The sequence below is a fragment of the Nonomuraea sp. B12E4 genome (assembly GCF_039871825.1).
GTDB lineage: Bacteria > Actinomycetota > Actinomycetes > Streptosporangiales > Streptosporangiaceae > Nonomuraea.
Genome location: NZ_JBDPME010000011.1, coordinates 1 through 112848, shown reverse-complemented (window position 1 = coordinate 112848; position 112848 = coordinate 1). Strand labels below are relative to the sequence as shown.

The following is a 112848-nucleotide window of genomic DNA, read 5'->3' as shown; positions in this document are numbered from 1 at the left end:
GCAACCCGGCCCTGGCCCAGTGCCTGTGGGACGCGCTGCCGTACCGCAGCCTGCAGGGGCACGCCCTGGTCGCCGGATATCACCTGTACCACGTCGCCCCGGTCCATTCGCTGCTGCACGCGCCCGCGGAGTACCGCGTGGACCGGCGCACCGTGCCGGACGGCACCCTGTTCTGCTCGCGGTTGCAGCACCTCGGCATCAAGTACGGCGAGCTGACCGAGCCCATGACCGCCACCCCGGTCGGCAAGGTCGCCGACAAGGACCTGGACGCCCTCGTCGAGGCCGGCCGCGAGGTGTGGCGGACCGTCTACACCACCAAGGAGCCCGTCATCGCCGAGGTACGCCGCGCGGGCGGGCCCGGCGGCCACGACCTGCCCCGGCTGCCCGTCGGCGACCCGCACCTGAACGCGCTGGTCACCGACGTACACGCCGAGACCCAGCGCATCTGGCTGGAGCCGCCGCCCGAGCTGCTCGACCTGCACGCGGGCCGCATCCCGTCCGGGGCGGGCAGCTACGAGACGGTCCTGACCACGCTGCTGTTCGTCAACGGCGAGACCCGGCCGCTCGGCTACAGCTGCTACGGCGGCCTCGTACGCGCCGCGCTGGACGGCATGCCGATGCCGTGGCTGCGCCAGATGACCCGCCTGCTGGCCGCCACGCCAGCGGAGTTCCTCGGCTACTGCGGCCTGGACACCCTGTGGGACTTCACCCAGCGGCTGCTGGCCGGGCTGGAGCGCCTGGAGAACCACGAGGACTTCATCGCGACCATGGCCCACATGGCGCTCTACTGCAACTGCCTGGGCGGGTGGAACCTGCACCTGTTCCCGTGGCAGGCGGGCGAGCACCTGCGCCGGGTGCAGGAGGCGGTATGACCGACAGGCGCGTGGTGGTGATCGGCGGCGGCGTCATCGGGCTGTCGATCGCCTTCCACCTGGCCGAGGCCGGGGTGGACACGACGCTGCTGGAGCGGGGGGTGCTCGGTTCGGGCGCCTCCCGCGCCACCGCCGACGTGGTCCGCTCCTACTTCGCCGGCAATCCCGTCAGCTCGGCCCTGGCCGTACGCAGCCTGGCGGCCTACCACGCGTTCCCCGACCGGCCGGGCACCGAGCTGCCGCTGCGGCAGGTCGGCTACCTGGTGCTGTTCACCGAGCAGGAGCAGGTGAACGCGTTCAAGGCCGACCTGCCCGACCAGCGGGCCGCCGGGGTGGACGTGGGCCTGATCAGCGTGGAGGAGGCCAGGGAACGCAACCCGCTGATCGGTGACCTGCCGCTGCTGGGGGCCGCGTACTCGCCGCAGGCCTACATCTCCGACACCACGGCCATCGTCACCGCCTACGCGCGGGCGGCGGAGCAGGCGGGCGCGCGGCTGCGTACCGGCTGTCCCGTCGCCTCCATCGACACCCGGACGGGCCGCGTGACGACGCCGGACGGCGAGATCGCCGCCGACGCGATCATCTGCGCCGCCGGCGCCTGGTCGGCCTCGCTGGTGCGCTGCGCCGGCGTGGACCTGCCGCTCACCGAGCCGATCGAGCAGGAACTGCTCACCACCGACCCGCTGCCGCCGGGCACGCCCGACATTCCGGTCACCCTGCACGCCGCCAGCGGCCTGCTGGTACGGCTGCGCGGCGACCGGCTGCTCATCGGCATGGGCTACCCGGGCCCGGACCGGAAGGCCTGGCGGCGGGAGGTGGCGGAGCGGCTCGCGGCCACGTACCCGAGCCTGGCGGGGCTGGCGCTGCACACGGCGGTCACCGGCCTGCGCGACGCCAGCCCGGACAAGACCGCCTTCATCGGCCACCAGCCGGGCACGCCGGCCTTCCTGTACGCGACCGGCTTCTCCGGGCACGGCCTGTGCAACGCGCCGGCCGCCGGCGAGCTCGTCCGCGACCTCTACCTCGACCAGGATCCCGGATTCGACGTGACGGCCCTGGCCATGAGCCCACGACGCACGGGGTGACACCATGACAGAACACCACCCGGCCGACGGCCGTTTCGTCCTCGACCCCGCCACCGGCGACCTGCACGGCGACAACCGCCGGCTGCGCGAGGCGGGCCCGCTGGTGCCCGTGACGGCCGAAGGCGTGCCGGCCTGGGCCGCGACCCAGTACTCGACGCTGCTGACCGTCCTGACCCACCCGTGCCTGTCCAGGGAGATCCGCTACTGGGCGGCCCGGGACGAGCTGCCGCCGGGCACCGCCATCGACCGCATCGTCACGGACACCTCCATGCTGAACGCCGAGGGGGAGGAGCACCGGCGGCTGCGTACCGCGGTGGCCGGCGCGTTCACGGCACGCCGGCTGGAGGCGCTGCGCCCGAAGATCGAGGCGCTCACCGGCAGGCTGATCGACCGGCTCGCGGACATGCCGCCCGACCAGCCGGTGGACATGCGCAAGGAGTTCGCCTACCCGCTGCCGCGCGAGGTCATCTCCGAGCTGATCGGCATCCCGCAGGCTTACCAGGACGAGCTGCACGAGCTCAGCGACGCGGTGGCCCAGGTGGGCGGCAGCCTCGACGACACGCCCGCGCTGCGCAAGGCGCTGCACGAGCTGCTCGGCCGGATCATCGACGAGCGGCGGGACACGCCGGGCGAGGACCTGATCACCGACCTGTTCCGGCTGCGCGAGCGGGACGGCGGGCGGCTGTCCATCGAGGAGCTGTTCGCCACGATCGAGCTGCTGTTCATCGCCGGGCACGTGACCACGGTCAACCTCATCACCAACGCCATCGGCGCCCTGCTCAACGTGCCGGGCCAGCTCGACCTGCTGCGCTCGGGCAAGTGCCCGTTCAGCGCGGCGGTGGAGGAGACGCTGCGCTGGGACTCGCCGATCGCCTACTTCCCGATGCGGTACGCCGTACGCGACGTCGAGATCGACGGCGTGCACCTGCGGGCCGGCGAGCCGGTGCTGGCCTGCTTCGCCTCGGCCGGCCGCGACCCGGGCCAGTACGGCCCGACCGCCCACGTCTTCGACCTGTCCGACCCGCCGGCCTCGCACCTGTCGTTCGGGCACGGGCCGCACTTCTGCCTCGGCGCGCCGCTGGCCCGGCTGGAGGCCGAGGTGGCGCTGGCGGCGCTGTTCGCGGCGTTCCCGGAGATCGCACCCGCCGCCAGACCCGAGGACCTGGCCCCGCTGGACACCTTGCTGGGCAACAGCTACCGCAGCATGCCGGTCTTCCTCGGCCCGCGCGCCCGCTGAGCCGTTCTGTCCCGTGAGGCTGGGCCCGCGGCCGGCGGTTGGCAGGCCGTACAGCGCAACGCGACCGCGGCCGAGCACCGCACCCGCTCGGCCGCCTGGCTAGCCGCCGGCTCGGGTGGCCTGGCCTCGGTCGATCGCCGCGCGGATGGCGGCGGCGTCCTCCGGTGACATCAGGGGATGGGAGTAGATGTCCAGAATCGCCCGCAGCAGCGTGGCCTCACCCTCCGGGGAACGCACGTCCACCCCAAGCCCGCGCGAGACATGCGGCTCCAGGACCGCGACCGACAGCGCCATCGCGGCGATCAAGGTCGAGCGGGCCCTGGCATCGACCGTGGGCGGCTCAGGCCGGCTCTTGTCGGCCTCCGCCAGCCACCGCTCACCGATCCCGACCATGTCGTCGAACAGCGGCGCCGCCCATCCCTCGGTCAGCGCCCTGCCCAGGTAACGCTGGTAGGGGCCCATGACCGCGACGGGGTTGGGCACGCCGTGCGGCGCGCTCGCGACCTGCTCGTGCATCCGGCGGATCACCTTGATCAGGTGGGCGTCGCAGGCCTCACGCAGTGCCTGCTTCGAGCCGAAGTGGTGCCGTACGAGGCCGAGGGAGACCCCGGCGGTCTCGGCGATCCCCCGGATCGTGGCCCGCTCGAAGCCGTATTCACCGAAGTGCCACAACGCCGCGTCCCTGATCCGCGCACGAGCCGTCAGGTCTTCGGGATCCGGTACGGTTGTCACGCGCATCCTGTTCCGTATAGCCACCTGTTCCACCGACGAGCTTACTATACCCACGTATAGCCCCCACCATCCCTCGGCCCTCCCTCCGGCTCAGCAGCCGTGAGGCCCCCACCATGGTCCGCTGAGCACGCCGGCAGCATCCCTTGGGGTCAGCGCCGCAGGGGTGGAGTGCTTCTGTTGGGGGGACGGCTTCGCGGGATGGGTGGGGGCGGTCTAGGCTCCTCTCACCACGATTGGAGTTCACACCGTGCCGCAGATCGCCGCGCCCATGCGCCTGGCCACCGCCGTCCGCCCCTACGACTGGGGCTCGGTGACCGCGCTGCCGGAGCTGTTCGGCACCGAGCCCACCGGCCGGCCGCAGGCCGAGCTCTGGATGGGCGCGCATCCTGGCGACCCCTCGTCGGTCGACGGCGTTCCGCTCGACCAGATCATCGCCCGTGACCCGGCGGGCACGCTGGGTGAGCGGGTGGCGGCCCGGTTCGGGCCGGTGCTGCCGTACCTGCTGAAGGTGCTGGCCATCGAACGGCCGCTGTCGCTGCAGGTCCATCCCACCAGCGCGCAGGCCGCGGCCGGGTTCGCCGAGGAGAGCGCTCGGGGCGTCCCGCTGGACGACTTCGCGCGCACGTACAAGGACGCCTCGCACAAGCCCGAGATGGTCTGCGCGATCACCCCCTTTCACGGGCTGTGCGGGTTCCGCGAGCCCGCCGCCACCGCCGCCCTCCTCGAACGCCTCGGCCTGCCGGACCTGCGGCCGTGGATCGACACGCTCCGGACACAGGAGCCCGGGGCCGCGTTGCGGACCGTGTTCGCCTCGATCTTCGATGACGCCTCGCGCCCGCTCCTGGCCCAGGTCGAGCAGGCCCTGCTCGGGCAGGAGGGTGGTGACGGCCTCGGCGTGTACGCCGGCATCGCCCGTGCCTGCCCCGGTGACCCGGGCGTGGTGGCCGCGCTCCTGCTCCACCACGTCAACCTGCTCCCCGGTGAGGCCCTCTATCTCGGCGCCGGTGTCCCGCACGCCTACCTCGGCGGTATCGGGGTCGAGATCATGGCCAACTCGGACAACGTCCTGCGTTGCGGGCTCACCACCAAGCACATCGACGTGCCGGAGCTGATGCGCGTCGTGGACTTCACCCCGGGCGATCCGTTCCTGGTCCGGTCCGAGCGGGACGTGCCGGGCGAGCACCACTACCGGCCGCCCGCCCCCGAGTTCGCGCTGACCCGCTACGACCTGAGTGAGGGGAGCCCGCACACGATCCCGGGCGGGGATCCGCAGATCGTGGTCTGCATCGAGGGCGAGGCGCGGCTCGGCACCGGGTCGTTGACGTTGCGTCCGGGCGAGTCGGCGTTCATCCCGGCCGCGGCACCCACGACCTCGCTCACCGGCAAGGGCACCACCTACCGCGCCCTGCCCTCATCACCACCGTCCTGATGAACGCTGTCCGCAGGTCGCCCACTGCCCGGCGGTCACCACCGTGACCGCCCCCTGGCCGTCGCCGTCCGGACCGCCGTCACCGCTGTGACCGCCACCCGGTCTGCCCGATTCTCGCCTGCGGGCCGAGCGGTCGTGGTCAGGGGAGCCTGCGGAGCTTGAGGACGTTGTCGGTGCGGGTGCCGGGGTGGCCGTCGGGGGCGTTGTGGGTGCGTTCGTACTCCTCGCTGCGCAGCACCTCCCACTCCCCCTCCAGCAGGTCAAGGGCGTCGAGCACGTCCTGCGGGGTGGGGAAGTACACGCCGGGGATCGGGGGCTCGTGCTCCCACGAGGGCCAGCCCGCGTGGCCGGTGACGAGCAGCACCCCGCCCGGGGCGACGGCCGCGGCGGCCTCGCGGAGGATGCTGTCGCGTGGCATGTCGACCGGGGAGTGCAGGAAGGAGGCGGAGACGAGGTCGAAGGTGCCGCCGGGGAACGACGTGCCGAGGTCGTGGCGCTGCCAGTCGATGCGGTCCTCGACCCCGGCGATTTTGGCCTGCGCGGCGGCGCGGCCGAGGGCGACGCCGGAGATGTCGGCGGCGGTGACCCGCCATCCGCGCCGGGCGAGCCAGATCGCGTCGGCGCCCTCGCCGCATCCCAGGTCCAAGGCCGTGCCCGGAGCCAGGTCTGTGGCCTCGCGGACCAGCATGACGTTGGGGTTCCCGCTCCAGATCTGCGCCTTCTCGGAGTAGCGGGCGTCCCAGAACTCCTCCTCCGACCCCGACGGCCGCGCGGAGCCATCCGTGGGAGAGCCGCCGTGGTGCGGGTGCCCCGGTGAGGGGTGGGTGGAGTGCGGGTGCTCCGAGGAGGAGTCGACGGAGTGCTCCGGGGAGGAGTTGGCGGGGTGCGGGGGCTCCGGCGCCCGGCGTGGCTGGTCTGGGTGTTCGGATGCGGAGCGGGCGCGGTGGGCCCTGACGGCGGCGCGGGTTTCCGCGGCGATCAGGTCGGCGTTGATGGCGGCTCCCGCGCGTACGCCTGCCGCCGCCGCCCCGATGACCTGTTCGGTCAGGTTGGTCACGTTCCCGGCCACCCACACCCCCGGCACGCTCGTCGCGCCCGACGGGTCCGCGGGGGCGCTCGTGCCGACGGCGTGGCCGCCCATCTCCTGCTCCTCCGCCTTCAGGCCCAAGTCCGCCAGGACACCGGCGCGGGCGTTCAGACGGGTGGCGACCGCGAGGGCCCGGCGGGGGATCTCCCGCCCGTCGGCCAGGTGCACGCCGGTGAGCCTGCCGCCGTCCGCGGCCAGCCCGCTCACCCGGCCCTCCACCACGGTGACGCCCCTGGCGGCGAGCTGCTCGCGCTCGTCCGCGGACAACTCTGGCGCGGTGTGGAGGAAGAGGGTCACGTCGTCGCTCCACTGCCGCCGCAGCAGCGCCTGGTGCACGGCGAGCGGGCCGGTGCCGAGGACGCCGATCGCCTGGTCGCGTACCTCCCAGCCGTGGCAGTACGGGCAGTGCAGCACGGCGCTCCCCCACAGCCCGGCCAGCCCCGGCACCTCCGGCAGCTCGTCCACCAGGCCGGTGGCGACCAGCAGCCGGGCGGCCTCGACCGCCGGCCCGTCCGCCAGCACGACCCGGAACCCGCCGTCCGGCAGCCGCTCGGCGGTCGTGACGGTGCCCGTGACGATCTCGCCGCCGTACCCGCGTACCTCCTCGCGGCCGGCGGCCAGCAGCTCCTGCGGCGGCGTCCCCTCGCGGCCGAGGTAGACGTGCACGCCGTCCGCCGGGGCGTTGCGCGGCCGCCCGGAGTCGACCACCAGCACCCTGCGGCGCGCCCTGCCCAGCGTGAGCGCGCCGCTCAGCCCGGCGGCGCCGCCCCCGATCACCACCACGTCGTATCTCGCGTCCATCGCGAATCTCCTCTCGTTTCCCACCGAGGGGCCACTGTCCGCGACGAGCCGCCGATTTGACAAACATCCTTGCCGAAATGGCAATGTGGGCGCATGGACGACCTCGACGAAGTGCTCCACGCGGTCGGCCCCCGGCTGCGGGCATTGCGGCTGGAGCGCGGCGCGACCCTGGCACAGCTCTCCAAGAGCACCGGCATCTCCGTCAGCACCCTGTCGCGCCTGGAGGCGGGGCAGCGCAAACCGACCCTGGAGCTGCTGCTCCCGCTGGCCCGGGCGCACCAGGTCCAGCTCGACGAGCTGATCGACGCGCCGGTGACCGGCGATCCCCGGGTGCACATGCGGCCGATCAAGCGCGCCGGCATGACGTACATCCCGCTGAGCCGCCGCCCCGGCGGGATGCAGGCGTACAAGCAGATCTACCCGCCGCACTGGCCGGGCTACGAGCCGGAGCAGCAGGTGCACGAGGGCTACGAGTGGCTTTATGTCCTGTCCGGGCGGTTGCGCCTGCTGCTCGGGCCGCATGACGTGGTGCTGACGGCGGGCGAGGTGGCCGAGTTCGACACGCGTACGCCGCACGCCTTCGTCAATCCCGACGCCGAGCCGTCCGAGGTGCTGGCCCTCTTCGGGCCGCAGGGCGAGCGGCTGCACGTCCGCGCCAGGCCCGCGGCCAAGTGAGCGCAAGATGACGGAAATTTCCCCCGTGGCTGTCGAATCCCCCAGCTCCCGGTTGTCGCTGTTCTAGAAGAGCCCGAGACGAGCGAAACGGAGGCCGATGACATGTCCCGGCGGTTCGAGGTTGTGGGGGTGGCGTGATGGCCCGGTACGCGGTGCTGCTGTACGAGCGGGTGCCGCCGGAGGACCTGCCCGAGGAGGTGATGCAGGCGCATCTGCGGATGCCTGAGCGGGTGGCCGAGCTCGGCGGGCGGATCGTCATGGGGCTGGCCCTGGAGCAGCCTGAGACGGCCACCGCGATCCGCGGCGACCTGGTGACCGACGGGCCGTTCATCGAGACGAAGGAAGTGCTCGGGGGCCCTTCGTCATCGAGGCCCGCGATCTCGACCACGCCCTGGCCCTGGACACGGCGGAGGAGGCGGTGCAGGAGGCCTACGTCCAGGCGTTGCGTACGTGGCCGCGGGACGGGGTGCCCGCACGGACCGGCGCGTGGCTGACCACGGCCGCGCGGCGCAACGCGCTCAACGTGCTGCACCGCCGCAAGACGCTGGAACGGAAGCTGCCGCTGCTGCTGGAGCCGGAGGAGGCCGAGATGCCCGAGCCCGACACCGCCATCCCCGACGACCGGCTGCGGCTGATCTTCACCTGCTGCCATCCGGCGCTCTCCCCCGAGGCCCGCGTCGCGCTCACGCTGCGACTGGTGTGCGGGGTGGCGACGCCGGACATCGCGCGGGCGCCGCCGGACCGGTGGCTGGCCGACACGCGAGCAGGTCATCCCCGGCCGTAGCGGTCCTCGGCCCGCCAGAAGTACCAGAACCCCAGCGCCATCGTGACCACCGCCCACCCCAGGCACGACATCCACACCAGCTGCGGCGGCGTGTGGGTGGTGATCAGGATGTCCCGCATCCACTCGATGTAGGAGGCCGCCGGATTCAGGTACATCACGGTCGCCACCCACTCAGGCAACCCCGCGCTGCCGACGACCTTGGCCTGGATCGCGAAGAACACCCCGGAGGCGTACAGCCAGGTCCGCATGATGAACGGCAGCAACTGGTTCAGGTCCCGCAGCGTGGACCCCACCCGCGCCAGGATCAGCCCCGCACCGACGTTGAACATCGTCTGCAACAGCAGCACCATCGGGATCATCAGCCAGAACCAGTTCGGCGCCTCCCCGGTGAACAGCACGATGACCAGCAGCACCCCCATGGAGATGAGGAGTTGCTGCAGCTCCTGGATCGTGTACGCCAGCGGCAACGAGGCCCGCGGGAAGTGCAGGGCGCGGATCAGCGACAGGTTCCCGGAGATCGACTTGGCCCCGGCGGTGACCGTCCGCTGCGTGTAGGTGAAGACGAACATCCCGGTGAGCAGGAATCCCACGTAGTTGTCGATCCCGTGGCTGCCGCCCAGGATCAGCCCGAACATCACGTAGTAGATCCCGGCGTTCAGCAATGGCGTGAGCACCTGCCAGAGCTGCCCCAGCGCCGATCCGGAATATCGCGAAACATTCCGCGAAGAGGCATATGTCAGGATAAAGTGTCGTCGCTCCCAGAGCTGCCGCACGTACACGGGGAGCCGCGGCCGCGCGATGGCGGGCCGGAGCCCGTATTTCTTGGCGAGCTCGGCCAGTGACTCCGGCGAACCGCTCTCCACTTGGCTCATTCATCACCTCGATGTCCATTCACGATCTTTCCCCGCCGCAGGGTACGTCGGTCCAGTCTTGGCGGGGAGTGTCGCGGAGTCGAGCGTTTCACCGGAGATAGGGCAGAAGCGCCTCGTCCACGGCCTCCCGCAGCGCGTCGGCGAGCCGTTCCTCGCCGGTCAGCGCCCACAGGACCAGCACCCCGTTGTACGTTACCTGGACGGCCCGGGCAAGCCGCCCGGCCGCCACCTCACCCGTCAGCTCCCCGGCCGCCACCGCCTCCGCCGGCAGGGCCGCGATCTCGTCGCGTACGTGCCCGGCGTGCCCGATCGCGCGGGCGACGGCCCGCAGGATCTCCTCGTCGCTGGTGGTGCGCGGCCTGCCCATGGTCCCCCTCCGACGGCTCGCGACTAGCCTGCCAGGTCGGGCAGACGACGGCGGGCATGCTCGATGAACGCCCTGGCGGCCGGGCTCTTCGGCCCGCTCTCCCGCCAGATCAGGCCCATCCGGCCGCGCATGACCGGCCCGGTGATGGCCAGCACGCCCAGCTCGGACCCGGCCCCGGCCACCGCCGACTCGGGCAGGACCGCCACGCCCAGCCCCCGCCCGGCGAGCCGGCCCGCCACCTGCGGCTCACTGGCCTCGAACGCCACGTGCGGCCCGAACCCCGCCTGCGCGCACATCTCCTCCAGCGCGGTCCGCAGCCCGGTGCCGACGGGCAGGGAGATCAGCGGCAGGTCGCGCAGCTCAGCCACCGTGACCGAGTCGCGGGCGGCCAGCGCGTGCCCGCGATGCACGGCCACCACGAGCGCCTGGTCCACGACGACCTGCACCTCCACCCCGGCCGGCAGCCGGCCGCCGAGCCCCAGGAGGCCGAGATCCAGCCGCCCGCTCTGGACGCCGCCGAGCAGCGCCTCCGGATTGGTCTCCACGAGGGAGATCTCCACGGACGGGTGCCGTTCGTGGAAATCCGCCAGCATGCCGGGCAGGTCGAGCACCGACGGCGCGGAAACGCCGCCCATCACGACGCGGCCGCGCAGCAACCCGGTGAACTCGTCCACCACCAGCCGCATCCCGTCCACCGCCGCCAGCGCCGCCCGCGCGTAAGGCAGCACGGCCTCGCCCACCGCCGTCAGCCGCACCGCCCGCCCCGACCGGTCGAACAGCTCCTCCCCCATCTCCCGCTCAAGCTGGCGGATCTGCGCGCTCACGCCGGGCTGCGCCACGTGCAACCGGGCCGCCGCCCGGGTGAAGCCCGCCTCCTCGGCTACGGCCACGAAGTATTCGAGCTGCCGCAACTCCATAACCAGGCATGCTAACAGCCGCCCAGTTCATGCTCACCGCTTCTAGCCGGTCACGCCGGTCACCGCGAAGCGCTCCACCGCGGCGACATGACCGCCGGTGGAGACCACGACGGTCAGCGTCCGTCCCGGCGCGGCCCGGAAGGTGACCTGGCCCGACCAGGGCGCGTTCTCCCCGCCCGCGCTCACACAGCACGACTCGCCCAGCGGCTCGGCCGTGCCCGGCCGGCGCACCTGGACCCGGACGCTCTCGTCCACGCCCGTGATGCGCCCGCCCACGGTCAGCGGCGAGTTCACCGCCGCGCCGTATCCCGGCCGGGTGAGGGAGAACGACGTGTCGTCCGTCCCGACCACCTCCCACGGCGCGTCGCCGCCGGAGCCGTATCTGACGAGGTGGACGACGGCCGCGACCAGCGGCTGGGAGCCCTCCTCCGGGGTGGCGCCGACGTGCACCCGCGCGTGCCGACCCTCCCGCACGGTCTTGACGGCCTGGTCGATCTCGGTGAAGCCGAGGTAGCCGCGGGTGAAGGTGAGCGCGGTACGGGCCGGATCCAGCCGCCACGCCTCCCGGCCGTCCGCGCGGTGAGCCCGCTGCCAGCCCGCCGCCTCCTCCGGCCCGGAGAACGGCCACAGCGGCTGGTATCGCCCGGCCACCAGCACCCCTTCCGGCCGGGGGCTGGGCGTCGCCGGCCACGTCACCGACGCGGTCGGCGGGGCGGCGGGCTCGCCGGGTGGGTCGGCCACCCCGGGCGGGGACGTCACAGTCGCCGTGCTCCCCTGCCTCGCCTCGTTGCCGCACCCCGCGACGATCAGCCCGACCCCGATCAGCAGTGGCACCACACGCCCGCCGACTCGTCCCATTGGCACCTCCCGGCCTCACCAAGAGACTTACCCGCCCCACGCCGACCCCCTTCACGAAAAGAACGCCCAGCTCAGCGAGTACGGCGGCACAGGGCTGGGCAGCGCGTGCGCGGGTAGCTTGCAGACATGGCCACCTTCGACCTGACCAGGCTCCGGGCGGTCGCCTTCGACGCCGACGGCGTGGTCACCGACACCGCACGGGTGCACGCCGCCGCGTGGAAGCACGTCTTCGACGCCTTCCTGCGCGGCCGCTCGGCACCGTTCGACATCCGGGACGACTACCTGCGGCACGTGGACGGCCGGCCTGCGCTGGACGGAGTGCGTACGTTCCTCGCCTCGCGCGGCCTCTCCCTGCCCGAGGGCGGCCCGGACGACGTGCCGGGAGCGGCGACCGTGCACGGGCTGGGCCTGGCCAAGGACGTCCTGTTCGCGCAGCAGATCGAGCAGCACCAGGTGGCCGCCTTCCCCACCACCGTCGATCTGCTGCACGAGCTGCGGCGGCGCGGCTGCCGTACCGCGGTCGTGTCGGCCGGCCGGCACTGCCGTGCCGTCGTGTCGGCGGCGGGCGTGCTGCACCTGTTCGACGTGCTGGTGGACGGCGTCGACGCCGCCGAGCTGGGCCTGCCGGGCAAACCCGATCCCGCGCTGCTGCTGGAGGCCGCGCGCCGCCTGGCGCTGCCCGCCGTCGAGGTCGCGGTCGTGGACGACGCGCTCCCGGGCGTCGAGGCCGGCCGCCGGGGCGGCTTCGGGCTGGTCGTCGCCGTGGCCAGAAGCGCCTCCAGGAGCACGTCCGCGGTCGTCAGCGAGCGGCGGCTGCTGGCCACCGGGGCCGACGTCGTCGTCCGGGACCTGGCCGAGATGAGCGTCACCGGGCGCGTGCCCGTGGGGCGACGATGAACGACGTCTGGCGGCTCGCCTACGACGGCTTCGACCCGGAAGGAGAAGGCCTGCGCGAGGCCCTGTGCACCCTGGGCAACGGCCGGTTCGCCACCCGCGGCGCCACGCCCGACGGCCGGCCGCGCACCCCGGGCACCTACGTGGCCGGCTGTTACGACCGCCTCGACTCCGTCGTCGCCGGACACACCACCACCAACGAGGACATCGTCAACCTGCCCGACTGGCTGCCCCTCACGTGCGCCACGCCGGGATCCGACTGGTTCCGCCCGGAGCACGCCGACCTGCTGCACTACCACCACGAGCTCGACCTGCGCCACGGCGTCCTGGTGCGCGACCTGAGCTGGCGCGACGGCGCCGGCCGGATCACCCGCTCCCGGCAGCGCCGCCTGGTCTCCATGGCCGACCCCTACCTGGCCGCCCTGGAGACCACCTTCACCGCCGAAAACTGGGCAGGCCCCCTCCGCGTCCACGCCGCCCTGGAGGGCCGGGTCGCCAACCGCGGCGTGGCCCGCTATCGAGACCTGCGCGGCGACCACCTCACCTGCCACGCAACCGGCTCGGAGGACGACCTGGCCTGGCTGACCGCCGTCACCCGCTGCTCCCACATCACCGTCGCGCTGGCCGCCAGGATCGACACCGACGGCCCGCCCGCCCGGCCGTCCCTCGCGGCCGACCACATCACCTCCGACCACGTCCTCGACCTGGCCAGGGGCCGGCCGGCCCGGCTCACCAAGATCGTCGCGCTGACGACTTCGCGCGATCACGCCAGCCACGACGCCCGCTCGGCGGCGCTGCGCCACGTACGCCGGGCGCCCCGCTTCGAGGACCTGCTGGCCCGCCACGAGAGCGCCTGGGACCGCCTGTGGCGACGCGCCCGCCTCGACGTGACCGACCCCGAGCTGTCGCGCCACCTCCACCTGCACATCTTCCACCTGCTGCAGACCCTCTCCCCGCACACCGCCGACCTCGACGTGGGGGTGCCCGCCCGCGGCCTGCACGGCGAGGCGTACCGAGGGCACGTGTTCTGGGACGAGCTGTTCGTCCAGCCCTGGCTCGACCTGCGCTTCCCGGAGATCTCACTCGGCCTGCTGCGCTACCGCTGGCGCCGCCTGCCGGAAGCCAGGGACGCCGCCAGGGCGGCCGGATACGACGGCGCGATGTTCCCCTGGCAGAGCGGCAGCGACGGCCGCGAGGAGACCCAGACCCTGCACCTCAACCCGGTCTCGGGCCGCTGGATCCCCGACCACTCCCGCCTGCAGCGGCACGTCGGCCTGGCCATCGCCTACAACATCTGGCACCACTACCTGGCCACCGGCTCCATGCCACCGTGGTGCGCCGAGCTGCTGCTCGACATCGCCAGGTGCTTCGCCTCGATGGCCGTCCCGCACCAGGGCCGGTACGAGATCCGCGGCGTCATGGGCCCCGACGAATATCACGACGGCTATCCCGGCGCGCCCGCCCCCGGCCTGGCCAACAACGCCTACACCAACATCATGACCGTCTGGCTCCTCATGCGCGCCCGCGACACCGCCGCCCTGGCCCCGCACCTCGCGCCCACCGCCGCCGAGCTGGAGCGCTGGGACGACATCAGCCGCCGCCTGCGGGTCGACTTCCACGACGGCGTCATCAGCCAGTTCACCGGCTACGCCGACCTGCGCGAGCTCGACTGGGACCGCTATCGCGGGGTGCGCCGGCTCGACCGCGCGCTCGAGGCCGAGGGCGACGACGTCCGCCGCTACAAGGCCTCCAAGCAGGCCGACACCCTCATGCTCTGCTACCTGCTGACCGGCGCCGAGCTGACCGCCATCCTCCACCGTCTCGGCTACCCCGCCGAGCCCGGCCTGATCCCCCGGACGATCTCGTACTACCTCGAACGCACCAGCCACGGCTCCACCCTGAGCGCCGTCGTGCACGCCTGGGTCCTGGCCCGCTCCAACCGGACCCGGTCCTGGGACTTCTTCACCGAGGCCCTGCGCAGCGACCTCCACGATGTCCAGGGCGGCACCACCGCCGAGGGCATCCACCTGGGCGCCATGGGCGGGACGCTCGCCCTCCTCCAGAGCTGCTACCTGGGCCTCGAAGTCCAGCGGGACGGGTTCCGGCTGGACCCCCTGGTGCCCGGACGCCTCGGCCTGCTGTCCATGCCGATCCGCTGCCACGGGCGTCAGGTCTACATCGACGCCGACGACCGCGTGGCGCGGGTCAACGGCACCGCACGCCGCTGCTACACACGAGGAGAAGCGATCATGACTGGCACCGGAGATCTGGGCCGCCGCATCATCCACCACCGCGAACGCCTCGGGCTGACCCGGGAACAGGTCGCCGAGCGTGCCGGCATGTCGGCGGGCTACGTCACCTACCTGGAGGAGAACGCCGACACCCTGGACACCGGCGCCCTCTACCGTCTCGCCGACGCCCTGCGCACCACGGTCGACGACCTGCTGGGCGGCGGCCAGGACCGGCCGCCGGGGCACGGCCCCGCCACGTCCCACCCGACTCTGGAGATCCTGCCCCAGGACGAGTGCCTGCGGCTGATCGAGCCCGGCGGGATCGGGCGGGTGGCCTTCAACAGCGCGCTCGGATGTGTCGTGCTGCCGGTCAACTACAAGATGCACCAAGGCACGGTGATCTTCCGCACCGCCTCGGGCGGCCCGATGGACCAGGACCTGCGCACCGGCCTCAAGGGCGTGGACATCAAGATCGCGTTCGAGATCGACATGATCGACGAGCCCAAGCGCGAGGGCTGGAGTGTCCTGGTGCACGGCGCCGCCCACCACGTGCCGCCCGAGGAGATGGACGAGGTGGCCGGCTGCGGCGTCACGCCGTGGGCGGGCGGCGAGCGTCAGCTCTACATCCGCCTCGTGCCCTGCCAGATCACCGGCCGCCGCATCCACGGCATGTGAGCCCTACCGGCAGCCCGACACGCCGAACACCATCAACTGGGTCGCCTCGCTCTGGTCGAAGTTGTCGTCCGAGCCGATCACCAGCGTGCACTCGCCGCCGGGCAGCCGCGGCCCCCAGGCGAGACTTTCCAGGTTCTGCACCGGCGGGCGGAACGAGCCGAGATCGTAGACCAGGCGCTTGGTCACCGGCCGGTACGACTCCCCGGCGGCCAGCCCGTTCATGCTCAGCACGTTCGTGGCGGAGCTCAGGTCGATCTCGTAGAGCCGCACCCGATAGCCGACGCCCTCCATCCAGGCCCGCTCCAGGGCCAGGAAGCGGGACCCCTCGATGGGCAGGATCTCCGACACCCCCGTGTCGGCCATCCCGTTCGCCGGGACCGGCGCGATCGGCAACGGGTCCAGCGGGTAGGCGTACTGGGCGCGCAGGGCACCCTGGCGGCTCCACACGGTCAGCCGCGCGGGCGCGCCCCGCCGCACCGTCGGGAGGCGCCCGTCCTCGTACCGCGGACCCTCCGTCACGGCGGTGATCGTGCGCTCGGTGACGGCCAGCCCCTCGAAGCCGAAGTTACGCCGCGGCCCGCTCTCGCCGTCGGTCAGCCGCAGGTTCTGCGGCAACCGCAACTCGCTGACCTGCCGCCCCTGCAGGTTCATCCCGCGCACGGCCGAGGCCGAGACCGGGATGTCGGGGTTGGCGGTGTCCGGCCGGTCGCCCTCGTCCCCCCACAGCAGCCGCTCGCCCCACCGGTCGAACCTGATCGACTCCGGGTCGGCCGACTGCGTCTGGCCGTAGCCGGGGAACGCCGTCCCGTCGGAGCGGGTGAGCGTGGTGACCCCGGTCAGCCGCACCCCGGTGAACGCCCCGGTCTCCCGGTCGATGTCGAGCCTGCCGGTGTAGTAGCGGGCCGGGTTGTATCGCCACCGGTCGTCGGAGATGAAGTACCACGTGCCGGTGCGCGGGTCCCGGTCGACTCCCGAGATGCCGCCCACGGTGGTGCCCCCGAACATCATCTTGTGCGGTATCCGCTGCTCCCCCAGGAACCGGGTGATCCGCACCGGCTCCCGCGGCTCCGCCGCCGACACCGGCTGGGTGAGGCCCACCGACGACACCGCGAAAGCGACGGAAATCGCCATTAGTTTCCGCGTACGACTCATTCATTCCCCCGAATTCATCGGTCCGCCGACCGAACCGACGGGGAAATGAAACCGCGAATCCCGAGCGAAGTCCACGCACATTCAACCGCACGTCGTCGCAGAAAAGGGGCTAGTCCCCAGAATTCTCACCGGAGACCAGCCCTTTACAATGTAGATCAGGAGGTTCGGGTGCCGATCACGGCGGTGGCGTCCCGCTCGTCGCTGACCTCCGCTCGCGCGACCAGCCCGGCCTCGGCGACGGCCCGGACGGTCGCCTCCGCCTGCCGTTCGCTGGTCTCCACCAGCAGGTGGCCGCCGGGCGCCAGCCACTCCGACGCCCCGGCGATCACCCGGCGCACCACGTCGAGCCCGTCGCCGCCGCCGTCGAGCGCCAGGCGCGGCTCGTGCAGCCGGGCCTCGGGCGGCAACAGCCCGATCGACTGCGATGGCACGTAAGGAGGGCTGGCGATCAGGATCTCCACCAGGCCGCGCAACGAGGCGGGCAGCGGGTCGTACAGGTCGCCCTCGTAGACGCGGCCGGCGGGCAGGTTGCGCCGGGCGCAGCGCACGGCGACCGGGTCGAGGTCGGCGGCGTGCAACTCGGCCCGGCCGAGCCGGGCGGCCAGCGCCAGCCCCATCGCGCCCGTGCCGCAGCACATGTCGAGCACGACCGGCGCCCCCGCGGCCTCGCGGGCCAGCGCGGCGGCCCGCTGCACCAGGAACTCGGTACGCGGCCGGGGCACGAACACCCCCGGGTCCACGGCCACCCGCAACCCGCAGAACTCCGCCCAGCCCACGACGTGCTCCAAGGGCTCGCCGGCGACCCGGTGCCCGATCATGGCCTCGAGCTCGGCGGCCGTGTGCGCGCTGGACAGGAGCAGCCGCGCCTCGTCCTCGGCGAAGACGCATCCGGCGGCCCGGAGCCTGGCGGCGACGGAGGCAGCGGATACAGATGATGAGAAAACCGACATGGGGAGCCTTTCGGAAACGCCGATGGGCGCTCCCGCGGTCACCTAGTCCCGGTGGGCCGTCCGTACGGCTGCTGGACGGGAGCACCCAGCCTGACAAGCGGTAATGGGTCTCACCTCCCTGGGACGATCTTTGGCATCACAGTAGCAGAACCATCCTCATTTTCCGCAGGGGGGCGTCCCCTGCGCGGTGCCGGCCGGGATCTCGCCGTGCAGGTGCACCCCGGCGCCCGGGCTCGTGTCGATGGTGAGGGTCCCGCCGATGGCGCCCAGGCGGTCGTACATGTTGGTGATCCCGTGCCCGGAGCGGATCCGCTCGGGGCTGCTGCCGTCGCCGTCGTCGCGGAAGTCGAAGGACAGCCCGCCCTCGTCGCGCAGGTCGATGGTGACCGTGGCCTTCTCCCCCGCGTGCTTGATGGCGTTCTGCATCGCCTCCAGCAGGCAGAAGTAGATGTTGATCTCGATCTCCGGCGGGTAGCGGCCGATCCCGGCCGCGCGTACGGTCGTCCGCAGCGGGCTGTGCTGGGCCACCGCGCGCAGCGCCGTCTCCAGCCCGTACTGCGCGAGTTGCGGCGGGTAGATGCCGTGCGCCAGGTCGCGCAGCTCGGCGCTGGCCTCCTGCAGATCCGCCGAGAGCCGGTCGAGCAGCGGGCCCACCTGGTCGGGCCGGCCGGGATGGCCCTGACCAGGAACCCGGCCATGATCAGCAGCAGTGCGATGATCACGAAGAGCCAGTCGTCGCGCACGGTCGTGAGCCTCAGGACCGTCAGCCAGGCGGCGGCGACCACGACGCCGACCAGGTCGGCCTGGATGTAAGTACGCAGGCGCTCCCATTCGGGCGCGCCGATTTCGATGATCTCATGCCCCCTAAGCCGGCTAGAGCTGCACGTGCCCCCCGTCGCTCCACAACGCCTCCAGTTCGTCGGGCCCGAAGCGGTCCTTGTGCCGATATTGAGCGCCCATCACCATCGCGTCCCTGGGCAGGTCCTCGGTGTTGTTGACCGACAGCAACACCACCAGGACGTCGGGATACCAGCACCTGATCTGCCGCGCCGCCTCCAGTCCCCCCATGCCCGGCATGTTCACGTCCATCAGCACCATGCCGACGGTGTGATGCGCCAGGAACCCGAGCGCCTCCTCACCGCTGGCGGCCTCCCCCGCCAGCTCGAACCCGTCGGCCACGGCGATCACGCCGGCCACCGCCCGGCGGAACGACGGCAGGTCGTCCACCACCAGAACGCGCACGAGTTCTTGCTCCACAGGCAGATGGTCGCATCCGAGCGCCGATCTGTCGGTGGTGCCACCATCACTATCCGCGGCCCTCTTCCGGGTGCCCTCCCCCGGCTCAGTCCCCTGGCATGATCCCCCGCCCCCGTCCGTCGCTACTTCCCCGTGGAATGCGAGTCCAGGAACATCAGGACCGCCTTGACCCTGCGGTTGGTGTCGCGGTCCCCGCGCAGGCCGAGCTTGAGGAAGATCGAGTTGATGTACTTCTCCACCGCGCGTTCCGTGACGCCGAACCCGGCCGCGATCGCCAGGTTCGACCTGCCCGCGGCCACCTCGCCCAGGGTCTCCCGCTCGCGCGGCGTGAGCTGCGCCAGCGCGCCCCCCTCGTCGCGGGCCTTGGCCGACACCAGCGAGTCGACCACCACGGAGTCGATGAACGACCCGCCGGAGGCCACCGTGCGCACCGCGGAGACGAGCTCGCCGGGGGCGGCGATGCGCTCCTTGAGCAGGTAGCCGCGTCTGCTGCTGCCCTGCGCGATGAGCGCCAGCAGGTAGCCGGGGTCGAGAAACTGCGACAGCACCAGGACGGCGATCTCCGGGTGCGTCTGACGCAATGCCGTGGCCGCCCGGATGCCCTCGTCGGTCAGGGTCGGCGGCATGCGGATGTCCGTGACGACCACGTCGGGCTCGTCCGTGGTGACAGAGTCCATCAACGCGTCGTAGCCGGAGCAGACGCCGATGACCTCGAGGCCGTCCTCGGCACCCACCAGCGCCTGGATGCCCGTCCGCACCAGGAGATTGTCGTCGGCGATCACGATCCGGAGCGACCTCACCACCAAACCGTAGCCCTCCGCCGGAACACACTCAATATCCGCAGGTCGGCCCCCGGGGACACCACCGCGCCGGTGCGGAAAACCGAACCCCGAACTCGGAAGCCAGCATTATGGGATTTTTGGTGGGCTGGGGAGGAAACTGAGTACGGCAGGGGAATTCAGCGGACCCGGCACGACGGCCGGGACGACGCGAACGGGGAAGTACGCCGGAAACGGCACAGTCCATGGGAGCGATAACGCACTTCAACTGAGGCGACAATGGAGGGGAAGTGGCGGCCGAAATGTTCCACGTCACCAGGCGCGTATCACGAATGACGGCATGGGTCGGCGAACTCGTCACCCGCGCCGACCACGCGTTGTGCGCGAAGCAGGACGAGCGGGCCCGCCGGCATGGATGGACGGTCACCAAGACGGGCTTCGGCGCGCGGCGCTACCGCGACCCGCGCTTCGACGCCCTCAGTGCGGCCCGGGTGGCCGAGCGGGCCCCCGTGAGCTCAGGTACCTGGAGTTGATCGCCATGACCACACGTAACCTGCGACACAATCCGTACGCGCCGGTCGAGAGCCTGTTCGTGGCCCCTCGGCCGGGCGTCCTCGTCACGCTCTGGCGCTGGCGCACCGAGCTCGCGCTGGCCGCGCTGGCGGCCGGCGCGGCGGCGGTGATGACGGCGGCCGCGGGGCAGGGCTCGTGGTGGGCGCTGTTCGCGCTCGCGGGGACCGTCTCCGTGCCCGCCACGGTGCCCGCCGGGCGGAAATGGATGAGCCGCCACTTCTGGTGCCTGTATTCCCGGCACCGGTTGCAGCGGGTCTTCCTGGAGACGCCCATGCACACCCGGCGGGGTCGAATTCCGCTGATCGCCTGGATTACTCCGACGGAACGCGGGGAAAAGGCTTTCCTGGTGCTTCGGGCCGGGATTTGCGCCGATGACCTGGAGGCGTTCGGCGGCGAAATAGCGGCGGCCTGCAGCGCTTCTTCCGTCCGTGTTTCCCGGCATCCGAGGCGGGCGCAGTTCGCCACGGTGGAGATCGTGCGGCGGGGCGAACTGGCCGGGGATGAGCCGTGGGGCGGCCTCACGGACACGGCGCGGCCGATCGAGAGGCTGGCCGGATAGCACGACGGCGACTCACGGGCATGGAGGCTCACGCCACCCGAGCCTCCATGCCCGTCCCTGGTCTCAGACCGCCCGCCACCAGACCGGGCCATGGGAAGTCTGAGACCCCTGCCACCCGGGCGGAGGGCGGTCCCGCCCGGGTGGCAGGCACGCCGGCGGTACGGGCGCGGGGGTCAGGCGTGCCGGGCGGCCCCCAGGCGACGATCTTGCCTACCCCCCCGCCCCTTACCGCGGAACGAGCGGCATGGCCGGTCGGCGGGCTTGCCGATGCGTGCCACCGGTGTCTCAGCCGCCCAGCGTCACGGGCAGCGACGGCAGGCGCCACATGCCCGGGCCGGGGCTCTGCCTGGCCTCACCGGCGAGCGCCAGGCCGGGGAAGCGGCGCAGCAGCGTGCCGAGGGCGCCACCCCTGACCTGCGCCGGCACCACCACTCGCGCGCTCAGGCGTAACACCACTGCGTGCCACCGCACGGCATAGGGCGAGCTGATGCGCATCTGTTCGCATCTGATGGAACCGCGGGGCGGGGATGGGCTGTCCAAGTGATGGGCGACGTTCACGCCGGTGCCCCACCGCCCGAAGGTCGCCTGGCTGCGACCGGGTGTCGCGGCGGCGAGCCGGCTGACGCCGCGTACGGCCCTTCCCGTCCGCTGGCGCGCGCTGGACGTCGCCCCCCGCCAGCTACGGCGTGGCCGCCGCCACGTTGTCCTCCCGTACGCGGCCCAGGAAGCCGTCCAGGTTGGTCACGGCCCGCGCGACACGCTCCTCGACGGTGAGCGACTCGAACCGCTCGCCGCGCTCGGTCTGCTTCTTGCCGCGCACATAGAGCGAACAGGCCAGGTCGGCGCACATGTAGAGGCCGACCGTGTTGCCCTGGCGGCCGGCGGCGCCGACCCTCGGTGCGGTGAACAGGGCCACACCGGTGCCCGCGTGCGGGGTCACGCACACCGAGCAGAGGGTGGACTTGGCGGAACTCCTGCGTACGTCCTGCGACAGGCGCAGCGCGACACCCACCGGCCCGCCGTCGCGCTCGGCCACCAGATAGGCGCGCTCGGGCGCCCCCGGATCACGCCACCCCAGGAAGTCGAGGTCGGACCACGGGGTAGCGGCCAGGTCGCGCGGCAGGCTGAGCCTGCGGGCCTCACCCTTGGAGCAGTTGATGAAGGAAGTACGGATATCGTGTTCGGAAATGGGGTTCATAGTGAAGTCTCCTGCCTAGGCCAACTAGTCCAAACCTAGGATCCTTAGACACCCCCACGCAAACCATTTTCCCTAGAGGGCCGTCGGCACGTTACCCACCGGCGGGAGATCGGACTCAGGCGGTGCGGTTGCGGATGATCTCCTCGACGATCGGCCGGAGCGTGTCGCGGGCGGGTTCGAGGGTGACACCTGCCGCGTTAACACACATCTATGGGGAAATCACGACACAAGGTGTCGGGTTTTGCGTCGAGTGTGGTTCCCCCGGCCGGCGTCGATGGCCGACACGGACCGGGGGCCACGGACGAACACGAACAGACAAGGACCGCGATGCGCGAAACATCAGAAGAGCTCGCAGAGCTCCAGACCCTCCTCGATGCCTCCCTCGCCCGCTCCACCTCCCACCTTCGCTCGATCATCACCGGCAGCACCCTGACGGCGGAGCGACTCACCCGGATCCTGACCGGCATGTGCACGCTCTCCCTGTCCACCGTGACGGCGAAGGGCGAGCCGCGGATCAGCGGTGTGGACGGGCACTTCCTCCATGGCAAGTGGCATTTCGGTACGGCACGCAATGCCGCCAAGGCCCGCCACCTCGCCGCCCGCCCCGCCGCCAGCGCCGCGCACATGCGCGGGGAGGATCTGGGCGTCTTCACGCACGGCACGGTGGAGATCCTCAACCCCCAGGGTGGCGAGCCGGCCCCGGACTGGCCGGAACTGCTCGCGTACTTCAAGGACTTCTACGGCGCCGCCGCCTTCGACTGGGAGCACGACGTGATCTACTTCCGGCTGCACCCGCACTGGATGACCGTCTACGCCCCCGATGCCGCGAAGTCCCAGTCCTGATCGCAGGCGTGCCGCCAGGGGGCTCCGTTCCGCCCCGGAATGGGGATGTGTAGTATCCCCTTTATGCAAATGGGCGAAGGGGTCGAGTGGGGGCTGCACTGCTGTGTGACCCTGGGCTGGCTCAAGGACGAGGGGCCGGTGTCGATCCGCAGGCTCGCCGCCTGGTTCGACCTGCCCCAGGAATACCTGAAGAAGCGGCTCCAGGCCCTGACCAGGGCCGGGATCCTCGCCTCGACCCCGGGCGCGGGGGGCGGCTTCTCCCTGGCCAGGCCGCCCGATCAGATCACCATCATGGACGTGGTGACCGCGGTCGAGGGGCCCGCCGAGGCGTTCCAGTGCGCCGAGATCCGGCAGCGCGGCACCGGGGCCGAGGGGGCGACGTTCCGCGGCCCGTGCGGGATCTCCGTGGCGATGCGGCGCGCCGAGCTGGCCTGGCGGCGGGAGCTCGCCGGGCAGACCATCGCAGACCTCATGGACGGCTCGCCTCAGGCGGGTGAGCGCACCCGCCGCAACTACGCCCGCCGGAGCGGTTGATCACCGCCCCTCACCGCCCCCCGGCGTCGCCATGAGCTGATCACACCGTCCCTCACCCCCGCCCCCGGGGTCGTCATGAACTGACCACACCGCCCCCCACCACCACTCCCCCGGTGTCGTCATGGAGCTGACGACACCGCCCCTCGCCCCACATTGTCACGCTTTTTCACCACACGCCCGCGCATATTCACGAAAGGAAAGGGGATGTCTCCTATCCCTGTTAGGACGCTCGTCCTGGGGCTCGGCACATTCGCGGTGGGCACCGACGCCTACGTGGTGGCCGGGTTCCTGCCCGCGATGGCCCGGTCGCTGCACGTCTCCGAGGGCGTCGCCGGGCAGTCGGCCACCGCGTTCGCCCTGGCCTACGCCGTGCTCTCCCCCCTCCTGGCCACGTTCACCGCCCGGGTGCCGCGGCGCGCCCTGCTGACCGCCGCGCTCCTCGTGCTCGCGGTGGCCAACCTGGGCTCGGCGCTCGCGCCCGACTACGCGCTGCTGATGGCCGGCAGGGTGCTGGCCGCCGCCGGGGCCGCCGCCTTCACCCCCGGCGCCAGCGCCGTGGCCGCGTCCCTGGCCGCTCCCGGGCAGCGGGCCCGCGCGCTGGCCGTGGTGGTCGGCGGGCTGACCGTGGCCACCGCGCTGGGCGTGCCGCTGGGCAACCTCGCCGACCGGATCCTGGACTGGCGTACCGCGCTCGGCCTGGTCGCCGCGCTCTGCGCGCTGTGCGCCGCCGGCGTGCTGGCCGTCCTGCCCCGGCTGCCCGGCAACCCGAGCGTGCCGCTGCGCACCCGGCTCGCCGCCCTCCGCCGGCCGGGTGTCCTGGCGGTGCTGCCGCTGACCCTGCTCGGGATGATGTCCGGCTACGGTCTGTACGCCTTCGCCGTTCCCCTCCTGCACGCGCTGGGTGCCGCGCCGGAGACCGAGATGTGGCTGCTCTTCCTCTACGGCGTGGGCGCCGTCGTCAGCAACATGGTGGCGGGCAGCGCCGCCGACCGCTACGGGCCGGTCCGGGTGCTGACGGTCGGGTACGCGGCGCTCACCCTCACGCTGGGCGCCTTCGCCTGGGCCACCGGCGCGGGGGCGCACTGGCTGCCGCTGGCCGCGCTGCTCATGGCGGCCTGGGGCGCGAGCACCTGGTTCCAGACTCCGGCCCAGCAACTGCGGCTGATCTCCGCCGCGCCCCAGGAGACCGCCGTGGTCGTCGGGTTGAACGGTTCCGCCCTCTACCTCGGCATCGCGCTGGGCACGGGCCTCGGCGGGCTGCTCCTGCCCGTGGGCGCGCCGGCCGCCCTGGGCGCGAGCGCGGTGCTCGCCCTGTTGTGCCTGCTCTACCTGGCCGCCACGCGCCGGGCGGGCGCGGGCGAGCACTCCCCCGGCAGCCCGGCCCTGGCACCGGTCCGGCGCTGAGGCCTGCTTGAGGGCGGGGCGCCTGTCAGCGGCGGCGGCGGCCCGCACTGCCGCGAGCGCCCGGCGCCGCCCGGCCGGCGGCTCGCGGTGCCGGGCCGGTGGGGGCGGCGGGCCAGTGGCCCGGGCGGGTGAGGAGGTCGGGCAGGCGGGTGGTGGCGTCGCCCTTGGCGGAGTTCACCTGGAGCTGGGTCAGGAAGATGGCGCCGGTGAGGTCGGCGCCCGACAGGTCGGCGCCCCTGAGGTCGGCCCCGATCAGATCCGCCCGCCGCAGGTCCGCGTCGCGCAGGTCGGCCCCGATCAGGTACGCCCCCCGCAGGTCGGCCGCCCGCAGGTCCGCGCCCCGCAGCCGGGCCCCGATCAGGTCCGCTCCCCGGCGGTCCCGGCCCTTGTGCCCGGCCCGCGCCAGCTCGCTCGCGCGCACCAGCAGGCCCCTGACCCCGTCCCGGTGCGCGGCGACGTCCAGTTTCTCCAGCACGTCGGCGCTCTCCCGGGTGAGCCGCTCGGTCTCGGCGACCGCCTCCCGCACCTCGGCGTGGATCGGCTCGGCGGCCTCCAGGTCCAGCGCCTGCGCCAGATACCACAGCAGCTCGTGCAACTGCCGCACGACCGGGAACACCGCGAACATCTGCCCGGCCGTGCCCGGCTCCTCGCGCCAGCTCCGGCCACCGTACGTGACCTGCGAGACCTTCTGCCCCGCCCCGAAACAGTCGTAGACCGTGCACCCCGGGTAGCCGCGCCGCCTGAGCTGCTCGTGGACGGAGCAGCGGAAGTCCTCGCCCAGGTGGTGGCAGGGCTGCCCGGCGTCCTTGTCGGCGGCGAAGTCGGCCGAGGCCGAGAACGGCAGCGCGACGCAGCACAATCCGAAGCAGCTCTCGCAGTCGGACAGCAGGCCGAGCTCGCGGGGGTTCGTTCCGGGCAACGTGCTGGTCTCCTCGGCGGATGGCGGGGGGTGGATCTGAACAAGCGTACTCAAGGATGGACGTACGGCGTCGTCGTGGTCAGCGCCTCGAACCCCATCCGCGCCAGGATGGGGCGGCTCTGGCTGGAGGCGTCCACCTGCAGGAAGTCGTGGCGCCCGGCGGCGGTTCGAACGCCCATCGGCCGGTCCCGGCGAGCTCGCCGACCATGACGGTCTCGGCCGGTTCGGCGGTGAAACCGGCGGCCAGGAGGCGGCGCCCGAGGTCGGGGGGACCTTCGTGGCCGTACAGCTTCCACCCGAAGGAGCGGCCCAGCGCGCCGAAGTGGCGGACCTGCTCGGCGACGGCCGCGTCCGCGCCGCGGGCGTCGAGGTCCGACCAGATGACGCCGTTCCAGCCGTGCTCGGGGCCGACCTGGCGCACCACGCCACCGGCCCGCTCGACCCGCGTCCCGGGCCCGTCAGGGTGGGCCTCCCTGCGGAGCTCCCGGTCGAAGTCCGCCAGCACTTCCTCGCGGTCCCTTCGCGTCAGCTCCCGTAACGCCGCTGGCGGGCGGCGAAGCTGCGCAACGCGCGCAGGAAGTCGATCTCGCGGAACGCCGGCCAGTACGCCTCGCAGAAGTACAGCTCGGAGTAGGCCGACTGCCACAGCAGGAAGTTCGACATGCGCTGCTCGCCGCTGGTCCGGATCACCAGGTCGGGGTCGGGCTGGCCGGCCGTGTACAGGTGGCGGGCCACGTCGTCCACGGTCAGGGTCGAGGCCAGCTCCCGCATCGACTCGCCGGCCTCGGCCCGCTCGTGCAGCAGCTCGCGCAGCGCCTCGATCACCTCCTGGCGGCCCCCGTACCCGATGGCCAGCGTCAGGTGGAAGCCGGTCTCGCACGTGCGGGTGGCCTCGACGGCGCTCTTGAGCGCGCGGGCCGTGCTGTCGGGCAGCACGTCGAGCATGCCCGCCACGCGCACCCGCCAGCGCGCGTCGGGCTGGTCGAGCCGGTCGGCGACCATCTGCTCGATCACCCGCAGCAGGAAGGCCACCTCCTCGTCGCCGCGCCGCTGCAGGTTCTCCGTCGAGCACAGGAACACGGTCAGGTGCTCGATGCCCAGCACCTCGCACCACGACATCACGTCGGCGATGTGGTCGGCACCGTATTTGTGGCCCATGCTCGGGTTGGCCAGGCCCACCTGCCTGGCCCAGCGCCGGTTGCCGTCAGTGATCAGGCCCACGTGGCGGGGCAGCGGGCCGGCCATGACCTGACGGCGCAGGCGTCGGCCGTACAGGGCGTGCAGTAGGTCAGTCGTCCACATCCTCCAAGGATGGCGCCTCCACCGGTTCGGAATCTGATCTTTCCTGATTTCCGGCGCCGAGATGTCCGGGCTTGCCGGGGAGAACCGGCGGCCAGCCGTCGCCCCACTCGGCGTCCCTGGCCCGGCGGTACAGCTCGCCCTGCCGCTTGGAGACGAGCGCGTCGCGCAGCCCGTCCTCGCCGGTGCACAGGCGCAGGGACACCACGCCCTTGCGTTGACCGGGTGGCGCAGGACGCGGGCGGCGGGCCGGGGCGCGGGCACCGCCGTGGCGGCCACGTAGGAGAACTTCTCGTCCTCGAAGCCGAGCGTGCCCAGTCGCCAGGGCGAGGACCCGGCGGTCGCCGCGGCCCGAGCCCGGTTCTTCTTCCACCGCGTCCGCACGCTGGAGACCGATACCCTGGAGCGCCTGCTCGCCGGCATGTCCCGGCCGAGCCGCTCATACCGGCCTGGGATCGCTGAGAGTCGCTGTCCCGCGCCCGCCGGATCACGGCTGAAATGGGGATCATGCGAACTCTGTCAGAGCTGCTCTCCCGGGTGCAGCGCGGGGTGATGCCCGCCACCGACGGCGGGGTGACGATCCTTCCCCAGCCATCCCCGCGCGACCTGGGCGTCATCGCCTTCACCGCGCACTCCGTGATCTTCGCCGACGTCGATCCGGGCTGGGTCCGCGACCGGCTGCCGCCGGACGACCTGTCCGCGCCGCTCGGCCCCCCGTTCCTGCAGGCCCTGGCGTCCGCGACGGGGCGGGAGATCGGCGGCGTCGACCTGCTGGGCCTGGCCGGGCCGCTCCGGGGGCCGGTCCCGCTGCCGCTGGAGGAGATCACCGGCAGCGGCCATCCGCGGGTGGCGCGGGCCCGCAGGTTCCGCGACTCCGTCCGCGTGTGGACCGGCCGGGGCGGGCTGATCGCCGTGGGGCGCGGGGTGGCGGGACGGTGGGAGGTCGCGGTCGAGGTCGAGCCCGGGCACCGGGGCCGCGGGGTGGGCCGCGCCCTGGCCACGGCCGCCCGGCATCTCGTCGGGGAGCCGCTGTGGGCACAGGTCGCACCGGGCAACGCGGCCAGCGTACGGGCGTTCCTGGCGGCCGGGTACGTCCCGATGGGAGCGGAGGTCCTCCTGCCGGCCCACGACCTCCGGTGAGCTGCGCCAGGCCACGACAGGTGTGGAACGGGGTGGCCGAGCTCGGCTGGTGATCCCGCTTCGCGCCCCGCGCCCGGCCAGGGCACGCACCCACGGGCACCGCACCGACCCCACCCCGGCGGCAAGCGGTGGGGCGGGGTCGGATCGGGATGCCAGGCGGGCACCGGGTGGGCACCGGGTGGGCGCCCGCTGGGTGGGGGTCAGCGCTTGATGGTCACTCTGTCCGCCGGGAACGGGACGAACGACGGCGCCGCCGCCTTCGCCGTGGCCTGGCTCGTCCCGCACAACGCCACCAGCAGATGCTGGACCATCGCCGCGTCGATCGGGCTCGGCTCCAGATTGCCGTTCTCGTCGATCCGCTGGTACTTGGCGCGGTTGAGGCCGATGGAGATCTGGCGCTTGCCGTCCGGGGTGGACAGCGACTGCGTGATCATGCCGAAGACTCCCCCGTCGTGGCCCCAGAACCGGCCGCACGGCAGGTCGAGGGAGTAGAGCCCGAGGCCGTAGTCCAGCGCTGCCACACCTCCGACCAGCACCGGCACCGTCTTCTGCATCTCGGCGAGCTGAGCCGCGCCGATCAGCTCACCACGCAGCAGCGCCCGGTAGAACCGGTTGAGGTCGTCCATGGTCGAGGTGATGGCGCCCGCCGGGCCGGCCCAGGACATGTCGTAGACGCTGTAGTCCCGGGGCGGGTCGATGAACCCGTACAGCGACTCGTACGCCTTGGAGTGCGGCCCGGGGATGTGCGGCGTGCGCGGGAAGGACGTGTGCCGCAGGCCCGCCTTGCGGATCACGTTGCGGGTGATGTACTGCTGCGCGTCCTCGCCCGTCACCTTCTGCAGCAGCATGCCCAGGATGACGTAGTTGGTGTTGGAGTAGCTCCCGGGCAGCACACCCGGCTCACCGGTCGGGGGCGCGGCGAGGGCCGGCTCCACCAGGTCCTCCGCCGTGAACCTGCGGAAGCGGTTGTCGTCCAGGCTCTGGCCCGAGGGCTGCAGCAGCGACGGGAACACCAGGCCCACGTAGTCCGCGATGTGGCTGGTGTGGTTGAGGAGCATGCGCACGGTGATCCGCTGCCCGCGCTCACCGGGGATGAGGCCGGGCAGGTAGCGGCCCACCGGGGCGTCCAGCTCGACGGTGCCGCGGGCCACCTGCTGGAGAACGGCCACCGAGGTGAACGACTTGGTGATGCTGCCGACCCGGTGCACCATGTCCGGGCCTACCGGGCGGCCCGTGTCCACGTCGGCGACGCCGGAGGCGCCCTCCCAGGTCCGGCCTCCGTCGCGGGCCTCCGAGTAGATGCCGTACATCCCCGCCTCGTGCACGGCGTCCAGGGTCTGCCGCAGCGCCTGCCGGTCGAGCCCGGACGTGCCGGGGTCCGCCGTGCGGGTGGCGGCCGTGGCCGGGACGGCCGCCACCCCTGTCGCGAGCAGCGCGCCCGCCACGGTCACGACGGCCAGCCGCCTGACGCGACCGGTCTCTCCACGCTTCGTGGCCGACATCATTAATTGACGAGAATTCATGGACTTCAGCATGGTTCACGGCATTCGGATGGGGTTAGTCCCCTGCGTCATCGGCGGTCCATGACGCGTGTCATGACGGATCCATGACATCGGCGCCGCGCGATCGAGGCCCGCGCCCGCAAGCTGCCCGGCGTGCCGGTCGGGCGGAAAGACGACGGCCCTGACCCGCTCCTGGCCCCGGGGGATCTGGAGCGGGCCTGCGTCAGCGCTCGCTGGAGGCCGCGCGGTAGTGCAGGTCCTGCACGTACGGCGTCGTGGTGATCGCGTACGGCGAGGTCACCTTCGCCACCTCGGCGGAGCCCCTGGTGACCGTGGCCGAGGCGGTGCCCGCCCGCAGCGGGACCGTCCTGGCGGACACCCCGGCGGGCGCGTCGTAGGTCTGCGTCGTGCCGCCCACCGTGACGGACACCTTGCCCGCCTCGGTCAGCATGGTCAGCACCTCGACCGTGTCACGGGCCGCCGTGCTGCCGGAGCGCGGTTGCATGAGCTTGGTCTGCTCGTACGAGGGCGGGGCCGCGACCGGCTGGACCCGGTGGGTCAGGTAGGCCGTGTCGTCGGTGATCTCCGGACAGCCGAGCTTGTAGCAGGTCAGGTAGTAGGCGTTGATGTCCAGGTAGGTCCAGCCGGCGTTCCTGGAGGGGGCGAACTGGGTGTTCTCCGAGTAGTCGTTCCAGGTGGTGAGCTGCACCCAGTCGGCCCCGCCGTCGATCGCGCCCTTCCAGGTGGCCCGCAGGTTCTCGGTGTTGCCGGCCTCGTCGAACACGCCCTGGCTGGGACGCTCGTCCTGGACGGACACCGGCTGCATCCAGATCTTGCCCAGGTCGTGGGCGCGGTCGATGTTGGTGCCCAGCGAGCCGTTGGCCGCGGGGCTGCGGCTGCCCCAGTTGGACAGGCCGTAGCTGATCGGCGCGAAGGCGTCGCGGTACTCGTTGTACTTGACCATGCAGGGCACCAGCGCGACCTTGATGCCGTACTGCGTCTCCATGGTCTTCATCCAGTCGGACCACCAGGCGGGGGTGCGGCCCTCGGCCTTGAAGGGGGCGAGGACCAGGCGGCCGTCGGCGAGCCGGTAGACCGACTCCGAGGCGGCGAGCCCGGCCATGGCGGCGGCGAGGGCGGCGCTGTCGACGTTGGACAGCCCGTTCATGTCCGGCATCAGCACGATCTTGAAGCCGGGGTCGACGGCCTCGGCGGCCTTGACGAGGTTGCCGGCCCGCGTCCAGTTCTGGCTGGTCACGGAGAGGATGTCGACGGTGAATCCGTCCAGGCCGGCCGCGATGGCCTGCCTCACCTCGGTCTTGAGGTCGGCCAGCGCGTAGTCGCCGGAGATCGGGGCACGTCCCAGCGGCCGGTCCCTGAGCAACCCGCCGTACGCGGCGTGCTTGCCGCTCTCGCCCTCCGGCTTGAGGTAGTTCCTGGCGTAGTAGTCGTTCTCCGGCGCCTGGTTGTCCAACGAGATCGGGTACGGGCTGAAGTAGTGCGCGAACACCTTCTTGCCGGAGGCCCGCAGCGCGGCCGTGCCCGGCAGGGTGAAGGGCAGCGGTCCCGCGGTCTGCCCGCCGCCGCTGCCCTTGGTGTACGTGACGGTGAGCTTCGGCCCGCGGTCACCGGTCTCCCGGCGAGGACATCACGACGGTCGCGGTGTCCTCCGTGCCGGTCAGGGCTAAATCGTACGTGCCGTCGCCGGTCACGGCGCCCGAGACGTCCAGCCTGGCCGTCGCGCCGGCGGTGAAACCGGTGTGCGTGGCGAGGGCCGACCCGCCGAACGCCGGCCGGGTGTTCCAGGTGGTGGCGGCCTCGGTCCAGGCGCCCGTGATGGGGCGGACGGAGATGGTGGTGTCGGTCGTCCTGGCCGCGACGACGTCCAGCGTGACCTTGACGTCCTCGGCGTCGTCCGGGATCCCGGCGACCTCGAAGCGGGTCAGGGCGACCCGCTGGCCCGCGGTGGCGCTGCCGCAACCGCTGCCGCAGACGCTCATCCACGTCGCGGTGGCGAAGCTCTTGGCGGGCTCGGCCTGGCTGATGAACACGTCCTCCGCGGCGGCGAAGGTCACGCTGACGGGCTCGGCGACGGCGGACGCCCGCGCGGGGGAGACGGCGGCGGTCCCCAGTACGGCGAAGGCCGCCAGCGCCGCCGGCAGCGTCCGATATCGGTTGACCATGAAACTCCCTTGGCTCTCGGTACGGCGCCGCCGGGGCGGCGCCGACTTGCACGGCCCAGAATGAAGCAAGATCAACCGCACCACCCAGCATTTCGGATTAATCACCCTTTCTGCCGCCCGTCGTCCCTGTCCGGCCAGGCCGATTGGGCGTGGCACGCCTGCGCGAGGCCCCGCCGACTATAAAGTGACCCGGTCGTCGAGCAATCCCGCGCTCGATCCCGTGACCTGGGAGGATGTCGATGGTCGACCTGCTTGCCGCCGACGCGCCGCGGACCGGTCCGGAGGTTCCGGATCTGACCCTGTCGGGCGTCGTCGGGGTCACGATCGTCTGGGCCGACAACAACGGGATCCCCCGCTCGCGCACGGTGCCGGTGAGCCAGTTCGGCGCGGCGGTCGAGCGCGGTGTCGGCGTCACGCCGCTGTTCGCGGTGTTCGACTCCCACGACGGGATCACCTTCGCGCACGCCCCGCTGGGCACGCCGTCGGGCGACATCCGCCTGATGCCGGTCCCGGATCGGCTGGTCCAGCTCGCGGGCCAGCCCGGGTTCGCGTGGGTGCCCGGCCGGCAGGTGGCGGCCGACGGTTCCGCGTGGCCCTACGACCAGCGCGGGGTGCTGGAACGCCAGGTCTCCCGGGCCGCGGACCTGGGGCTGGACTTCCTGGCCGGCTACGAGATGGAGTTCCACCTCAGCCGGGCGGACGGGGACGACGGCGACGACCTGCGCCCCGTCTACCAGGGCCCCTCCTACGGACCGGCCAAGATGCTGGCCGTGGACGCCTTCGCCGAGCAGTTGCTGCGCGACCTCGACCGCAACGGCGTGCCGGTGGGGCAGTTCCACGGCGAGTACGGGCCGGGCCAGTTCGAGTTCAACATCGCCCCGGCCGACCCGGTCACCGCCGCCGACCGGCAGCTCCTGGCCCGGCAGACCGTGCACGCGGCCGCCCGGGCGCACGGGCTGCGGGCGAGCTTCGCTCCCCTGGTCACCCTCGGCCAGGTGGGCAACGGCTGGCACCTGCACACCTCGGTGTCTCGCGCCGGAAAGAACCTGCTCTCCGGCGGGGACGGTCCCGCGGGCATCACCGCGGAGGGCGGCGCCTACCTGGCCGGGCTGCTGCGCGACCTGCCCGCGGTCGTGGCCGTCACCGCTCCCAGCCTGTCCTCGCTGCAGCGGCTGCGGCCCGGCTACTGGTCCGGCGCGTACACCTTCTGGGGCGTGGAGAACCGGGAGGCGGCCCTGCGGCTCGTACCGGCCACTCCCCTGCTGGGCGCCGGGCACGCCAACGTCGAGCTCAAGCCGTCGGACGCCTCGGCCAACCCCTATCTCGCGCTCGCCGCCGTCATCGCCGCGGGCCTCGCCGGCATCGAGGACGGCCTCACGCCCCCCGACCCGGTGCAGGAGGACCCCGGCAACTGGACCGACGGGCAGCGGGCCGAGCGCGGCATCCGCCGCCTGCCCACGACCGTCGCGGAGCAGCTCGGCGCGTTGCTGGGCAACCAGCGCGTCCGGGGCGCGCTGGGCGAGGAGCTGATCGGCGCCTTCCGTGCCGTACGCGAGTCCGACGCCGCCCGGGCGGCCGACCGTGACGCGGCGGAGGTCGTCCGCTCCTACCGCTGGCTGTACTGACGCCTTGGGCCGGGCGACCGGCCAGGGGCAAGGGAGGGTCGGCTCCGGCCCCAGGTCAGGCCAAGTCCGCATGAGGCCGGCGGGCCTTGCGCCGAGGGCCGGATCAGGAGGCCACCACCGGCCGTCGTGGTGACATTGCCCCTGCCATGGCCGCGCTTTGCCCTGGCCGGAAGGCGATGGGCCACGCCTGGACCACCGCCGCACGCGATGCTCCCGAAAGGCCGGCCGGGTGCCCACGGCCCCGCGCGGGCCGGGCAGGTTTTGGCCCCTGTCACCGGGAACGGGATGGCTAGACAGCGCCACCTGACCTCGCGACACATCGCGCCGGTCGGCGGACGGCATCGCGCCGATCGGCGCGGGCATCCGCGCCCGCGCCCGTCCACTCCCCCGGCTGCTCATCGGGGGATCGGGAAGAAGCGGCCGATCGCCGACAGTGGCCCGCTTCGTCCTGCGGAAGCGGGGCCGGGGCAACCGAGGAGGCCATGGATGACCAGAACACCGAAGGCCCTCGCGACCGTAGCCGGAGAACTCGACGACCGGCTCGGAGCCGCGAACTTCCTCAAGCGGAATCTGCGCAAGATCTTCCCGGACCACTGGTCGTTCCTGCTGGGCGAGATCGCGCTGTACTCCTTCATCATCCTGCTGCTCACCGGGACGTTCCTCACCTTCTGGTTCGAACCCAGCATGCGGGACGTGATCTACGACGGCCCCTACACGCCGCTCAAGGGCGTCGCGATGTCCCAGGCGTACGCCTCGACGCTGGAGATCAGCTTCGAGGTACGCGGCGGGCTGCTGCTCCGGCAGCTCCACCACTGGGCCGCCCTGCTGTTCCTCGCCGGTCTGATGGCCCACATGCTCCGGGTCTTCCTGACCGGCGCCTACCGCAAGCCACGCGAGCTGAACTGGCTCATCGGGGTCGCGCTGCTGGCCCTCGCCATGATCGAGGGGCTCACCGGCTACTCGCTGCCCGACGACCTGCTGTCGGGCGCGGGGTTGCGGATCACGCAGGGCGTCCTGCAGTCGATCCCGCTGGTCGGCACCTACCTGTCGTTCTACCTGTTCGACGGGGAGTATCCCGGCAACGTGGTGATCCCGCGCTTCTACGCCTTCCACATCCTGCTGATCCCGGGCCTGCTGGTCGCGCTCATCACCGCCCACCTGACCCTGATGTGGGTGCAGAAGCACACCCAGATGCCCGGCAAGGGCCGCACCGAGAAGAACGTGGTGGGCGCCCCGCTCATGCCGGCCTTCATGGCCAAGTCGGGGGCGTTCCTGCTGTTCACGACCGCTGTCCTGGCGGGCCTGGCGACCTTCACGCAGATCAATCCCATCTGGCTGTTCGGACCGTACACGCCGGCTGACATCTCCGCCGGATCCCAGCCGGACTGGTACATGGGCTTCCTGGAGGGCGCCCTGCGCCTCATGCCCGCCTGGGAGATCGTCTTCCTCGGGTTCACCGTCCCGATGAACGTGCTGATACCGGCCCTCGGACCGATCGGGCTGATCCTCACCGGGCTGGTGCTCTATCCCTTCCTGGAACGCTGGATCACCGGTGACCGGCGCGAGCACCACATCGTGGACCGCCCGCGCAACAACCCGCACCGCACCTCGATCGGCATGGCCGCCATCACCTTCTACGGGGTGCTGTGGCTGCTCGGCGCCAACGACGTGATCTCGTCCAACTTCCACATCAGCCTCAACTGGACGACGTACGCCGGCCGGGTGCTCATCTTCCTCGGCCCCGCCCTGGCCTACCTGATCACTTACCGGATATGCCTGGGCCTGCAGCGCTCGGACGCCGCCACCGTCAGCCACGGGGTGGAGTCGGGCGTCATCAAACGCCTGGGGCACGGCGAGTTCATCGAGGTCCACGCGCCGCCCGCGGAGGACATCGAGGCTCATGTACGCGGTAAGGAGCCCGTACCGATGCTGCCCGCGGCCAGCCGTGAGGGCGAGCGGGTCCCGCCCAAGGAGGCACGCGGCCCGCTCGGCCGGCTGCGCATCCGGATGAGCCGCACGTACGGCGGCGAGAAGATCCCCCTCGACGGGCACCGCGAAAGGAGGCCGGCCGTCAGGAAGAACCGGCGCGGGAAACCGCCTCCGCCGCCCGGCTGAGCCCGGGCGCCCCGTCCCCGTCTCCGGGGCGTCTCAGGGGCCTTCGACGATGCTCCAGAGCATGCCGTGGAACTTGGCGTGGTCGGAGGCGGGGATGGCGGCGAGGCGTTCGCTGATGGCCGCGTCGCGGGCGATGGCTACCTCCGAACCCGAACGTAGCTGATCGCTCCTGACATCCGGGACACGCACCTGCCGCATCACCGCAGGGCTACCTGGGGGCGGGTTTCTCGGCGCGCAGGAGGTCGGTGACGGTGGTGGCGCGTAGCAGCCGGGGGTGCAGCGCCTCGGCTCGGGGCGCGGGGATGCCGCCCGCGCGGGCGGCCTCCGTCAGCACCCACCCGAGCCAGGCGTTGTCCACGGGGTCGCCGTCGTCCCGCCGGATCAGCGGCTCTCCCGCCGAGCGATCGGAGCACAACTGCCGCAGTAAGGAGCGGGCCCGCACACCCAGGGGGAAGGCGACCGCCCCGTTCTGCTGGCCGCGCAGGACGACGATGCCAGGCCGGGCGTCCTCCCCCTCACCCCCGGCGTGGATGTCCTGCAGGGTCAGGCGTGCCAGCGTGGCGGCGGCGGCCCCGGTGGCCTCAAGCAGCGCCACCGCCGCGGCCTCGGCCGCCCGGCCCTCGGCGGCCAGGCGCCCGATCCCCTCCCGCAGGAGCCGGCGCTCCTCCGGCGTGATCGCCGGCACGGCGTCGGTCTCACGGCCCAAGCCGATCCTCGGGCCGGCATCCCGAACCGCATGGCCCGGCTGACCGGCGTCACGGGCGGCGCCGGGCCACGGACCAGCGTCGCCGACCTTGCCCGCCTGCGCACCCGCATCCCACGCGGCGCCGACCGGCCGATCGGGGTCGCCGACCGGGCCGATCTTCGGGCCGGTGGCGTGCGTTGAGGTGGTCTGCGGGTCAGTGGCTTGAGCTGGGGTGGCCTGTGGGCCGGTGGCGGGTGCCTGGCGGAGCGCGCCGCGTTCCCAGGCGTAGGCGTAGAAGGACGACAGTGCGGTGCGTCTCTTGGCCACGGTCGCCCCCGCCAGGGGCTTGCCGGGCGTGCGCACCCCGACGGTGAGAGCGCCCGAGCGGGCGGCCTCGCAGTAGGCGTCCAGGTGTGCTCCGGTGGCCGCGAGCGGCTCCAGGGCCGGGTCGAGCGTGCGCAGCCAGCGCAAAAACGCGGCCAGGATCTGCAGGCGGCTCCGGCGGCTCGCCATGGAGGGCGTGTCGCGCAGCCAGGCGACCACCGTGCGCCAGGTCGGCGGGTCCAGGGCGTCCACCAGGTCCACGTCGGCGCCGCGCACGTCGCCCCCCGCGTCGGACCGGCCGCGTGGTCGCAACCCCGCCAGGTGCCCGACGCTGCTCACGCTCAGGACACGGGCCGGCGCCACGCGGGATTTGCGCTCCGCCCGCCGGCCGTCGGCGGGGCGCACGGACGTGGATTCCATGATCGTCATCAGAGCAGGCCCCACCTTGTCGGCGCGACCCGCACCCCCGGGGACGCCATTCCCCCGTGGCCGATCGTGCGGGGCGTGCGCGGGGCATCGCCACCGTGGTTGGTCGCGCGGGCCGCGAACGGGACACCGCCACCGAGGCCGATCGTGCGGGCCGTGTGCGGGACAATCTGCCAGGACCGGCCGCTCGAACGGTCAGCGCGCCGCGACACGCCCTCTTCGCCTGACTTACCGATCATGGTCACGATCATCTCACGGAGTGCCGCCTGCGCCGTCCGGAACGGCCGTCGGCCCCGGCCCACGCGCAGGTCAGCGTGGCCAACGCCGTAAGCGAACGCGACCATGCATCGCCGGCCCGCCGACATCCATTCGGCGGCATGCGCGTGCTGTTGGCCGGCCTTGCGGCGGACGGTCGCACCTATCCGCTGATCCCGCTCGCGATCGCCGCGCGCGGCAGCGGCACGACCCTCGGCGCGCTCTCCGCCGGCGTGCCGCGACTGATGCCGCCCCAGGGAGCCGGCCAGTTCGCCAGCGCCGACGCGGTCACCTCCACGCCTGCCTGCGACTGCTCCCCGGCGAGTTGATCTCGGGCCTGCTCCCGCCGTCGGAGTTCGAGCGGCTGGCGGAGAAGACAGCCGCGTACGGTTGAGACCCCGAGGTCACGGCTGAGTGTACGAGACGGACTTTCCATCCGTTTTGAGGACACGATCCCTATGATCGTCCCCGTGATGTCCTACCCCTCCCCCACCGTCGCCGCCCTCAGCGACCAGGATCCCCGAGAGCTGGGCCGGTACCGCGTGGCCGGCCGTCTCGGCGCCGGCGGCATGGGCAGCGTCTACCTGGCGGAGGGCCCGACCGGCCTGGTCGCGATCAAGGTCATCAAGCCGCACCTGGCGCACGACCCCGACTTCCTGCGCCGGTTCCGGATGGAGGTGGCGGCGGCGCGCAAGGTGAGCCGGTGGTGTACGGCGCCGGTGATCGACGCACAACTGGACGACGCCCCGCTGTGGCTGGTGACGGAGTACGTCCCCGGCTTCGACCTGGGCCGGCACGTCAAGGAGCACGGGCCGCTGACCGGGGCCGCCGGCGAGTCGCTCGCGGTGGGCGTGGCGGTCGCGCTGGCCGCGATCCACCAGGCCGGCATCGTGCACCGCGACCTCAAGCCGGGCAACGTGCTGCTCTCGCCGTTCGGCCCGCGGGTGATCGACTTCGGGATCTCCCGCGCGCTGGACACCGAGCAGGCGACCCGGTCCGGCCAGATGCTGGGCACGCCGGGCTACATGGCGCCGGAGCTGTTCTCCGGGCAGGTGGAGCCGGCCGCGGACATCTTCGCCTGGGGGTGCGTGGTGGCCGCCGCCACCTCCGCCACCGCGCCGGGCAGGTCGCCGTTCGCCGCCGACAACATGATGCGGGCCTTCCACCGGGTCATGCAGGAGGAGCCGGACCTGGACGGCGTCGAGCCCGCGTTGCGCCACCTGGTGCGCGCCGCGCTGGCCAGGGACCCCGCCGCGCGCCCCACCGCGGAGGAACTCGTGACCAAGCTGTCCGGCCCGGGCACGACGGTGGCCGAGGTCGCCCGGACCGTACGGCTGGGCGTGGGGTACGGGCCGGCCGTTCCGCCGCCCCCGCCGCCCGCGACTCCCATCCGGCGGCTGCGTGACCTGGTGATCGGCGCGGGGGCCGGAGTGGTCGCGGTGGGAGTGGTGGCCGCCGCCGTCGCCGGGCTGCGGGCACTGCCGCCCTCCCCGCCCGAGGGGGGCGCCCCCCTCTACAGCGAAGCCTTCTCCAGTGACGAGTCGGGCTGGGAGAACAGCGGCCTCACCTCGCCGACGACCTCGCGTGGCTACACGGGCAACGGCTTATACACCATGGCGGAGGACGTGTCCAACAACACGCAGTGGTCCACCGCGCCGGTGAACGCCGTACTCCCCGGCCGGGCGCTCGTCTCGGTCAAGATGGACCTCAGATCGAGCGTGAACAGCTGGAACGGCGTCTTCTGCGAATACTCGGCGACCGACGAGGCCAAGGACGATCTGATCTACATCCTGCAGATCGGCACGGGCGGGCAAGCCAAGATCACCAAGGTGGCCGGGGGCGACTGGGACGATCTGACGCCCGACCTGCCCATTCCCGGGTTCGACCAGAGGAGGGCGGCGCAGCGGTTGCGGGCCGAGTGCGTACGCGACGGCGACGAGGTGCGCATCGCGGTGTGGCTGGGCGAGGACCTGGTCGCGGAGCACATGGACGAGGGTGTCACGACCGCCACGGGCAATCCCCGGTTCGGCTTCTACATGGACGCGGGGGAGAACTCGAAGAGCCGCGTCTTCTACGACGACTTCACCATCGCCCCGCTCGCCTGAGCCCGTTCCGGCGGCCGGAGCCGTATGCGGAAATACGCGCGCGGGTCCGGGTGTTCGCCAGATCTAGTTAAACATTAAACTAGAAAGGCGCGGACCATGGGGATCGAGTACCTGTTCATGCTGGTCATGGGGCTGATCATCGCGGCCGTCGTGGCGATCTCCCCGATCGTGATGGCGTTGCGGGGCATCAGGAGCGGGCAGTGGCCCACCCTGCGGCGCCGCCGGGTGATCTGGCGCGGCTTCGTCGTTCGCTGACCCCGGCGCCGCTTGGATCGGCGACCAGCACGCCCCATTCTGCCGCGAGCTCCCCACGTGGCAATCAAGGGTGTTGGGCCTATTGCCTATGGAGATCGCACACGACAAGTTAAGGTGAACACCTTTCACGGTCTCCCCAACTCACTCCCAGGCAGCGGCTCTCCCCCGCGCCGGAAATGGACGGTCGGTCATGGTGGCCAAGGTGGAACGGCGGGTCGCCGTGTTCGGTGCCGGGTACATCGGGCTGGTGACCGGCGCCTGCCTCGCGGAGCTCGGTCACCGAGTCGCGATCCGGGACATCGATCCGGAGAAGGTCAGGCTCCTGCGGGCCGGCGATCTGCCGATCTACGAGCCGGGGCTGGGTGACATGATCACGCGCAACAAGGAGCGCCTGACGTTCACCCTGGACCTGGGCGAGGCCCTGAAGGACGCCGAGATCGCGTACGTGTGCGTCGACACCCCGCCCTCGGCCTCCGGCGACGCGGACCTGTCGCGGGTCTGGTCGGTGGTGACCTCGCTGGAGGGCGCGGCGCACCTGAAGGCGGTCGTGGTGAAGTCCACCGTCCCGGTGGGCACGGGCAGCCGGCTGCGCGCCGTCCTGGACGCGGCCGGGCTGGGACACGTCGGTTACGTCGCGAACCCCGAGTTCACCGCCGAGGGCACGGCGGTCCGTGACTTCATGCAGCCGGACCGGGTCGTGGTCGGCGCCGCCGACGAGGACACGGCCCGCCTGGTCACCGACCTGCACGACGGCGTGGACGGGCCCGTCGTGGTGATGGACGTACGCTCGGCCGAAATGGTGAAGCTGGCCTCGAACGCGCTGCTGGCCACGAAGATCAGCTTCATCAACGAGATCGCCACGTTGTGCGAGAAGACCGGCGCCGACGTGCAGGAGGTCGCCCACGCCGTCGGCCTGGACCACCGTCTCGGCCCGCACTTCCTGCGTCCCGGGATCGGCTGGGGCGGCTCCTGCTTCCCCAAGGACTCCGAGGCGCTGCGGCAGCTCGCCAACAACACCGGCTACCACCTGCAACTGCTGTCGGCCGTGATCGAGGTGAACAACCTGCAGAAGCGCCGGGCGATCCAGAAACTCAAGGACGAGCTGGGCACGCTGGTGGGCGCGCGGGTGGCGTTGCTCGGGCTGACGTTCAAGCCGGGCACCGACGACATGCGGGAGGCGCCGAGCGCGGTGCTGGCCGGCCGGTTGCTGGCGGAGGGCGCCGAGGTGCACTGCTGGGACCCGATGGCCCGGCCCGCCGAGACCGACCCGTGGATGTTCACGACCCGGCACGCGAACCCCGAACTGGCGGTCGAGGACGCGGACGCAGCGATCATCGTCACGGAGTGGCCCCAGCTCAAGGACGTCGACTGGACGCGGGCGGCGTCGCTGATGCGGCGACCGGTGCTCTTCGACGGGCGTAACCTGCTGGACCCGGCGGCGATGCGCGCGGCCGGGTTCACCTACCTCAGCGTCGGACGGCCGTAGCCGTCCGGTGGTGCCGCCCGGGACGGCGCCCCCGGACGCACGCATGACCGCCGCAGGGGCGGGCGGGGACTCATCCTCCTTCATGACGATCAGGCTGGGTCTCCAGAACGAGATCTGCGGAGATGGTGCGTCACTCGCGGACGCCGATCGGTTGCACGGTGCGCACCTATCGGGAGGCGAGCCGGTAGTGCGACACCACGACCTGGCCGTCGAGTGCATGTGAGCCGACGAGCCGCAGCTTGTGGCGCTGCTCCGGCGCGGCGAACAGTCGCCGGCCGCCGCCGAGCACCACCGGGTGCACGGCGATGTGGTACTCGTCGATGAGCTCCAGCTCGGTCAGCGAGGCCGCCAGCGCGGCGCCGCCGGTGAGCAGCAGGTCCCCACCGTCCGGCCGGGTCTTGAGGGCGGTGACCTCCTCGGCCAGATCGTCGTTGACGACGCGGCTGGTCCACTCGTCGCCCGGATACGTACGGGAGAAGACGATCTTCGGTGTGGCGCGCCAGAAAGGCGCGAAAGCGGCAACGTGTGCATCGTCCGACATCGACTCAGCGTTCGGCCAGAATCCGACCATCATCTCCCACACCGGACGTCCGAACAGCAGAGTATCGACCCCCTTGTCCAGGCCCTCGGAGTACGCGGACAGCTCTGGCCCCATCACCGGCCAGTCGAACTCCCCGTTGGGCCCGTCGATGAACCCGTCCACCGACGCGTGCACCCAGTAAATGATCTTACTCATGAGTTGTCTCCTCTTGTCTGTTCGGTCATGGACAGATCGAAGCCGACCGCTGTCCGCGGCAGCGAGGCCACGGTGACCGCGGCTCGCCCAAAGGATCAGGCAGGCGTAACGACGTCGGCCCCGTCAGGGTTCGATGAGGGAGCCACCTCGTCGTCAGTGGCCCGGCTTGCCGGGCGCATGGTCAGGATCAGTACGGCCAGCCCGGCGAAGATGGCCGCGGCGATGGCGCCGGTGACGTGCAGACTCGCGGTGAACGCCTCCCGCGCGGTGTGCAGCAGCTCGGCGCCCTGGCCGGGAGGAAGATGGCGGCCGGCGGTGACCGCGGCGGCCAGCGAGTCGGACGTTCCGCCCATCCTGCTGCGGTAGACCACCGCCGCAAGCACACCGAGCAGCGCGAAGCCGAGCGAACCGCCGAAGTAGTTACCGGTCTCCGACATCGACGCCGCCGACCCCGCGCGTTCCGGCGGCACCGCCCCGACGACCAGCCCGGTGCCCAGCGCGAACAGCGGGCCGGTGCCCAGCGCCAGCACGGCGATACCGAGCATCACCAGCGGCAGCGCGCCCCCACCGCCGACGCCGACCAGCAGCAGGCCGCCCAGCGCCGACCCCACCAGCCCGCCCGCGATGGCGGTGGTCTGCTTCATCCGCCGGGCCAGCAGCGGCGCGATCATGGTACCGGCCGCCGTCCCCAGCCCCATGGGGATGAACAGCAGCGCCGATACGAACGGCGAATGGCCCAGCACGCTCTGCAGGTACTGGGTCACCAGCAGGCCCGTCCCGGCCATGGCGACGCCGGCGAAGATCAGCGCGATGAGCACGGCCGTGAACGGGCGGTTGCCAAGCAGCCGCAGGTCCAGCAGCGGCGTCTCCATCCGCAACTGCCGGCGTACGAACACCACGCCGAGCGCCGCACCGACGACGAGGGCGACGGCCGGCACGAGCGGTGCGCCCTGGACGGCCAGTTGCTTGATGCCGTAGATCATCAGGAGCACGGCCGCCAGGGACAGGCCGACGCCGGCGGGGTCCAGCCGCCCGGCACGGTCGCTGCGGAACTCGGGCAGCAGGACCGGTCCGGCGATCACGACCAGCGCCATCACCGGCACCGCGACCAGGAACACCGACCCCCACCAGAAGTACCGGAGCAGAAACCCGGCGAGCACCGGTCCGAACGCGCCGCCGGCGAACTGGCAGGTCGCCCAGATCGCGATCGCCTTCCCGCGGCCGCGTTCGTCGCGGAACATGTTGGTGATCAATGCCAGGGTCGACGGCGCCAGCGTCGCCCCGGCGACGCCCAGCAGGGCACGCGTGACGATCAGCATCAGCGGGTCGACCGCGAACGCGGCCACCACCGACAGCACCGCGAACGCCGCCGCCCCGATCACCAGCAACCGCCGGCGGCCGATCCGGTCACCGAGCGTCCCCATCGTGATGACCAGGCCCGCCACCATGAATCCGTAACCGTCGCTGATCCACAGCTGCTCGACGTCGCCCGCCCCCAGATCGGCGCTGAGCCGCGGGAGCGCGAGGAGCAGCGCCGTCGTGTCCAACGCGACGAGGAAGGTCGGCAGCGTGAGGAGGACCAGCCCCAGCCACGTGCGGTTGACTCGCATATCCGAAAACTCTCTGTTCTCTCGACGTCTCGTAGGGGGGTCGGAGCGGCGGAGAGGTTCTCGACATCGGACTCGTACGAAATCTCCCGGCGGACGATGTCGCCACGACGAGGTCCTGACGGGGGCCTATGCGTGTGAGCAGGGCTGACGGAGATGGCCTGACCGCGGGCCGGAAGGCCTCCGGTCAGGGGGCCAGGGCGGGCGGCTCGCCGGGGAGGGTGCCGGGATCGGGGATGCGCAGGCCGTCCAGGACGACCTGGAGGTTGCGCTCCCACTGGCGGGCGCCGGCCTGGAGGCCCAGGGTGTGGGGTCCGGTGGAGGACGCGGCGACCATGAGGAAGGCCACGTCCTCCCAGGTCACGTCCGTGCGCATCGCTCCGGCCCGCTGGGCTCGCTCGACCAGGAGCCGGATGCGGTCGCGCAGCTCGGCTCGGGAGTGGTCCAGTACGTCGCCGAGGCGCTTGTTGACGTCGCACAGCTCGTTGCGCAGATGAATGTAGGACAGCGCGAACATCGCGAAGCCCGCCCAGGGGTCGGGATCGGCCATCCCCTCGTCACCCTTGGCGACGATCTCCCCCAGCACCTCGCCGAGGACCGCCTCGAGCAGGGTCTCAAGGGAGCCGACCCGGCGGTAGAACGTGCCGATGCCCACACCGGCGCGGCGCGCGATCTCGTGGGCGGTGATCTCGCCACCCTCGACGGCGGCCTGACGGGCGGCGGCAACGAGGCGTTCCACGTTGCGCCGGGCATCGGCACGCGGAAGCCGGCCCGAACCGTCGTCCAGGAGCCGGTCCACCGCAGGTGCTGCCGTTGTCATGCGACCAGCCTAGCAATAACCGGACCGACCTAGTCCGATTTAAGTGGACAAGTGACGTCCGGTTGGGTTAGCGTCTGCATCCGGACGCGTGGCGTCCACTTAAGCTGGGAAACGCGAGGTCGATCATGTCCAAGATTCCGTCAGGCCCGATGAAGATCACGGCGCTGGCCGCCGGGTTCGTCATGGCGAGCCTGGACACCACCGTGATGCAGGTCGCCGGGGCCACCATCCAGGAACGCCTGCACGCCTCCCTCGCCCAGCTCACCTGGGCCGTGGACGGCTACGTCCTCACCTTCGCCGCCCTGCTGATGCTGGCCGGCGGCCTGGCCGACCGGGTGGGCGCCAGACGGATCTACATGTGGGGCATGGCGGTCTTCGGTGTCGCGTCGCTGGCCTCCGCCCTGGCACCGGGCATCGAGGTCCTGATCGCGGCGCGCCTCCTCCAGGGGGCCGGGGCGGCGCTGTTCATGCCCAGCTCACTCGCGCTGCTGGTGCGGGCCTTCCCGGACACGCGTGAACGCACCAAGATGCTGGGCGTCTGGTCGGCGATCGTCTCCTCCTCCATGGCGCTGGGCCCGACAGCCGGCGGCATCATGGTCGGCGCGTTCGGCTGGCCGAGCATCTTCCTGATCAACCTGCCGATCGGCATCGCGGGCATGCTCCTCACCCGCCGGCACATCCCCGGGGCCGCAGGGAACGCCCGGCCGCTGGCGGCCCCCGGGCACGCCGCCGTCATCGTCGCGCTGGCCGGCATCAGCTTCGCGCTGATCGAGGGACCGCAGCTCGGCTGGACCGCGGCCCCGGTGATCGGCGCGATCGCCGCCACCGCACTCGCCGCCGTCCTGCTCATCGGCCGCGAGCGCCGCACCGACAACCAGGTGATGCCCTGGACACTGTTCCGCGGCGCCCGTTTCGCCGGCGCCAACGCCGTGGGGTTCCTGTTCAACGCCGCGTTCTACGGCTCGCTCTTCATGATCGGCCTGTACGTCCAGCACGCCCGCGGCGCGAGCCCGCTCCAGGCCGGACTGGAGATCCTGCCTCTCACGATCTTCATCCCGGCCGGCAACATCGTCTTCGCGCGCATCTCCGGCCGCGTCACCACCGGCCCACTGCTGGCCTTCTCCCTCCTGGTCGCGGGGGCCGCCTCACTGGCCCTGGTCGCCCTCACGCCCTCCACCCCGTACTGGATGATGGCCGTCGCCCTCGGCCTGACCAGCATCGCGGGCGGCTTCATCTCCCCCGCCATGACGGCGGCCACGGTGAACGCGGCGGGCAACCGGCACGCCAACACCTCAGGTTCGGTCCTCAATGCCAACCGGCAGATCGGCTCCCTGGTCGGCATCGCCTCCATCGGCGTCGTCCTGGCCGTCACCCCTGGCTGGACCGGCGGAGCCGCCCTGTCGTTCCTCCTCGTCGGCGCCGCCTACATCGCCGGAGCCCTGATCGCCTGGCGCCTCATCCACCTGCCCGAACGCCGCGAGTCCACCACCCCGGCCGCTACCGCGCCGGCCCCCAAGTCACAGCCCCACCACGCCGGGCAGGCGCCCCGGCCGGGCTCCACCCGCACGGCGCAAGCAGATCTCGCGTGCGGGCAGCCACGATGACCGAGACGCCGTCGCCGACCAGACGGCGCGGCGTGGCCGACGACGCGATGACGACATCGGCCCCCGCGGCGACGGCCTGCTCCGCCGAGGTCGCCGACGTCGGCGGCCTACTCCGCCGCAGCGGCCAGGCGGGCGGGAAGTGGGGCCAGGGAGTAGTTGTCCCAGATGAAGGCGTCCATCTGGTGCTGGTCGGCGGAGAGGTTGACCACCCGGTCGACCTTTCCGTCGGCGTTGAAGTGCCAGACAAGTGCCCACATGGTGTCGACCTTGCCGACGCCCTTGGTGGTCCAGCCGCGGTGGATGTCCACGACGTACTCCTCGTTCGCCTCCAGGAACAGCGGATCGGCCTGGAAGCCAGACTTGCCCAACTCGGTGAAGAACGCGACGACCTCCTCCACCCCTCGCTTGACACCCGACAGGGGGTGATGCCCGGGGATCGTCCACTCGATGTCGTCGGCCAGCACCGCGCTGATGCCCGCCAGGTCGTGGGCGGCGTAGGCGGTGAAGAACCTGCCGATGGCTTCGATCTTGATGTCTTGGGTCGTCATGGCAAAGCGCCTTTCGTTGCGTGAAACAGCCTCCCCCCGGAGGCAGGGCCACTGTAATGCACGTTGTTATCCAGAGTAAATCGGCGGATTACACCCTGGTAGACTGCCCTGCATGACGGACCAGGGGGTTGGGCGGCGCATCCGGGAGCTCCGCCAGGAGCAGGGGCTCTTGCAGGCAGAACTGGTCAAGCCCGGCCTGGTGTCGGCCGGCTACCTCTCCTTGATCGAGTCGGGCCGGCGGCGCCCCTCGCCCGAGGTGCTGCGACATCTGGCCGAACAACTCGGCACCACACCCGACCACCTCGCCACCGGCCTGCAGCCCGACCGGTGGCAGGAGACCGAACGCCGGCTTGCCTTCGCCGAACTGGCCCTCCAGCACGCCACCGCCAACGGCGCCCTGAGCGAGTTCGAGGAGGTCATCCGGACCGGCCCGCCCCCGCTCCACGCGCGAGCCGAGCTCGGCCGGGCCCAGGCACTGGAGTTGCTGGGCCGCACCGAGCAGGCGATCACCGCCTACGAAGCGCTGTGGAAGGCCACGGAGCCGGGCACCGCGCTGTGGGCCGAACGGGCCACCGACGTGCTGCGCTGTAGCCGGGATCTGGGCGACTACGGCTACGCCGCCGATCTCGGCGAGCGGGCGATGGCCACGTTCGAGGACCTGGGCGTGGAATGGAGCGACAGCGCGGTGCGACTGGGCGTCACCCTGGCCGGCGTCTACGTCCAGCGGGGCGATCTCGGACGCGCCGCACACCTGCTGCGACGCCTCATCGAGATCTCCGACGGCACCGGCAGCCCTCCGGCCAGGGGCTCGGCCTACTGGAACGCCGCTGTCACCGCCCACTACCAGGGCAGAGGCGCCGACGCCAGGGCCTTCGCCGACCGCGCGCTGGCCCTGTTCGGCGAGACCGACCACCAGCGCAACCTCGCCGTCCTGCGCACCTTCTACGGCGAGTTGCTCCTGGATGGCGAACCCGCCGACCCCGGACAAGCCCGTGAGTTCCTCCTCGACGCGCACGACCGCCTCACGCAACTGGCCAGCCCGGCGGAGATCAGCGAGTGCGAGACCTGCCTGGCCCGCGCCGCGGTGCGAATCGGCGACCTCGACGAGGCGCTGCGCTGGGCGCAGGCCGCCCGTTCCAGGCTCACCGCCGACGCGGCCCCGGTGGCCGAAGCCGAAGCGTTGATCGCTCTCGGCATGGTCCACCTCGCGGCGGACAACCCGGCGCAGGCCCTCGCCGCCCTGGCCGAAGGAGAACGTGTGCTGGCACGCGCGGCTCCGGGACGCTCCGTCGTCAACCTCTGGAACCTGATGGGCAGCCTGCACGAGGAACGCGGCGACACCGCGGCGGCCTTGCGCAGCTACCGTCAAGGCTTGACGGCGGCCGGCTACCGGCGGCCGTCACGCCTGCTGACGCGTCCAGACGTAGCGCCCGCTCCCGCCCGGGCGGCCGCCGCGGACGCGGGCGCGGTTGCTCTTCAGGACACCGCTCTTCCATGAAGCGCCGGCCGCGTGCCCTTCGCCCAGCCCCGGCTGCCAAGTCAGGAGCGGGCGCCTCGCTGTGTTGGACCTGGGGGTTCGTTGTCGCCGGCTGGTTGCTGACCACCGCCGCCGCCTCGCGCGCCTGAGACTAGGCTCGGCGGAATGAGGTACCTGCTGTTGATTTGTGGTGACGACGAGTCCTACCAGGCGATGCTGGCCGACCCGGGCTTCCTGCCCGACTGCGAGGCGTGGGCCGCGGCGCGGGGTGACGGGCTGATCCTGAGCGGCGGCCTGGAGCCCCCGGCCGACGCCACCACCGTACGGGTACGCGACGGCGAGACCCTCCTGACCGACGGCCCGTTCGTCGAGTCGAAGGAGATCGTGGCCGGGTTCAGCATCATCGAGTGCGCGACCCGGGAGGAGGCGGTCCAGGCCGCCCGGGCCCATCCGGTGGCCCGCCACGGCACGATCGAGCTGCGTGCTCTGCAGCCGTGACCGTCCCGGCGACCGTCGCGGCCCTGTTCCGGGACGAATGGGGTCAGATCACTGCGACTCTCATCCGGCTGACGGGCGACTGGGACCTCGCCGAGGAGTGTGCGCAGGACGCCTTCACCCAGGCGCTCGCCCGGTGGCCGGCCGACGGCGTACCGCCCAACCCCGGGGGGTGGCTCACCACGACCGCCCGCAACAAGGCCGTCGACCGGCTGCGCCGGGCCGCCGTGGGCGCCGCCAAGCTGCGTGAGCTGGCCGCCCTGCGGGTCGCGGACGCGCCGCCACCCACCGCCGGCGTCGAGGACGACCGGCTGCGGCTGATCTTCACCTGCTGCCACCCCGGCCTGCCGTTCGAGGCCCGGGTCGCGCTGACGCTGCGTACCCTGGCGGGGCTCACCACGGCCGAGATCGCCCGGGCGTTCCTGGTGCCCGAGGCCACCATGTCCAAGCGGCTCACCCGGGCCAAGCGCCGCATCCGCGAGGCGGGGATCCCCTTCCGGGTGCCGCCCGCCGAGGCGCTGCCCGCACGCCTGCCGGCCGTCCTGGGCGTGCTGTACCTGCTGTTCACCGAGGGATACGCGGCCGGCAGCGGCGCTGAGCCGGTCCGGCAGGGCCTCTCGGACGAGGCGATCCGGCTGGCGCGGCTGCTCGTCCGGCTGCTGCCCGGCGAGCCGGAGGCGGGCGGGCTGCTGGCGCTGATGGTCCTGCACGACGCCCGGCGTCCCGCCCGTACCGGCGGCGGTGGGGAGCTGGTGCCGCTGGAGGGACAGGATCGGTCCCGGTGGCGGCGGGAGCAGATCGAGGAGGGGACGGCCCTGCTCGACGAGGTGCTGCGGCTGGGCCAGGCGGGGCCGTACCAGATCCAGGCGGCGATCGCCGCCTGCCACGCGACCGCGCCCTCGTTCGAGGAGACGCCCTGGGCGGAGATCGCGCTCCTGTACGGCCGGCTCGAACGGCTGGTGCCGTCGGCGATCGTCCGGCTGAACCGGGCCATCGCGGTGGGCATGGTGGACCCCGCGCGCGGGCTCGCCCTGGTCGAGCCGCTCGCGTCCGCGCTGGACGGCCACCACCTGCTGCCCGCCACCCGGGCCGACCTGCTGTGCCGCCTGGGGCGCCGGCCCGAGGCGGCCGCGCAGTACCGGCAGGCCGTGGAGCTGGCCCCGGACGGCCCCGAGCGGCGGCACCTGGCCCGGCGGCTCGCGGAAATCTCCTCCGGCGGGGTGTCCGTCTGAGCGGTCCGCGTTCGTAGGGAGGGCGGAACCGATGTTCTTCCGGAAAGGGCCTACCGTGAACGAGACCATGAGCAGCACGCGCTCCGCCGACGGCACCCTGATCGCCTTCGACCGGCTGGGCTCGGGCGACCCCGTCATCCTGGTGAGTGGGGCGTCCTGCACCCGAGGCGTGCACGCACGCCCGGCCGCGCTGCTGGCCGGCGGCCGTACGGTCGTCAACTACGACCGGCGGGGGCGCGGCGACAGCGGCGACACCCCGCCCTACGCGGTGGAGCGCGAGATCGAGGACCTCGCGGCGGTCATCGAGGAGGTGGGCGGCCCGGCGGCGGTGTTCGGGAACTCCTCCGGGGCGGTGCTGGCGCTGCGCGCCGCGGCGGCCGGCCTGCCGATCAGCCGGCTGGCGCTGTGGGAGCCGCCGTTCCAGCTCGACGCGGGCGCGCCCGGCCGGGCCCGCGCGTACGCTGACGAGCTGGCGGCCTGCCTGGCCGGGGGTCGCCGCGGTGACGCGGTGGCGCTGTTCATGCGGTCGGTCGGCCTGCCGGGCGAGGCGATCGACGGGATGCGGCAGGCGCCCATGTGGGCGGCCATGGAGGCGATCGCCCCCACCCTGGCCTACGACGCCGCGGTCATGGGCGACAGCGCACTGCCGGCCGGTCTGGCCGGTGTCACGGCGCCCACCCTGGTGCTGACCGGCTCCCGTACCGGACCCTGGGCGGACGCGGCCGCCCGCGCCGTGGTGGACGCGCTGCCCGCCGCCCGGCACACCGTCCTCGACGGCCAGGACCACAACGTCTCCTGGGACGCCCTGGTCCCCCGCCTGGCGGACTTCCTCGGCTGATCCTCCGGGCCGGCCGGGCACCGGCTAGGTCGGCGCTTCCCCGGCTGATCCCCCGGGCCGGCCGGACACCGGCCTCGGCGCTTCCCCGGCCGGCGCCCGGGCCGGCAGCAGCGAGACCGTGCCCAGCAGCCAGTCCGCGAGCCGGTCGCGCTCCACCAGGATCAGCGGCTCGCGCGCGCCCAGGGCCTCCAGCCTGGCCTGTTTGGTGAGCCGGCCGGAGGTGACCAGGACGCCGGTGTGGCCGGCGAACGTGTTGGCCAGCGCCCCGAGGAAGTTGCGCACCTCGGGCGCGCCGACCGTCTTGCTGTAGCGCTTGCACTGGACGGCGTACCGGCCTTGTCCCGGTGCGAGAGCCGTGATGTCCACGCCGCCGTCGCCTGCCCGGCCGCGCTCGCGGACCTGCCGGAACCCGTCGGCGATCATCCGCTCGGCGACGAGATGCTCGAACGCGGGGCCCGGCATCCGATCGACCCTCTCCAGCTCGGCATTGGCGGCCAGGAACCGCTGCCGCTCCGCCTGGATCATCCGCTGCCGGAGCACGAGCCCGCCCGCGAACGCCACGGCGAGCAGGCAGCCGATCCCCGCGGCCCAGCCCGGGTACTCGCCGGCGAACCACACGACGCCGCCGCCGAGGACGCACGCCCCCGCGACCGCCCACTGCCTCCTGAGCGCTTTCCTCTTGCCCCGCCCCTTCCTGGAGCCCCTCGCCATGGTCCCTCCTCGATGGGTGTGCCGTCGAAGACGAGTGTGAGCGGGAGCACCGACAGAACGCCTCCCTGAGGGCGCCGCCGGCAGAATCCCCGGCATGAGCCTCAAGGACATCCGCAATCTCGACCACACGATCCCGCTCTGCGGGAACATGAAGGAGACCAGGGCCTTCTACGCGGCGCCGGCGTCCTCGGTCATGCCCGGGCCTTCCAGCCAGGATGGAGGGGGCCGGCGGCGGGAGGTGTACGCGCGGGCGATCGCGTCGCGGCTGCGCTCGGCGCCGTCGGGGGTCATGGTGTGGTAGCGGCGCCGGGGACGCCCCTCCGCCGCCTGCGGTTCCTCCCAGTGGCTCTCGATCCAGCCGATCCGCTCCAACCGGGCCAGAATCGGGTAGATCGTACCGCTGGGCAACGTGGTCGCCGCGCACAGCTCCAGGCCGTAACGGCACTGGGCGGGATCGGCGAGGAACACCCGCAGAACCGCCTGGACCTGCAGGGTCATCCGAGGACCGGCCGACATGTCTCGAACTCTACATAGGGTGCGAACGCCGCGGCATCGCCCCTGCGAAACAGTCATATGCCCCGGAGTGCCTGTGCCCTTACTCCATCGGCGGCGGTGGCGCGAGCCGACGACGGGTGAGGTCGCGTACGGACGCCGGCCCCAGTCGCCGTCACTCTCCGGCGGCCACCCCGAACACCATGCGCTGCCCCCTGGCGGTGTCCATGTACTCGCGCACCCGATGGATCAGCCCGTCCCGCAGTACGAACACGAAGCAGTAGTCATTGAGATAGGCGTTTCCATTGGCCAGCGTGGCCCGCATGGTCTCCTCCACCACGACCACGTCGCCGTCGGCGTGGAACCCACGGAAATCCACCGCCACGTCGGCGACGAACATGCGCGGGAAGTCGACAGTGAGGAAATGGACGATGGCGTCCCTGCCCACCATGTGGTGAGTCCCGCCGAGCGACACGGCGGTCGCGTTCCCGGGCGGGGCGAGCCATTCCGCGTCCCGGGTGAAGAATGGCGCGATCAGGTCCTTGTCCCGAGTCGAGAACGAGCGCCATACCCGCCTCACCACGTCGCGGTTCCGGTCTGAGGTCATGCGGGGCAGTGTAAGCATCGCCCAGGCACGGAAACCGGCCACATTCGGACACATCGATCCCGCTCGCCGCCACCAACGTTTCTGTCGTTCGCTGCTGCTATAGATTTCCCGACCACCTGACCTTCAGCGAACAGGATGTTCGATGGCATCAGTGACGTTCCGCGATGAGACCGCGACCGGCCGGGCGCTGGAGGAGTTCTCCCTGCCCGATCTGCCCGAGCGGATCACGGCCCGCGAGCTCGTACGGCTGCGCGTACGCGAGGAGGTGGCCCGCCACAACGCCGCGCCGAGCCACCACTTCCGTGGCCTGGTCAAACCGACCGACGCCGAGGCCGAGCTCAACGGCTACCGGATGCGGACCGCGCGCAGGCTGGACTGGGAGAGGCAGGCCGACGCCGCCGAGGCCGCGTTCGCCCGCAACGGCTTCCTGCTGCTGGTGGGCGACCGGCAGATCGAGGACCTGGACACCGAGATCGACCTCATCGCCGACCCCGTCGTCTCCTTCGTCAAGCTCGTCCCGCTGGTCGGAGGGTGACATGGGCGTTCTCGACGGCCTGCCGCCCGAGCTCCGTGGCTGGCTCGACGACCTGGACGAGGCCATCGCGGACCGCTGCTCCCTGGACGGCCGGTTTCTGCGGGTCCGGGGCGACCTGCGTACCTACCGGATCCATCTCGGCTCGGGCAACATCCTCATGGAGCCCAACGACGCCTATCTGTGCATCGTCCCCCGCCGCTCCAATGACCAGGTCTTCCTGCCTTTCGAGGAGGACGGCGGGATGTTGTCGGTCGTCCTGTCCAAGGCGTTCCTCCTGGCCGCCGACACCGCCATCACCGACCCGTCCATCACCCGCCAGCTCCGGGCCTGACCCACGCGCGACCATTCCGCAGGGCATCGGAACGACGGCGGGGTGGTCGCACGGATCACCTCGCTCTCATTGTTGTTGGAGGAGTTTGCCGCCGAGCGGACGGGTAGACGCCTGCACCGGAGGCCGTGGCGGAAGGGGGCCGGATGCGCCGGTTGCTGGCGATCGTCAACGCGTCTGCCGGAGGCGTCGGCGACGAGGTCGTCTCTGAGGTCCTGGCCGTGCTGGGCGAGCACGCCGACACGGTACGGGTCGGCATCGACGACCCCGCCGACCTGCCCAGGGCGCTGGCCGAGCATCCCAAGCGGGACCCCGTCGTCCTGGGCGGGGACGGTACGCTGCACCGACTCGTCGAGGCCCTCGCCGAGCGGGGCGAGCTGGGGGTCCGCACCGTCGGGCTGGTCCCGCTGGGCACCGGCAACGACCTGGCGCGCGGGCTGGGCGTGCCGCTGGACCCGGTCGAGGCGGCACGGGCGGCGGCCCTGGGCGAGCCCCGGTCGCTGGACCTGCTCCGCGACGACGACGGCGGCATCGTGGTCAACGCCGTGCACCTCGGGGTGGGTGTCGAGGCGGCGCGTGCGGCCAAGCCGCTCAAACCGGTGCTGCGCCGGTTCGCGTACGCGGTGGGCAGTGTGGTCGCGGGAGTGCGTACCCAGGGGCTGCCGCTCAGGGTCGAAGTGGACGACCGGATCGTCGCGGACGGGCGGCACCGGGTGCTGATGCTCGGGATCGGCAACGGCCGGTCCATCGGCGGCGGCACCCCCCTCACCCCCGGCGCCCGGCCCGCCGACGGGCTCGCCGACGTGGTCGTCTCCTTCGCCACCAGCCCGCTCCAACGGCTGCTGTACGGCGTGCTGCTACGGTTCGGACGGCACACCGGCAGGCCGGAGGTGGTCACGGTACGCGGCACGCGCATCCGCATCACGGGCCCTCCGGTGCACGTCAACGCCGACGGCGAACTCACCGGCCCCTTCGCCGGGCGCACGTGGACCGTCGAAGCCGGCGCCTGGCAACTGGCCCTCACCCGGCCCCCCCTGACGGCCGCCCGGGCGGTGCGGACGAGGGCACCAGCACGCGCCGGGCCGGCTCGTCCCCTCGGATGCGGGCATGCAGGTGCATGTCGTGCCGGCCGTCGGAGTGAACGGCGGCGCTGCGCTTGGTGCCCTCCAGGAGGAACCCGCATTTGACGGCGACCCGGCAGGAGGCGTCGTTGCGGGTCGAGTGATCCAGTTGCAGCCGGTGGAAACCAGCCTCGCCCAGCGCCCAGGCGCTCAGGGCCGTCAGTGCGCGGGAGGCGACACCCGCTCCACGGGCGGCCGGAAGCACCCAGTAAGCGCACCCCGCGACACCGTCATCGAGATCCACTCCGCCCATGGCGATCCGCCCCAGCACCTCACCGCCGCCGCCACGGGTCACCGCCCAGCCCGCACCCGTCTCCTGCGCCCAGGCCTGGCGATACTGCTCGAACCACTCACGAACCTGGCCTTCGGACGCGGGCTGGCGAGTGTGCCAATGCCGGATCTCGGGATCCTGGTAAGCGGTGAGGAAGACGGCCGCGTCAGCAGTCTCCCAGGGTCTCAGGAGCAGGCCACCCGGGGCGGGAAGCATCGGTTGCGGGCCGGTGGCGAGGGTTCCGGCGGGTATGGCAGGCGGCGTCGTAAGCGCTGGTCTCACGCCGTATCGTCTCTCGGCGGAGAAGACCCGTGTCAAGTCGACTGCTTAGCCCTTTCGGGTACACCCCTTAAAGGCACCGAAACCCGGTCCGCACAGACATGCCCCCGATGACCTGGTGGGGCCGGGGCCGCCAGGCGGGACGCCTCCTGCTCGCTCAGGGACACGTCCACCGCCGCGACCGCGTCGTCCAGGTGGCTCACCCCCCGGCCGAAGCCATTGAGGCGGCCGCTATCACCCAGGACGGCCGCGATTCATCCCGGCCTGCCCGGCCCCGGCAGCGGAACGGTCGTCACCTCCGCCCGCCGCGGCAACGCTAGAACCGTGGTCCGGTGGTGTCCAACGTCGTCGGCGCCTTCGACGGCGGGCAGTGCTCGTCTCATCTGTGTGACTGGCCTTGTCAGCGGTGTGCACGGGCTTCGCCAGTCGCGGCCGGTCCAAGGTCGGCCAGTAGGGTCGCCCCGACCGCGTTCCACCGTTGGGTTGCGGCGGCTCCCAGATGCGGGTGCGCAGGATGGCGATCTGCTGTCCGGGATTTCGACGACGCCCACATCCCTCCCGCGGTTCTCTCACCTTCCTGTTTGAGGGTGGCGCTCCTCGCGATGGAGTACGACCGACAGCACCACGAGCCCCACCCCGGCGAGCTCGGCGAGGGAGGGGAGTTGCCAGAGCACGAGGATGCCGATCACCGTGGCCGTGGCCGGCAGCAGCGCCACCAGCAACGCGTACGTGGAGCGGGCCATGCGGGCCATGGCGAGCTGATCGCACACATACGGGATCACCGACGAGCAGACGCCCACGCCTATCCCGGCGGCCAGCGTGACCGGGTCGATCATCGCGGGAGCGGCCTGCTGGAGGCCCACCGGCGCGACGAACGCGCAGGCGACGAGCATGGCGGCGGCCAGCCCGTCGATCCCGCCGAGCCGCCGAGCCGAACGGTGGGCCAGCATGATGTAGCCGGCGAACAGCACCGCGTTGGCGAACGCGAACACCAGCCCCAGCGGATCCTCGACCGGCTCGATGCCGGTCAGCGCGTAGACACCGCCGACGGCCGCCACGAGCGCCACGACGTTGCGTCGAGAAAATACGTCCATGCAGGCGGCGAGGACAGCAGGGCGCGAGAGTCGGTGGGCGGCATGACTCCATGGTTGGCCGACTCGTAATTTAGGAGAATGGCCAATCGAAAGATCAGCCCCGAACGGAGCTACGAATCCAAGGAAATGGACGCCCTTGACCTTCGCATTCTGGCCGAGCTGCAGGTCGACGCCAGAATGAGCTTCGCCGAACTGGGCCGCCGGATCGGTCTGTCGGCCCCCGCGGTGGCTGAGCGGGTGCAGCGGATGGAGGCGAAGGGAGTGATCGTCGGTTATCGCGCCGAGGTCGACCCGCGGGCGCTGGGATTTCCGGTCACGGTGATGGTGCGGGTCCGACCGGCCGTCCGGGAATTGCAGCGCATCGCGAAGATCGCCCAGGAGGTGCCGCAGATCGTCGAGTGCTACAGAATGACGGGCGACGACTGCTTCTCTTTCACGATGCACCTGCGGACGGTCGGCGAACTCGAACCGATCCTCGACCTGTTCGCCCCGTACGGCCAGACGACCACATCCCTCGTCCATGCCGCCCCCGTGCCCCGCCGCCCGCTGCCGCTGGACTGAGCAGCGCGACCCGGTGGCAGGGCATCAGGCACGGTCGTGATCGCCTACGCGCTGAGGCCCTGGTCGCGTTTCTCGCCCGCCTCGACGGGGCCCGACTGCGCGCAGCCGCGTGATCGAGGGGAGCCCTGGTCGCCCCCATGGCACGCAGCGGCCGGAGACCCCCTGGATCTCCGGCCTGGCGAGAGCGATCAGCAGGTGTGCCAGGGCTCCCCGCAGGGGATCGGGGCGGCGTTCGCGGCGGAGGCGGTCATCGCGCTGGAGACGGCCAGTCCGCCGGTGCCGGCGATCATGGTGATGAGGACGATCCTGATGGCCTGGATGCTGAGTCGCTTGCTCATTTTCTGCCTGCCTTTGGTTCGTCCGGCAGCCCCGCTGGCTCCCGATCAGGTGAACTGCCGCAACCTTCACAACGGGGGCCATCCGCTCCTTATCCGATCTCTTCCACGCTGATATCAAGGCAGGTCAAAAGCGTTTTGCGCCCTCTTCCCCCGCCCTCGTGCGCACCGGCGGGCGGCATCGTGCGAGATCACGGCCCGGTATTCGGCCGAATAACGCGGACGGCCATCGGGATAGCGCGGCGAAGGCGATCCGATTGCGCCGCCCGGCACATTCGCCGCATGCGCGATTGGACCTCTGCACACGGCGTCGGCACGGGGCGGCGACAGTCAACGTTCAGGAGAGCAGGTGGCCTCGAAAGAGGCAGAGTCCCTTCGGAAGGGCCGGCTCCTCAGCTTTTGACGTCGTCGGCCACGGTGGAGACCGGGAAGCCGACGACCCCGTCGAACGCGTCGAGCACCGCAGTGTGCAGATACGCGCTCTGGATCCGGATACGATCCGGCCCCGGGCCGACGTCGGCGCCGTCGAACGCCTTGGCACGCGCCGGGCGCAGGTCGGCGAGGCTGAGCCCGAGACCGGCGTCGGCGAAGGCGGCCTCGATGCTGCCCGGCTCGGGCGGCGCCAGCGCGGTGTCGTCGATGGCGAACCCGAAACGCACCCCCTCGTCCGGGCGCATGTCCGCGGTGTGCCCGCCGATGCTGGTCAGGGCCAGCGCGACGTAGTCCTCGCCCAGCGCGTGGTGCAGATGCTGCCCCATCGGCAGCCCGGTGAGACGGCCGTCGAAGAACACCGGCGTCTTCTGCAGGTGGGCGTTGTGGGCGGCCAGCACGATCCGCGCCCCGGGGTCCAGACGCTCCAGGTGCCACAGGACCGACCCGGCCATGTAGACGTCCCGGGCCGAGGTGTCGGCGGTCAGCCCGCGCCCGGCATACAGGTCGGCCATCGCGCGGAAGGTGTAGTCCCCCTGGCAGGCGGCCTCCAGGCGGCGCAACGCGATGTCGTAGCCGCGCCGGTCCCCACGGGCGACGTACAGCGCCTCGACGGCGCGGAACCGGATCAGCAGCCGCATCAGCACCGCGCTGAGCGCGTCCTGCTCGGCGCTGGGCAGCCGGGTCCAGGCCGGCGCGGCCGCGGCCGCGGAGTCCCCGGCGAACGAGCCGGCGATCCGCATCGCCGTCTCGATCACCGGGAGGGCCTCGGGGTCGATCTGGCGCAGGTAGCCGGCCACCGGGGCCAGGGCCGGCAGCAGGGATCCCCCGGCCGCCGGGATGTCGAGGCCGGCGAACCGTACCGGCACCGCGGCGGTGGCGTTGTGCCGGCGGATCCAGCGCAGCGGCTCCTCGACCCCCACCGGGATCGCCGCGGCGAGGTGGGCTGCCAGGTCATCGTTGTCTCCTTCTCCCTGGGCCCAGGCGTCCAGGGGGACGCCTTCGCTGAAGCCGTACTCGAAGGCCAGGACGGTGAAGCCGCAGCGTTGGACCAGGAACCGCAGGATGCGCCGGCGCATGAGGGAGAACTCGGTGATGAAGTGGGAGTTCTCCCCGACTCCGACGACACGCGCGTCGCCGATGAGGTCGCGCAGCGGCTCCAGGTCATCGAGCGGCGCCTCGGTGTCGAGGTGGGTGAGCGGGGTGGCGTGGTCGTGCAGCCAGCCGGCGAACGGGTCGAGGTGGGACGGAGCAGGCATGCTGATGGCTCGATTCTCGTGCTGGAAGGTCAATGAACAAAGATTTGTGCCGCTACGACCTGCGGGCCGCCGCCTGCTCCAGGTCGTCGATGCCGCCGGACATGATCGTGCGGATGTGCTCGCTGAGGTGCTGGAGCGGCCAGTCCCACCAGGCCAGGGCCAGGAGGCGGTCGATGTCCGCGTCGCTGTAGCGGCGGCGGATGAGCTTGGCCGGGTTGCCGCCGACGATGCCGTAGTCGGGGACGTCATCGACGACGACGGCCCCGGAGGCGATGATCGCTCCGTGGCCGATGCGGACGCCGGGCATCACCATGGACCGGTAGCCGAACCAGACGTCGTTGCCCACCACGGTGTCTCCCCGTCCGGGCAGGCCGGTGATGAGGTCGAAGTGCTCGGCCCAGGAACCGCCCATGATCGGGAAGGGGAAGGCCGAGGGGCCGTCCATGCGGTGGTTGGCGCCGTTCATGATGAACCGCACGCCCTCGCCCAGCGCGCAGAACTTCCCGATGACCAGTTTCTCCGGCCCGTAGTGGTAGAGCACGTTACGGGTCTCGAAGGCGGTCGGATCATCGGGATCGTCGTAGTACGAGAACTCCCCCACCTCGATCAGCGGCGAGGTGATCAGCGGTTTCAGCAGCACCAGGCGCGGCTGCTCGGGCATGGGGTACATCACGGTCGGATCGGCGGGAACAGCAGGCATCACGAATGGTTCCTTTCGTACAAAAATGGTGGAGAACGTCAGACGTTCGCGGGGGACGCCGTTGCCGCCTGCATCACGAGGTGGGCGCCCTGCCAGCGTCGCCGCAACCGGCGATCGTGGCTGACGACGACGAGGGTGCCGTCGTAGCCCGCCAGGGCGGCTTCCAGGTCCTCGACGAGGGCGGGCGACAGGTGGTTGGTGGGCTCGTCGAGCAGCAGGACATCCGACGGCTCGCTGAGCAGTCGCGCCAGCGCCAGACGCTGCCGCTGCCCGGTGGACAGCCCGCCGACCGGCACCGTGAGCTGGTCACGGTCGAACAGGCCGAGGGACAGCAGCCGTTCGGCGTGCCCGCCGGCGTCTCCCGCCCGGCCACGGGCGTAGGCGGCCAGCAGGGTCTCCCCCGGTCTCCCGGAATCCGGCTCCTGGGACAGGTAGCCGACCCTGCCGCGCCGGGTGACGCTCCCCCCGTCCGGGGCGAGCGCCCCGGCCAGGACGCGGAGCAGGGTGCTCTTCCCCGCGCCGTTCGCTCCTGTGATCAGCAGGCGCTCGCCTGCCGTCACGCTGAGACTCATGCGGTCGAGCCGGTCCGTGACGGCGATGCCGGCGGCGTCGAGCACGACGCCCCGCAGGCGGCGGGCCCGCAGTACGGGGGTGAAGCGCAGCGGCTCCGGCGGGGGCGGGACCGGATCGGCGAGAAGACGGCGCAGCCGTTCCTCGGCGTTACGCACCCGGCCGGCCAGCGACTGCTGCACCCGGCTGCCCGCCTGGTTGTAGGCCAGCTTGTCGCCGTCCCTCATCGGGCGGCCGTGGGCCACCTGGCGGGCGGTGGTCGCGGCTGCCTCGCGGAGCCGGTCGATGTCGGCCTGCCACCGGTCGTGTTCCTGGGCCCAGCGCTTCCGGGCGGCCGCCTTCTCGGCGAGGTAGCCGGCGTAGCCGTTGCCGTACCGGACGACGCGGTGCCGGTCGGCGTCCACCTCCAGCAGGCTGGTGGCGACGCGTTCGAGGAAGTCCCGGTCGTGAGAGACCGCGACCGTGGTGCCCCGCCGGGTGCGCAGGTGCTCTTCCAGCCAGCTCAGGGCGTCCTCGTCGAGGTGGTTGGTCGGCTCGTCCAGCAGGAGCACCTCCGGCGCGGACGCCAGGACGGCCGCCAGGCGCAGCCTGACCTGTTCGCCGCCGGAGAGGCTGCTCACCTTGCGGTCGCGGCCCGCGGTGCGCAGGCCGAGTCCGCGCAGGGCGCGTTCGACGCGGGCGTCGGCGTCGTACCCGCCGCGCAGCTCGAAGATCGTCATCAGGTCGCCGTACTCGGCGATGCCCGACTCGTCGCCCTCGGCCATCGCCGCCTCCAGGCGACGCATCCGCTCTTCCACGGCGCGCACATCGCTCAGGGCCCGGTCGATGATCTGCTGGACGGTGGCCTCCGGCGCAAGCCGCTCGTCCTGCGCGAGATAGCCGACGCCGCCGTCGGCCTGGACGACGATCTCTCCCTGGTCGGGCCGCTCGCGCCCGGCGAGCAGGCGCAGCAGGGTGGTCTTGCCGGAGCCGTTGTCACCGACGATCCCGGTGCGCTCGCCCGCGGCGAGCGAGCAGGTCACCGAGTCAAGGACGAGCCTGCCGTTGAAGGACTTGCTGACCGCGAGCGCGGTGATCTGTGTTGGCATGCGGGCACTCCGAAGCATTCGAGGTCAGGGCGGCCGTCAAGGACCGCGTGGCCGGGTGAACGCTTCGGGTGAGCATTGGTGACTCCATTAGTGCGACAATTGCTGCATTAAGATAGTGTCAGACGCCGCCTCCCCGCGCAACCGGATGAGCGGCGACGACTCCCCGGCACAGCTCGCTCAGTGCGGGCGGCCTATGGCCTGGGAGTGCTGGGGAACCCGGTCCAGCGCAGGTGGGTGGGCAGGTGGCTCATGTCGTTGAACATCACGATCGCCGGCGGCCGGCCAGGGCGGTATTCGATGACCGTGAGAGCGGTGTTGGCGCTGTTGAGGCCAAGCCAGCGGGCGTGCGGAGCGTCCATCGCGTGGCGTACGAGCCATGCGACCTGATATGCGTGCGTGACGAGAACCTCGTGAACGTCGCCGGCCCGCGTCGCGGGGTCGGGCTCGGTCGCGAACCGGGCGATCAGTCCTTCGGCGGTCTTGCGGCCGGCGGCCACCTCGCCGGTGTCGAAATCGCCGAAGAACGGGACCCAGGCCGAGGGCATCTCCGCAGGGGCGGGGACGTAGGGGACGTGGTCGGTGAGTTCGCCGGCCTCGGCGACGGGGGTGTCGGGCAGGTGCCGGGAGAGCTCGTGCGCGCTCGCGGCCGCGCGGGGAAGCGGGGAGTGCCAGACGGCGTCGATGGGGAGGTGGGCGAGTCGCTCCCCCAGCAGCCTCGCCTGCTCACGTCCCGTGTCGGTGAGGTTGCCGGAGGGGTCGGCGTCGCCGTGGCGGGCGATGTAGAGGTGGCGGACGGCCATGTGGGCTCCTTCTCGGATCAGCGGGTGGTCGTCGCGACGGTGCCGGCGGTGCCGTCGATGGCGACGGTCGTGGCGTCGGCGATCGTCGTCGTCGCTCCGGGGATGCCGAGGACGGCGGGGATGCGCAGCTCCCGGGCGACGATCGCGGCGTGGGAGAGGACTCCTCCGGTTTCGGTGATGACGCCGGCGGCGATGCGCAGCAGCGGCGTCCACGCGGGGTCGGTGAAGGGGCAGACGAGGATGTCGCCCGCCTGTACGCGTGCGAAGTCCCCGGGACCACGGACGATTCTGGCGATGCCGGTCACGCTCCCGTGGCTGCCCGGTGTTCCGGTGAGTTCGGCGGCTGCGGTGCCGGGGGCGGCTGAGGGCGAAGCCGGTGGTGGGAGTGCGGCGGTAACCGGCCGGGCCTGCAGGATCCAGGTACGGCCGTCGGCGATCCCCCACTCGACGTCCTGCGGTCCGCCGAGCACGGCGGCGATCCGGCCACCCAGCGTGGCCAGCCGGGTGGCGGTCGCGTCGTTGATCGTCGGCCGGTGCCGGGCATCGGCGGGTACGTCGCGCGTGCGGAGTCGTCCGCCGTCCCGGTCGAGGCGGGTCCGTTTGAGCGCCACGGCACGGGTGACCGACCCGTCCGCCGCGACGCGGTAGGCGTCGGGGGTGACCGTGCCTCCGACGACGCTGGGACCGAGACCCCACGACGCCTCGATGCGGGTCGCGTCATCCGCGTCGGCGGGGGTGAACATGACCCCGGACACCTCGGCATCCAGATGGCGCTGGACGATGACGGCCATCACGGGGTCGTCGCCGCCGGAGGCGCTCCGGTAGTCGATGGCGTGCGGGGTGAACAACGAGGCCCAGCAGGCGCGCAGGGCCTCGGCGACCCCGCCGACTCCGTGTACGGCCAGGAAGCTCTCGTACTGACCGGCCGCCGATGCCTGACCGGTGTCCTCACCCGCCGCCGATGATCTCACCGCGACCGGCGGATCGCCGAGCTCGTCGAGCGCGCGTTCCAGCGCGCCGAGCACCGTGGCGTGGACCGGCCGGGCCTCGATCGCCTGCCGTACGGCGTCCGGGGCGTCGGTGCATAGGTCCAGGTCACGGACAGCGTCCAGGTAGGCGGCGAAGGGGACGGCGAAGCCGTCGGGCACCGGCAGACCGGCGCGGAGCAGCGCACCGAGCGCGCCGGCCTTGCCCCCGCAGGTGTCGGGGACAGCCTCCCTGAGAGGTACGATCATCCACTCCACCCTTCAACGAATTGTTGACAACATTTCATTGAGTCTGGATCATGAGTGCATGCAACGCAAACCGGACATCACTCGCACCGCGCACGCCGACCACGGCCAGGCCCGCCGTGAGCAGGACGCGAGTCAGCGCCTTCTGGATCTGGGCGCCCACCAGCTCGATGCCCGTCCGTGGCGGCCCTCGCCCGTCCCGCCATCGGCGGTCGATCTCGTGCAGTTCGCCGTCTGGCGCAGCGCCGATCTGGACCCGGAGGACATCCTGAGCGCGCTGGCCCTCGTACCCGCCGCACACGCCGAGGTCGAAGGGCTCGAAGCCGCCCTGCTGTTCACCGCTCGCGGCGCGGGACTGACCTGGGCCCAGATGGCGCAGGCGATGGGGTTCAACTCCCCGCAGGCGTGCCAGCAGCACTACACCCGCCTGACGACACGGCAGGACGCCGGCGCATGACGCACGACTCGCCCTCCGACCTGCTGGTCCTGCACGCCGTACGCGTCATCGGGTTCGCCGACACCCCGGCGATCGCTCACCGGTACGGGCTCGACGCGGCCGAGACGAAAGAGGCGCTGCTCGACGCCGAGGCACGCGGCTGGGTCGCGCACACCGCCTTCACCGGCACCGAGGGCTGGTCGCTGACCGAACGTGGACGGGCCGAGAACGAGCGCCGGCTCGCCGCCGAGCTCGCACGAGCCGGCGGCGCGGACGAGGTCCGCGACGTCTACCGCGAGTTCCTGCCCCTGAATGCCCTCCTCCTCCGGGCCTGCACCGACTGGCAGCTCCGGCCCACCGCCGGTGATCGGCTGGCCGTCAACGACCACTCCGATCCCGCCTGGGACGCGCGGGTCCTCCACGAACTCGCCGGCATCGCACGCGCACTCACGCCACTGGCGGATCGGCTTGAGAGCGTCCTCACGCGGTTTCGCGGATACACCACACGATTCACCGGGGCCCTGGCGCGTGCCCGAGCGGGCGAGGGGGCCTGGGTCGACCACACCGACGTCGACTCCTGCCATCGCGTCTGGTTCCAACTCCATGAAGACCTCATCGCCACACTCGGCCTCGACCGGCACGCGGAAGCCTGACCTCTGCCGCCGCTACCGGTGAAGGCGGTCGGGACAGCTCGACGAGATCATCGGTGCCGGCACCGAGCCGGTCACGTCGTCACCGTTCACGAGCCGGCGTCCCTCATCGACGTGTCGAGCCCGCTGGGCGGCGGCGCCCAGGGAGCAGCCGGCCGCCGAGCAGGACCGCGCAGGACCCAACGGTCAGCAGCCCGCCGGCGAGGAAGGCGCCCCGCACGCCGGCGAGCGGCAGGACCAGTGCCCCGGCCGCGGCACCCGCCGCGATGCCGGCGTTGTAGGCACCGGAGTTCGCCGCGAGGGCGATGTCCGTGCGGCCCGGCGCGTGGTGCAACATCGCGTTCTGCGTGGTCATGAACACCGGCCCGAGCGCACCGCCCATCAACGTCAGGAACACCACCGCCGCCACCGGATCAGCGCCGAACGCGTACAGGCCGAGCATGCCCACCGCCTGTGTGACCACGGCAATGGCCAGCGAGGACTGCGCGAAGCGGTCCAGAAACACCCCGGTGATGCTCACCCCGGCCAGACACGCGATGCCGAAAACCACCAGCAGGACGCTGACCGCACCCGGGGAGAACCCGCTCACCTCGCCCAGGAACGTCACAATGTAGGTGTATCCCGTGAACGCCCCGGTGGCCGAAAAGGCCCCGGCCGCCAGCACCGTCCCGAACCGCCGCACGTCGGGACTGGTCGCGTACGCGGCGGGCTCTTCTTCCGGGCGCGAGGTCGGCAGCAGGACGGCGATCGTCACCAGAGAGACCAGCCCCAGCGCCGCCAGCACGGCGATGGGCACCTGCCAGTGACTCTGCTGGCCCATCCAGGTCCCGGCGGGAACCCCGAGCACGAGAGCGAGCGAACCGGCGACGGACAGCGCCCCGATCACCCGTCCCCGGACCCGGGGTGCGAACAGCCCCACCGCGACCGGCCCCATCACGGCCCAGAACAGCGCCTGGCCGAGCGCGGTCAGCAGCCGCGCCGCGAGGAGCGGCCAGTAGGAGGTGGCCAACGCCGCGACGAGGCTGGACACCACAAGCGCGGCCAGCAGTCCCGTGAGCACATAACGCCGGGGCACGGCCCGCACGACGTGGGCGATCGGCACAGATGCGATGGCCACCGTCACGCCGTAACCGGTGACCAGGAGACCGACCGCCGACAGGGAAACCCTCAGGTCTTCGGAGATGAGTTCCAGGAGACCGACCGGCAGGTTCTCGGCGGTGTTGAAGGTGAGGGCGGCCAGCATCAGCGCGCCGAGCACCGCCAGCCTGTGCCATGGGGCCGGTTGTCGCGTGATCGTTCGGTCTTTCCTGTCCCCGCCCATTGCACCTGCTCAGTGGCACCGTTCATGCGCTCACCCCATCAGGCCCATTTGTCCCACCGCAACCGAATTCATCCGTGGAAGCCCGCTTCACCCGCCACAGGGATGAGACCACATGCCGCCCGTTCGCCGGTGTCCTCGTGTTCGATCGTGCCGGCGGACAGCGCGATCTCCTTCATGGTCCCGCCTCAGCGTCGGGCGGGACGCTGGGTGTCTCGCGCCGGGTCCAGGAGGTGCCGGCGCAAAAAGGACAGCTCGACATCGACGGCCTGCTCGTGCACCTCCATGAACGGCGCGTTGTGCCCGCCGGGCAGGTGAACCACCTCCGCGCGGGGAGCGCGGCGCGCGGTGCGGGTGGCGGGTCCGGGCGCGGTGGTCTGGTCCTGCTCGCAGGTGAGGACCAGCAGGGGGCACCGTACGCGCGGAGTGTCGCGGCCTGGCTGGTAGTTAGCACCGATATGCACTCTACGTCATGCGTTGCCGCATTCCGCTATGCAACCGAACACGCCCAGGCAGAAGACCCCGGCGCCACGCCGATCTCGGACGGCCTTCTCGCAGCCATCGCTCATGGCGTCTTTGACCTTGGCTTATGAGGCGAGGCAAGCATTTCCGGGCGTAACTCAAAGCGGCGTCTGGTGCCCTCGATGCGTGGCGCCACACAAACGAACAAACGGATCTATAACATTTCGCATTACCACTCCGACTGCGCCGCTCTGCGGAACCAGGCAAGAAGCCGGCGCAACCAGAATGCGATCAAGAGTTTTACGGAGGTAGCGGTCCGCACGTGGAGCAAAGCCAGTGCCTCCGTAGGGATGCGTGCGGGCCCGACGTCGGCGGGCCCGCACGCACCCCTCAGGGTCATCCTTGTGACGAGCGGCGGCCGCGCGCCGCGGTCGCCCGCGTCTTTCCCGGTCGTCCCGACGACACGCGCGGCTGGCCGGTCTGGTGCTCGGTGGAGATCAGGTCCTGCTCGATGGCCTTGTTCACCGCGTCTATCCGTGAAACGGCGCCCAGCTTGACGAAGACGTTGTGCAGGTGCCGCTTCACGGTGGCCTCGGTGAGCGACAGCCTGCCGGCGATCTGGTTGTTGCTCAACGCCTGCGCCGTCAGTTCGAGCACCTCGCGTTCCCGGCCGGACAGCAGGGGCGGGGTGGGCTCGTCGAGCCTGGCCAGGCTCTCGCGGGAGACGGCGAGCACGACCCGTCCGTCGTCGATCCGTACGCTCCTGATGGCCGAGATCAGCTCCTCCCTCCTGGCGGTCTTGAGCAGATAGCCCCTGATGCCGGCGGTCAGCAGCCCCTGCACCAGTTGCGGGCCGTCGTGCATGCTCAGCACGATGATCTGCGTACGGGGCGACGCCGCCTTGATCCGCTTCACGGTCACGATGACGTCGGCCCCCGGCATCTCGACGTCCAGCAGGACGAGATCGGGACGCTTGTCCGCGACGGTGAGGACCGCGCCCTCGCCGTCGCCCGCCTCGCCGATCACGAGCAGGTCGTCCTTGGCCTCCAGCAGTTCGCGCAGGCCCTCGCGGAACAGGGCGTGGTCGTCCGCGAGGACGATCGTGGTGCGTTCTCCGTCATGTCTCATGGCGACTTTCCCGGTGGTCACGTCTCACGGCGACTGCCCCGGCAGTGGGACCCTCAGCCTGACGCGGGTCCCGCCGCCGGGCGTCCTGCCGACGGTGAGCACACCGGCCAGGAGCTCGGCCCGCTCGGCCATCGTGGACAGCCCGATGCCGCCCGGCGCGGGCACGCGCTCGACGTCGAAGCCGCACCCGTCGTCGTCGACCGTGGCATGCAGCTCGTGCGGCGCGACGTCGACGCGGATCGCCACGAATGCCGGGCCGGCGTGCCTCAGCGCGTTACGCAGCGCCTCCCCGAGGATCAGGAACACCTCGGAACGCACGTGGGCGGGTGCCCACGTCTCGTCGCCGTTGACCGACAGCTCCAGGTCCACGTCCTCATGCCGTACGGTCTCCAGCAGGTGGAAAAGCGCCTTCTCCAGCCCCTCCGGCAGGTTCTCGAACCGCAGGCCCGAGGTCAGCGTGCGGAGGTCGCGCAGGGTCTCCTCGATGAGCGCCTGTGCCCTCTCGATCCTGGCGGCCGCCCTCACCGGCGTTTCGTGCCGGTCGAGGTCGTAGAGCTCGAGTTGCTGGCTGGTGACGCTCACCCCGTGTCCGATGCGATCATGCAGCTCCCTGGCGATGGCCCGCCGCTCCTTGGTGTGTGCCGCGTGCACCAGGTTGAGCAGGCGGCCGAGATGCCTGTCGGCTGCTTCGGTGACGTGGGCGACGAGGCTCTCGTTGAGCGCTCGCGCCGCCCGCGTCAGCAGGTGCAGCGAGTCCGGATAGGCGTGCACCATCCTGGCGATCTCCTGGATGGCGGTGTCGAACAACGTCGTCGCCGCTTGCAGCGTTTCCTCGGGATGAATGTCGCGGCCCCCGTCGGCCCCGATGTTCCGTTCGCCATTGACACCGGTCTCGTCCGTTCCCAGACTCAGTGCCAGATCCGCGAGTATCGATTCCCCGTCGACGACGGCCTGGCGCAGCGCGATCGGATCGCGCGTGAACGGACTCCCCTGTGCTTCCAGGGCCTGGCGGTAGGAATCCAGCAACTCACCCCGTGCGGCCTCGACCCGCCTGGCCAAATGTTCCCCTGTTGATCCTTGAACTCCCACGGCTCCCTCCCAAGAGTGGGGTCCCCCGTGTGTGATCAAAACCATGGTGGCCTTCCCCGCGGCGCCGGGTCAATGCGGATTTACACATTTCAAGGAGCCTGCAACCGGGCTGAAAGCAAGGAGAATGCAAGCGCATTGAAAGCGATTGGGGAGAATACAACTTTCGATACCTAATGCACTGACTTAGGGCGTTGCACCTTGTGGCGTGCGCCGTGCCCCGCTTACCGTCGGGGCTGGGCCAGGGGGAGCTGGCCTCGGGGATTTGAATCGTACAACGGGGGAAGGAATGGTGGCCGACATGGAGATCGGCATATTGGGGCCGGTGTGGACCGTGGCGGGGGGACGGCTGCGCCTCATCAGGGCGAAGAAGGTCCGTACCATGCTCGCCGTGCTCGCCCTGCATCCCGGCCGGGTGGTCCTGTTCGACGAGCTGACCGACGAGCTGTGGCCCGAGTCGTCGCTGGGCAACGCGCGCAACGCGCTGCAGGCGAACGCCTTAAGACTGCGCAAGCAGTTGGAGGAGTGGGTGCCCGGTGGCGGCCGGCTGGTGCGTACGGTCGATCACGGTTACATCCTGGACATCGCGCCGCACGACGTGGACGCCAACCGGTTCGCCGAGCAGGCCGACCGCGGTGCCGGGCTCGTGGACCGGCGGCCCGACCTGGCGGTTCAGGAGTTGCGGGCGGCGCTGGCGCTGTGGCGGGGGCCCGCGCTGTTCGACACGGAGATGGGGCTGCGGTGCCGTGCGGCGGCCGTCAGCCTGTCGGAGCGGCGCGCCGCGGCGCAGGAGGACCTGATCGCGGCGCAGATCAACTGCGGGCGCGAGCGCCTGGTCGTGCCCGAACTGCGGCGGCTCGTCGCCCAGCACCCCGAGCGCGAGCGGCTCAGCGAGCAGCTCATGCTGGCGCTGTATCGGTCGGGCAGGCAGACGGAGGCGCTGGAGGTCTTTCACACCGCCCGGCGGTGGCTGTCGAACGAGCTCGGCGTCGAGGCGGGGCACGCGCTCCACTCGATGTACCGTGCCATCCTCAACCAGGACCCGGTGCTGGCGCAGCCCATCGCGTCGTGAGCGGCGTCGTGATCCCCGCGGCGCGTCTCGCGACCGCCCCGCGGGGCGCGCTGTGTCATTGGGGCAGGTTGTCGTGGCGGAACTCCGGAGCCGGCACGCCCGCCAGATTCCGCAGGCTCACCGCCACCGCCGCCCGGGTCTCGCCCGGCGCGATGATCTCGTCCACCGACAACCGCTCGCACGGGATCTCCGGCGCCATGGCCTCGGCCCGGTAGCGGGCGATGAGCTCGTCGCGGCGCGTGGGATCGGCGGCCAGCTCGCGGCGGTGGATCACGTCGACAGCTCCTTCCGCGCCCATGACCGCGAGCTCCGCGCCCGGCCACGAGAACACCGCGTCGGCGCCGAGCGAGCGGGAGTTCATCACGATGTACGCGCCGCCGAAAGCCTTGCGCAGCACCACCGTGACCCGCGGCACGCTCGCCTCGGCGTAGGCGTAGAGCAGCTTCGCGCCCTTGCGGATCACGCCCCCGCGCTCCTGCGCGCTGCCCGGCAGGAAGCCCGGTGTGTCCACCAGCGTCACCAGGGGCAGGCCGAACGCGTCGCACATGCGGACAAAACGTGCCGCCTTCTCCGACGAGTCGATGTCGAGCGTCCCGGCGCGTGAGATCGGCTGGTTGGCCACGACCCCGACGGGACGGCCTTCCACCCGGCCGAACCCGATGACGATGTTCCTGGCGAACCTCGGCTGGAGCTCCAGGAAGCTGCCGCCGTCCACGACCGCCTTGATGACCGGCCGTACGTCGAAGGTGTGCCGGGGGTTGGCGGGGACGTCGGGCATCGGACCGGGATCGGCGGGCGGTGCCACCGGTGGCGGCTCCCAGCACGAGCTCGGCAGGTAGTTCAGCACCAGCTTGGCCAGCTCCACCGCGTGCGCGGTGCCGTCGGCGACCAGGTGGGCGACGCCCGAGGCGCGCCCGTGCACCTGCGCGCCGCCCAGCTCGGCCGGGCCGACCTGCTCGTGGGTGACCGCCTGGACGACGCGGGGGCCGGTGAGGAACATGTGCGCGTCCTGGCTCATGATCACGATGTCGGTGAGCGCGGGCGAGTACACCGCTCCCCCCGCGCACGCGCCGAGGACGACGCTGATCTGGGGGACCCTGCCGGACAGCCGGACGTTCCTGCGGAAGATCTCGCCGTACCCGTCGAGGGCCGCGACGCCCTCCTGGATACGCGCGCCACCGGAGTCGAGCAGGCCGACGACCGGGATGCGGGCCCGCCCTGCCTGGTCGAGCACACGGGTGATCTTCGCGGCGTGGGTCTCGCCGAGCGATCCGCCCAAGGTGGCGGGATCCTGGGCGAACACTCCGACGGCGCGGCCGCCGACGTGGGCCGTGCCGGTGACGACGCCGTCGCCCGCCGGACGCTTGCGCTCCATGCCGAACGCCGTGGCACGGTGCCGCGCCCGGCTGCCGAACTCCTGGAAGGAGCCGTCGTCCGAGAGCAGCGCGATGCGGTCCCTGGCGTCCCTGACCTGCGCCGGCACCGCCGGTGCGGGCGCGGCCCCGGCCGGGGTGATCGTGACGGTGGAGTCCATTCGGTTGCCTTTCTCAGCGGTGAGGCCCATCGTGCGAGGCCCTGCTGATGGCACGATGACCGGCCGCTGACACGGGCCACACGTCATCCGCCCGTCAGCGGCACGTCAGCCGCAGGCCACAGCCTTGACTCAATGCTTCGTAGTGAAGGGGCTGCACATGTCTCAGCAAGGCTCCATGCCGGGCTTCTCGGTGATCTCCGGTGCCCAGGTGGACGAGGTTCTGCGGGGCCAGGAGAAGCGCGTCATCGACTTGGTTCGGCAGGCGTACCGCGCGCATGGCGAGGGCGCCACCACCAATCCGGCCTCATATTTCCTAACATTTCCGGATCGGCCGCGGGCGCGCATCATCGCCCTCCCCGCCTCCATCGGCGGCGAGAACGAGGACGCCCGCGTGGACGGCCTGAAGTGGATCTCCAGCTTCCCCGCCAACATCGACAGCGGCCTGCCCAGGGCCTCGGGCGTCCTGATCCTCAACGACCCCGGCACGGGCTACCCGTACGCCTGCCTGGAGACCTCCATCATCAGCGCGTGCCGTACCGCCGCCTCCGCCGCGCTGGCCGCCGGCCTGCTGTCGCAGGGCCGCCCCGCGCTCGCGGACCGGTCGGCGGCCAGGATCGGCTTCGTCGGCACCGGCCTGATCGCCCGCCACATCGCCGGCCACCTGGCCGCGACGGGCTGGTCCTTCGCCCGCACCGGCGTGTACGACCTCGACCGCTCCTACGCCGAGCGGTTCGCCGCGGGACTCGACGGCGACGTGACCGTGCATGACAGCGCCGAGGAGCTGATCCGCTCGTCCGACCTGATCGTCTTCGCCACCGTGGCGGCCGCGCCGCACATCACGGATCCCGCGTGGTTCGCGCACCACCCGCTGGTGCTGCACATCTCGCTGCGCGACCTGGCGCCCGAGGTCGTCCTGGCCTCGGCCAACGTGGTGGACGACGTGGACCACTGCCTGCGTGCCGGCACCTCGCTCCACCTCACGGAGCAGCGCACGGGAGACCGCGCCTTCGTGGACGGCACGCTCTACGACGTCATGGCGGGACGGCTGCGGCCCTCCGCCGGCCGCACGCTGGTCTTCTCGCCCTTCGGCCTCGGCATCCTGGACCTCGCCGTCGGCAAGCACGTCCACGACGAGGTACGGCGGGCCGGCGCGCTGGCGGTCGTGGACGGGTTCTTCCACGAGCTCGACCGGCACCGGAGGCCCGCGTGACCCGGGTGATCGCGGCGCCGCACGAGTTCAACGTCGACGACCTGTACCTCGACCTCGCCGGCATCCTCGGCAGGCGGCTCTACCTCAAGTGCGAGGGGTTCAACTTCGCCGGCTCGATCAAGATGAAGGCCGCGCTGGGGATGATCGACCAGGCCGAGCGCGACGGGCTCATCACGCCGGGCATGACGCTGGTGGAGTCCTCCTCCGGCAACATGGGGGTCGCCCTCAGCATGGTGGCCTCCAGCAGGGGCTACCGCTTCGTCTGCGTGACCGACTCGCGGTGCACGCTGGCCAACCGCCGGCTCATGGAGGTCTTCGGCGCCCAGGTCGTGGTCATCACGCACGCGGACGAGGTGGGCGGCCTGCTCGGCGCCCGGCTGCGCCAGGTGCGCGGGCTGTGCTCGGCCAACGAGGGCTTCGTCTGGCTGAACCAGTACGCCAACCAGGCCAACTGGACGGCCCACCACGCCTCCACGGCCCCCGAGATCGCCCGCGCGTTCCCCGCGCTGGACGTCCTGTTCGTCGGAGCGGGCACCACCGGCACGCTGATGGGCTGCGCGCGCTACTTCCGCGAGCACCACCCGGAGGTGACGATCGTCGCCGTCGACGCGATCGGCTCCGTCACGTTCGGCGGGGCCCCGGCGGCGCGCGTGATCCCCGGGGTCGGCACGGGCGTGCGCCCGCCGCTGCTCGACGTGACGTACGTCGACGACGTCGTGCACGTCAGCGAGGAGGACACGGTTCGCGCCTGCCACCGGCTCGCCGAGCGGGGGTTCCTGCTCGGCGGCTCGACGGGGACCGTGGTCGCGGGCGCGGCCGCGTGGCTGGAGGACAACGCGCGGGACGGCGACCCGACCGCCGTGGCCATCTCCCCCGACCTGGGTGAGCGGTATCTCGACACGATCTATTACGACAAGTGGCTGGAAGACGTGTACGGGCCGGACGTGCTCGCCGGCGCATTGGCAGGAAAGTGAGAGGCGGCAACGATGACGAATCCCTTTGACGACGCGGACGGCACGTTCCACGTTCTGGTGAACGACGAGGGCCAGCACTGCCTGTGGCCCAGCTTCGCCGAGGTCCCCGACGGCTGGAGTGCCGTGCTGGAGGACAGCGGCAGGGAGGACGCGCTGGCGTACGTCGAGCGCTCCTGGACCGACATGCGCCCGCTGTCCCTGGTCCGTGCGATGAGCTCCACCCAGCACGCCGCCCTGGTGGGTGAGGGGCCGTGACGATCCTGGCCGAAGGGCTCCGCAAGCGCTACAAGGAGCACACGGCGCTGGCCGGAGTCGATTTGTGGGCGCCCGAGGGCAGCGTGCTCGGCCTGCTCGGCCCCAACGGCGCGGGCAAGACGACCACCGTGCGCATCCTGGCCACGCTCGCCCATGCCGACGAGGGCCGGGCCGAGATCGCCGGGTACGACGTGCGTACCCAGGCCCGCGACGTGCGTCGCCACATCGGCCTGGCGGGACAGTACGCCTCGGTGGACGAGCTGCTCACGGGCAGGGAGAACCTCGTGCTGCTCGGCACGCTGCTGCACCTGGGCCGCCGCTATTCCAGGGAACGGGCGGAGGAGCTGCTGAACTGGTTCGGGCTGGAGGAGGCGGCCGACCGCCCGGTGCGTACCTACTCGGGGGGCATGCGCCGCCGGCTGGACCTGGCGACCTGTGTCATCACCAACCCGCCCGTGCTGTTCCTCGACGAGCCCACCTCGGGGCTCGACCCGGCCAGCCGCCTGATCCTCTGGACGACCGTGCGCGAGCTGGCCGCGATCGGCGTGACCGTGCTCCTCACCACGCAGTACCTGGAGGAGGCCGACCGCCTGGCCGACCGGATCGCGGTCATCGACGAGGGGCGGGTGATCGCCGAAGGCACTCCCGACGAGCTCAAGAGCAAGGTCGGCCAGGAGTGGCTGCAGATCTCCTTCAGGGACCCCGAGGTCATGCCGCAGGCGTTCGCCGCGCTGTCGCGGATCACGACCGGGCAGATCGCCGCGGACGAGGACTCCAACAGCGTCGCGCTGCGGGTGGACGACGGGCTCGACATGATCGTCGCCGCCTCCACCGCCCTCAGGTACGCGGGCATCGAGGTGGTCGAGTTCGCGCTGCGCCGTCCCAGCCTGGACGACGTCTTCCTCACGCTGACAGGAGGGTCGCGATGAGAACGCTCGCTCTCGCCCTGAGCGACACGGGGGCGCTGGCCGCCAGGCACGTCAGGCACCTCACGCGTGCGCCCGGCAAGCTCATCGCGATGATCCTCAACCCGCTGATCATGCTGATCGCGGTCGGCTACGTCTTCAAGAGCTCCATCGTGGTGCCGGGCAGCGGCGTGTACGAGGAGTACATCATGGCGGGCATCGCCGCCCAGGCGGGCCTCACGCTCATCGGCCCCACCGCCATCGGCGTGGCGCTCGACGTACGCGGCGGCCTGATCGACAGGTTCCGCTCGCTGCCGATCTCCCGCCTGACCGTGCTGACCGGGCACACGCTGTCCGACCTGATGCTCGGCATGATCTGCCTGACGGTGCTGACCGCCGTCGGCGCCGCCATGGGCTGGCGTTTCCACGACGGCGTGCTGCCGGCGCTCGGCGCTTTCGCCCTGCTGCTGGCCTTCTTCTACGCCATGATCTGGGTCGGCGTGGTCATCGGGCTGACGATGCGCAACATCGAGGCCATCGAGTCGATGAGCGCCATCGTCATGGTCGGGCTGTCGTTCCTGTCGAACGCGTTCCTGTCGATCCAGGGCCTGCCCGCCTGGCTGCGCCCGATCGCGGAGTGGAACCCGGTCAGCGCCATCGCCACCACCTGCCGCGAGCTGTGGGGCAACGCGGCCATCACCTCCTCCACCTTCCCGGGGCGGCATCCCGGGCTGGTCGTCGTCCTCACGCTCTGTCTCGTCATGGCCGTCGCGGTGCCGTTGAGCCTGCGCGCCTACCGTGCCGACAGGACCCGCTGATGACCGCTCTGGAAGCCGTGTCGAGCTACCTGCCTCCCGGGGTTCCCGTGGGCGACCTGCGGCAGGAGCTCGGCCTCAGCGACGGCGAGCTGTGGCGGTTCCGCCGCTTCTACGGGCTGGCCGAGGTCTGCCGCGCCGGTGACATGAGCGAGGCGGAGCTGCTGGTGGCCGCCGCGGGGAAGCTGGAGGCGCTGCGCGGCCGGGAGCACCTGGTCCGGTACGTGCTGCAGGCCCGCACGGTGCTGACCTCGGCGCCGTACCCGATCAATCCGCTGGCCGAGGTGCGCGACGAGCTCGGGCTCGGGCACGCGTTGCCGTACACGCTGACCCAGCACACCTGCGCGTCGGGACTGCTCGCCGTGGACCTGGCGGGCAGGATGCTGGCGACCGACGGGGACCCGGAGGCGCTGGCGCTGGTGCTCACGGGAGAGCGCGCGTTCACCCCGGCGGCGCAGCTCATCCCCGACGTCACGATCATGGGCGAGGGGGTCGCCGCGATCCTGGTCCGCGCGGGAGGCGGGCGCGACAGGCTGCTCGGCTACGCCACCCGCACCGACGGCAGCTTCGCCACGGGCATGCTGCTCACGCCCGAGCTGGCCGCCGGGTTCCACCGCGTGTACCAGCGGGCGCTGACCGAGGTCATGGCCGCCGCCGTGCGGACGGCGGGCATCTCGCTCGGCGATCTCGCCCTGGTGCTGCCGCACAACGTCAACAAGGTCTCCTGGACGCGCGCCGCCAGGGGCGCCGGCCTGCCGCCCGAGCGGATCTTCCTGGACAACGTCGCCGTCACCGGCCACTGCTTTTCCGCCGACCCGTTCATCAACTACCAGACGGCCCGCGAACGCGGCCTGCTCCAGCCAGGGGACCGCTACCTGATGGTCTCGGTCGGGCTCGGCGCGACGTTCTCGGCCATGGTCTTCGAGCACTAGCCGAGGTGAATCCCGTGGATGTCCGCACGCTGAATGCGAACGCCAGGCTGAAGCTGGCGCTGTTCGGCACGCCCGACGTGCCGCTGGTCCTCCTCGGCAACTTCGAGGTCGAGGACAAGTGGGCGCACGGCGAGCCGGGGCTGCCCAGGGTCTCCTTCTCCGGCGGCGCCGCGATCGTCAACAGGATGGAGGAGTTCGCCCTCACGCTCGCGGGCGCCGGCGACGCCGTCGTGCTCAAGCAGGCGCCCGACCCGGGCTTCCTGGCCTACCTCGATGGGCTCGGCCTGCCCCTGCCGCGGATCTGCGTGGCGGGCGCGCAGGATCCCGGGCGTACGGTCACCGAGGACGCGCTGGCCGACGAGGGCCTGCGGCGCGAGCTCGGGGAGCTCGCCGCCCGCGGCTTCCACCTGGCGCCGCACGGCGTCTCGGGGCTGGAGCAGCGGCTGGCCGAGGAGACCGGGCTGCCGCTCGCGGCCCCCTCCGCCAGCGTGTGCAAGGCCGTCAACAGCAAGCTCTACAGCCGGGCCGTGGCCGAGGCGGAGGGGCTGCGCCAGTCGGCCGGCTGGGCCTGCGCGCGCCTGCCGGAGCTCACGCGGGCGGCCACGTGGGCGTCGGGGCTGCTGGCCGCGGGCGGGACGGTCGTGGTCAAGGACGCCTTCGGCGTGTCGGGCAAGGGCATCGTGGTGATCGACGATCAGCGCCGCCTGGACCAGCTCGTCCGCATGATCGGCCGGCGGGCGGAGCGGGCGGGCGACGACCGGGTGGGCGTCGTGGTGGAGGAGTGGGTGGCCAAGCGGGCCGACCTCAACTACCAGTTCACGATCGCGCGCGACGGCGGGGTGCGCTTCGACTTCGTCAAGGAGGCCATCACCGAGGGCGGGGTGCACAAGGGGCACCGGATCCCGGCCAGGCTGACTCCGGGCCAGGTCGCCGAGCTGGAGGAGGCCGCGCAGCGGCTGGGCCGGCGGCTGCACGCCGACGGCTACTTCGGCGTGGCCGGCGTGGACGCGCTGGTCGAGCCGGACGGCCGGATCCAGCCCGTCATCGAGATCAACGCGCGCAACAACATGTCCACGTATCAGGCGCAGCTCCAGGAGCGGTTCGTCGGCGCCGGCACGGTCGCGCTGGCCAGGCACTACCCGCTGCGGCTGGCCGCTCCCCTGCCGTTCGACGCCCTGCGCGCCGGGCTCGGCGACCTGCTCTTCGACCCGGCGGCGGGAGCCGGGTTCCTGGTGAACAACCACGCCACCGTCAACGCCACCGTCAACGCCACCGTCAACGCCGGCGCCACGCGGACGCGTGACGGCTTCGACGGCCGCCTCTACGGGCTGGTCGTGGCCGGCACGCAGGAGCGGATGGAGGCGCTTGACCACGCCGTCGCCGAGCGGCTGAAGGGAGTCTTCGGTGCCTGACCTCGACCCGGAACTCGACCCGGAACTCGACCCGGAACTCGACCCGGAACTCGACCCGGAACTCGACCCGGAACTCGACCCGGAACTCGACCCGGAACTCGACCCGGAACTCGACCCGGAACTCGACCCGGAACTCGACATCGACTACGCCGCGATCGCCGCGGAGTACGGCACGCCCACGTTCGTGTACGACGGCGACGCGCTCGTCCGCCAGTACAGGGGCCTGCGGGACGGACTGCATCCCCGGATGGAGATCTTCTACTCGCTCAAGGCCAACCCCAACATCTCGATCTGCGCGCTGTTGCGCTCGGCCGGCGCCAGGGCCGAGGTGTCGTCCATGGCCGAGCTGGTCACCGCGCTGAACGCGGGCGTGGCACCCGGCGACATCATCTTCCTCGGCCCGGGCAAGAGCCGTGCCGAGCTGGCCGCGTGCCTGGCGCACGGCATTCACGCCGTCGTCTGCGAGTCGTTCGGCGAGCTGCGGCTCATCGGCGAGCTGGCCGCGGAGCTGGGCGTCGTCGCCCGGGTGGTGCTGCGGGTCAACCCCGGCTTCGCCGTCAAGGGCCCGGGGCTCACCATGGGCGGCAAGCCCCGCCAGTTCGGCATCGACGAGGAGCAGCTACGCGAGCCGTTCCCGCTGCCGGACCGGGTACGGCTGGCCGGCGTGCACGCCTACATGGGGACCCGCATCCTCGGCGAGGAGGTCGTCGCCGAGAACACCCGGCGGATCTTCGAGCTGGCCGAGCGGCTCTCCGACCGCCTCGGCTTCCCGCTCGAACTGGTGGACGTCGGCGGCGGGCTCGGCGTCGCCTACTTCGACGGCGAGCGCGACCCCGACCCGGGCGTCCTCACCGGCCTGCTCAACCCGCTGATCGACGACTTCGCCGCCCGGCACCCGCACACCCGGCTCGCCATGGAGCTGGGCCGCTACCTGACCGCTCCGTGCGGCGTGTACGTCGTCTCCGTCCGCTACGTCAAGACGTCGCTGGGCGAGAACTTCGCGATCGCCGACGGCGGCACCAACCACCACATGGCGGCCGTGGGCATCGGCTCCTTCGTCAAGCGGAACTTCCCCATGCGGCTGCTCAACCGCGCCGCCGGCCCCGGCACGGGAAGCTGGACCGTGACCGGCCCGCTCTGCACGCCCAACGACACGCTGGGCAAGAAGGTGCCGCTGCCGGACGTGCGGCCGGGCGACCTGATCGGCGTGCTGCGCTCGGGCGCCTACGGCCCGACCGCCTCGCCCGTGTTCTTCCTGAGCCACGGCATGCCCGCCGAGGTGCTCGTCCACCAGGGCGCCCACCACCTCATCAGGGACCGCTCCAGCACCGAGGACCTGCTGCGCGGGCAGCACCTCCACGAAATCGCACAAACCATCCCTTAGGAGGAAAGATGACCGACACGACCCAGGTCGTAAGCAGCGTCTCCGACGTGCTCGCACAGGTGCTGAACCGCGAGCCCGGCACCCTCGACGCGGGCACCAGGCTCTTCGACGACCTCGGCCTCGACTCCACCGCCGTGCTGGAAGTGCTCATGGAGCTGGAGGACCGGCTCGGTCTGGAGATCGACACCGACAGCCTGGAGCATGACCACTTCGAGAGCGTCGGCACGCTCGCCGAGTTCCTGGCGACCCAGGCGTGACGATGCGTCACGTGCTCCCGCCCTCCACGGCGCCGCCTGCCGCCGCACTCCGCCTCGCGGGTGCGGCGAGCCGGGTGTTCGGCCCGCCGCCGCGGGCGGACCGGCCGATCGCCGCCGCGACGGTCGTCAGGTACTACGCCGACCTTTCCGGCATGTACGGCGTGCCCTACCGCGGCGACCTTCTCCAGCAGCCGAACACCTTCACCCGCATGGCCGAGGAACTGCTCGACGACCTGGGGCTCGAAGAGCCCGTGGACGTGGCGGTCATCGCGCACGCCACCCCTGACGCCGACCCCCGCGAGTCGGCGGGCTGCCGCCTGGCGCACATCGTGCCGGGCGCGCCGCTCGCCTTCGCGGTCAGCGCCCAGGGGCTGGCGGCTCCGTTCACCGCGCTCAGGCTCGTCGCGGACCAGATGGCCACCGCCGGCTGCCGCACCGGGCTGGTGCTGGCGATGGAGCAGACGCTGATGCCGTACGACACCCAGGTCCCGCCGCGGCTCGCACCGGCGGGAGACGCCGCGGTCGCGCTGGTCGTGGAGGCCACGGAAGGCACGCGGGCGGACGGTGTGACGGTGCGGCAGATGAGCGGGATCGCGCCCGCGGAGGCGCGTACACGCCTGGAAGCGGAGTGGGGCGGCCCGCCGGGTGACGTGACGCTGATCCCCGGGCCCGGCCTGGCCGGGCTCCGGCCGGACGGCGCCAGGGTGATCACGCCGGAGGGCGGGCGGCCGTGCACCGGGATCTGGGCCGCGCTCGCCGCCGCGTGCCGGGCACCCGCGGTCCCGGCCCGCGTCCTCGCCGCCGACTACGAGCCCGACCTCGGCATCCTGTCCGTCTGCGAGGTGACCCATGAGTGAGGTACGCGAAGCCGCCAGAGAGCACGGACTGGGCCCCGCGCTGACCCTGCTGACCACCGGCGTCGCGGGAGAGGCGCTGCCCTGCGGCCCCGGCGGGCACGCCATCGTGCCCGCGCCGGTCGCCCGCGGGGCGCGCCTGGTGTGGCTCGGCGGCGTGCCGGCCGACCGCGACCGCGCCGGGGAGGTCGTGATCGGCGAGCTCGAGGTCGAGGGCGAGCACCTGACGATCCTGCGGCACCCACCGGTCCGCGACGCCCCCGCGCGGATCACCGCGCCGGTCGCCCTGCCCGTCATCACCCCGGTCACCGCCTGGGCGCACGGCCTGGCCTGGCTGCGGCTCGGGCTGTCCGAACGGCTGCTCGGCGCCTGCACCGGCTACCTGCGCCGCAGGAAGGCCGGCGACACCACGCTGCTTCTCCAGCAACTCGTCAAGGGCGAACTCGCCGAGGTCGTGATCGAGCACCTGGAGATCGAGGCCGCGCTGGCCGACCGGGACGCCGGCGCCCCGGCGCTGAGCCGCCTGCACACCCAGATCACCCGCGCCGACCGCGCCCTGCTGCGGCTGCTCGGCGCCTCCGGATTCACCCGCGAGGGCAGCGGCTGGCCCGCGCACGTGTCGGAGCTGCTGGCCGACGTCTACGCCGGGAGTGCCCACCCATGAACGACGACGACGCGCACCTGGACGACCGGTTGCGCGCCCTGCGCGCGCTGACCCGCGAGTGGGCGGCCGGCCTGCACGCCCATGTCCTGGAGCTCGACCGCGACCCAGGTGTCATCCACCGGATGACCCACCTGCCCGCCCTGGCGTACCTGGCGACCTGCATGGTGCCGCCCGGCCATCAGGTGGACCCGGTCACGGCCGGGCCGTACGGCTTCCACGGCACGTCGGCGCTGGAGCGGACCGTGGCCATCGAGGAGTTCGCCGCCGTGGACGCGGGCGCGCTGCTGGCCGCCCCCGGCCCTTCGCTGTCCGGCGCGCTGGTGGCCGCGCTCGGCGACGAAGCCCAGCGGACCTGGTACTACGGCCGCATCCTGGAGCGCCCGACCTGGACCTTTCTCGCGCTGACCGAGCCGGAGCACGGCTCCGACGCCGCCGCCCTCGGCACCTCGCTGACGCCCGGCGGCGACGGCACGCTGCTGCTGAGCGGGACCAAACGGTACATCGGCAACGCCGCACGCGCCCGGATGGGCGTGGTCTTCGCCCGGACCGGCCCGGGGCCGCTCGGGGTGACCGCCGTCCTGGTGGACACCGGCGCGCCCGGGTTCGCCGCCGAGCCGATCCCGACCATCGGGCTGCGCGCCGCGCAGGTCTGCGCGGTCACCCTGGACCGCGTGCCGGTGCCGCCCGAGCACGTGCTCGGGCGGCACCTGCCGCCGAGCAGGCGCGGCCTGTGGAGCGGCGTGCAGATGTTCAACGCCCTGCGGCCCGGCGTGGCCGCGATCGGCGTCGGCGTGGCGCGCGCCGCCCACGCCTACGTGACCCGGCACCGTGCGGCCCTGACCGCGGCCGAGGCGGAGCGCCTGGCCGCGCTCGGCGCGCAGATCGCGGCCGTACGGCGGCTCGTGCACCGCGCCGCCGCCGCCGTCGACGCCGACCCCGCGGGCGGCGGCTACCTGGCCTCGGCCGCCAAGGCACGCGCGTGCCGCCTGGCCGAGGACGTCACACTCGGCTGCCTGGCCTTCTTCGGGCCCGCGGCACGCCTGGAGCATCCGCTGCTGGACAAGTACGTCAGGGATGCCAGAGGGTTGGAGTTCATGGAGGGCACGGGCACCATGCAGAAGCTCAACGTCTTCCGCGGCCTGCACTCCGGCAGGATCGGATCCGCCGCCCGTGTCACCTGACGACGAGGTCCACCTCTGGCCGATCCCCCTCGCGGAGGTCCGTGAGGGGGATTCGGCGTGGAGAGGGCCTGGCAGGGCCGCCTGGGAGGAGCTGGCGCCCGACGAGCGGGCGCGGGCGCTGCGTACCAGGGATCCGCGGGCGCGGGCCCGTTACGTGGCGGCCAGGTCGCGGCTGCGCCGCACGCTCGCCTCCTACCTCGGCGTCGAGCCCGGCGCGGTCCGGCTGCGGCGCGGCCGGCACGGCAAGCCCGAGCTGGCCGGCGACGGGCCGCGGTTCAATCTGTCGCATTCGGGCGACGTGGCGCTGCTCGCGGTCAGCGCCACCCGTGACGTCGGCGTCGACGTCGAGCGGGTACGCCACGACATGGACGTCGTCAGGCTCGCCCACAGGTTCTTCACCCCCGGCGAGTACGCCCTGGTGCGCGGGGCCGAGCGGCCCCCGGACGCGTTCGCGCGGCTGTGGACGCGCAAGGAGGCGTGCGTCAAGGCCCTCGGCGGGACCCTGTTCCAGGGGCTGGCCGCGCCCATCGCCGGCGGGGGCGGCACGCGGGTGGTGGTGAAGCCCGGCGGCGGTGGCGCCCTGCGCGTGACCGATCTGCACGCGCCCGAGGGGTTCGCGGCGGCCGTCGCGGTGGACGGCGCCCGGCCCTTCCTCGTGGTCTGGCGGGATCACCCGTTGAGATAGGCCAGCACGGCCAGGACCCTGCGGTGGTCGTCACCGGACGGCGGCAGGTCGAGCTTGGCGAAGATGCTGTTGATGTGCTTGGCCACCGCCTTCTCCGTGATGAACAGGCTGCCGGCGACGGCGGCGTTCGAGCGGCCCTCCGCCATGAGCCCGAGCACCTCGCGCTCGCGTGGCGTCAGCCTGGTCATCGGCTCGTTCTCGGAGCTGCGGGCGAGCAGTTTGGAGATCACCTCGGGGTCCATGACCGTCCCGCCCCTGGCGACCTGGCGCAGGGCGTCGATGAACTGGTCGCTGTTGAAGACCCGGTCCTTGAGGAGGTAGCCGACCCCGCCGGCGCCGTCGGCCAGCAGTTCCCTGGCGTAGAGCTGCTCGACGTACTGGGACAGCAGCAGCACCGGCTGGCCCTGGACATCACGACGGGCCTGCAGGGCGGCCTGCAGGCCCTCGTCGGTGAAGGTGGGCGGCAGTCTGATGTCGACCACCGCCACGTCCGGTTGCTGACTTGTGAGTGCCTTGAGGAGGTCGCCGGCGTTGTCGACGGCGGCGACCACCTCGAACTCGTGCGCCTGGAGCAGCCTCGACAGGCCGTCTCTCAGGAGGAACTGATCTTCTGCGAGGACAACGCGCATGGAATCTCCATCGTCACCATGGTGGGGCCGCCGGGCGGGCTGTTGAGGGCGAGCACTCCGTCGAACGCGCCCAGCCGCCGCTCGATGCCGCGCAACCCGGACCCGGCCGACAGGTCGGCGCCGCCGGTGCCGTCGTCGGTGACGACGATCCGCAGCCGGCCGCCCGCGTGGCTGATGTCGATCCAGATGCGCTGCGCGCCCGAGTGCTTGGCGGCGTTGGCCACCGCCTCGGAGACGGCGAAGTAGGCGGCGGACTCGACGGGAGCGGGCAGCCGGTGCGACAGCTCGACGCTGACCTCGGCGCGGAACCTGGTGTCGAGCACCAGCGCGCGGACGGCGTCGCCGAGCCCGCGGTCGGCCAGCACCGGCGGGTGGATGCCCCGGACCAGGTCGCGGATCTCGTTGAGCGCCCTGGCGGAGGCGTCCCGCGCCTCGTTGAGCAGCGCCCGCGCCGCGGCCGGGTTCTGCTCGACCAGCTTGTCGGCCGCGCCCAGCGTCATGCCCATGGCGACCAGCCGCGCCTGCGCGCCGTCGTGCAGGTCGCGCTCGATCCTGCGCAACTCGGTGGCCTGCAGGTCGTTGCTGTCGGCCCGGGACACGGTGAGCTGCTGCACGCGGGCCTGGAGCTGGGAGCGCTCGCTGGGGGCCAGCAGGTTTCTGGTGAGCCTGCCGTACGTGCCGAGCACGCGGGGCGCGAGCCACCGGGACAGGGCCATGCAGGCCACCCCGATCGGCAGCGTCACGAACGAGGCGAGCTGGGTGTTGGTCTCGAAGAACAGGTGCCCGCTGATCGAGCCGGCCGGGGCCAGCGCGAACAGCAGCGGATAGAGCAGGTACCAGACGCCGGCCAGGAACGCGCCGACCGGCACCGCCAGCAGCGCCACGCCGGCGAAGGAGTTGGCCAGCACCCAGCCGAAGTCACGCCAGGTGGCCGGGTCGCCGAGCACCGTCGTCAGCCGGGCGGTCGGGCGGTCGGGCAGCGGGGCGTACGGCGCGGGAATCTCCTCGCGCAGCAACCGGCCGGCCACGCGCCGGTGCTCGTTGGCCAGCGCGCGCAGCCACAGGACCGAGGCGACGAACATCGGGATCCCGATCCAGACCGGGATGAAGATCACGCTGAACGCGATCACGTGGAGCACCACCGCCGTGGCGACGGCCAAGCCGGTGAGCGTGAACGCCTGACCCATCAGGCGCAGCCAACTGATCATGTGAGTCATGGCTCCATCATCGGCATCGGACGGGGCGGATTGCAGTGGTGCAGATACCACCTTCGGTTGGGGTGCAGCGACTCCTGTGTACGGCGGCCGACCCTCCCATTATCGAAGGCATCGCACCGAAATGGGAGGAGCTTGGACGTGAAAGGCAAGAGATCGGTGATCACCCGGATCGCCCGTTGGAGCGCGGTCCACCCCTGGCTGGCGATCGGCCTGTGGCTGGCTTTCGTGGCCGCCGCGTTCCTGCTGGGCGGGACAGGCACCAGGATGGCCACCGACGCGGAGCTGACGGTCGGCGAGGCCGGCCGTGCCGCGCACATGGTGGAGCAAGGCGGCCTGGCCGACCCAGCGACCGAGAACGTGCTGGTCACGGCCAAGCCGAACACGGGAACCCTGGACAAGAAGGTCGCGCTGAAGGCGGCGGAGGACGCCGCCGCGCGGCTCGACCGGTTGCCGGGGGTGGACAAGGTCGGCGAGCCGATACCCGCTCGTGACGGCTCGGCCGTACTGGTGCGGACGACCATGCGTGGCGACATCGACACCGCGGACGAGCGGGTCGAGCCGCTGATGAACGAGGTCGCCAAGGTGCAGAGCGGCTATCCGGCGTTGCGCGTGGAGCTCGTGGGCGACGCCACCATCCAGCGTGGCTTCGGCGAGATGCTGGACAACGACCTGAACAAGGCCACCGGCTTCAGCGTCCCGCTGACCCTGGTCATCATGCTCGTGGCGTTCGGCGCGATCGTCGCCGCGGGCGTGCCGGTGCTGCTGGCGCTGTCGGCGGTCGCCGCCGGCCTGGGCCTGTGGGGACTGGCCTCCCAGCTCGTGCCGGACCCCGGCATGGTCTCGCATGTCATCGTGCTGATGGGCATGGCGGTCGGCGTCGACTACTCGCTGTTCTACCTCAAGCGCGAACGCGAGGAGCGGGCGCGGGGCAAGAGCAAGATCGACGCGGTGGAGATCGCCGCGGACACCTCCGGCCACTCGGTCGTGGTGTCGGGCATCGCGGTCGTGGTGTCGATGGCCGGCCTGTACCTCTCCGGCGACCTGGTGTTCTCCGCGATGGCGACCGGTGCCATCCTGGTGGTCGCGGTGGCCATGCTGGCCTCGCTGACCATCCTGCCCGCGCTGCTGGCCAAGCTGGGCAACCTGCTGGAGCGGCCGCGGGTGCCGCTGGTGTGGCGGATCACCAACCGGGGCGGCCGGCCCAAGCTGTGGAGCGCGCTGCTCCGGCCCGCACTGCGGTTCCCGCTGCCGGCTTTCCTGGCCGCCGCCGGCATCCTGGTCGCGCTGGCCATCCCCGCCCTCGACCTGAGCATCAAGAGCACCGCCATCGACGACTTCCCGCGCTCCATTCCCGCGATGCGGGGCTACGACCGGCTGGTCAAGGCGTTCCCCAGCGAGGGCAACGCGCACGTCGTCGCCGTCGAGGCTCCCGCCGGGCAGGCGCCGAAGGTGCGGCAGGCGCTGGACGACCTGGTCACCCGCACCAGCGGTGACCCGCTGTTCGCCCGCGGCCAGCAGGCTGACGTGCGCACCTCCCCGGACAACCGGATCAGCGTGGTCTCCGTGGCGACGCCGTACGGCACCGACTCCAAGCAGGCCAAGGACTCGCTGACCAAGCTGCGGACGACGTACGTGCCCGACGCGCTCAGGGGCGTCACGGGCGAGAAGCACGCCGTCGGCGGCGATGTGGCCGCCAACGCCGACTACACGGGCAACCTGTCGCACAAGCTGCCGTGGGTGATCGGCTTCGCGTTGCTGCTGACGATCGTCATGATGGCGGTGGCGTTCAAGTCGATCGTGGTCGCGATCGTCACGATGGTGCTGAACGGCCTGTCGGCCGCGGCCTCCTTCGGCCTGCTGGCCTGGGTCTTCCAGAACTCCTGGGCCGAGAACCTGCTGGGGTTCGAGTCCACCGGGCACGTCGTGGCCTGGGTGCCGGCGCTGCTGTTCGTGGTCCTGCTCGGCCTGTCGATGGACTACCACGTCTTCGTCGTCAGCCGGATCCGCGAGCTGGCCGCGTCGGGCATGTCGACCAGGGACGCGGTGAGCGAGGGCATCACCAGGACGGCCGGGGTCGTCACCAGCGCGGCCATCGTGATGGTGCTGGTCTTCTCGCTCTTCGCCTCGATGAGCTTCATCGAGCTCAAGCAGGTGGGCGTGGGGCTGACCGCGGCGATCCTGATCGACGCCACGATCATCAGGATCGTGGCCCTGCCGGCCATCATCAATCTGCTCGGCCGGTTCACCTGGTGGCCGTCACGCTCCCTGAGCAAGCAGCCCGAGCCGGTCTACGCCACGATCGAGCCCGAGGCCGAGGAGCTGGAGGACCACTCCGCCGGGGAGACCGTCCCCTTCCGGGTCCGTACCGTCGCCCGGACGGGCTTCCCGTCCGACGCGCCCGCCGCGAGCCGTCCCCGGTTCCCCGTCGCGCGGGACGGCTCCACCGGATTTCCGCCCCGGGCGCGCACCACGAGCCGCGCCGGCTTCCCGCCCGGGCGTCGGGCCGAGGACCTCGCCGGCTTCCCGCCCCGGCGCCGCGCCGCGGATCGCGCCGGGTTCCCGCCCCGGCGCGGCGAGGACTCCGCGGAAGGCTGATGATCCGCCCGCGCCGACGGCCCGGTCGCTCCCGAGCGACCGGGCCGTCTCGCGTCAGCGAGCGGTCAGCCCCGCATCAGCCCGGTTGGTCAGGCTCGACACAGACGTGTCGACGCACCGGCTAGGAGCATTCCGCCATGACCGCTGGTTTGCCGCTTTCCGCCGCCCAGACCGAGATCTGGTACGACGAGCAGTTCGGAGCCGAGGGCCTTGCCTACAACATGGCCGACTGGCTCGACCTTCGGGGCCCGCTCGACCAGACGCTGCTGAGGACGGCGCTGCGGCGGGTCGTGATCGAGGCCGAGTGCCTGCGAGCCAGGTTCTTCGAGGAGGACGGCCGGCCCGTGCAGGTGATCGAGCGCCTCGTGGCCCTCCCGTTCCGGACCGAGGACTTCACGCGGGAGGCCGACCCCGAGGGCACGGCCCTGGCCTGGATGCGCGCCGACCTGGAGCAGCCCATCCGGCTGAGCGACGGCTCGCTGGTGCGCATGGCGCTGCTGAAGGTGGGCCACGAGCGGTTCCTCCTCTACATGTGCATGCACCACATCCTGGGTGACGGCTTCAGCCGGAGCGTGCTCTATCCGCGGCTGGCCCAGATCTATACCGCGTTGCACCAGGGCACCTCGGTGGAGGAGGGCGAGCTGCCGTCGCTGCGGCTGCTGCTCGAAGCCGAGTCCGCCTATCGGGGGTCGCCCCGCTTCGCGCGGGACGAGGCGTACTGGACCGGGCGCTTCCCCGAGGCTCCCGAGCCCACGAGCCTGTCGCGGCGCGGGCCGGCGCCGGGGCGCGGTTTCCTGCGCCGGACGGCCTCGCTGCCCGCGCCGGTGGTGGGCCGGCTGCGTGACCTCGCCACCGAGGCGGGCGTGAGCTGGGCCGCCGTCGCGGTCGCCGCCACCGCCTGCTACACCCACGGCGTCACCGGGACCGAGGACGTGCTGCTCACCCTGCCGGTGACCGGCAGGATCGGCGAGCTCAGCCGGAGCATCCCCGGGATGGTGGCCAACTACCTGCCGCTCGCCGTCCGGATCGGACCGCGGACCACCGTCCGCGAGCTGCTGGCGGGGACGGGGAACGAGCTGCTGCGCACGCTCCGGCACCAGAACTACCGAGGTGAGTGGATCAGGCGGCACATGGGGCTGCGCGCCGACGACCGGCGGCCGTTCGGGCCGTTCGTCAACGTGCTCATGCACGAGCCGGTGCTGCGGCTGGGGCCGTGCACCGCGACGCTGGTCAACCTGTCGACCGGCATCGTCAACGACCTCATCCTCACCGTCATGGGGACCGCCGGCGGCGGCGTGGAGCTGCACCTCAACGGCAACCCCGAGCTGTACGGCGAGGCCGAGCTGCTCGCGCACGCGAACCGGCTCGCCGCGCTGCTGCGGGAGCTGGCCGGTGCCGGTCTCGACGTGCCGCTGGCCAGGATCGGGCTGGTGACCGCCGAGGAACGGCGGCATCTGCTGGAGCAGGGCACCGGCGGGCACGCCCCGCTGCCGGCGCGTGACGTGGCCGAGCTGATCTCGCGGCGGGCCAGGGCCATGCCGGACGCGCCGGCCGTGCGTGACGAGGTGGAGGAGCTGACCTACGCGGAGCTGAACGCCCGCGCCGACCGGCTGGCCGCCGGCCTCGCCCACGCCGCCGGCGTCGGGCCGGAGACCGTCGTGGCCCTGGCGCTGCCGCGCTCCGCCCGCATGGTGGTGGCCGTGCTCGCCGTGCTGAAGGCGGGCGCCGCCTACCTGCCCCTGGACCCGGACGACCCGCCTGAGCGCGTCGCCTACCTGCTCGGCAACGCCGGCGCCGGGCTCGTCCTGGCCGGCCGAGACACCGCTCCCGCCGGCGTGCCCGTCCCGGTGCTGAGCCTCGACGACGAGCTTCCGGCGGGTCCGCCGCCGGCGCCCGTGCTGACCGGGGCGAGCCTCGCGTACGTGATCTACACCTCGGGCTCGACCGGCCTGCCGAAGGGCGCCATGGTGCACCGGCACGGCCTGCTCAACCACCTGCTGGCCAAGCTGGAGGACCTGGAGCTCACCGCCGGGGACTCCGTGGTGTGCAACGCGCCCTTCGTCTTCGACGTGTCGGTGTGGCAGATGCTGGCTCCGCTGCTGGTCGGCGGCACGGTGCGGATGGTGGGCCAGGACGTCGCCGCCGACCCGCGCGAGCTGTTCGACAGGGTCGTCCGCGAGCGCGTCACGGTGCTGGAGGTCGTGCCGTCGCTGCTGCGCGCCGCGCTGGACGGGTGGGACCTGGCGGGTGACGTCCCGTCCCTGCGTGACCTGCGTACTCTCGTGGTGACCGGGGAGGCGCTGCCTCGCGACCTGTGCGCGCGGTGGCTGGACCGGTTCCCCCGGATCCCGATGGTCAACGCCTATGGGCCCACCGAGTGCTCCGACGACGTGACGCACGCCGCCATCGCGCGCGACCCGGGCGCCGGACGGGTGCCCATCGGCCGTCCGCTGCGCAACACCCGCCTGTACGTGCTCGACCGCCGGCTCGCCCCGGTGCCCTCGGGCGTGGAGGGCGAGCTGTACGTGGGCGGCGCCGGTGTGGGACGTGGTTATGTCGCCGACCGGGGCCGTACCTCCGTGACGTTCGTGGCCGATCCGTTCGGGGCGGCCGGCAGCAGGATGTACAGGACCGGCGACCGGGTGGTCTGGCGGGCGGACGGCCAGCTGGAGTTCGTGGAGCGGGTGGACGCCCAGGTGAAGATCCGCGGCAGGCGGGTGGAGCCGGGCGAGGTCGAGGCCGTGCTGCGCGAGATCCCGGGGGTGGCCGACGCCGCCGTGGTGGCGCGTACGGACGGCACGGGCACCGCCCGGCTGGTGGCGTACGTGGTGGGCGCACGGAGCGACCTCGGCGAGGTGCGTGACGCCCTCGCCCGCCGCCTGCCCGAGCACATGGTCCCCTCGGCCTTCGTCTCCATGGACGCGCTGCCGCTGACCACGAACGGCAAGGTGGACCGCAAGGCACTCCCCGCGGCCGAGCACGGCGGCGGACCCGGCCGCGAACAGCACGGCGGCGGACCCGGCCGCGAACAGCACCGTGGCGGACCCGGCCACAACCAGCACGCTGGCGGGCAGGGTGGCGGTGGACTCGGTGACGGGCCGCGTGATGAGCGGGAGCGTGCGGTCCTGGAGGCGTTCGCCGAGGTGCTCGGGGTGGACGCGCTCGGGGTGGCCGACGACTTCTTCGAGCTCGGCGGCGACAGCATCAGCGCGATCCAGGTGGTCAGCAGGGTGCGCCGGGCCGGTTGGGCGGTCACGCCGCGCGACGTGTTCGCGCGCAAGACGGTGGCCGCGCTCGCCGCCGTCGCCGCCCCCACGCCGGCTCCGGCCCCGGCGCCGGGGACGGGGACGGGGACGGGGACGGGGACGGGGACGGTGGCGGGCGCCGACGGTGTCGGGCCGATGGAGCCGACCCCCATCGGGCACCGGCTGCGCGAGGACGGCGGCGGGCTCGACGGCCCGGCGCGCTCCTTCGGTCAGTACGTCGTGGTGGACGTCCCGCCGACCCTCGACCTGGTCACGCTCACCTCCGCCGTCCAGGCCCTGCTCGACCACCACGACGCGCTGCGCCTGCGGGTCGGCCCGGGCTGGGAGCTGGAGGTCCGCCCGCCGGGAACCGTACCGGCCGCGAAGATCGTGCACGCGGGCGGCGCCGACCTGACCGTCGAGATCGAGGTGGCGCGCAGGAGGCTCGACCCGGCCGCAGGCGTGATGGCGCAGGTGGTGCTGGCCGGGCCCGGACGCCTGCTGCTGATGGGGCACCACCTCGCCGTGGACGGCGTGTCGTGGCGGATCCTGCTGCCCGACCTGGCGGCCGCGTGCGCCGCCGTCGCCGAGGACCGGCCGGTGGAGCTGGACCCGGTGGGCACCTCATACCGTGGCTGGTCCGAGCTCCTGTCCGCGCACGCCCGGGACAGGATGGCCGAGCTCCCGCTGTGGCGGGAGATCACGGAGGCGGCGGAACCGCCGCTCGGGCGGCGCCCGCTCGACCCCGCCAGGGACGTGTACGCCACCGCCAGGACACTCCGCGCCGAGCTGCCGCCCGACGTCACCGCGGCCCTGCTGACCGAGGTGCCCGCCGCCTACCACGCCGAGATCAACGATGTGCTGCTGACCGGCCTGGCCCGCGCGGTGGCGGGCTGGCGGCGGCGCAGGGGCGTGCCGGGGGGCGGCGTGCTGGTCGAGGTGGAGGGCCACGGCCGCGAACAGATCGCCGGCGACGTGGACCTGTCGAGGACCGCGGGCTGGTTCACCAGCGTGTTCCCGGTCCATCTCGATCCGGGCGAGCAGGGTCCCGCGCCGGCGCTGAAGGCGGTCAAGGAGCGGCTGCGCGCGCTGCCCGACCGGGGCCTCGGCTTCGGCGTGCTGCGTTACCTGGTGCCCGGGTCCGGGCTGGCCGGCGCGCCGCAGATCGGCTTCAACTACATGGGCAGGTTCGCCGCGGGGCGGACCCGGGAGTGGTCCCTGGCGGCGGGCGACGGTGTGGTGGGCACGGTCGTCGACCCCGCCATGCCGCTGCCGCACGTGGTGGAGGTCACCCCGGTCACCGAGGACCGCGAGGACGGCCCCCACCTGGTCGCCACCTGGGTGTGGGCGGGCGAGCTGCTCGACGAGCGGGACGTCGCCGAGCTGGCGGAGTCCTGGTTCGCCGAGTTGCGCGCGCTGTCGGCCGCGGACGGGGCCGGGCACACGCCGTCCGACCTGCCGCTGGTCAGGGCCGGCCAGGGTGAGATCGAGGAGCTGGAGGCCCAGCCGGGTGGCCTGAGCGATCTGTGGCCGCTGACGCCGCTGCAGGAGGGCCTGCTCTTCCACGCCGAGCTGGCCGGCGACGGGCCCGACGTCTACACCGTCCAGCTCGCCGCCGACCTTGAGGGCGAGGTGGAGGCGGGGGCGCTGCGCGCCGCCGTACGCGCGCTGCTCGATCGCCACCCCAACCTGCGGGCCCGCTTCGTCCGGCGGGACTCCGGTGAGGCGCTGCAGATCGTCCCCGCCACCTGCGAGGTGCCCTGGCGCGCCGTGGACCTGGCCGGGCTGCCCGAGCGGCGGCGCGAGCGGGAGCTGGCCGGGCTCGCCGAGGAGGACAGGCTCGCCAGGTTCGACCCGGGCTCGGCGCCGCTGATGCGCTTCACCCTGGTCAGGACGGGTGAGGAGCGGCACCGGCTGCTGTGGACCACCCACCATCTGGTGCTCGACGGCTGGTCGATGCCGGTGCTCGGGCGCGAGTTGCTCGCGCTGCTCGACGGCGAACGGCTGCCTGACGCGGCTCCGTACCGGGACTACCTGACCTGGCTGGCCGGGCAGGACGCCATGTCCGCCAGGCACGCGTGGGCGCGGGCGCTCGACGGGCTGGACGAGCCGACGCTGGTCGCGCCGCAGGACAGCGCGCGGGTTCCGGTGCCGCCGCGGGTGCTGCACGTCGCGGTGCCGGCCGAGCTCACCGCCCGGGCGGCGGCGTGGGCGCGCGAGCGCGGGCTGACGCTCAACACGGTCGTGCAGGGCTGCTGGGCGGTGCTGCTCGGCCGGCTGACCGGGCGGCGTGACGTGGTGTTCGGCGGCACGTCGGCGGGCCGGCCGCCCGAGGTGCCGGGGGTGGAGTCGATGGCGGGGCTGTTCGTCAACACGCTTCCCGTACGCGTGCGGCTCGATCCGGCCCGTACGCCCGCCGAGGTGTTCTCGCGGTTGCAGGACGAGCAGGCGGAGCTGGCGCCGTACCAGACGCTGGGCCTGGCGGAGGCGCGGCGGCTGGCCGGCGCGGGCGAGCTGTTCGACACCGGCTACGTCTTCCAGAACTTCCCGCTCGACTCCGCGCCCGGCCGGCGGCCCGGCGCCCGCGTACGGGTGCGCGGAACGCACGTGCACAGCGCGGCCCACTACCCGCTCAGCCTGGTCGTCACCCCGGGCGAGCAACTGGACCTGCAGCTCCAGTACGCCCCCGATCTGTTCACCGGCGAGGAGGCCGGGCGGATCGGCGCCCGGCTCACCCGCGTGCTCGACACCGTGACCGGGGGCACCGCCGAGCCGCTCGGCCGGCTCGACGTGCTGGCGCCCGAGGAGCGCCGCCGCCTCCTCGGCTGGAGCGGCGAGACCGTGCCCGTGCCCGCCGAGCACGTGCCCGCCCTGTTCGAGGCGCGCGTACGCAGGGACCCGGCCGCGCCCGCCGTCATCGAGGAGAGCGGGCAGGTCAGCGCCGCGGAGCTGAACGCCAGGGCGAACAAGCTGGCCCGCGAGCTGATCGACAGGGGCGCGGGACCGGAACGCGTCGTGGCGTTCGCGCTGCCCAGCGGGGCGCAGGCCGTCGCCACGATTCTCGCGGTGCTCAAGTCGGGCGCCGCCTTCCTGCCGATCGACCCGGACTACCCCGCCGACCGGATCGCGTTCATGCTCGGCGACGCCGAGCCGGTCTGCGTGATCACGACGCGGGCGGTCGCGCCGGCGTTGCCGGGGCGGACTCCCCTGCTGGTCCTCGACGATCCGCGCACGGCCGCGCTGGTCGCCGCGCAGCCCGCCACCGACCTCACCGACGCCGACCGGCCGGCACCGCTGCACCCCGAGCACGCCGCCTACGTCATCTACACCTCGGGCTCGACCGGCAGGCCCAAGGGCGTGGTGGTCAGGCACGCCGGAGTCGCGGCCCTGTTCACCGACCACGCGCCCCGGCTCGGCCTCGGCCCGGGGACCCGGACGCTGCAGTTCTCCTCGCTGAGCTTCGACGCCTCGGTGTGGGAGATGCTGCCGACCCTGCTCGCGGGGGGTGCCGTGGCCGTGCCCGCCGACCGGATGGACACCGGCTTCATGGCGCGGCACGGTGTGACGCTGTGCGTGCTGCCGCCGTCGGTGGTGGCGGCGCTGCCCGGCGACGCCGCGCTGCCGCCGGACCTGACGCTGGCCGTCGCGGGCGAGGCGTGCCCGCCCGACGTGGCCGGGCGCTGGTCGCGCGGCCGCACCATGATCAACGCGTACGGTCCCACGGAGGCGACGGTCTGCGTGTCCGCGAGCGATCCGCTCGACGGCACGGACGCCAAGCCGCCCATCGGGCGCCCGCTGGCCAACACCCGGCTGTACGTGCTCGACGCGAACCTGCGGCTGGTGCCGCCCGGCGTCCCGGGCGAGCTGTACATCGCGGGCGCGGGCCTGGCCAGGTGCTACCGGGGCCGGCCGGGGCTGACCGCGGAGCGGTTCATCGCCGACCCGTACGGCCCACCGGGGTCGCGCGTGTACCGGACGGGCGACCTGGTGTGCTGGCGGGAGGACGGCCAACTGGACTACCTCGGCCGTACCGACCACCAGGTGAAGATCCGCGGCCACCGCGTCGAGCCGGGCGAGATCGAGGCGGTGATCGCCACGTACGAGGCGATCGAGCACAACGTCGTGGTCGCCCGCGACGGCCGGCTCGTGGCCTACGTCCTGGCGCGCGGCGACCTCGACATCGAGGCGCTGCGCGAGCACCTGGCACGTTCGCTGCCGTCCGTCATGGTGCCGTCGGCGTTCGTCGAGCTGGACGCGATGCCGATGACGTCCAACATGAAGATCGACAGAGCGGCGCTGCCGTCGCCCGACTTCGCGGCGCTGGCCGGCCGCGGCGAGCCGGCCACGGATGAGGAGAAGCTCATCTGCGAGGTGTTCGCCGAGGTCCTCGGGCTGCCGCAGGTGGGCACGCTCGACGACTTCTTCCTGCTCGGCGGCGACAGCATCAGCTCGGTGCGCGTCGTGGCGCGCGCCAGGGACGCGGGCCTGCCGATCCAGCCACGTGACGTGTTCGTCCGCCGAACACCGCAGGCCCTGGCCGCCGCCCTGGGCGCGGGAGCGGCGCCGGAGAGACCACCGGCCGCCGCCTATCCCGACCCGTTGGTCGCCCTGTCCGAAGACGAGATCGAGGAACTCGAACGGAGCACGTCATGAAGGCCGTCAGCGACGTCCTGCCGCTCTCTCCGCTGCAGGAGGGGCTGCTTTTCCACGCGACCTTCGACAACCAGGGCGTGGACGTCTACACCGTCCAGGTCCTGGCCGACCTGGAGGGCCCGCTGGACGCGGCGGCGCTGCGGCTCGCGGTCGGCACGCTGCTGGAGCGGCATCCCAACCTGCGTGCCTGCTTCCGCTACCGCAAGTCGGGCGAGCCGATCCAGGTCATCCCCGCGGCCGCCGCGGCGCCGTGGGCGGAGGACGACCTGACCCGCCTGGCCGGGCCCGACCGGGCGGCGCGGGTGGAGCGGCTGTGCGAGCAGGACAGGACCGCGCGCTTCGACCCGGCACGGCCGCCCCTGCTGCGCGCCCGGCTGATCAGGACGGGCGGTGAGCGGTACAGGTTCGTGCTGACCTGCCACCACCTGCTGATCGACGGCTGGTCGCTGCCGCTGGTCGTGCGTGACCTGCTCGCGCTCTACCGGGGGGACGGCACGGCGTTGCCACCGGCCGTGCCCTACCGGACCTTCCTCGGCTGGCTGGGCGCGCAGGACAAGGAGGCGGCGCGCGCCGCGTGGCGGGAGGAGCTGGCGGGCCTGGCGGAGCCGACGCGGATCGCGGCGGCCGACGTGGCGCGCGTGCCGGTCATGCCCGACGCGCTGCCCGTCACCCTCGACGAGCGGCTGACGGCCGAGCTGACCGCGTGGGCACGCGCCCGGGGGCTGACGCTGAGCACGGTGGTCCAGGGGTGCTGGGCCGTGCTGCTCGGGCTGCTGACCGGGCGGCGTGACGTGGTCTTCGGCGCGACCGTGTCGGGGCGGCCGCCGGACCTGCCCGGCGTCGAGTCGATGGTCGGGCTGTTCATCAACACCCTGCCCGTACGCGTCCGGCTCGACCCCGCGCGCTCGCTGGCCGAGACCTTCACCGCCATGCGCGAGCGGCAGATCGCGCTCATGCCGCACGAGCACCTCAGCCTGACCGAAGTGGCCGACCTGGCGGGCCTCGGCGAGCTGTTCGACACCGGCCTGATCTTCCAGAACCTGCCCGGCGAGTCCCGCCCCGCGGAGCTCGCCGGCGGGCTGCGCGTGCTGGACGTGGAGGCGCGCTCGGCCAACCACTTCCCGCTCAGCTTGACGGTGACGCCCGGCCGGCGGCTGCACCTGCGCTTCGACCACGCGCCCGACCTGGTCGAGCGCGCGCAGGCCGAACAGATCGCCGACCGGTTCCTGCGGCTGCTGCGGGCGGTTCCCGCGCAGGAGCGCCCGCTGCGCGAGATCGACCTGCTGGATCCCGCCGAGCGCGACCAGGTGCTGACCGCCTGGAACGACACCGCGGCCGCCGTGCCGTCCGCGTCCGTGACCGCGCGCTTCGAGGCGCAGGCCGCGCGGACCCCGAACGCGGTGGCGCTGGAGGCGGGCCGGGACACGCTCACCTACGCCGAGCTCAACGCCCGGGCCAACCGGCTCGCCCGCGCGCTGGTCGCCGGCGGCGCCGGTCCCGAGCGGATCGTGGCCATCGCGCTGCCCAGGACGGCGGACCTGGTGGTCGCCGCGCTCGCCGTGCTCAAGACCGGCGCCGCCTACCTGCCCATCGACCCCGGCTACCCGGCGGACCGGATCCGCCACATGCTCGACGACGCCGATCCCGTCCTGGTCGTCACCGACGAGAGCACCACGGACATGCCGGGCCGGATCCAGCACCCCTCCGACGGCCTGGCGGGCATCGCCGCGGGCGACCTGGAGCCCGGCGAGCTGCTCGGCGCCGCCTCATCCGGCAACACCGCCTACGTGATCTACACCTCGGGCTCGACGGGCCGGCCCAAGGGCGTCGTGGTCACGCGCGCGGGCCTGGACAACCTGCTGGCCGACATGGGCACGCGGTTCTCCGTCGGTCCCGAGGACCGGCTGCTCGCGGTGACCACGTTCGGCTTCGACATCGCCAACCTGGAGCTCTTCGTCCCGCTGCTGGCCGGCGCCCGGCTCGTGCTCGCCGGCTGGGAGACGATCCGCGACCCCGACGCGCTCGCGGAGGCGGCCTCGCGTGCCACCGTCATGCAGGCCACGCCGACGCTGTGGCAGGAGCTGGTCGCCACGCATCCGGAGAGCCTGCGGGGGCTGCGCGTGCTGGTCGGCGGCGAGGCGATCAGCCGGCCGCTCGCCTCGGCGCTGACGGCGGCGGCGCGGCGGGTCACCAACGTGTACGGCCCGACCGAGACCACCATCTGGTCCACCGCGGCCGACCTGAACGGCGAGACCGGCGCGCCCCCCATCGGCGGGCCCATCGCCAACACCCAGGTCTACGTCCTGGACGCGAGCCTGTGCCCGGTGCCGCCCGGCGTGGTCGGCGAGCTGTACATCGGCGGCACGGGACTGGCCCGCGCCTACCTGAACCGGCCGGGCCTGACCTCCACCCGGTTCGTCGCCAACCCCCACGGCGCGCCCGGATCGCGGTTGTACCGCACGGGCGACCTGGTCAGGTGGCGGCCGGACGGCAGCCTCGACTACATCGGCAGGACCGACCACCAGGTGAAGATCCGCGGCCACCGGATCGAGCTCGGCGAGATCGAGTCCGTCATCGCCACGCACCCGGCGGTACGCCAGACCGTCGTCGTGCCGTGGCAGGACCGGCTGGTCGCCTACGTCGTGATCGACGGCCGGGCGGACGACCTGGCCGGGCACGTGGCCGGGGAGCTGCCCGACCACATGGTGCCGGCCGGCTTCGTCGAGCTCGACGCGCTGCCGCTGACCTCCAACGGCAAGGTGGACCGGCTGCGGCTGCCCGCGCCGGACCTGCCCGCGCCCGGCACGGGCCGGGCGCCGGGCACGGCGCGCGAGGAGAGGTTGTGCGGCATCGTGGCCGAGGTGCTCGGGCTGCCCACGGTCGGCGTCGACGACGACTTCTTCCGGCTCGGCGGGCACTCGTTGCTGGCCGGGCGGGTGGTGAGCAGGGTCAGGTCCGTGTTCGGGCTCGATCTGCCGATCCGCGTGCTGTTCGAGTCGCCGACCGTGGCGGGGATGGCGGCCCACCTGGACGGCGCCGAGCGGTCGCGTACGCCGCTGCGTGCCGGGCTCGCCCAGGGCGAGGTGCCGCTGTCGCACGCGCAGGCCAGGCTGTGGTTCCTCAACCGCCTGGAGTCCACGCAGACGGCGACGTACAACATCCCGCTGATCGTGCGGCTGTCGGGTGAGCTGGACGTGGCCGCGTTGCGGGCGGCGGTGGACGACCTGGTGGCGCGGCACGAGACGCTGCGCACGATCTTCCCGGACACCGACGGCCGGCCCCGCCAGCACGTGCTCGGAACCGGGGCGCGCCTGCGCGTCATGCACGCCCGGCGCGAGGACCTGGACGAGCGGCTGGCCGCGTCCGTACGGCGCGGCTTCGACCTGGCCGCCGAGCCGCCCTTCCGCACCGAGCTGTTCACCACGGGCCCCGGCGAGCACACGCTCTCGCTCATCCTGCACCACATCGCCGGCGACGAGTGGTCCATGGCGACGCTGGCCACCGACCTGATCACGGCCTACCAGGCGCGGGCGCAGGGCGGGGCTCCCGGCTGGGATCCGCTGCCGGTCCGCTACGCCGACTACACGGTGTGGCACCGCGAGCTGCTCGGCGACGAGGACGACCCGCGCAGCCTGCTCTCCCGGCAGCTCACCTGGTGGCGGCAGGCCCTGCGCGGGCTCCCCGACGAGCTGGAGCTGCCCGCCGACCGGCGCAGGCCGGCCGTGGCCTCCTACCGCGGCGGCACGGTCACCTTCACGCTCGGGCCCGAGGTGCGGGCCCGCATCGCCGAGGTCGCCCAGGAGAGCGGCTGCACCACGTTCATGGTGCTGCAGGCCGGCATCGCCGCGCTGCTGTCCAGGCTCGGCGCGGGCACCGACATCCCGCTCGGCACGCCGGTGGCCGGCCGCGCCGACGAGGCGCTGCACCCGCTGGTCGGCTTCTTCGTCAACACGCTCGTGCTGCGCACGGACCTGTCGGGCGATCCCACGTTCCGTGAGCTGCTGGCGCGGGTGCGGGAGGCCGACCTGGCCGCCTTCGCCGCGCAGGAGGTGCCGTTCGAGCGGATCGTGGAGGCGCTCAACCCGCCCAGGTCGCTGGCCAGGCACCCGCTGTTCCAGGTGATGCTGAGCCACCACACCGTGCAGGAGCGCGACCTGGCCTTCCCGGGGCTGCGCACGCGGGTGGAGTGGGGCGACACCGCGACGGCCAAGTTCGACCTGTCATTCGAGGTCACCGAGTCCGCGCGGGACATCGAGGTGCTGATCGAGTACAGCAGGGACCTGTTCGATGAGGGCACGGTCGAGCAGCTCGGCCGGCGGCTGGTCCGCCTGTTCGAGGGCGCCGTCGCCGATCCCGGGCTGCCGGTCGGCGCCGTGGACGTGCTGGAGCCGGAGGAGCGGCGCCGCCTGCTGGTCGACTGGCGCGGCACGGACCGGCCCATCCCCGCCGCCGGCCTCGCCGACCTGGTGGAGCGGGCGCGCCATGCCCACGACCGCACCGCGTTGTCATCCGGCGAGACCGAGATGTCCTACGGCGAGCTGAACGCCAGGGCCAACCGCCTGGCACACGAGCTGATCGCCCGGGCGCCGGGCCGGACGCGCTGGTGGCGCTGAAGCTGCCGCGCTCGCTGGAAGCCGTCATCGCCGTGCTCGCCGTGCTCAAGACCGGCGCCGCCTACCTGCCGATCGACCCCGGCCACCCCGGCGACCGGGTGACCGCGATGCTCGACGACGCCGCGCCGGTCTGCGTGGTCACGCCGGAGCTGGCCGGGAGCAGCCTGCTGCACCGGCCGGCGACCGACCCGGCCCGGGCCCGGCTGACCGGCGACCAGCTCGCCTACGTCATCTACACCTCCGGCTCGACGGGCCGGCCCAAGGGCGCCGCCGTCCACGTCAGAGGCATGGTCAACCACCTGCTCGCCAAGGTCGAGGAGCTCGGCATCACCGACGACGACCGCGTGGTGTTCAACGCGCCGTTCACCTTCGACGTGTCCGTCTGGCAGATGCTGGCGGCGCTGCTGGCCGGGGGCAGCGTGCTGGTCGCCGACCAGCGGCTGGCCGCCGACCCCGAGGCGCTGTTCGCCTCCGTACGGACCGCGGGCGTCACCGTGCTGGAGGTCGTGCCCTCGCTGCTGCGCGCCGCGCTGGACGCCTGGGAGGTCGGCGGCCGGCAACCGTCGCTGTCGGGGCTGCGCATGCTGGTGGTGACCGGGGAGGCGCTGTCGGTGGACCTGTGCGCGCGGTGGGCGGCCCGCTATCCGGACATCCCGCTGGTCAACGCGTACGGGCCGACGGAGTGCTCCGATGACGTGACGCACGCGTTCATCTCCTCCTGCGACCGGGGCAGGGCGCCGATCGGTTACGCGGTGCGCAACACCCGGCTCTACGTGCTGGACGACCGCCTGCGGCTGCTGCCCGACGGCACTCCGGGCGAGCTGTACGTCGCCGGTCCCGGCGTCGGCCGCGGCTACCTGCGTGACCCGCGCAAGAGCGCGATCTCCTTCATGGCCGATCCGTACGGCGAGCCCGGCACGCGGATGTACCGCACGGGCGACCGGGTGATCAGACGGGCCGACGGGCAACTGGAGTTCATCGAGCGGGTGGACGGCCAGATCAAGATCCGTGGCAACCGGATCGAGCTCGGCGAGGTCGAGGCCGCCCTGCGCACGCCGGCGGGCGTCACCGACGCGGTGGCGGCGGTGCACACGGATGCGCGCGGGCACAAGCAACTGGTCGGCTACCTCGTGGGGGGGTACGACGGCGAGCGCGTGCGCGCCGAGCTGGCGAACCTGCTGCCCGAGGCCATGGTGCCGACTGCCTACGTGCGGCTGGACGCGCTGCCGCTGACCCCCAACGGCAAGGTGGACCGGCGCGGGCTGCCCGCGCCCGAGCTCACGGTGTCGGCGGCGAGCCGGCCACCGCGTACGCACGCCGAGCGGGTGCTGTGCTCGGTGCTCGGGGACGTGCTCGGGGTGACCGGGGTCGGCCTCGACGACGGCTTCTTCGAGCTGGGCGGTGACAGCATCCGCTCGATCCAGCTCGTCAGCCGCGCCCGCGCGGCCGGTCTGGTGATCGCGCCGGCCGACGTGTTCACGCACAGGACGGTCGAGGCGCTCGCCGCCGCCGCGAAGGTCATCGGCCCGATCCCGGTCGAGGTCGTCGCGCGTCCGGCCGGGCGGCCGGCCGTGCCGGTGACCGCCACCGACCGGCTGGTCGTGCCCGCGCCTACCGGCGGGCACGCGCCTTCCGCCCACCGGACGGTCGTGCCCGCGCCGTCGATGGACGAGCCGGTGTCCTCCGTGGGGGAGACCATCGCCTTTCCCATGGTGACGGCCGCCGCCACCGGGGGCGACGGGCCGTTCGCCGCCGTGCTGCCGATCAGGACGGCCGGTGACCGGCCGCCGCTGTTCTGCGTGCACAGCGGGCTCGGGTTCTGCCTGCCGTACCTCGGGCTGGCCGAGCACGTGCCGGCCGACCGGCCCATCTACGGCCTGCAGGCCCGCGGCCTGGCCGTGCCGGAGCCGCTGCCCGCGAGCGTCGAGGAGGCGGCCGAGGACTACCTGGCGCACATCAGGACCATCCAGCCGTCCGGGCCCTACCACCTGCTGGGCTGGTCCTACGGCGGTCTGGTCGCGCACGAGATCGCGGCCCGGCTGGAGGCGGCGGGCGAGCACGTGGCGTTCCTGGCCAACCTGGACGCCTACGCGGGCGACGACGGCGGCCCGGCGCCCGGCGACGCCGAGCTGCTGGCCAGGATCCTCGCCCACTGCGGATACGTGAACCTCTCCCCCGCCGAGCTCACCGTTACCAGGGCGGCCGAGCTGCTGCGCACGGCCGGGAGCCCGCTGGCCGGGCTGGGCGAGACCGTGCTGGCCAACCTGCTGCCGATCATGCGGAACCACGGCCGCCTGATCTCCCGCTACCGTCCGCCCAGCGTGCGCGCCGGCATGCTGCTGATGGTCGCCACGCGGGGCCTCACGCGGTCACAGGTCGCCGAGCGCCAGGAGATGTGGCGCGCGCACACCGGGGGCGCGCTCCTGGTCCACGAGATCGACTGCGACCACGAGGCGATGCTGGACCAGGGCCCGCTGGACCTGATCGGCCGCTGGATCGCCAGGCACCTCCGCTGACCGCCACCGGCAGGGGCCGCCCCGCGCTCTCGGCGCGGGGCGGCCCTTCGCCGTGCCTCCCCCGTGGAGGGCCGCCCGGAGCGGCCCTCCACGCGGAAAGGGAGGCGGGTCACCCCGCCTCCCTTTTCGTCGTGTTCGGGTCAGCCGATGCGTGCCAGGCCGCGCGCGTCCCGGCGGGCCCGGCCGCGGGAGACCTGGAGGGCGTCCCAGCCGGGCTCCCGATGGGGCAGCCTGGCGGGGTCGGCGAGCGTGACGCCGCCGTGCACCTCACCGAGCAGGCCGGGCCTGCCCAGGATCTGGCCGGCGCAGGCGATGCCGCTCAGCGCCGCGCCCGCGATGCCGCCGCCGTACTTGGTGTTCTGCCCGGCCAGGTAGAGGCCCTCGACGTCGCTGCGCACGTCCGGCCGGGCGGTCAGGGTGCCCCAGCGCTCCAGCCCGTACGGCGACCCGCCGGACGACAGGACGTAGCGCTCGTGCGTGAGCGGGGTGGCGAGCTCGAGATGGGCGATGTCCCGCTGGAACGGCCCGATGAGACGCTCCGCCATGGCGATGAGCTGCTCGGTCAGCCGCCGCTTCGCCATGAGGTAGGCGGCGTTGCGCCGGTAGCGCTCCCCCGCGGTCGTCCCCCAGCCCGCGTACCGCGGCGGGCACAGCGTCATGACCTGGAAGTTGCCGTGGCCGGGAGGGCAGGCGGACGGCACGGGCTCCTTGCCCGAGGCGAAGGAGAGGAACGCGAACGGCACCGTGTCGAACCGGCCGGCGTACAGCTCCTGATAGAGCCGCTCGATGTCCTCCCGCGGCCACGCCCACACGTTGGCGTTGGGCAGCGGGGGCAGCTCGGCGTTGAGCCCGACGTACAGGACCGCCATCGGCAGCCGCATCGTCGCCGCGCGGGCGCGCTCGACGGCCCGTTCGGGGAAGGCGTCGCACAGTTCGAGCACCGTGCGCAGGTAGTCGGCGTTGGAGACGACCAGCGGGGCGGAGATGAGCCGCCCGTCGTCGAGCAGCACGCCGCGGGCCCGGCCGCCGGAGGTCGGGACGCGCGCCACGCGGCAGCGCGTGCGCAGCTCCCCTCCGTGCGCCTCCAGCGCCTCCACCAGGGCGGCGACCAGCGCCTGGCCGCCGCCCTGCGGGTAGTAGGCGCCGCGCATGTAGTGGTCCAGCATCGCGGCGTGGGTGGCCACGCTCGTGCGGGAGGGCGCCGAGCCGTAGTTGCCCGACTGCGCGGCCACCAGCGTCCGCGCGCGGTCCGACAGACCGCAGTGGTCGAAGAGCTGGGTGAGCGTCCTGCGGCTCCAGCGCACGTCGTCCGCCCGGCGCCTGATCAGCTCGGCCGGGCTGAGGGGGTCGAGCAGATTCCGCCGTACGAGGTCCGCGACCGACTCGGCGATGCCGGTGAACGCGGCGATGCCCGCCGCTTCGCCGGGCAGCGCGGCCGCCAGCCGCTCCCGGTAGCGCGCCCAGCCCTTCGGCACGTCGAGCGTGACGCTGGGCAGGACGATCCGGTCGAAACCATCCCGGTCCATCTCCAGGAAACGCACCCGGTCACGCAGCCCGAGGCCGCCCAGGATCGCCGGCAGGATGCCGTCGTCCCCGCAGTCGCCGAGGTAGTGCACGCCGACGTCGAACTCGTAGGCCCGCCGTCTGCGGAAGACGTGCGCGTTGCCGCCGGCCACGTCGTGCTGTTCCAGTACGAGGACGCGCAGGCCCGCGGCGGCGAGATAGCAGGCGCAGACCAGCCCCCCGACACCGGACCCGACGACCACCGTGTCCCATTCGTTGCTCACGGGGCTCACACCCTTCAGATGGCTAAGCCGCCATGGATCTCGAGAACACTGCCCGTGACGTAGGAGGCCTGCGGGGACGCCAGGTAGGAGACCAGGCCGGCCACCTCCTCCGGCGTGCCGAAGCGGCCCAGCGGGATCGCGGCCAGTGCCTTCTTCCTGGCGGGTTCCTTGAGCGCCTGGGTCATGCCGGTCTCGATCAGGCCGGGCGCGACGACGTTGGCCCTGACCCCGTAACGGCCGGCCTCTTTGGCCAGCGCGCGGGTGAAGCCGATGATGCCGGCCTTGCTGGCCGAGTAGTTGGTCTGGGCCGCGTTGCCGTACACGCCGGAGACCGAGGAGAGCGTCACGACGCTGCCGGAGCGGCGCTTCATCATGCCGACGACCACCGACCTGCACACGTGGTAGACGCCGCTGAGGTTGGTGTCGAGCACCCGGTGCCAGCTCTCGTCGGCCATCAACGCCAGCGGGGCGTCCGCGGTGATGCCCGCGGAGGTGACCGCCACGTCGACGGGGCCGAGCTCGCGCTCGACCCCGCCGACCCAGGCACGCACCGACGTGGCGTCGGTGACGTCGACCTTCGTGGCGACCACCCGTCCCCCCGCCTTGGCCGCGATCTCGGCCAGTTCGAGCGCCGACCGCTCGTCGGAGCGGTAGCAGAAGGCCACGTCGAAGCCCTCGCCGGCCAGGCGGAGCACGATGGCCTTGCCGATGCCGCGCGAGCCGCCGCTGACCAGCGCCACGCTCATCGCGCACCGTCCGCGAGCAGCAGGACGAGCGCCGCCGCCACGGCGCCGTCGGGGTCGGCCGCGGTGACCAGCACCGGCCGGTCGTGGGGCGCGGGGTCGCGCTGGGCCAGGGCGAGCGCGGAGGCGAGCTGGAACGGCACCGAGGCCGCGCCGGGGTCCCCCGCCATGGCCGTACGCGGGATCCGCTCCAGTGCCGCGCGGCCGAACATCGTGGTGAGCACCTCGCGCTCGGCGGCACCCGCGGCGCCACCCGGGTTGGACGGGCAGGCCGCCCACAGCGCCGACGGCTCGACGCCGCCGCGTGACAGCACCCGGTTCACGCAGGCGCGCATCGCGCCGGCCGGGTCGCCGTCCGCGCTCACCCGCGTGTCCACCGCGAGCACCGCGGCGAGCGGCGTCCCGCCGACCTGCCCGGCCGGCTCGACCTGGAAGACGGCGCAGCCCTCCGACAGCACGCTGTGCTCCCGGCCGCGGCTGTGGAACTCCAGCCACGAGCGCGCCCTGGAGTATTCCTCCACCGCGCCGCACAGGACCCGGCGGGCGCGGCCGGTCAGCAGCAGGCGCCGCGTGTAGACCAGCGAGAACAGCCCGGCCGCCCGGCCGCCGGCGATCGTCGCGTTGGGTCCCTTGAGCTTGTACCAGATGGCGCAGCGGCCCGCCGCGCAGTTCATCACGGAATTGGGGATCACCGCGGGCTCGACGTGGAACGGTTTGGCCCCGGTCAGCGAGGCGCGGGTGAACGACATCATGCTCTGGGCGCTGCCGGTGGTGGTGCCGAGCACCAGCGCGGTCTCGGGATCGGGCTCGGGGGTTCGCGTGCCGCCGTACTCCTCCAGCAGTTCGCCGACCGTCGTCACGGCCAGCCCGGTGACGCGGTCCATGGCCCTCGTGCCCTTCGCGCCGAGCGTCTCGCGCGCGTCGAAGCCGGGAACCAGGCAGGCGCGCTCGCCCGCCCCGTCCCACTCACCGGCGGGCGTGTCGGTCCTCCGCCCCGACAACATGCCCTCGACGAAGGCGGCCCTGCCGACGCCGAACGGCGAGACCGCCGACCATCCGGTGATGACCGGCGTGCCTGCCTCTACCGCTGTGACGCTCATGTGGTCGCCTCCATCGGGTATCTGGCGAGAACCACCACCGCGTTGTTGCCGCCGAAGGCCAGCCCATTGTTCTGCACCACGCGCAGGCCGGCCTCGACCGAGGTGTTGGGCACGCAGTCGATCTCGCACTCGGGGTCGGTCTCGACATGGTTGATGGTGGGCGGGATGAAGCCGTGCGTGATCGCCAGGGCGCAGGCGCTGGCGGCCAGGGCGCTGGCGGCGCCCATCGTGTGGCCGAGCATCGACTTCAGCGAGATCGTGGGCGGGGCCTGCGATCCGTAGATCTGCCTGACGGCCCGGCTCTCGGTGACGTCGTTGGCCTTGGTGCCGGTGCCGTGCGCGGAGATCAGGTCCACCTCGTACGGCTTGACTCCGGCGTCGTGCAGCGCGAGCTCCATGCACGCGGCCACGCTCTCCTGGTTGGGCGCGACGGGGTGGTAGGCGTCGCAGTTGAGCCCGTAACCGAGCACCTCGGCGTAGATGCGCGCGCCTCTGGCCAGCGCGGACTGCAGGGTCTCCAGGACGAGTACGGCGGCGCCCTCGCCGGTGAGAATGCCCTGCCGGTCCTTGTCGAAGGGGCGGCAGCGGTCGGGGGCGATGGTTCCCAGCCGGTAGAAACCGGTGAAGTTCTTCCTGCACAGCGCGTCGGCGCCGCCGCACAGCGCGATGTCGGCGTCGCCGACCCGGAGGGCGTCGTAGCCGTTGCCGATGGCGTAGTTGCCCGCCGAACAGGCCGTCGCCATCGTCGCCGCCTCGACGTCCGACAGGCCGAGCTCGCGCGCGATGGCGTTGGAGAGCCGCGCGGCGGGCACGCGGCGGGCGATCGCCGGGTCCATGGCGTGCGGGCCGCCCGCCACGTCCATCGCGGTCAGGCGGTCGAGGTCGTGCGACTCGCCGTCCGTCGTGCCGATGGAGATCAGGCACCGGCGGCCACGCAGGTCGTCCTCGGCCAGGCCGGCGTCCTCGACCGCCATCCGTGCCGCGGCGACGGAGAACTGGGACGCCCTGCCGAGCTCGTCGACCGGCACGGTGCGAATCCAGTTCTCCGGCTCGAAACCCTCCACCGCGCACCCGTTGGAGTGGGCGAAACCTGTGGTGTCGAAGGCGGTGATGGGTTTGACGTTGCTGTGCCCCGCGCGCAGGCTCGCCACGAGCTGCTCGGCGCCCGTTCCGATACTCGAGAAGATGCCGAGCCCGGTGAGAACGACTCGCCGGGCCGCCCTGTCGTCGCGCATTCCCCGCTACCAGCCGTCCGATTCGGAAACGACCTGGTAAACGGTGGTGAGGTTGACCATCCGCGCCAGGTCGGACTGGTCGATGAGGATGTCGAACTCCTTCTCTATGGCTGCCACGACGTCAATGAGCCCAAGCGAGTCGGCGTCGTGGTCCTCGATGAAAAGACTGGTGTCGGTCATCGTCCCGGGAGCGACCTCCAGGTGCTCGCAGACGATGTCCTTGATCCTCGCGAAGCGCGTGTCCACGGTCGTGCTCATGGTGCCTCCAATCCCTTGGGTGGAAACTAGCCAGGGCTGATGACGCCCGGCTGACCTCTGGCTGACGCCGCCGCGCGATCATTCGCGGGCCAGGCACAACCCTGGCACCGCCCCGGCTTCGGCGGAATCAGGCCGGCGTCGGAACGGGTGACATCCGGGCCCGTCCGACTGCCGTCGGCTGACCAGGGGCGACATATTGCTGGTACGAGCGTGACGACGGCCCAGGTCAGGTGGCGGCGAGAGCGACCGTGGGAGAGAGCCGGGCGGCTCGCATGGCCGGATAGATACCGGCGATCGTACCGATCAGCAGGGTCGCGGCGACGGCCCCGCCCAGGGCCCACAGCGGCACCACCGGCGGCCAGCCCCGCGACAGCGCGTACGCCGTCGTCGCCGTTGCGCCCAGCACCGCCCCCACCAGCCCGCCGAGCGCCGACAGCAGCAGCGACTCCGCCAGGAACTGCAGGCGCACCTGCCCCCGCGTGGCTCCGAGCGACCGGCGCAGGCCGATCTCCTTCCGGCGTTCCAGCACCGAGATGACCATCGTGTTGGCCACCCCGACCCCGCCCACGAGCAGGGCGACCGCGCCCAGGCCCAGCAGCAGGTTGGTGAAGGCGCCCGCGGCGGCGGCCTTGGCCTCCAGCGCGTCGGAGGGTCTGCTCACCGTGACCTCCTCCGGGTTCTGCGGATTGACCGTACGCGGCAGTACCTCCCGTACCGACTCCACCGCCTCTTCCGGCGACCGTTCGTAGATGGTCGTGGGGAAGCCGTCGAAGCCGAGCAGTTCCTCCGCCGCCGGGAACCCGACCAGGGCAGAACGTTCGATCTCCGGCGCCAGCGGCATCGGCCCGAGGATCCCGACCACCGTGAACCAGCGGCCCCCCATCCACACCTGGACGCCGGTCCTGGCCAGGCCGAGCCGTTCGGCCGCCGTCGAGCCGAGCACGACGGCCGGCTGCCGGGCGGTGGCCGCGTTCAGCCAGGTGCCCTTGACGACCGCGCCCTCCAGCGTGGCCAGCAGTTCGGTGCTGGCGGCCTGGACCGCGATGCCGCCCGTGACGGAGTCGGGGACGTGGTTGTTGCGCCGGATGGTGGCCTCGATGGCGCCCGTGGCGGCGGCCGTGCGTACCGGGCGGATCCGCTGCACCATCGCCAGCGCCCTCGTGGGCAGCTTGGCCTGCTCCCCGAACATCGTCTGGCCGGGGGCGACGGTCAGCAGGTCGGTGCCGAGCCGGTCGAGTTGGCGCAGGAGTTGCTCGCGCGAGGAGGACGAGATCCCGATCACGGCGATCATCGTCGCGATGCCGATGGCGATGCCGAGCGCCGAAAGGATCACCCTGGTGGGTCGGGCCCGCAGCCCGGCCGCGCCCACCCGGAGCACGTCCCCGGGACTGAGCCGGCCGGGAGACAGTCGCTCCCCGGCACGTCGACCGCGGGTCATCGGAGCGCTCCCGTCGAGAGTCCGGGGTGGGGGTGGCCGTTCAATGCCGGGCTCCCTTCAAGAGCTCCACAGGGCTCAGGTGGTCGTCGTCGTGCCCGTCGGCGATCAGCCCGTCCCGCAGGCGCACCTGCCGGGCACACCACCCGGCGATCTCGGCGTCGTGGGTGATGACGGCGACGGTGGTGCCCGATTCATACAGGTCCGCCAGCACGGCCAGTACGTCGGCCCCGGCGTGCGAGTCCAGGTTGCCCGTCGGCTCGTCGGCCAGCAGCAGCGGCGGGTCCCCCGCCACCGCCCTGGCCACCGCCACCCGCTGCTGCTCCCCGCCTGACAGTTCGGACGGCTTGTGCCGCATCCGGTGCCCGAGCCCGACCCGTTCCAGCGCGGCGGCGGCCCGCTCACGGCGGGCGCGGCGGCCGGTGCCGGTGTACAGCAGCCCGTCGGCCACGTTGTCCAGCGCGCTGACCCCGGGCGCCAGGTGGAACTGCTGAAAGACGAACCCCAGAGCGCGCGAGCGCAACGCGGACAGCTCCCGGTCGGACAGCGTCGCCACGTCGTGCCCGGCGACACGCACGGTGCCGGTGGTCGGGCGGTCGAGCGTGCCGATCATGTGCAGCATGGTCGACTTGCCGGACCCGGACGGCCCGACGATGGCCAGCAGGTCACCGTGGCCGATCGTCAGGTCCACGCCGCGCAGGGCCTGCACGTCCCCTGGATAGGTCTTGGTCACCCCGCGTAGCTCCACGATGGTCACTGGACCGGCACCCCGACCTTCGTGTCCTCGGCCAGCCCATCGCCCTTGATCTCGACGAGCCCGCCCGCGAACGCTCCCGTCTCCACCGGCACGATCCGGCTCGCCGAGCCCTCCACCACCTCGACCCCGAACCCGCCCTCGCGTAGCGCCAGCAGCGCCTCCACGGGGACCGCCAGCACGTCCGCGTGCCGGGCGCCGGCCATCTCGACCTCGACCGGCGCCTGATCCAGGTTCGTCTTGGGCGCCTTGGCCAGCGTGATGTCCACGTCGATCGTGGTGCCGGAGTCCTGCTGTTGCCCCGACGACTCGGCGACCGTGCCCACCGAGGTGATCCGGCCGGTGGCTCGCTCGCCACCGGGCAGCGTCACAGTGACCTTGGCGCCCGTGCGGGCCAGCGACTGGTCGCCGGTGTCGAGGTCCACGTGCACCAGGCGGCGGATGCCGCTCACCGTGAGCGCCTGCTGCCCCGGTGCGGTCCTGGCGCCGATCTTGGCCTGGGCCCGCGTCACGCGTGCGGCGGCGGGCAGGAAGGCCACCTGGGCGGCGTCCACTTCCCCGGTCTCCTCGAGCTTCTGGTCGTCCTGCCAGTCCTTGACCGCTTGGGCGGTGGCATAGCTGAAATGGTCGTCCACGGTCAGGTGGTCGCCGTGGCCGAGCGCCTTGAGGTTGCGCTCCAACTGCTCCACGTCCGGCCCGTCCGGCACTCCGAGCCGCAGCGTCCGGTACAGCGGCAGCTTCCCGTACATCAGCACCAGCGGCCGGCGGTCCACCCTGAGCAGCGGGCGGCCGCGGCGGATCACCGCGCCCTGGGCGGCGACCCACGTGACGGTGCCCGCGGCGCCCGAGACGAGCTGCCGCTCCCCCGCGTACGTGAGCGAACCGTCCACCGTCTTCGTCTCCACCAGGTCCTGCCGTGTGACGTCCGCGGTGGCGGGCACCGGGGGCTTGGCGGGTGTGGCGGGGCCGGTGCCGCCGTCGTTCATGACGGCCACCGCCGTCCACGTGACGGTGACCGCCAGGACGGTGCCGCCACCCAGCAGCAGGCCCTTCCTCACGGCTTTCCCCCGGTGGTCGTCTTGCCACCGCCGGGCGCGTACTGCTCGCACGCCTTGTGCGCGGCCTCGATCTTCGCCTCCGAGCCGTTCCTGACCTCGAAGCGCATCCCCTCGCCCGGCTTGGGGTCGGGCATGTCGACGCCGTGCTGCCGCATGCATCGGGCGAACTTCACCATCTGGTCGAAGTCCTGCCCGCTGGGCGTGTGGTCGCGTACGACGGAGGCCAGAATGGGCTCGCACGCCTTGTTGGCCTTGTCGAGCTTGTCGCGGCCCACTCCCCTGGGCACCTCCACCCGTAGCTGTCCGTTCTGCGGGTCGGGCACGTCGATGCCGTGCTCGCGCATGCACTGCGCGAACCTCAACTGCGCCTCCCGCGGGTCCAGCGAGGCCGACGGGGAGGCGGCCGACCGGGCGGACGAGGTGCCGCCCGCGCTGACCACGCCATCGTCCGTGCCCCCCGTGCCCTGCCAGCCGCACGCTGCCAGCGCCAGCGTGAGGGGGACGGCGACCGGCAACAGCCGTAGGTTCATGGCTTTCGCTCCTTGACGCCCGGGTCGTTCGCCCGTGGCGCGCCCTACTCCAGCCCATGGGGTGCTAAAACCGGATAAGCCCTTACTCGCCCCTAACACGGGATCCGGCACGCTCGTGGCCGGAGGGAAAGGGGGCCGATCATGCGCGTGCTCGTGGTCGAGGACGAGGAAGGGCTGGCGGACGCGGTCGCGCGCGGGCTCAGGCTCAACGCGATGGCCGTGGACGTGGCCTACGACGGGCAGGACGCCCTGGAGTTGGCCGGGTACGTCGACTACGACGTGGTGGTGCTCGACCGTGACCTGCCGGAGGTGCACGGCGACGAGGTGTGCCGGTGGTTGCGCGAGCGCGGCGGCGGCCGGGTGCTCATGCTGACCGCGGCGGGCCAGATCCGCGACAAGATCGACGGGCTGTCGCTGGGGGCGGACGACTACCTGGTCAAGCCGTTCGCGTTCGCCGAGCTGGTGGCCCGGGTCAGGGCGCTGGCCCGCCGTTCCCCCCGCTCCTCGACGCCGCTGCTCGAACGGGCCGGGATCACGCTCGACCCGGACCGCCGCACGGTCACCAGGGACGGGCGGCCGGTGCCGCTGAACCGCAAGGAGTTCGACCTGCTGCGCGAGCTGCTCGGCGCCGGCGGCGCGCTGGTCACCTCCGCCGAGTTGCGCAGGAGCGTGTGGGACGAGCACGCCGACGCCGGTACGGGCGCGCTGCGGGTCACGATCACGTCGCTGCGCAAGAAACTCGGCGAGCCGCCGGCGATCCAGAACGTGCCGGGCAAGGGGTACCGGCTGTGACCGCACGGCTGGGTGCCGCCCGCCTCTGGTGGAACAGCCGGCGATTGCGGCTGCGGCTCACGCTGCTGTACGGCGGCCTGTTCTTCGTGGCGGGCTCGATCCTGCTCTGGCTCACCTACCTGATCACCGCGCGGGCGATGAACCAGCAGTTCGTCGTCGGCTCCAGGATCAGCGGAAGCGAGGTGGTGGCGCCGGAGACGGAGAGCATGCCGCCGAAGATCCCCGGGACCGCTGTGTTCCAGGCCGAGGTCGAGCACCGCGCGGGCAGCGTGCTCAGCGAGATGGTTCGCTTCTCCATGGTCGTGATGATCCTGGTCGGGATCATCGCGCTGCTGCTCGGCTACGTGGTGGCCGACCGGGCGCTACGGCCGCTGGACCGGGTCACCGAGACGGCGCAGCGCCTGTCGGAGAGCACCCTGCACGAGCGCATCGGCCTGCTCGGACCGCCCGACGAGGTGGGGCGCCTGGCCGACACCTTCGACGCGATGCTGGACCGGCTCCACCGGGTGTTCGACACACAGCGGCGCTTCATCGCCAACGCCTCCCACGAGCTGCGCACCCCACTGGCCGTCAACCGCACGGTGCTGGAGGTGTCGCTGGAGGAGCCGGCGGCCTCGGAGGACCTCAAGGCGCTGGCCAGGGCGCTGCTCGGCACCAACGCCCGCTACGAACGGCTCATCGAGGGCCTGCTGCTGCTGGCCCAGTCGGAGCAGGAGCTGACCGTGCGCAGAACGGTGGACCTGGAGCAGATCGTGCGCACCGTGCTGGATCAGCTCGACCTCCAGACGCGCAAGCGGCCCGTAACGCTGCACCAGGACCTGCGCCCGGTGCTCGTCCAGGGGGACCCGCTGTTCCTGGAGCGGTGTGTGTTCAACCTGCTGGAGAACGCCGTCAAGCACAACGTGCGCGACGGGCAGGTCTGGATCGGCCTTTGCCGGGAGCGGGGGGACGCGATGGTCACGGTGCGCAACACCGGGCCCGTCGTGCCGCCGTACGAGGTGGACGACCTGTTCGAACCGTTCCGCCGGGCCCACGGGGACCGGGTGCGCTCGTACCAGGGAGCGGGGCTGGGGTTGTCGATCGTGCGGGCCATCGTGGGCGCGCATGGTGGCCAGGTCGGCGCGGTCGCGCCGGCCGAGGGCGGGTTGCGCGTCACGGTCCGGCTCCCGGCCCCCGACCTCGAGATATAACGCGCCAATTCAACTGGCTCTGATGCATCAGCATTCCGGAGTCAATCCGACAACCCATGGATTGGCTCGATCGCAAGCGCCCGGTCACATCCAAGAATGGGAACACGCATCAGATCGTCCAGTTCAGGCCGGCCTATCTGGACGCGCTCCGGTGCGGATGCCAAAGATGGATGGGTAACCGCATTCGCCGCGTGCGAAATGCGAATCGGGAGAGGAGAAGGCCATGTTCGCCGGACCCACAATCGCTCTTCGCCCTCCTCGCCGCCGCTACCGCTACCGCTATCACTACCATTACCACTACCACTGAAGTTTTCTCAGCAGGCAAACCGGGTGATAGCGATCGGATGACCATGGATGTGGAGGTGTCGTCGATCGCCTGACAAGAGCATGGAGCCCTCGATAGAAGCGGATGTGCGACCATCCGTGCTCAC

The 112848-nt window shown here is 72.3% G+C and carries 104 protein-coding genes and 1 pseudogene (1 of these 105 only partly in view); 52 read left to right on the top strand and 53 right to left on the bottom strand.

The window, feature by feature from the left end:
- The 3 genes in view from ABGB18_RS25005 to ABGB18_RS24995 are tightly spaced (at most 4 nt apart) and all read left to right on the top strand, a layout consistent with a single transcriptional unit that may run on beyond the window.
- Nucleotides 1-872 carry the 3' portion of a hypothetical protein gene (locus ABGB18_RS25005; RefSeq protein WP_347698013.1) on the top strand. 73 nt of this gene lie to the left of the window's left edge, so the window shows 872 of its 945 coding nt (coding positions 74-945); its start codon lies beyond the left edge, outside the window; it ends in the stop codon at nucleotides 870-872.
- Complete coding sequence (locus ABGB18_RS25000; protein WP_347698012.1) at nucleotides 869-1957, top strand: FAD-dependent oxidoreductase; 1089 nt, start codon at nucleotides 869-871, stop codon at nucleotides 1955-1957. The genes ABGB18_RS25005 and ABGB18_RS25000 overlap by 4 nt, the downstream gene beginning before the upstream one ends.
- 4 nt (nucleotides 1958-1961) lie before the next feature.
- The gene (locus tag ABGB18_RS24995) at nucleotides 1962-3194 is read left to right on the top strand and encodes a cytochrome P450 (protein ID WP_347698011.1); all 1233 of its coding nucleotides are present in this window, start codon (nucleotides 1962-1964) and stop codon (nucleotides 3192-3194) included.
- 99 nt (nucleotides 3195-3293) lie between these two features.
- Here the strand turns inward: ABGB18_RS24995 and ABGB18_RS24990 are convergent, their stop codons facing one another.
- A complete protein-coding gene (locus tag ABGB18_RS24990) occupies nucleotides 3294-3932 on the bottom strand; it encodes a TetR family transcriptional regulator (RefSeq protein WP_347698010.1) in 639 nt (212 codons plus the stop codon).
- 241 nt (nucleotides 3933-4173) lie between these two features.
- Between ABGB18_RS24990 and manA the strand changes: the two genes are divergently transcribed.
- Complete coding sequence (manA, locus tag ABGB18_RS24985; protein WP_347698009.1) at nucleotides 4174-5355, top strand: mannose-6-phosphate isomerase, class I; 1182 nt, start codon at nucleotides 4174-4176, stop codon at nucleotides 5353-5355.
- A 139-nt stretch (nucleotides 5356-5494) separates the two neighbouring features.
- Here the strand turns inward: manA and ABGB18_RS24980 are convergent, their stop codons facing one another.
- Complete coding sequence (locus tag ABGB18_RS24980) at nucleotides 5495-7243, bottom strand: FAD-dependent oxidoreductase (protein ID WP_347698008.1); 1749 nt, start codon at nucleotides 7241-7243, stop codon at nucleotides 5495-5497.
- Nucleotides 7244-7336: 93 nt separating this feature from the next.
- On the opposite strand from ABGB18_RS24980, the gene ABGB18_RS24975 reads away from it, so the two are divergent.
- The 3 genes from ABGB18_RS24975 (at nucleotide 7337) to ABGB18_RS24965 (ending at nucleotide 8702) form a co-directional block, all read left to right on the top strand.
- The gene (locus tag ABGB18_RS24975; RefSeq protein ID WP_347698007.1) at nucleotides 7337-7918 is read left to right on the top strand and encodes an XRE family transcriptional regulator; all 582 of its coding nucleotides are present in this window, start codon (nucleotides 7337-7339) and stop codon (nucleotides 7916-7918) included.
- A gap of 137 nt (nucleotides 7919-8055) precedes the next feature.
- On the top strand, nucleotides 8056-8412 hold the full coding sequence (locus ABGB18_RS24970; RefSeq protein ID WP_347698006.1) for a hypothetical protein: 357 nt from the start codon (nucleotides 8056-8058) through the stop codon (nucleotides 8410-8412).
- Nucleotides 8337-8702: a hypothetical protein gene (locus ABGB18_RS24965; RefSeq protein WP_347698005.1), complete on the top strand. Its 366-nt coding sequence runs from the start codon at nucleotides 8337-8339 to the stop codon at nucleotides 8700-8702. Before ABGB18_RS24970 ends, ABGB18_RS24965 begins: the two co-directional genes overlap by 76 nt.
- Here ABGB18_RS24965 and ABGB18_RS24960 read toward each other — a convergent pair.
- From ABGB18_RS24960 to ABGB18_RS24945, 4 genes are all read right to left on the bottom strand, one after another.
- Entirely contained in the window at nucleotides 8687-9574 is an 888-nt protein-coding gene (locus tag ABGB18_RS24960; protein ID WP_347698004.1) for an ABC transporter permease, read from the bottom strand. The two genes, ABGB18_RS24965 and ABGB18_RS24960, sit on opposite strands and share 16 nt — an antisense overlap.
- An 88-nt stretch (nucleotides 9575-9662) precedes the next feature.
- Nucleotides 9663-9941, bottom strand: a complete 279-nt coding sequence (locus ABGB18_RS24955; protein ID WP_347698003.1) for a hypothetical protein — start codon at nucleotides 9939-9941, stop codon at nucleotides 9663-9665.
- A 23-nt stretch (nucleotides 9942-9964) separates the two neighbouring features.
- Nucleotides 9965-10858 (bottom strand): LysR substrate-binding domain-containing protein, encoded by an 894-nt coding sequence (locus ABGB18_RS24950; protein WP_347698002.1) that lies wholly within the window; start codon nucleotides 10856-10858, stop codon nucleotides 9965-9967.
- A 42-nt stretch (nucleotides 10859-10900) separates the two neighbouring features.
- Nucleotides 10901-11716, bottom strand: a complete 816-nt coding sequence (locus tag ABGB18_RS24945) for a hypothetical protein (RefSeq protein WP_347698001.1) — start codon at nucleotides 11714-11716, stop codon at nucleotides 10901-10903.
- A 126-nt stretch (nucleotides 11717-11842) separates the two neighbouring features.
- On the opposite strand from ABGB18_RS24945, the gene ABGB18_RS24940 reads away from it, so the two are divergent.
- Entirely contained in the window at nucleotides 11843-12613 is a 771-nt protein-coding gene (locus ABGB18_RS24940; protein WP_347698000.1) for an HAD-IA family hydrolase, read from the top strand.
- The gene (locus ABGB18_RS24935) at nucleotides 12610-15516 is read left to right on the top strand and encodes a pyridoxamine 5'-phosphate oxidase family protein (RefSeq protein WP_347697999.1); all 2907 of its coding nucleotides are present in this window, start codon (nucleotides 12610-12612) and stop codon (nucleotides 15514-15516) included. Before ABGB18_RS24940 ends, ABGB18_RS24935 begins: the two co-directional genes overlap by 4 nt.
- A gap of 3 nt (nucleotides 15517-15519) precedes the next feature.
- On the opposite strand, the gene ABGB18_RS24930 is transcribed toward ABGB18_RS24935, so the two are convergent.
- The 5 genes from ABGB18_RS24930 to ABGB18_RS24910 all read right to left on the bottom strand — a co-directional run bounded on the left by ABGB18_RS24930 (nucleotide 15520) and on the right by ABGB18_RS24910 (nucleotide 19675).
- Complete coding sequence (locus tag ABGB18_RS24930) at nucleotides 15520-16647, bottom strand: esterase-like activity of phytase family protein (protein ID WP_347697998.1); 1128 nt, start codon at nucleotides 16645-16647, stop codon at nucleotides 15520-15522.
- A gap of 176 nt (nucleotides 16648-16823) precedes the next feature.
- Nucleotides 16824-17618 (bottom strand): putative protein N(5)-glutamine methyltransferase, encoded by a 795-nt coding sequence (locus tag ABGB18_RS24925; protein WP_347697997.1) that lies wholly within the window; start codon nucleotides 17616-17618, stop codon nucleotides 16824-16826.
- Between the two features lie 156 nt (nucleotides 17619-17774).
- Nucleotides 17775-18272, bottom strand: a complete 498-nt coding sequence (locus ABGB18_RS24920; protein WP_347697996.1) for an ATP-binding protein — start codon at nucleotides 18270-18272, stop codon at nucleotides 17775-17777.
- 219 nt (nucleotides 18273-18491) lie between these two features.
- Nucleotides 18492-18875: a response regulator transcription factor gene (locus ABGB18_RS24915; protein WP_347697995.1), complete on the bottom strand. Its 384-nt coding sequence runs from the start codon at nucleotides 18873-18875 to the stop codon at nucleotides 18492-18494.
- A 122-nt stretch (nucleotides 18876-18997) separates the two neighbouring features.
- The gene (locus ABGB18_RS24910; RefSeq protein WP_347697994.1) at nucleotides 18998-19675 is read right to left on the bottom strand and encodes a response regulator transcription factor; all 678 of its coding nucleotides are present in this window, start codon (nucleotides 19673-19675) and stop codon (nucleotides 18998-19000) included.
- A 311-nt stretch (nucleotides 19676-19986) separates the two neighbouring features.
- Between ABGB18_RS24910 and ABGB18_RS24905 the strand changes: the two genes are divergently transcribed.
- Both ABGB18_RS24905 and ABGB18_RS24900 read left to right on the top strand, forming a co-directional pair.
- Entirely contained in the window at nucleotides 19987-20187 is a 201-nt protein-coding gene (locus ABGB18_RS24905) for a hypothetical protein (protein WP_347697993.1), read from the top strand.
- Nucleotides 20188-20192: 5 nt separating this feature from the next.
- Nucleotides 20193-20786 carry a hypothetical protein gene (locus ABGB18_RS24900; RefSeq protein ID WP_347697992.1) on the top strand — a complete coding sequence of 198 codons (594 nt, stop codon included), beginning with the start codon at nucleotides 20193-20195 and terminating at the stop codon, nucleotides 20784-20786.
- 285 nt (nucleotides 20787-21071) lie between these two features.
- Here the strand turns inward: ABGB18_RS24900 and ABGB18_RS24895 are convergent, their stop codons facing one another.
- Together ABGB18_RS24895 and ABGB18_RS24890 are read right to left on the bottom strand one after the other, a co-directional pair.
- Complete coding sequence (locus ABGB18_RS24895; protein WP_347697991.1) at nucleotides 21072-21281, bottom strand: hypothetical protein; 210 nt, start codon at nucleotides 21279-21281, stop codon at nucleotides 21072-21074.
- 184 nt (nucleotides 21282-21465) lie between these two features.
- The gene (locus ABGB18_RS24890; protein WP_347697990.1) at nucleotides 21466-21984 is read right to left on the bottom strand and encodes an FBP domain-containing protein; all 519 of its coding nucleotides are present in this window, start codon (nucleotides 21982-21984) and stop codon (nucleotides 21466-21468) included.
- Nucleotides 21985-22311: 327 nt separating this feature from the next.
- On the opposite strand from ABGB18_RS24890, the gene ABGB18_RS24885 reads away from it, so the two are divergent.
- The 3 genes from ABGB18_RS24885 to ABGB18_RS24875 all read left to right on the top strand — a co-directional run bounded on the left by ABGB18_RS24885 (nucleotide 22312) and on the right by ABGB18_RS24875 (nucleotide 24765).
- On the top strand, nucleotides 22312-22827 hold the full coding sequence (locus ABGB18_RS24885; protein ID WP_347697989.1) for a pyridoxamine 5'-phosphate oxidase family protein: 516 nt from the start codon (nucleotides 22312-22314) through the stop codon (nucleotides 22825-22827).
- Nucleotides 22828-22890: 63 nt separating this feature from the next.
- Nucleotides 22891-23361 carry an Rrf2 family transcriptional regulator gene (locus ABGB18_RS24880; protein ID WP_347697988.1) on the top strand — a complete coding sequence of 157 codons (471 nt, stop codon included), beginning with the start codon at nucleotides 22891-22893 and terminating at the stop codon, nucleotides 23359-23361.
- 204 nt (nucleotides 23362-23565) lie between these two features.
- Nucleotides 23566-24765: an MFS transporter gene (locus ABGB18_RS24875; RefSeq protein WP_347697987.1), complete on the top strand. Its 1200-nt coding sequence runs from the start codon at nucleotides 23566-23568 to the stop codon at nucleotides 24763-24765.
- A 25-nt stretch (nucleotides 24766-24790) separates the two neighbouring features.
- Here the strand turns inward: ABGB18_RS24875 and ABGB18_RS24870 are convergent, their stop codons facing one another.
- The 4 genes from ABGB18_RS24870 to ABGB18_RS24855 all read right to left on the bottom strand — a co-directional run bounded on the left by ABGB18_RS24870 (nucleotide 24791) and on the right by ABGB18_RS24855 (nucleotide 27191).
- On the bottom strand, nucleotides 24791-25684 hold the full coding sequence (locus tag ABGB18_RS24870) for a pentapeptide repeat-containing protein (RefSeq protein ID WP_347697986.1): 894 nt from the start codon (nucleotides 25682-25684) through the stop codon (nucleotides 24791-24793).
- A gap of 79 nt (nucleotides 25685-25763) precedes the next feature.
- Nucleotides 25764-26189 (bottom strand): hypothetical protein, encoded by a 426-nt coding sequence (locus ABGB18_RS24865; protein WP_347697985.1) that lies wholly within the window; start codon nucleotides 26187-26189, stop codon nucleotides 25764-25766.
- 20 nt (nucleotides 26190-26209) lie between these two features.
- The gene (uppS, locus tag ABGB18_RS24860) at nucleotides 26210-26986 is read right to left on the bottom strand and encodes a polyprenyl diphosphate synthase (protein ID WP_347697984.1); all 777 of its coding nucleotides are present in this window, start codon (nucleotides 26984-26986) and stop codon (nucleotides 26210-26212) included.
- A complete protein-coding gene (locus ABGB18_RS24855) occupies nucleotides 26973-27191 on the bottom strand; it encodes a small ribosomal subunit Rsm22 family protein (protein WP_347697983.1) in 219 nt (72 codons plus the stop codon). Before ABGB18_RS24855 ends, uppS begins: the two co-directional genes overlap by 14 nt.
- A gap of 299 nt (nucleotides 27192-27490) precedes the next feature.
- Between ABGB18_RS24855 and ABGB18_RS24850 the strand changes: the two genes are divergently transcribed.
- Complete coding sequence (locus ABGB18_RS24850) at nucleotides 27491-28123, top strand: GNAT family N-acetyltransferase (protein WP_347697982.1); 633 nt, start codon at nucleotides 27491-27493, stop codon at nucleotides 28121-28123.
- A 200-nt stretch (nucleotides 28124-28323) separates the two neighbouring features.
- On the opposite strand, the gene ABGB18_RS24845 is transcribed toward ABGB18_RS24850, so the two are convergent.
- The 3 genes from ABGB18_RS24845 to ABGB18_RS24835 form a co-directional block, all read right to left on the bottom strand.
- Complete coding sequence (locus ABGB18_RS24845; RefSeq protein WP_347697981.1) at nucleotides 28324-29628, bottom strand: serine hydrolase domain-containing protein; 1305 nt, start codon at nucleotides 29626-29628, stop codon at nucleotides 28324-28326.
- A 220-nt stretch (nucleotides 29629-29848) separates the two neighbouring features.
- A complete protein-coding gene (locus ABGB18_RS24840) occupies nucleotides 29849-31135 on the bottom strand; it encodes a glycoside hydrolase family 71 protein (protein ID WP_347697980.1) in 1287 nt (428 codons plus the stop codon).
- Between the two features lie 115 nt (nucleotides 31136-31250).
- Nucleotides 31251-31808: a DNRLRE domain-containing protein gene (locus ABGB18_RS24835; RefSeq protein WP_347697979.1), complete on the bottom strand. Its 558-nt coding sequence runs from the start codon at nucleotides 31806-31808 to the stop codon at nucleotides 31251-31253.
- Between the two features lie 239 nt (nucleotides 31809-32047).
- Here ABGB18_RS24835 and ABGB18_RS24830 point away from each other — a divergent pair, with 239 nt between their 5' ends.
- Nucleotides 32048-33433, top strand: coding sequence for a glutamine synthetase family protein (locus ABGB18_RS24830; protein WP_347697978.1), 1386 nt, complete (start codon nucleotides 32048-32050; stop codon nucleotides 33431-33433).
- Nucleotides 33434-33919: 486 nt separating this feature from the next.
- A complete protein-coding gene (locus ABGB18_RS24825; RefSeq protein ID WP_347697977.1) occupies nucleotides 33920-35548 on the top strand; it encodes a ubiquinol-cytochrome c reductase cytochrome b subunit in 1629 nt (542 codons plus the stop codon).
- Nucleotides 35549-35581: 33 nt separating this feature from the next.
- Here ABGB18_RS24825 and ABGB18_RS24820 read toward each other — a convergent pair whose 3' ends face one another.
- Together ABGB18_RS24820 and ABGB18_RS24815 are read right to left on the bottom strand one after the other, a co-directional pair.
- Nucleotides 35582-35746, bottom strand: a complete 165-nt coding sequence (locus tag ABGB18_RS24820) for a hypothetical protein (RefSeq protein ID WP_347697976.1) — start codon at nucleotides 35744-35746, stop codon at nucleotides 35582-35584.
- 10 nt (nucleotides 35747-35756) lie between these two features.
- Complete coding sequence (locus ABGB18_RS24815) at nucleotides 35757-36977, bottom strand: hypothetical protein (RefSeq protein ID WP_347697975.1); 1221 nt, start codon at nucleotides 36975-36977, stop codon at nucleotides 35757-35759.
- Nucleotides 36978-37360: 383 nt separating this feature from the next.
- On the opposite strand from ABGB18_RS24815, the gene ABGB18_RS24810 reads away from it, so the two are divergent.
- From ABGB18_RS24810 to ABGB18_RS24795, 4 genes are all read left to right on the top strand, one after another.
- Entirely contained in the window at nucleotides 37361-37567 is a 207-nt protein-coding gene (locus tag ABGB18_RS24810) for a hypothetical protein (protein WP_347697974.1), read from the top strand.
- 144 nt (nucleotides 37568-37711) lie between these two features.
- Nucleotides 37712-39343, top strand: a complete 1632-nt coding sequence (locus tag ABGB18_RS24805) for a serine/threonine-protein kinase (protein WP_347698167.1) — start codon at nucleotides 37712-37714, stop codon at nucleotides 39341-39343.
- 96 nt (nucleotides 39344-39439) lie between these two features.
- Nucleotides 39440-39598 (top strand): hypothetical protein, encoded by a 159-nt coding sequence (locus tag ABGB18_RS24800; RefSeq protein ID WP_347697973.1) that lies wholly within the window; start codon nucleotides 39440-39442, stop codon nucleotides 39596-39598.
- A gap of 190 nt (nucleotides 39599-39788) precedes the next feature.
- On the top strand, nucleotides 39789-41084 hold the full coding sequence (locus tag ABGB18_RS24795; RefSeq protein WP_347697972.1) for a UDP-glucose/GDP-mannose dehydrogenase family protein: 1296 nt from the start codon (nucleotides 39789-39791) through the stop codon (nucleotides 41082-41084).
- Nucleotides 41085-41250: 166 nt separating this feature from the next.
- Here ABGB18_RS24795 and ABGB18_RS24790 read toward each other — a convergent pair whose 3' ends face one another.
- From ABGB18_RS24790 to ABGB18_RS24780, 3 genes are all read right to left on the bottom strand, one after another.
- The gene (locus tag ABGB18_RS24790; protein WP_347697971.1) at nucleotides 41251-41820 is read right to left on the bottom strand and encodes a dihydrofolate reductase family protein; all 570 of its coding nucleotides are present in this window, start codon (nucleotides 41818-41820) and stop codon (nucleotides 41251-41253) included.
- A 95-nt stretch (nucleotides 41821-41915) separates the two neighbouring features.
- Complete coding sequence (locus tag ABGB18_RS24785; protein WP_347697970.1) at nucleotides 41916-43430, bottom strand: MFS transporter; 1515 nt, start codon at nucleotides 43428-43430, stop codon at nucleotides 41916-41918.
- Between the two features lie 184 nt (nucleotides 43431-43614).
- Complete coding sequence (locus tag ABGB18_RS24780) at nucleotides 43615-44247, bottom strand: TetR/AcrR family transcriptional regulator (protein WP_347697969.1); 633 nt, start codon at nucleotides 44245-44247, stop codon at nucleotides 43615-43617.
- 125 nt (nucleotides 44248-44372) lie between these two features.
- On the opposite strand from ABGB18_RS24780, the gene ABGB18_RS24775 reads away from it, so the two are divergent.
- Nucleotides 44373-45851, top strand: a complete 1479-nt coding sequence (locus ABGB18_RS24775) for an MFS transporter (RefSeq protein WP_347697968.1) — start codon at nucleotides 44373-44375, stop codon at nucleotides 45849-45851.
- 107 nt (nucleotides 45852-45958) lie between these two features.
- Here ABGB18_RS24775 and ABGB18_RS24770 read toward each other — a convergent pair whose 3' ends face one another.
- Nucleotides 45959-46399, bottom strand: a complete 441-nt coding sequence (locus tag ABGB18_RS24770) for a nuclear transport factor 2 family protein (protein WP_347697967.1) — start codon at nucleotides 46397-46399, stop codon at nucleotides 45959-45961.
- Nucleotides 46400-46511: 112 nt separating this feature from the next.
- Between ABGB18_RS24770 and ABGB18_RS24765 the strand changes: the two genes are divergently transcribed.
- The 4 genes from ABGB18_RS24765 (at nucleotide 46512) to ABGB18_RS24750 (ending at nucleotide 50441) form a co-directional block, all read left to right on the top strand.
- Nucleotides 46512-47897: a helix-turn-helix domain-containing protein gene (locus tag ABGB18_RS24765; RefSeq protein WP_347697966.1), complete on the top strand. Its 1386-nt coding sequence runs from the start codon at nucleotides 46512-46514 to the stop codon at nucleotides 47895-47897.
- 144 nt (nucleotides 47898-48041) lie between these two features.
- Nucleotides 48042-48374, top strand: a complete 333-nt coding sequence (locus tag ABGB18_RS24760) for a YciI family protein (RefSeq protein WP_347697965.1) — start codon at nucleotides 48042-48044, stop codon at nucleotides 48372-48374.
- Nucleotides 48371-49603 carry an RNA polymerase sigma factor gene (locus ABGB18_RS24755; RefSeq protein WP_347697964.1) on the top strand — a complete coding sequence of 411 codons (1233 nt, stop codon included), beginning with the start codon at nucleotides 48371-48373 and terminating at the stop codon, nucleotides 49601-49603. The genes ABGB18_RS24760 and ABGB18_RS24755 overlap by 4 nt, the downstream gene beginning before the upstream one ends.
- 67 nt (nucleotides 49604-49670) lie before the next feature.
- On the top strand, nucleotides 49671-50441 hold the full coding sequence (locus ABGB18_RS24750; protein ID WP_347697963.1) for an alpha/beta hydrolase: 771 nt from the start codon (nucleotides 49671-49673) through the stop codon (nucleotides 50439-50441).
- A gap of 24 nt (nucleotides 50442-50465) precedes the next feature.
- On the opposite strand, the gene ABGB18_RS24745 is transcribed toward ABGB18_RS24750, so the two are convergent.
- From ABGB18_RS24745 to ABGB18_RS24735, 3 genes are all read right to left on the bottom strand, one after another.
- Nucleotides 50466-51152 carry a restriction endonuclease gene (locus ABGB18_RS24745; RefSeq protein WP_347697962.1) on the bottom strand — a complete coding sequence of 229 codons (687 nt, stop codon included), beginning with the start codon at nucleotides 51150-51152 and terminating at the stop codon, nucleotides 50466-50468.
- A 168-nt stretch (nucleotides 51153-51320) separates the two neighbouring features.
- Nucleotides 51321-51668, bottom strand: coding sequence for a helix-turn-helix transcriptional regulator (locus ABGB18_RS24740; RefSeq protein WP_347697961.1), 348 nt, complete (start codon nucleotides 51666-51668; stop codon nucleotides 51321-51323).
- 151 nt (nucleotides 51669-51819) lie between these two features.
- Nucleotides 51820-52251, bottom strand: a complete 432-nt coding sequence (locus ABGB18_RS24735; RefSeq protein ID WP_347697960.1) for a nuclear transport factor 2 family protein — start codon at nucleotides 52249-52251, stop codon at nucleotides 51820-51822.
- 142 nt (nucleotides 52252-52393) lie between these two features.
- Between ABGB18_RS24735 and ABGB18_RS24730 the strand changes: the two genes are divergently transcribed.
- From ABGB18_RS24730 to ABGB18_RS24720, 3 genes are all read left to right on the top strand, one after another.
- Nucleotides 52394-52786 (top strand): hypothetical protein, encoded by a 393-nt coding sequence (locus tag ABGB18_RS24730; RefSeq protein ID WP_347697959.1) that lies wholly within the window; start codon nucleotides 52394-52396, stop codon nucleotides 52784-52786.
- A gap of 1 nt (nucleotide 52787) precedes the next feature.
- Entirely contained in the window at nucleotides 52788-53117 is a 330-nt protein-coding gene (locus tag ABGB18_RS24725; RefSeq protein ID WP_347697958.1) for a hypothetical protein, read from the top strand.
- A 143-nt stretch (nucleotides 53118-53260) separates the two neighbouring features.
- Entirely contained in the window at nucleotides 53261-54301 is a 1041-nt protein-coding gene (locus tag ABGB18_RS24720) for a diacylglycerol kinase family protein (RefSeq protein ID WP_347697957.1), read from the top strand.
- Nucleotides 54302-54347: 46 nt separating this feature from the next.
- Here the strand turns inward: ABGB18_RS24720 and ABGB18_RS24715 are convergent.
- Nucleotides 54348-54722, bottom strand: a pseudogene (locus ABGB18_RS24715) (GNAT family N-acetyltransferase); the annotation flags it as partial.
- A gap of 632 nt (nucleotides 54723-55354) precedes the next feature.
- Nucleotides 55355-55879, bottom strand: a complete 525-nt coding sequence (locus tag ABGB18_RS24710) for an EamA family transporter (RefSeq protein WP_347697956.1) — start codon at nucleotides 55877-55879, stop codon at nucleotides 55355-55357.
- Between the two features lie 78 nt (nucleotides 55880-55957).
- Between ABGB18_RS24710 and ABGB18_RS24705 the strand changes: the two genes are divergently transcribed.
- Entirely contained in the window at nucleotides 55958-56440 is a 483-nt protein-coding gene (locus ABGB18_RS24705; RefSeq protein ID WP_347697955.1) for an Lrp/AsnC family transcriptional regulator, read from the top strand.
- Nucleotides 56441-56628: 188 nt separating this feature from the next.
- On the opposite strand, the gene ABGB18_RS24700 is transcribed toward ABGB18_RS24705, so the two are convergent.
- From ABGB18_RS24700 to ABGB18_RS24675, 6 genes are all read right to left on the bottom strand, one after another.
- On the bottom strand, nucleotides 56629-56778 hold the full coding sequence (locus ABGB18_RS24700; RefSeq protein ID WP_347697954.1) for a hypothetical protein: 150 nt from the start codon (nucleotides 56776-56778) through the stop codon (nucleotides 56629-56631).
- Nucleotides 56779-57167: 389 nt separating this feature from the next.
- Entirely contained in the window at nucleotides 57168-58463 is a 1296-nt protein-coding gene (locus tag ABGB18_RS24695) for an erythromycin esterase family protein (RefSeq protein ID WP_347697953.1), read from the bottom strand.
- A gap of 52 nt (nucleotides 58464-58515) precedes the next feature.
- On the bottom strand, nucleotides 58516-59163 hold the full coding sequence (locus ABGB18_RS24690; protein ID WP_347697952.1) for a CatB-related O-acetyltransferase: 648 nt from the start codon (nucleotides 59161-59163) through the stop codon (nucleotides 58516-58518).
- A 38-nt stretch (nucleotides 59164-59201) separates the two neighbouring features.
- The gene (gene abc-f, locus ABGB18_RS24685) at nucleotides 59202-60821 is read right to left on the bottom strand and encodes a ribosomal protection-like ABC-F family protein (RefSeq protein WP_347697951.1); all 1620 of its coding nucleotides are present in this window, start codon (nucleotides 60819-60821) and stop codon (nucleotides 59202-59204) included.
- A gap of 191 nt (nucleotides 60822-61012) precedes the next feature.
- Entirely contained in the window at nucleotides 61013-61621 is a 609-nt protein-coding gene (locus ABGB18_RS24680; RefSeq protein WP_347697950.1) for a histidine phosphatase family protein, read from the bottom strand.
- Nucleotides 61622-61638: 17 nt separating this feature from the next.
- Nucleotides 61639-62856 carry a PEP/pyruvate-binding domain-containing protein gene (locus ABGB18_RS24675; protein WP_347697949.1) on the bottom strand — a complete coding sequence of 406 codons (1218 nt, stop codon included), beginning with the start codon at nucleotides 62854-62856 and terminating at the stop codon, nucleotides 61639-61641.
- Nucleotides 62857-62914: 58 nt separating this feature from the next.
- On the opposite strand from ABGB18_RS24675, the gene ABGB18_RS24670 reads away from it, so the two are divergent.
- The gene (locus ABGB18_RS24670) at nucleotides 62915-63310 is read left to right on the top strand and encodes a DNA-binding protein (RefSeq protein ID WP_347697948.1); all 396 of its coding nucleotides are present in this window, start codon (nucleotides 62915-62917) and stop codon (nucleotides 63308-63310) included.
- On the top strand, nucleotides 63307-63942 hold the full coding sequence (locus tag ABGB18_RS24665; protein ID WP_347697947.1) for a transcriptional regulator: 636 nt from the start codon (nucleotides 63307-63309) through the stop codon (nucleotides 63940-63942). The genes ABGB18_RS24670 and ABGB18_RS24665 overlap by 4 nt, the downstream gene beginning before the upstream one ends.
- A gap of 103 nt (nucleotides 63943-64045) precedes the next feature.
- On the opposite strand, the gene ABGB18_RS24660 is transcribed toward ABGB18_RS24665, so the two are convergent.
- From ABGB18_RS24660 to ABGB18_RS24645, 4 genes are all read right to left on the bottom strand, one after another.
- Entirely contained in the window at nucleotides 64046-65197 is a 1152-nt protein-coding gene (locus tag ABGB18_RS24660; RefSeq protein ID WP_347697946.1) for an MFS transporter, read from the bottom strand.
- Nucleotides 65198-65445: 248 nt separating this feature from the next.
- Nucleotides 65446-65721 carry an alpha/beta hydrolase gene (locus tag ABGB18_RS24655; protein ID WP_347697945.1) on the bottom strand — a complete coding sequence of 92 codons (276 nt, stop codon included), beginning with the start codon at nucleotides 65719-65721 and terminating at the stop codon, nucleotides 65446-65448.
- A 394-nt stretch (nucleotides 65722-66115) separates the two neighbouring features.
- Entirely contained in the window at nucleotides 66116-66847 is a 732-nt protein-coding gene (locus ABGB18_RS24650) for a response regulator transcription factor (protein WP_347697944.1), read from the bottom strand.
- Nucleotides 66848-66871: 24 nt separating this feature from the next.
- Nucleotides 66872-67906 (bottom strand): sensor histidine kinase, encoded by a 1035-nt coding sequence (locus ABGB18_RS24645; RefSeq protein WP_347697943.1) that lies wholly within the window; start codon nucleotides 67904-67906, stop codon nucleotides 66872-66874.
- Between the two features lie 328 nt (nucleotides 67907-68234).
- Between ABGB18_RS24645 and ABGB18_RS24640 the strand changes: the two genes are divergently transcribed.
- A complete protein-coding gene (locus ABGB18_RS24640) occupies nucleotides 68235-69005 on the top strand; it encodes an AfsR/SARP family transcriptional regulator (RefSeq protein WP_347697942.1) in 771 nt (256 codons plus the stop codon).
- A gap of 55 nt (nucleotides 69006-69060) precedes the next feature.
- Here the strand turns inward: ABGB18_RS24640 and ABGB18_RS24635 are convergent, their stop codons facing one another.
- Entirely contained in the window at nucleotides 69061-70539 is a 1479-nt protein-coding gene (locus ABGB18_RS24635; protein WP_347697941.1) for an acyl-CoA carboxylase subunit beta, read from the bottom strand.
- A gap of 157 nt (nucleotides 70540-70696) precedes the next feature.
- Here ABGB18_RS24635 and sbnB point away from each other — a divergent pair, with 157 nt between their 5' ends.
- From sbnB to ABGB18_RS24570, 13 genes are read left to right on the top strand one after another with little or no spacing between them, the layout of a single operon-like run.
- Nucleotides 70697-71749, top strand: a complete 1053-nt coding sequence (sbnB, locus tag ABGB18_RS24630; RefSeq protein ID WP_347697940.1) for a 2,3-diaminopropionate biosynthesis protein SbnB — start codon at nucleotides 70697-70699, stop codon at nucleotides 71747-71749.
- Nucleotides 71746-72723 carry a 2,3-diaminopropionate biosynthesis protein SbnA gene (gene sbnA / locus ABGB18_RS24625; protein WP_347697939.1) on the top strand — a complete coding sequence of 326 codons (978 nt, stop codon included), beginning with the start codon at nucleotides 71746-71748 and terminating at the stop codon, nucleotides 72721-72723. Before sbnB ends, sbnA begins: the two co-directional genes overlap by 4 nt.
- Nucleotides 72724-72735: 12 nt before the next feature.
- A complete protein-coding gene (locus ABGB18_RS24620) occupies nucleotides 72736-72978 on the top strand; it encodes an MbtH family protein (protein WP_347697938.1) in 243 nt (80 codons plus the stop codon).
- Nucleotides 72975-73907 (top strand): ATP-binding cassette domain-containing protein, encoded by a 933-nt coding sequence (locus ABGB18_RS24615; RefSeq protein WP_347697937.1) that lies wholly within the window; start codon nucleotides 72975-72977, stop codon nucleotides 73905-73907. Before ABGB18_RS24620 ends, ABGB18_RS24615 begins: the two co-directional genes overlap by 4 nt.
- Nucleotides 73904-74701 carry an ABC transporter permease gene (locus ABGB18_RS24610; protein WP_347697936.1) on the top strand — a complete coding sequence of 266 codons (798 nt, stop codon included), beginning with the start codon at nucleotides 73904-73906 and terminating at the stop codon, nucleotides 74699-74701. The genes ABGB18_RS24615 and ABGB18_RS24610 overlap by 4 nt, the downstream gene beginning before the upstream one ends.
- Nucleotides 74701-75630, top strand: a complete 930-nt coding sequence (locus ABGB18_RS24605) for a 3-oxoacyl-[acyl-carrier-protein] synthase III C-terminal domain-containing protein (protein WP_347697935.1) — start codon at nucleotides 74701-74703, stop codon at nucleotides 75628-75630. The genes ABGB18_RS24610 and ABGB18_RS24605 overlap by 1 nt, the downstream gene beginning before the upstream one ends.
- A 14-nt stretch (nucleotides 75631-75644) precedes the next feature.
- Entirely contained in the window at nucleotides 75645-77042 is a 1398-nt protein-coding gene (locus ABGB18_RS24600) for an ATP-grasp domain-containing protein (RefSeq protein ID WP_347697934.1), read from the top strand.
- Entirely contained in the window at nucleotides 77035-78426 is a 1392-nt protein-coding gene (locus tag ABGB18_RS24595) for a diaminopimelate decarboxylase (RefSeq protein WP_347697933.1), read from the top strand. The genes ABGB18_RS24600 and ABGB18_RS24595 overlap by 8 nt, the downstream gene beginning before the upstream one ends.
- An 8-nt stretch (nucleotides 78427-78434) precedes the next feature.
- Nucleotides 78435-78683 carry an acyl carrier protein gene (locus ABGB18_RS24590; protein ID WP_347697932.1) on the top strand — a complete coding sequence of 83 codons (249 nt, stop codon included), beginning with the start codon at nucleotides 78435-78437 and terminating at the stop codon, nucleotides 78681-78683.
- Between the two features lie 2 nt (nucleotides 78684-78685).
- Entirely contained in the window at nucleotides 78686-79540 is an 855-nt protein-coding gene (locus tag ABGB18_RS24585; RefSeq protein ID WP_347697931.1) for a hypothetical protein, read from the top strand.
- Nucleotides 79533-80201: a hypothetical protein gene (locus ABGB18_RS24580; RefSeq protein ID WP_347697930.1), complete on the top strand. Its 669-nt coding sequence runs from the start codon at nucleotides 79533-79535 to the stop codon at nucleotides 80199-80201. The genes ABGB18_RS24585 and ABGB18_RS24580 overlap by 8 nt, the downstream gene beginning before the upstream one ends.
- Nucleotides 80198-81382 (top strand): acyl-CoA dehydrogenase family protein, encoded by a 1185-nt coding sequence (locus ABGB18_RS24575; RefSeq protein ID WP_347697929.1) that lies wholly within the window; start codon nucleotides 80198-80200, stop codon nucleotides 81380-81382. Before ABGB18_RS24580 ends, ABGB18_RS24575 begins: the two co-directional genes overlap by 4 nt.
- On the top strand, nucleotides 81372-82067 hold the full coding sequence (locus ABGB18_RS24570) for a 4'-phosphopantetheinyl transferase superfamily protein (protein ID WP_347697928.1): 696 nt from the start codon (nucleotides 81372-81374) through the stop codon (nucleotides 82065-82067). Before ABGB18_RS24575 ends, ABGB18_RS24570 begins: the two co-directional genes overlap by 11 nt.
- Here the strand turns inward: ABGB18_RS24570 and ABGB18_RS24565 are convergent.
- Together ABGB18_RS24565 and ABGB18_RS24560 are read right to left on the bottom strand one after the other, a co-directional pair.
- Nucleotides 82052-82696 (bottom strand): response regulator transcription factor, encoded by a 645-nt coding sequence (locus tag ABGB18_RS24565; protein ID WP_347697927.1) that lies wholly within the window; start codon nucleotides 82694-82696, stop codon nucleotides 82052-82054. The genes ABGB18_RS24570 and ABGB18_RS24565 overlap by 16 nt on opposite strands.
- Nucleotides 82660-83913: a sensor histidine kinase gene (locus tag ABGB18_RS24560; protein ID WP_347697926.1), complete on the bottom strand. Its 1254-nt coding sequence runs from the start codon at nucleotides 83911-83913 to the stop codon at nucleotides 82660-82662. The genes ABGB18_RS24565 and ABGB18_RS24560 overlap by 37 nt, the downstream gene beginning before the upstream one ends.
- Nucleotides 83914-84051: 138 nt before the next feature.
- Here ABGB18_RS24560 and ABGB18_RS24555 point away from each other — a divergent pair, with 138 nt between their 5' ends.
- The 4 genes from ABGB18_RS24555 to ABGB18_RS24540 all read left to right on the top strand — a co-directional run bounded on the left by ABGB18_RS24555 (nucleotide 84052) and on the right by ABGB18_RS24540 (nucleotide 101535).
- The gene (locus tag ABGB18_RS24555; protein WP_347697925.1) at nucleotides 84052-86508 is read left to right on the top strand and encodes an MMPL family transporter; all 2457 of its coding nucleotides are present in this window, start codon (nucleotides 84052-84054) and stop codon (nucleotides 86506-86508) included.
- Between the two features lie 137 nt (nucleotides 86509-86645).
- Nucleotides 86646-94406 (top strand): amino acid adenylation domain-containing protein, encoded by a 7761-nt coding sequence (locus ABGB18_RS24550; protein ID WP_347697924.1) that lies wholly within the window; start codon nucleotides 86646-86648, stop codon nucleotides 94404-94406.
- Entirely contained in the window at nucleotides 94403-99019 is a 4617-nt protein-coding gene (locus ABGB18_RS24545; protein ID WP_347697923.1) for an amino acid adenylation domain-containing protein, read from the top strand. The genes ABGB18_RS24550 and ABGB18_RS24545 overlap by 4 nt, the downstream gene beginning before the upstream one ends.
- Nucleotides 99010-101535, top strand: a complete 2526-nt coding sequence (locus tag ABGB18_RS24540) for an amino acid adenylation domain-containing protein (RefSeq protein WP_347697922.1) — start codon at nucleotides 99010-99012, stop codon at nucleotides 101533-101535. Before ABGB18_RS24545 ends, ABGB18_RS24540 begins: the two co-directional genes overlap by 10 nt.
- A gap of 140 nt (nucleotides 101536-101675) precedes the next feature.
- Here the strand turns inward: ABGB18_RS24540 and ABGB18_RS24535 are convergent, their stop codons facing one another.
- The 9 genes from ABGB18_RS24535 to ABGB18_RS24495 all read right to left on the bottom strand — a co-directional run bounded on the left by ABGB18_RS24535 (nucleotide 101676) and on the right by ABGB18_RS24495 (nucleotide 110435).
- A complete protein-coding gene (locus ABGB18_RS24535) occupies nucleotides 101676-103322 on the bottom strand; it encodes an NAD(P)/FAD-dependent oxidoreductase (RefSeq protein ID WP_347697921.1) in 1647 nt (548 codons plus the stop codon).
- Nucleotides 103323-103336: 14 nt separating this feature from the next.
- Nucleotides 103337-104068 (bottom strand): 3-oxoacyl-ACP reductase FabG, encoded by a 732-nt coding sequence (gene fabG, locus ABGB18_RS24530; protein WP_347697920.1) that lies wholly within the window; start codon nucleotides 104066-104068, stop codon nucleotides 103337-103339.
- Nucleotides 104065-105165 (bottom strand): beta-ketoacyl synthase N-terminal-like domain-containing protein, encoded by a 1101-nt coding sequence (locus ABGB18_RS24525; protein WP_347697919.1) that lies wholly within the window; start codon nucleotides 105163-105165, stop codon nucleotides 104065-104067. The genes fabG and ABGB18_RS24525 overlap by 4 nt, the downstream gene beginning before the upstream one ends.
- Entirely contained in the window at nucleotides 105162-106400 is a 1239-nt protein-coding gene (locus ABGB18_RS24520; RefSeq protein WP_347697918.1) for a beta-ketoacyl-[acyl-carrier-protein] synthase family protein, read from the bottom strand. Before ABGB18_RS24520 ends, ABGB18_RS24525 begins: the two co-directional genes overlap by 4 nt.
- A gap of 6 nt (nucleotides 106401-106406) precedes the next feature.
- The gene (locus tag ABGB18_RS24515) at nucleotides 106407-106658 is read right to left on the bottom strand and encodes an acyl carrier protein (protein ID WP_347697917.1); all 252 of its coding nucleotides are present in this window, start codon (nucleotides 106656-106658) and stop codon (nucleotides 106407-106409) included.
- 226 nt (nucleotides 106659-106884) lie between these two features.
- Nucleotides 106885-108096 (bottom strand): ABC transporter permease, encoded by a 1212-nt coding sequence (locus ABGB18_RS24510; RefSeq protein WP_347697916.1) that lies wholly within the window; start codon nucleotides 108094-108096, stop codon nucleotides 106885-106887.
- Nucleotides 108097-108136: 40 nt separating this feature from the next.
- Nucleotides 108137-108850 carry an ABC transporter ATP-binding protein gene (locus tag ABGB18_RS24505; protein WP_347697915.1) on the bottom strand — a complete coding sequence of 238 codons (714 nt, stop codon included), beginning with the start codon at nucleotides 108848-108850 and terminating at the stop codon, nucleotides 108137-108139.
- Entirely contained in the window at nucleotides 108847-109905 is a 1059-nt protein-coding gene (locus tag ABGB18_RS24500) for a peptidoglycan-binding protein (protein WP_347697914.1), read from the bottom strand. The genes ABGB18_RS24505 and ABGB18_RS24500 overlap by 4 nt, the downstream gene beginning before the upstream one ends.
- Nucleotides 109902-110435: a hypothetical protein gene (locus tag ABGB18_RS24495; protein ID WP_347697913.1), complete on the bottom strand. Its 534-nt coding sequence runs from the start codon at nucleotides 110433-110435 to the stop codon at nucleotides 109902-109904. Before ABGB18_RS24495 ends, ABGB18_RS24500 begins: the two co-directional genes overlap by 4 nt.
- Before the next feature lie 141 nt (nucleotides 110436-110576).
- Here ABGB18_RS24495 and ABGB18_RS24490 point away from each other — a divergent pair, with 141 nt between their 5' ends.
- Both ABGB18_RS24490 and ABGB18_RS24485 read left to right on the top strand, forming a co-directional pair.
- On the top strand, nucleotides 110577-111227 hold the full coding sequence (locus ABGB18_RS24490) for a response regulator transcription factor (protein ID WP_347697912.1): 651 nt from the start codon (nucleotides 110577-110579) through the stop codon (nucleotides 111225-111227).
- Nucleotides 111224-112417: an ATP-binding protein gene (locus ABGB18_RS24485; protein WP_347697911.1), complete on the top strand. Its 1194-nt coding sequence runs from the start codon at nucleotides 111224-111226 to the stop codon at nucleotides 112415-112417. Before ABGB18_RS24490 ends, ABGB18_RS24485 begins: the two co-directional genes overlap by 4 nt.
- The last annotated feature ends 431 nt before the right edge of the window (nucleotides 112418-112848 follow it).

Bases quoted from the DNA above. Each gene is read 5' to 3' on its own strand.
- ABGB18_RS25000 (WP_347698012.1), top strand. From the start codon at position 869: ATGACCGACAGGCGCGTGGTGGTGATCGGCGGCGGCGTCATCGGGCTG.
- ABGB18_RS24995 (WP_347698011.1), top strand. From the start codon at position 1,962: ATGACAGAACACCACCCGGCCGACGGCCGTTTCGTCCTCGACCCCGCC.
- ABGB18_RS24990 (WP_347698010.1), bottom strand. From the start codon at position 3,932: ATGCGCGTGACAACCGTACCGGATCCCGAAGACCTGACGGCTCGTGCG.
- ABGB18_RS24980 (WP_347698008.1), bottom strand. From the start codon at position 7,243: ATGGACGCGAGATACGACGTGGTGGTGATCGGGGGCGGCGCCGCCGGG.
- ABGB18_RS24975 (WP_347698007.1), top strand. From the start codon at position 7,337: ATGGACGACCTCGACGAAGTGCTCCACGCGGTCGGCCCCCGGCTGCGG.
- ABGB18_RS24970 (WP_347698006.1), top strand. From the start codon at position 8,056: ATGGCCCGGTACGCGGTGCTGCTGTACGAGCGGGTGCCGCCGGAGGAC.
- ABGB18_RS24960 (WP_347698004.1), bottom strand. From the start codon at position 9,574: ATGAGCCAAGTGGAGAGCGGTTCGCCGGAGTCACTGGCCGAGCTCGCC.
- ABGB18_RS24955 (WP_347698003.1), bottom strand. From the start codon at position 9,941: ATGGGCAGGCCGCGCACCACCAGCGACGAGGAGATCCTGCGGGCCGTC.
- ABGB18_RS24950 (WP_347698002.1), bottom strand. From the start codon at position 10,858: ATGGAGTTGCGGCAGCTCGAATACTTCGTGGCCGTAGCCGAGGAGGCG.
- ABGB18_RS24945 (WP_347698001.1), bottom strand. From the start codon at position 11,716: ATGGGACGAGTCGGCGGGCGTGTGGTGCCACTGCTGATCGGGGTCGGG.
- ABGB18_RS24940 (WP_347698000.1), top strand. From the start codon at position 11,843: ATGGCCACCTTCGACCTGACCAGGCTCCGGGCGGTCGCCTTCGACGCC.
- ABGB18_RS24935 (WP_347697999.1), top strand. From the start codon at position 12,610: ATGAACGACGTCTGGCGGCTCGCCTACGACGGCTTCGACCCGGAAGGA.
- ABGB18_RS24930 (WP_347697998.1), bottom strand. From the start codon at position 16,647: ATGGCGATTTCCGTCGCTTTCGCGGTGTCGTCGGTGGGCCTCACCCAG.
- ABGB18_RS24925 (WP_347697997.1), bottom strand. From the start codon at position 17,618: ATGTCGGTTTTCTCATCATCTGTATCCGCTGCCTCCGTCGCCGCCAGG.
- ABGB18_RS24905 (WP_347697993.1), top strand. From the start codon at position 19,987: ATGACGGCATGGGTCGGCGAACTCGTCACCCGCGCCGACCACGCGTTG.
- ABGB18_RS24900 (WP_347697992.1), top strand. From the start codon at position 20,193: ATGACCACACGTAACCTGCGACACAATCCGTACGCGCCGGTCGAGAGC.
- ABGB18_RS24895 (WP_347697991.1), bottom strand. From the start codon at position 21,281: ATGCGCATCAGCTCGCCCTATGCCGTGCGGTGGCACGCAGTGGTGTTA.
- ABGB18_RS24890 (WP_347697990.1), bottom strand. From the start codon at position 21,984: ATGAACCCCATTTCCGAACACGATATCCGTACTTCCTTCATCAACTGC.
- ABGB18_RS24885 (WP_347697989.1), top strand. From the start codon at position 22,312: ATGCGCGAAACATCAGAAGAGCTCGCAGAGCTCCAGACCCTCCTCGAT.
- ABGB18_RS24880 (WP_347697988.1), top strand. From the start codon at position 22,891: ATGCAAATGGGCGAAGGGGTCGAGTGGGGGCTGCACTGCTGTGTGACC.
- ABGB18_RS24875 (WP_347697987.1), top strand. From the start codon at position 23,566: ATGTCTCCTATCCCTGTTAGGACGCTCGTCCTGGGGCTCGGCACATTC.
- uppS (WP_347697984.1), bottom strand. From the start codon at position 26,986: ATGTGGACGACTGACCTACTGCACGCCCTGTACGGCCGACGCCTGCGC.
- ABGB18_RS24850 (WP_347697982.1), top strand. From the start codon at position 27,491: ATGCGAACTCTGTCAGAGCTGCTCTCCCGGGTGCAGCGCGGGGTGATG.
- ABGB18_RS24845 (WP_347697981.1), bottom strand. From the start codon at position 29,628: ATGATGTCGGCCACGAAGCGTGGAGAGACCGGTCGCGTCAGGCGGCTG.
- ABGB18_RS24835 (WP_347697979.1), bottom strand. From the start codon at position 31,808: ATGGTCAACCGATATCGGACGCTGCCGGCGGCGCTGGCGGCCTTCGCC.
- ABGB18_RS24830 (WP_347697978.1), top strand. From the start codon at position 32,048: ATGGTCGACCTGCTTGCCGCCGACGCGCCGCGGACCGGTCCGGAGGTT.
- ABGB18_RS24825 (WP_347697977.1), top strand. From the start codon at position 33,920: ATGACCAGAACACCGAAGGCCCTCGCGACCGTAGCCGGAGAACTCGAC.
- ABGB18_RS24820 (WP_347697976.1), bottom strand. From the start codon at position 35,746: ATGCGGCAGGTGCGTGTCCCGGATGTCAGGAGCGATCAGCTACGTTCG.
- ABGB18_RS24815 (WP_347697975.1), bottom strand. From the start codon at position 36,977: ATGGAATCCACGTCCGTGCGCCCCGCCGACGGCCGGCGGGCGGAGCGC.
- ABGB18_RS24810 (WP_347697974.1), top strand. From the start codon at position 37,361: ATGCGCGTGCTGTTGGCCGGCCTTGCGGCGGACGGTCGCACCTATCCG.
- ABGB18_RS24805 (WP_347698167.1), top strand. From the start codon at position 37,712: ATGTCCTACCCCTCCCCCACCGTCGCCGCCCTCAGCGACCAGGATCCC.
- ABGB18_RS24800 (WP_347697973.1), top strand. From the start codon at position 39,440: ATGGGGATCGAGTACCTGTTCATGCTGGTCATGGGGCTGATCATCGCG.
- ABGB18_RS24795 (WP_347697972.1), top strand. From the start codon at position 39,789: ATGGTGGCCAAGGTGGAACGGCGGGTCGCCGTGTTCGGTGCCGGGTAC.
- ABGB18_RS24790 (WP_347697971.1), bottom strand. From the start codon at position 41,820: ATGAGTAAGATCATTTACTGGGTGCACGCGTCGGTGGACGGGTTCATC.
- ABGB18_RS24785 (WP_347697970.1), bottom strand. From the start codon at position 43,430: ATGCGAGTCAACCGCACGTGGCTGGGGCTGGTCCTCCTCACGCTGCCG.
- ABGB18_RS24780 (WP_347697969.1), bottom strand. From the start codon at position 44,247: ATGACAACGGCAGCACCTGCGGTGGACCGGCTCCTGGACGACGGTTCG.
- ABGB18_RS24775 (WP_347697968.1), top strand. From the start codon at position 44,373: ATGTCCAAGATTCCGTCAGGCCCGATGAAGATCACGGCGCTGGCCGCC.
- ABGB18_RS24770 (WP_347697967.1), bottom strand. From the start codon at position 46,399: ATGACGACCCAAGACATCAAGATCGAAGCCATCGGCAGGTTCTTCACC.
- ABGB18_RS24765 (WP_347697966.1), top strand. From the start codon at position 46,512: ATGACGGACCAGGGGGTTGGGCGGCGCATCCGGGAGCTCCGCCAGGAG.
- ABGB18_RS24760 (WP_347697965.1), top strand. From the start codon at position 48,042: ATGAGGTACCTGCTGTTGATTTGTGGTGACGACGAGTCCTACCAGGCG.
- ABGB18_RS24750 (WP_347697963.1), top strand. From the start codon at position 49,671: ATGAGCAGCACGCGCTCCGCCGACGGCACCCTGATCGCCTTCGACCGG.
- ABGB18_RS24745 (WP_347697962.1), bottom strand. From the start codon at position 51,152: ATGGCGAGGGGCTCCAGGAAGGGGCGGGGCAAGAGGAAAGCGCTCAGG.
- ABGB18_RS24740 (WP_347697961.1), bottom strand. From the start codon at position 51,668: ATGTCGGCCGGTCCTCGGATGACCCTGCAGGTCCAGGCGGTTCTGCGG.
- ABGB18_RS24735 (WP_347697960.1), bottom strand. From the start codon at position 52,251: ATGACCTCAGACCGGAACCGCGACGTGGTGAGGCGGGTATGGCGCTCG.
- ABGB18_RS24730 (WP_347697959.1), top strand. From the start codon at position 52,394: ATGGCATCAGTGACGTTCCGCGATGAGACCGCGACCGGCCGGGCGCTG.
- ABGB18_RS24725 (WP_347697958.1), top strand. From the start codon at position 52,788: ATGGGCGTTCTCGACGGCCTGCCGCCCGAGCTCCGTGGCTGGCTCGAC.
- ABGB18_RS24720 (WP_347697957.1), top strand. From the start codon at position 53,261: ATGCGCCGGTTGCTGGCGATCGTCAACGCGTCTGCCGGAGGCGTCGGC.
- ABGB18_RS24710 (WP_347697956.1), bottom strand. From the start codon at position 55,879: ATGGACGTATTTTCTCGACGCAACGTCGTGGCGCTCGTGGCGGCCGTC.
- ABGB18_RS24705 (WP_347697955.1), top strand. From the start codon at position 55,958: ATGGCCAATCGAAAGATCAGCCCCGAACGGAGCTACGAATCCAAGGAA.
- ABGB18_RS24700 (WP_347697954.1), bottom strand. From the start codon at position 56,778: ATGAGCAAGCGACTCAGCATCCAGGCCATCAGGATCGTCCTCATCACC.
- ABGB18_RS24695 (WP_347697953.1), bottom strand. From the start codon at position 58,463: ATGCCTGCTCCGTCCCACCTCGACCCGTTCGCCGGCTGGCTGCACGAC.
- ABGB18_RS24690 (WP_347697952.1), bottom strand. From the start codon at position 59,163: ATGCCTGCTGTTCCCGCCGATCCGACCGTGATGTACCCCATGCCCGAG.
- abc-f (WP_347697951.1), bottom strand. From the start codon at position 60,821: ATGCCAACACAGATCACCGCGCTCGCGGTCAGCAAGTCCTTCAACGGC.
- ABGB18_RS24680 (WP_347697950.1), bottom strand. From the start codon at position 61,621: ATGGCCGTCCGCCACCTCTACATCGCCCGCCACGGCGACGCCGACCCC.
- ABGB18_RS24675 (WP_347697949.1), bottom strand. From the start codon at position 62,856: ATGATCGTACCTCTCAGGGAGGCTGTCCCCGACACCTGCGGGGGCAAG.
- ABGB18_RS24670 (WP_347697948.1), top strand. From the start codon at position 62,915: ATGCAACGCAAACCGGACATCACTCGCACCGCGCACGCCGACCACGGC.
- ABGB18_RS24665 (WP_347697947.1), top strand. From the start codon at position 63,307: ATGACGCACGACTCGCCCTCCGACCTGCTGGTCCTGCACGCCGTACGC.
- ABGB18_RS24650 (WP_347697944.1), bottom strand. From the start codon at position 66,847: ATGAGACATGACGGAGAACGCACCACGATCGTCCTCGCGGACGACCAC.
- ABGB18_RS24640 (WP_347697942.1), top strand. From the start codon at position 68,235: ATGGAGATCGGCATATTGGGGCCGGTGTGGACCGTGGCGGGGGGACGG.
- ABGB18_RS24635 (WP_347697941.1), bottom strand. From the start codon at position 70,539: ATGGACTCCACCGTCACGATCACCCCGGCCGGGGCCGCGCCCGCACCG.
- sbnB (WP_347697940.1), top strand. From the start codon at position 70,697: ATGTCTCAGCAAGGCTCCATGCCGGGCTTCTCGGTGATCTCCGGTGCC.
- ABGB18_RS24620 (WP_347697938.1), top strand. From the start codon at position 72,736: ATGACGAATCCCTTTGACGACGCGGACGGCACGTTCCACGTTCTGGTG.
- ABGB18_RS24610 (WP_347697936.1), top strand. From the start codon at position 73,904: ATGAGAACGCTCGCTCTCGCCCTGAGCGACACGGGGGCGCTGGCCGCC.
- ABGB18_RS24605 (WP_347697935.1), top strand. From the start codon at position 74,701: ATGACCGCTCTGGAAGCCGTGTCGAGCTACCTGCCTCCCGGGGTTCCC.
- ABGB18_RS24590 (WP_347697932.1), top strand. From the start codon at position 78,435: ATGACCGACACGACCCAGGTCGTAAGCAGCGTCTCCGACGTGCTCGCA.
- ABGB18_RS24585 (WP_347697931.1), top strand. From the start codon at position 78,686: ATGCGTCACGTGCTCCCGCCCTCCACGGCGCCGCCTGCCGCCGCACTC.
- ABGB18_RS24580 (WP_347697930.1), top strand. From the start codon at position 79,533: ATGAGTGAGGTACGCGAAGCCGCCAGAGAGCACGGACTGGGCCCCGCG.
- ABGB18_RS24575 (WP_347697929.1), top strand. From the start codon at position 80,198: ATGAACGACGACGACGCGCACCTGGACGACCGGTTGCGCGCCCTGCGC.
- ABGB18_RS24565 (WP_347697927.1), bottom strand. From the start codon at position 82,696: ATGCGCGTTGTCCTCGCAGAAGATCAGTTCCTCCTGAGAGACGGCCTG.
- ABGB18_RS24560 (WP_347697926.1), bottom strand. From the start codon at position 83,913: ATGACTCACATGATCAGTTGGCTGCGCCTGATGGGTCAGGCGTTCACG.
- ABGB18_RS24550 (WP_347697924.1), top strand. From the start codon at position 86,646: ATGACCGCTGGTTTGCCGCTTTCCGCCGCCCAGACCGAGATCTGGTAC.
- ABGB18_RS24545 (WP_347697923.1), top strand. From the start codon at position 94,403: ATGAAGGCCGTCAGCGACGTCCTGCCGCTCTCTCCGCTGCAGGAGGGG.
- fabG (WP_347697920.1), bottom strand. From the start codon at position 104,068: ATGAGCGTGGCGCTGGTCAGCGGCGGCTCGCGCGGCATCGGCAAGGCC.
- ABGB18_RS24525 (WP_347697919.1), bottom strand. From the start codon at position 105,165: ATGAGCGTCACAGCGGTAGAGGCAGGCACGCCGGTCATCACCGGATGG.
- ABGB18_RS24520 (WP_347697918.1), bottom strand. From the start codon at position 106,400: ATGCGCGACGACAGGGCGGCCCGGCGAGTCGTTCTCACCGGGCTCGGC.
- ABGB18_RS24515 (WP_347697917.1), bottom strand. From the start codon at position 106,658: ATGAGCACGACCGTGGACACGCGCTTCGCGAGGATCAAGGACATCGTC.
- ABGB18_RS24510 (WP_347697916.1), bottom strand. From the start codon at position 108,096: ATGACCCGCGGTCGACGTGCCGGGGAGCGACTGTCTCCCGGCCGGCTC.
- ABGB18_RS24495 (WP_347697913.1), bottom strand. From the start codon at position 110,435: ATGAACCTACGGCTGTTGCCGGTCGCCGTCCCCCTCACGCTGGCGCTG.
- ABGB18_RS24490 (WP_347697912.1), top strand. From the start codon at position 110,577: ATGCGCGTGCTCGTGGTCGAGGACGAGGAAGGGCTGGCGGACGCGGTC.